General features: G+C 63.2%; 98 protein-coding genes and 3 tRNA genes (2 of these 101 cut by a window edge). 73 read left to right on the top strand and 28 right to left on the bottom strand.

The annotated features are described in order from the left end of the window. The 3 genes from ACN0YL_RS09225 to ACN0YL_RS09215 all read left to right on the top strand — a co-directional run. Positions 1-1,069 carry the 3' portion of an NAD(P)H-hydrate dehydratase gene (locus tag ACN0YL_RS09225; RefSeq protein WP_417497775.1) on the top strand. The gene continues 464 nt to the left of window position 1, outside the view, so 1,069 of the gene's 1,533 nt are visible here — the last part of the coding sequence; the start codon falls outside the window, past its left edge; it ends in the stop codon at positions 1,067-1,069. A gap of 71 nt (positions 1,070-1,140) precedes the next feature. Beyond that, on the top strand, positions 1,141-3,420 hold the full coding sequence (locus ACN0YL_RS09220) for an NADP-dependent malic enzyme (protein ID WP_417497774.1): 2,280 nt from the start codon (positions 1,141-1,143) through the stop codon (positions 3,418-3,420). Positions 3,421-3,509: 89 nt separating this feature from the next. Continuing rightward, a complete protein-coding gene (locus ACN0YL_RS09215; protein WP_417497773.1) occupies positions 3,510-4,934 on the top strand; it encodes an MATE family efflux transporter in 1,425 nt (474 codons plus the stop codon). Here the strand turns inward: ACN0YL_RS09215 and ACN0YL_RS09210 are convergent. Beyond that, complete coding sequence (locus ACN0YL_RS09210) at positions 4,931-5,539, bottom strand: methyltransferase domain-containing protein (RefSeq protein WP_417497772.1); 609 nt, start codon at positions 5,537-5,539, stop codon at positions 4,931-4,933. The two genes, ACN0YL_RS09215 and ACN0YL_RS09210, sit on opposite strands and share 4 nt — an antisense overlap. A 120-nt stretch (positions 5,540-5,659) precedes the next feature. On the opposite strand from ACN0YL_RS09210, the gene ACN0YL_RS09205 reads away from it, so the two are divergent. From ACN0YL_RS09205 to pheA, 6 genes are all read left to right on the top strand, one after another. Continuing rightward, positions 5,660-5,744 (top strand) — tRNA-Leu (locus ACN0YL_RS09205). A 446-nt stretch (positions 5,745-6,190) separates the two neighbouring features. After that, positions 6,191-7,672: a trigger factor gene (tig, locus tag ACN0YL_RS09200; protein ID WP_417497771.1), complete on the top strand. Its 1,482-nt coding sequence runs from the start codon at positions 6,191-6,193 to the stop codon at positions 7,670-7,672. A gap of 188 nt (positions 7,673-7,860) precedes the next feature. After that, positions 7,861-8,490: an ATP-dependent Clp protease proteolytic subunit gene (locus tag ACN0YL_RS09195; RefSeq protein WP_417468023.1), complete on the top strand. Its 630-nt coding sequence runs from the start codon at positions 7,861-7,863 to the stop codon at positions 8,488-8,490. 156 nt (positions 8,491-8,646) lie between these two features. Continuing rightward, entirely contained in the window at positions 8,647-9,918 is a 1,272-nt protein-coding gene (gene clpX, locus ACN0YL_RS09190; RefSeq protein ID WP_417468025.1) for an ATP-dependent Clp protease ATP-binding subunit ClpX, read from the top strand. A 145-nt stretch (positions 9,919-10,063) separates the two neighbouring features. After that, complete coding sequence (lon, locus tag ACN0YL_RS09185; protein WP_417497770.1) at positions 10,064-12,466, top strand: endopeptidase La; 2,403 nt, start codon at positions 10,064-10,066, stop codon at positions 12,464-12,466. Positions 12,467-12,746: 280 nt separating this feature from the next. After that, positions 12,747-13,898 carry a prephenate dehydratase gene (gene pheA, locus ACN0YL_RS09180; protein WP_417492240.1) on the top strand — a complete coding sequence of 384 codons (1,152 nt, stop codon included), beginning with the start codon at positions 12,747-12,749 and terminating at the stop codon, positions 13,896-13,898. A gap of 53 nt (positions 13,899-13,951) precedes the next feature. Here the strand turns inward: pheA and ACN0YL_RS09175 are convergent, their stop codons facing one another. The 3 genes from ACN0YL_RS09175 to ACN0YL_RS09165 all read right to left on the bottom strand — a co-directional run bounded on the left by ACN0YL_RS09175 (position 13,952) and on the right by ACN0YL_RS09165 (position 16,213). Continuing rightward, positions 13,952-14,215 (bottom strand): YiaA/YiaB family inner membrane protein, encoded by a 264-nt coding sequence (locus ACN0YL_RS09175; protein WP_417468030.1) that lies wholly within the window; start codon positions 14,213-14,215, stop codon positions 13,952-13,954. Between the two features lie 11 nt (positions 14,216-14,226). Next, complete coding sequence (locus tag ACN0YL_RS09170) at positions 14,227-14,940, bottom strand: PspA/IM30 family protein (RefSeq protein WP_417497769.1); 714 nt, start codon at positions 14,938-14,940, stop codon at positions 14,227-14,229. Between the two features lie 103 nt (positions 14,941-15,043). Beyond that, positions 15,044-16,213 carry a sterol desaturase family protein gene (locus ACN0YL_RS09165; protein WP_417497768.1) on the bottom strand — a complete coding sequence of 390 codons (1,170 nt, stop codon included), beginning with the start codon at positions 16,211-16,213 and terminating at the stop codon, positions 15,044-15,046. Between the two features lie 108 nt (positions 16,214-16,321). Between ACN0YL_RS09165 and ACN0YL_RS09160 the strand changes: the two genes are divergently transcribed. Together ACN0YL_RS09160 and ACN0YL_RS09155 are read left to right on the top strand one after the other, a co-directional pair. Next, the gene (locus ACN0YL_RS09160) at positions 16,322-16,990 is read left to right on the top strand and encodes a TetR/AcrR family transcriptional regulator (protein WP_417492237.1); all 669 of its coding nucleotides are present in this window, start codon (positions 16,322-16,324) and stop codon (positions 16,988-16,990) included. Between the two features lie 78 nt (positions 16,991-17,068). Next, positions 17,069-17,144: transfer RNA gene (locus ACN0YL_RS09155), tRNA-Val, on the top strand. Between the two features lie 189 nt (positions 17,145-17,333). On the opposite strand, the gene ACN0YL_RS09150 is transcribed toward ACN0YL_RS09155, so the two are convergent. Both ACN0YL_RS09150 and ACN0YL_RS09145 read right to left on the bottom strand, forming a co-directional pair. After that, positions 17,334-17,945 (bottom strand): hypothetical protein, encoded by a 612-nt coding sequence (locus tag ACN0YL_RS09150; RefSeq protein ID WP_417497767.1) that lies wholly within the window; start codon positions 17,943-17,945, stop codon positions 17,334-17,336. Between the two features lie 498 nt (positions 17,946-18,443). Continuing rightward, entirely contained in the window at positions 18,444-18,701 is a 258-nt protein-coding gene (locus ACN0YL_RS09145; RefSeq protein WP_417497766.1) for a helix-turn-helix domain-containing protein, read from the bottom strand. A gap of 237 nt (positions 18,702-18,938) precedes the next feature. Between ACN0YL_RS09145 and ACN0YL_RS09140 the strand changes: the two genes are divergently transcribed. Beyond that, the gene (locus ACN0YL_RS09140; protein ID WP_417497765.1) at positions 18,939-19,718 is read left to right on the top strand and encodes a hypothetical protein; all 780 of its coding nucleotides are present in this window, start codon (positions 18,939-18,941) and stop codon (positions 19,716-19,718) included. Positions 19,719-20,395: 677 nt separating this feature from the next. Here the strand turns inward: ACN0YL_RS09140 and ACN0YL_RS09135 are convergent. The 8 genes from ACN0YL_RS09135 to ACN0YL_RS09100 form a co-directional block, all read right to left on the bottom strand. Further along, entirely contained in the window at positions 20,396-21,610 is a 1,215-nt protein-coding gene (locus tag ACN0YL_RS09135) for a phage major capsid protein (protein ID WP_417497764.1), read from the bottom strand. A gap of 55 nt (positions 21,611-21,665) precedes the next feature. Beyond that, complete coding sequence (locus ACN0YL_RS09130) at positions 21,666-22,358, bottom strand: HK97 family phage prohead protease (RefSeq protein WP_417497763.1); 693 nt, start codon at positions 22,356-22,358, stop codon at positions 21,666-21,668. 162 nt (positions 22,359-22,520) lie between these two features. Further along, a complete protein-coding gene (locus ACN0YL_RS09125) occupies positions 22,521-22,733 on the bottom strand; it encodes a hypothetical protein (RefSeq protein WP_417497762.1) in 213 nt (70 codons plus the stop codon). 200 nt (positions 22,734-22,933) lie between these two features. Further along, entirely contained in the window at positions 22,934-23,464 is a 531-nt protein-coding gene (locus ACN0YL_RS09120) for a hypothetical protein (protein ID WP_417497761.1), read from the bottom strand. Next, a complete protein-coding gene (locus ACN0YL_RS09115; RefSeq protein WP_417497760.1) occupies positions 23,464-23,781 on the bottom strand; it encodes a hypothetical protein in 318 nt (105 codons plus the stop codon). Before ACN0YL_RS09115 ends, ACN0YL_RS09120 begins: the two co-directional genes overlap by 1 nt. Beyond that, positions 23,778-23,981, bottom strand: coding sequence for a helix-turn-helix transcriptional regulator (locus tag ACN0YL_RS09110; RefSeq protein WP_417497759.1), 204 nt, complete (start codon positions 23,979-23,981; stop codon positions 23,778-23,780). The genes ACN0YL_RS09115 and ACN0YL_RS09110 overlap by 4 nt, the downstream gene beginning before the upstream one ends. Before the next feature lie 71 nt (positions 23,982-24,052). Continuing rightward, entirely contained in the window at positions 24,053-24,739 is a 687-nt protein-coding gene (locus ACN0YL_RS09105) for a hypothetical protein (protein WP_417497758.1), read from the bottom strand. Further along, positions 24,726-26,051, bottom strand: coding sequence for a tyrosine-type recombinase/integrase (locus ACN0YL_RS09100; RefSeq protein ID WP_417497757.1), 1,326 nt, complete (start codon positions 26,049-26,051; stop codon positions 24,726-24,728). The genes ACN0YL_RS09105 and ACN0YL_RS09100 overlap by 14 nt, the downstream gene beginning before the upstream one ends. Positions 26,052-26,628: 577 nt before the next feature. On the opposite strand from ACN0YL_RS09100, the gene ACN0YL_RS09095 reads away from it, so the two are divergent. Further along, positions 26,629-29,217, top strand: a complete 2,589-nt coding sequence (locus tag ACN0YL_RS09095) for a M14 family zinc carboxypeptidase (RefSeq protein ID WP_417492236.1) — start codon at positions 26,629-26,631, stop codon at positions 29,215-29,217. Between the two features lie 37 nt (positions 29,218-29,254). Here the strand turns inward: ACN0YL_RS09095 and bioD are convergent, their stop codons facing one another. Then, positions 29,255-29,905, bottom strand: a complete 651-nt coding sequence (gene bioD / locus ACN0YL_RS09090) for a dethiobiotin synthase (RefSeq protein ID WP_417492235.1) — start codon at positions 29,903-29,905, stop codon at positions 29,255-29,257. Then, positions 29,905-31,095, bottom strand: coding sequence for an 8-amino-7-oxononanoate synthase (gene bioF, locus ACN0YL_RS09085; protein ID WP_417497756.1), 1,191 nt, complete (start codon positions 31,093-31,095; stop codon positions 29,905-29,907). The genes bioD and bioF overlap by 1 nt, the downstream gene beginning before the upstream one ends. 44 nt (positions 31,096-31,139) lie before the next feature. Here bioF and ACN0YL_RS09080 point away from each other — a divergent pair, with 44 nt between their 5' ends. The 3 genes from ACN0YL_RS09080 (at position 31,140) to ACN0YL_RS09070 (ending at position 34,862) form a co-directional block, all read left to right on the top strand. Next, entirely contained in the window at positions 31,140-32,423 is a 1,284-nt protein-coding gene (locus tag ACN0YL_RS09080) for an adenosylmethionine--8-amino-7-oxononanoate transaminase (RefSeq protein WP_417492233.1), read from the top strand. A gap of 101 nt (positions 32,424-32,524) precedes the next feature. Next, positions 32,525-32,601: transfer RNA gene (locus ACN0YL_RS09075), tRNA-Asp, on the top strand. 350 nt (positions 32,602-32,951) lie between these two features. After that, the gene (locus ACN0YL_RS09070; RefSeq protein ID WP_417497755.1) at positions 32,952-34,862 is read left to right on the top strand and encodes a TonB-dependent receptor domain-containing protein; all 1,911 of its coding nucleotides are present in this window, start codon (positions 32,952-32,954) and stop codon (positions 34,860-34,862) included. 317 nt (positions 34,863-35,179) lie between these two features. Here the strand turns inward: ACN0YL_RS09070 and ACN0YL_RS09065 are convergent, their stop codons facing one another. After that, positions 35,180-36,124, bottom strand: coding sequence for a hypothetical protein (locus ACN0YL_RS09065; RefSeq protein WP_417497754.1), 945 nt, complete (start codon positions 36,122-36,124; stop codon positions 35,180-35,182). Between the two features lie 525 nt (positions 36,125-36,649). On the opposite strand from ACN0YL_RS09065, the gene ACN0YL_RS09060 reads away from it, so the two are divergent. From ACN0YL_RS09060 to ACN0YL_RS09045, 4 genes are all read left to right on the top strand, one after another. Further along, the gene (locus tag ACN0YL_RS09060; RefSeq protein WP_417497753.1) at positions 36,650-39,694 is read left to right on the top strand and encodes a TonB-dependent receptor domain-containing protein; all 3,045 of its coding nucleotides are present in this window, start codon (positions 36,650-36,652) and stop codon (positions 39,692-39,694) included. A gap of 80 nt (positions 39,695-39,774) precedes the next feature. Then, positions 39,775-40,662: a hypothetical protein gene (locus ACN0YL_RS09055; RefSeq protein ID WP_417497752.1), complete on the top strand. Its 888-nt coding sequence runs from the start codon at positions 39,775-39,777 to the stop codon at positions 40,660-40,662. A 192-nt stretch (positions 40,663-40,854) separates the two neighbouring features. Further along, on the top strand, positions 40,855-42,576 hold the full coding sequence (locus ACN0YL_RS09050; RefSeq protein ID WP_417497751.1) for a DEAD/DEAH box helicase: 1,722 nt from the start codon (positions 40,855-40,857) through the stop codon (positions 42,574-42,576). A 174-nt stretch (positions 42,577-42,750) separates the two neighbouring features. Beyond that, a complete protein-coding gene (locus tag ACN0YL_RS09045) occupies positions 42,751-42,954 on the top strand; it encodes a dodecin family protein (protein WP_339738876.1) in 204 nt (67 codons plus the stop codon). A gap of 106 nt (positions 42,955-43,060) precedes the next feature. Here the strand turns inward: ACN0YL_RS09045 and ACN0YL_RS09040 are convergent, their stop codons facing one another. Then, a complete protein-coding gene (locus ACN0YL_RS09040; RefSeq protein ID WP_417497750.1) occupies positions 43,061-45,340 on the bottom strand; it encodes a patatin-like phospholipase family protein in 2,280 nt (759 codons plus the stop codon). A 151-nt stretch (positions 45,341-45,491) separates the two neighbouring features. Between ACN0YL_RS09040 and ACN0YL_RS09035 the strand changes: the two genes are divergently transcribed. The 42 genes from ACN0YL_RS09035 to ACN0YL_RS08830 all read left to right on the top strand — a co-directional run bounded on the left by ACN0YL_RS09035 (position 45,492) and on the right by ACN0YL_RS08830 (position 89,803). After that, a complete protein-coding gene (locus tag ACN0YL_RS09035) occupies positions 45,492-47,201 on the top strand; it encodes a carboxylesterase/lipase family protein (protein ID WP_417497749.1) in 1,710 nt (569 codons plus the stop codon). Positions 47,202-47,304: 103 nt separating this feature from the next. Continuing rightward, positions 47,305-48,180 (top strand): alpha/beta fold hydrolase, encoded by an 876-nt coding sequence (locus ACN0YL_RS09030; protein WP_417492225.1) that lies wholly within the window; start codon positions 47,305-47,307, stop codon positions 48,178-48,180. A gap of 289 nt (positions 48,181-48,469) precedes the next feature. Continuing rightward, entirely contained in the window at positions 48,470-48,838 is a 369-nt protein-coding gene (locus ACN0YL_RS09025) for an NADH-quinone oxidoreductase subunit A (RefSeq protein WP_417468050.1), read from the top strand. A gap of 4 nt (positions 48,839-48,842) precedes the next feature. Further along, positions 48,843-49,409 (top strand): NuoB/complex I 20 kDa subunit family protein, encoded by a 567-nt coding sequence (locus tag ACN0YL_RS09020; RefSeq protein WP_417468051.1) that lies wholly within the window; start codon positions 48,843-48,845, stop codon positions 49,407-49,409. Positions 49,410-49,420: 11 nt separating this feature from the next. Then, the gene (locus tag ACN0YL_RS09015) at positions 49,421-50,023 is read left to right on the top strand and encodes an NADH-quinone oxidoreductase subunit C (protein WP_417497748.1); all 603 of its coding nucleotides are present in this window, start codon (positions 49,421-49,423) and stop codon (positions 50,021-50,023) included. Positions 50,024-50,026: 3 nt separating this feature from the next. After that, positions 50,027-51,229: an NADH-quinone oxidoreductase subunit D gene (locus ACN0YL_RS09010; RefSeq protein WP_417497747.1), complete on the top strand. Its 1,203-nt coding sequence runs from the start codon at positions 50,027-50,029 to the stop codon at positions 51,227-51,229. Beyond that, positions 51,226-51,513 carry a hypothetical protein gene (locus tag ACN0YL_RS09005; RefSeq protein WP_417492222.1) on the top strand — a complete coding sequence of 96 codons (288 nt, stop codon included), beginning with the start codon at positions 51,226-51,228 and terminating at the stop codon, positions 51,511-51,513. Before ACN0YL_RS09010 ends, ACN0YL_RS09005 begins: the two co-directional genes overlap by 4 nt. Then, positions 51,510-52,553 (top strand): NADH-quinone oxidoreductase subunit NuoE, encoded by a 1,044-nt coding sequence (nuoE, locus tag ACN0YL_RS09000; RefSeq protein WP_417492221.1) that lies wholly within the window; start codon positions 51,510-51,512, stop codon positions 52,551-52,553. Before ACN0YL_RS09005 ends, nuoE begins: the two co-directional genes overlap by 4 nt. Further along, on the top strand, positions 52,553-53,863 hold the full coding sequence (nuoF, locus tag ACN0YL_RS08995) for an NADH-quinone oxidoreductase subunit NuoF (protein WP_417497746.1): 1,311 nt from the start codon (positions 52,553-52,555) through the stop codon (positions 53,861-53,863). Before nuoE ends, nuoF begins: the two co-directional genes overlap by 1 nt. A gap of 92 nt (positions 53,864-53,955) precedes the next feature. Next, positions 53,956-54,300, top strand: coding sequence for a hypothetical protein (locus tag ACN0YL_RS08990; RefSeq protein WP_417497745.1), 345 nt, complete (start codon positions 53,956-53,958; stop codon positions 54,298-54,300). Further along, positions 54,297-56,390 carry an NADH-quinone oxidoreductase subunit NuoG gene (nuoG, locus tag ACN0YL_RS08985; RefSeq protein WP_417497744.1) on the top strand — a complete coding sequence of 698 codons (2,094 nt, stop codon included), beginning with the start codon at positions 54,297-54,299 and terminating at the stop codon, positions 56,388-56,390. Before ACN0YL_RS08990 ends, nuoG begins: the two co-directional genes overlap by 4 nt. Before the next feature lie 3 nt (positions 56,391-56,393). Further along, complete coding sequence (gene nuoH, locus ACN0YL_RS08980) at positions 56,394-57,473, top strand: NADH-quinone oxidoreductase subunit NuoH (protein ID WP_417497743.1); 1,080 nt, start codon at positions 56,394-56,396, stop codon at positions 57,471-57,473. Between the two features lie 5 nt (positions 57,474-57,478). Beyond that, positions 57,479-57,967: an NADH-quinone oxidoreductase subunit NuoI gene (gene nuoI, locus ACN0YL_RS08975; RefSeq protein WP_417497742.1), complete on the top strand. Its 489-nt coding sequence runs from the start codon at positions 57,479-57,481 to the stop codon at positions 57,965-57,967. Between the two features lie 42 nt (positions 57,968-58,009). Then, on the top strand, positions 58,010-58,621 hold the full coding sequence (locus ACN0YL_RS08970; protein WP_417497741.1) for an NADH-quinone oxidoreductase subunit J: 612 nt from the start codon (positions 58,010-58,012) through the stop codon (positions 58,619-58,621). After that, the gene (nuoK, locus tag ACN0YL_RS08965; RefSeq protein WP_417468067.1) at positions 58,618-58,929 is read left to right on the top strand and encodes an NADH-quinone oxidoreductase subunit NuoK; all 312 of its coding nucleotides are present in this window, start codon (positions 58,618-58,620) and stop codon (positions 58,927-58,929) included. Before ACN0YL_RS08970 ends, nuoK begins: the two co-directional genes overlap by 4 nt. Before the next feature lie 7 nt (positions 58,930-58,936). Continuing rightward, positions 58,937-61,030: an NADH-quinone oxidoreductase subunit L gene (nuoL, locus tag ACN0YL_RS08960; protein WP_417497740.1), complete on the top strand. Its 2,094-nt coding sequence runs from the start codon at positions 58,937-58,939 to the stop codon at positions 61,028-61,030. A 1-nt stretch (position 61,031) separates the two neighbouring features. Further along, positions 61,032-62,546, top strand: coding sequence for an NADH-quinone oxidoreductase subunit M (locus ACN0YL_RS08955; RefSeq protein WP_417497739.1), 1,515 nt, complete (start codon positions 61,032-61,034; stop codon positions 62,544-62,546). Positions 62,547-62,556: 10 nt separating this feature from the next. Continuing rightward, positions 62,557-63,999: an NADH-quinone oxidoreductase subunit NuoN gene (gene nuoN / locus ACN0YL_RS08950; RefSeq protein ID WP_417497738.1), complete on the top strand. Its 1,443-nt coding sequence runs from the start codon at positions 62,557-62,559 to the stop codon at positions 63,997-63,999. A 3-nt stretch (positions 64,000-64,002) separates the two neighbouring features. Then, complete coding sequence (locus tag ACN0YL_RS08945; RefSeq protein ID WP_417497737.1) at positions 64,003-64,755, top strand: biotin--[acetyl-CoA-carboxylase] ligase; 753 nt, start codon at positions 64,003-64,005, stop codon at positions 64,753-64,755. A gap of 2 nt (positions 64,756-64,757) precedes the next feature. Further along, the gene (locus ACN0YL_RS08940; protein WP_417492209.1) at positions 64,758-65,534 is read left to right on the top strand and encodes a type III pantothenate kinase; all 777 of its coding nucleotides are present in this window, start codon (positions 64,758-64,760) and stop codon (positions 65,532-65,534) included. A 47-nt stretch (positions 65,535-65,581) separates the two neighbouring features. Beyond that, positions 65,582-67,198, top strand: a complete 1,617-nt coding sequence (locus ACN0YL_RS08935) for a ribonuclease J (RefSeq protein ID WP_417497784.1) — start codon at positions 65,582-65,584, stop codon at positions 67,196-67,198. 72 nt (positions 67,199-67,270) lie between these two features. After that, positions 67,271-67,690, top strand: coding sequence for a methylmalonyl-CoA epimerase (gene mce, locus ACN0YL_RS08930; RefSeq protein WP_417492208.1), 420 nt, complete (start codon positions 67,271-67,273; stop codon positions 67,688-67,690). Beyond that, positions 67,687-68,031 carry a DUF1467 family protein gene (locus ACN0YL_RS08925; protein WP_417497736.1) on the top strand — a complete coding sequence of 115 codons (345 nt, stop codon included), beginning with the start codon at positions 67,687-67,689 and terminating at the stop codon, positions 68,029-68,031. Before mce ends, ACN0YL_RS08925 begins: the two co-directional genes overlap by 4 nt. A gap of 96 nt (positions 68,032-68,127) precedes the next feature. Then, positions 68,128-69,462, top strand: coding sequence for a proline--tRNA ligase (proS, locus tag ACN0YL_RS08920; RefSeq protein ID WP_417497735.1), 1,335 nt, complete (start codon positions 68,128-68,130; stop codon positions 69,460-69,462). Next, a complete protein-coding gene (locus ACN0YL_RS08915) occupies positions 69,455-70,774 on the top strand; it encodes a lipoprotein-releasing ABC transporter permease subunit (RefSeq protein ID WP_417497734.1) in 1,320 nt (439 codons plus the stop codon). Before proS ends, ACN0YL_RS08915 begins: the two co-directional genes overlap by 8 nt. After that, entirely contained in the window at positions 70,767-71,456 is a 690-nt protein-coding gene (locus tag ACN0YL_RS08910; protein WP_417492205.1) for an ABC transporter ATP-binding protein, read from the top strand. Before ACN0YL_RS08915 ends, ACN0YL_RS08910 begins: the two co-directional genes overlap by 8 nt. A gap of 262 nt (positions 71,457-71,718) precedes the next feature. Next, on the top strand, positions 71,719-75,168 hold the full coding sequence (dnaE, locus tag ACN0YL_RS08905; protein WP_417497733.1) for a DNA polymerase III subunit alpha: 3,450 nt from the start codon (positions 71,719-71,721) through the stop codon (positions 75,166-75,168). 179 nt (positions 75,169-75,347) lie between these two features. Then, positions 75,348-76,193: a 30S ribosomal protein S2 gene (gene rpsB / locus ACN0YL_RS08900; RefSeq protein WP_417468094.1), complete on the top strand. Its 846-nt coding sequence runs from the start codon at positions 75,348-75,350 to the stop codon at positions 76,191-76,193. Between the two features lie 35 nt (positions 76,194-76,228). Continuing rightward, positions 76,229-77,167 carry a translation elongation factor Ts gene (gene tsf / locus ACN0YL_RS08895; RefSeq protein WP_417492203.1) on the top strand — a complete coding sequence of 313 codons (939 nt, stop codon included), beginning with the start codon at positions 76,229-76,231 and terminating at the stop codon, positions 77,165-77,167. 54 nt (positions 77,168-77,221) lie between these two features. Continuing rightward, on the top strand, positions 77,222-78,001 hold the full coding sequence (gene pyrH / locus ACN0YL_RS08890) for a UMP kinase (protein ID WP_417468098.1): 780 nt from the start codon (positions 77,222-77,224) through the stop codon (positions 77,999-78,001). A gap of 19 nt (positions 78,002-78,020) precedes the next feature. After that, a complete protein-coding gene (gene frr / locus ACN0YL_RS08885; RefSeq protein ID WP_417492202.1) occupies positions 78,021-78,587 on the top strand; it encodes a ribosome recycling factor in 567 nt (188 codons plus the stop codon). Between the two features lie 25 nt (positions 78,588-78,612). Further along, entirely contained in the window at positions 78,613-79,350 is a 738-nt protein-coding gene (locus tag ACN0YL_RS08880) for an isoprenyl transferase (RefSeq protein WP_417468101.1), read from the top strand. Continuing rightward, on the top strand, positions 79,334-80,137 hold the full coding sequence (locus ACN0YL_RS08875) for a phosphatidate cytidylyltransferase (protein WP_417492201.1): 804 nt from the start codon (positions 79,334-79,336) through the stop codon (positions 80,135-80,137). The genes ACN0YL_RS08880 and ACN0YL_RS08875 overlap by 17 nt, the downstream gene beginning before the upstream one ends. Beyond that, positions 80,134-81,345, top strand: a complete 1,212-nt coding sequence (dxr, locus tag ACN0YL_RS08870; RefSeq protein ID WP_417492200.1) for a 1-deoxy-D-xylulose-5-phosphate reductoisomerase — start codon at positions 80,134-80,136, stop codon at positions 81,343-81,345. Before ACN0YL_RS08875 ends, dxr begins: the two co-directional genes overlap by 4 nt. Next, the gene (locus tag ACN0YL_RS08865) at positions 81,342-82,514 is read left to right on the top strand and encodes a M50 family metallopeptidase (protein ID WP_417468107.1); all 1,173 of its coding nucleotides are present in this window, start codon (positions 81,342-81,344) and stop codon (positions 82,512-82,514) included. Before dxr ends, ACN0YL_RS08865 begins: the two co-directional genes overlap by 4 nt. Positions 82,515-82,540: 26 nt before the next feature. Next, entirely contained in the window at positions 82,541-84,910 is a 2,370-nt protein-coding gene (bamA, locus tag ACN0YL_RS08860; RefSeq protein WP_417492199.1) for an outer membrane protein assembly factor BamA, read from the top strand. A gap of 3 nt (positions 84,911-84,913) precedes the next feature. Further along, entirely contained in the window at positions 84,914-85,501 is a 588-nt protein-coding gene (locus ACN0YL_RS08855; RefSeq protein ID WP_417468110.1) for an OmpH family outer membrane protein, read from the top strand. An 18-nt stretch (positions 85,502-85,519) separates the two neighbouring features. Beyond that, positions 85,520-86,566, top strand: a complete 1,047-nt coding sequence (gene lpxD, locus ACN0YL_RS08850) for a UDP-3-O-(3-hydroxymyristoyl)glucosamine N-acyltransferase (protein WP_417497732.1) — start codon at positions 85,520-85,522, stop codon at positions 86,564-86,566. Beyond that, positions 86,559-87,002: a 3-hydroxyacyl-ACP dehydratase FabZ gene (gene fabZ / locus ACN0YL_RS08845; RefSeq protein ID WP_417468113.1), complete on the top strand. Its 444-nt coding sequence runs from the start codon at positions 86,559-86,561 to the stop codon at positions 87,000-87,002. The genes lpxD and fabZ overlap by 8 nt, the downstream gene beginning before the upstream one ends. Next, positions 87,002-87,796 carry an acyl-ACP--UDP-N-acetylglucosamine O-acyltransferase gene (gene lpxA, locus ACN0YL_RS08840; RefSeq protein ID WP_417483378.1) on the top strand — a complete coding sequence of 265 codons (795 nt, stop codon included), beginning with the start codon at positions 87,002-87,004 and terminating at the stop codon, positions 87,794-87,796. The genes fabZ and lpxA overlap by 1 nt, the downstream gene beginning before the upstream one ends. Next, entirely contained in the window at positions 87,789-88,637 is an 849-nt protein-coding gene (locus tag ACN0YL_RS08835) for an LpxI family protein (protein WP_417497731.1), read from the top strand. The genes lpxA and ACN0YL_RS08835 overlap by 8 nt, the downstream gene beginning before the upstream one ends. Then, positions 88,634-89,803: a lipid-A-disaccharide synthase gene (locus ACN0YL_RS08830; protein WP_417497730.1), complete on the top strand. Its 1,170-nt coding sequence runs from the start codon at positions 88,634-88,636 to the stop codon at positions 89,801-89,803. The genes ACN0YL_RS08835 and ACN0YL_RS08830 overlap by 4 nt, the downstream gene beginning before the upstream one ends. 75 nt (positions 89,804-89,878) lie before the next feature. Here ACN0YL_RS08830 and gltA read toward each other — a convergent pair whose 3' ends face one another. Both gltA and gltX read right to left on the bottom strand, forming a co-directional pair. Then, positions 89,879-91,186, bottom strand: coding sequence for a citrate synthase (gene gltA / locus ACN0YL_RS08825; RefSeq protein WP_417497783.1), 1,308 nt, complete (start codon positions 91,184-91,186; stop codon positions 89,879-89,881). Positions 91,187-91,219: 33 nt separating this feature from the next. Then, a complete protein-coding gene (gltX, locus tag ACN0YL_RS08820) occupies positions 91,220-92,647 on the bottom strand; it encodes a glutamate--tRNA ligase (RefSeq protein WP_417497729.1) in 1,428 nt (475 codons plus the stop codon). Between the two features lie 81 nt (positions 92,648-92,728). Between gltX and ACN0YL_RS08815 the strand changes: the two genes are divergently transcribed. Continuing rightward, positions 92,729-94,819, top strand: a complete 2,091-nt coding sequence (locus ACN0YL_RS08815) for a ComEC/Rec2 family competence protein (RefSeq protein ID WP_417497728.1) — start codon at positions 92,729-92,731, stop codon at positions 94,817-94,819. 682 nt (positions 94,820-95,501) lie between these two features. Here ACN0YL_RS08815 and lexA read toward each other — a convergent pair. The 3 genes from lexA to trpD all read right to left on the bottom strand — a co-directional run bounded on the left by lexA (position 95,502) and on the right by trpD (position 98,142). Continuing rightward, the gene (lexA, locus tag ACN0YL_RS08810) at positions 95,502-96,218 is read right to left on the bottom strand and encodes a transcriptional repressor LexA (RefSeq protein ID WP_417497727.1); all 717 of its coding nucleotides are present in this window, start codon (positions 96,216-96,218) and stop codon (positions 95,502-95,504) included. 90 nt (positions 96,219-96,308) lie between these two features. Then, complete coding sequence (trpC, locus tag ACN0YL_RS08805) at positions 96,309-97,121, bottom strand: indole-3-glycerol phosphate synthase TrpC (RefSeq protein WP_417497726.1); 813 nt, start codon at positions 97,119-97,121, stop codon at positions 96,309-96,311. A gap of 1 nt (position 97,122) precedes the next feature. After that, positions 97,123-98,142, bottom strand: coding sequence for an anthranilate phosphoribosyltransferase (gene trpD, locus ACN0YL_RS08800; RefSeq protein WP_417497725.1), 1,020 nt, complete (start codon positions 98,140-98,142; stop codon positions 97,123-97,125). A gap of 559 nt (positions 98,143-98,701) precedes the next feature. On the opposite strand from trpD, the gene ACN0YL_RS08795 reads away from it, so the two are divergent. Further along, entirely contained in the window at positions 98,702-99,406 is a 705-nt protein-coding gene (locus ACN0YL_RS08795) for a hypothetical protein (protein WP_417497724.1), read from the top strand. Between the two features lie 50 nt (positions 99,407-99,456). On the opposite strand, the gene ACN0YL_RS08790 is transcribed toward ACN0YL_RS08795, so the two are convergent. Then, on the bottom strand, positions 99,457-100,047 hold the full coding sequence (locus tag ACN0YL_RS08790) for an anthranilate synthase component II (RefSeq protein ID WP_417497723.1): 591 nt from the start codon (positions 100,045-100,047) through the stop codon (positions 99,457-99,459). Between the two features lie 99 nt (positions 100,048-100,146). Between ACN0YL_RS08790 and ACN0YL_RS08785 the strand changes: the two genes are divergently transcribed. Next, entirely contained in the window at positions 100,147-101,157 is a 1,011-nt protein-coding gene (locus ACN0YL_RS08785; protein ID WP_417497722.1) for a divergent polysaccharide deacetylase family protein, read from the top strand. Here ACN0YL_RS08785 and trpE read toward each other — a convergent pair. Continuing rightward, positions 101,143-102,645 (bottom strand): anthranilate synthase component I, encoded by a 1,503-nt coding sequence (gene trpE, locus ACN0YL_RS08780; protein ID WP_417497721.1) that lies wholly within the window; start codon positions 102,643-102,645, stop codon positions 101,143-101,145. The genes ACN0YL_RS08785 and trpE overlap by 15 nt on opposite strands. After that, on the bottom strand, positions 102,642-104,576 hold the full coding sequence (locus ACN0YL_RS08775) for a SurA N-terminal domain-containing protein (RefSeq protein ID WP_417497720.1): 1,935 nt from the start codon (positions 104,574-104,576) through the stop codon (positions 102,642-102,644). The genes trpE and ACN0YL_RS08775 overlap by 4 nt, the downstream gene beginning before the upstream one ends. A gap of 176 nt (positions 104,577-104,752) precedes the next feature. On the opposite strand from ACN0YL_RS08775, the gene tpiA reads away from it, so the two are divergent. From tpiA to ACN0YL_RS08750, 5 genes are all read left to right on the top strand, one after another. After that, entirely contained in the window at positions 104,753-105,478 is a 726-nt protein-coding gene (tpiA, locus tag ACN0YL_RS08770) for a triose-phosphate isomerase (RefSeq protein ID WP_417492185.1), read from the top strand. A gap of 105 nt (positions 105,479-105,583) precedes the next feature. After that, positions 105,584-106,645 carry a response regulator receiver protein gene (locus ACN0YL_RS08765; protein ID WP_417492184.1) on the top strand — a complete coding sequence of 354 codons (1,062 nt, stop codon included), beginning with the start codon at positions 105,584-105,586 and terminating at the stop codon, positions 106,643-106,645. A 67-nt stretch (positions 106,646-106,712) separates the two neighbouring features. Beyond that, positions 106,713-107,036 (top strand): preprotein translocase subunit SecG, encoded by a 324-nt coding sequence (gene secG, locus ACN0YL_RS08760; protein WP_417492183.1) that lies wholly within the window; start codon positions 106,713-106,715, stop codon positions 107,034-107,036. 74 nt (positions 107,037-107,110) lie between these two features. Further along, positions 107,111-108,739: a CTP synthase gene (locus tag ACN0YL_RS08755; protein ID WP_417492182.1), complete on the top strand. Its 1,629-nt coding sequence runs from the start codon at positions 107,111-107,113 to the stop codon at positions 108,737-108,739. A gap of 113 nt (positions 108,740-108,852) precedes the next feature. Next, positions 108,853-109,494 carry a head GIN domain-containing protein gene (locus tag ACN0YL_RS08750; protein ID WP_417497719.1) on the top strand — a complete coding sequence of 214 codons (642 nt, stop codon included), beginning with the start codon at positions 108,853-108,855 and terminating at the stop codon, positions 109,492-109,494. Here ACN0YL_RS08750 and ACN0YL_RS08745 read toward each other — a convergent pair. Beyond that, positions 109,491-110,888, bottom strand: coding sequence for a pyridoxal phosphate-dependent decarboxylase family protein (locus ACN0YL_RS08745; protein ID WP_417497718.1), 1,398 nt, complete (start codon positions 110,886-110,888; stop codon positions 109,491-109,493). The two genes, ACN0YL_RS08750 and ACN0YL_RS08745, sit on opposite strands and share 4 nt — an antisense overlap. Positions 110,889-111,843: 955 nt before the next feature. Further along, positions 111,844-112,761, bottom strand: coding sequence for a LysR family transcriptional regulator (locus tag ACN0YL_RS08740; protein WP_417497717.1), 918 nt, complete (start codon positions 112,759-112,761; stop codon positions 111,844-111,846). A 106-nt stretch (positions 112,762-112,867) separates the two neighbouring features. Between ACN0YL_RS08740 and ACN0YL_RS08735 the strand changes: the two genes are divergently transcribed. From ACN0YL_RS08735 to eno, 3 genes are all read left to right on the top strand, one after another. Next, on the top strand, positions 112,868-113,734 hold the full coding sequence (locus ACN0YL_RS08735) for an NAD(P)H-binding protein (RefSeq protein ID WP_417497716.1): 867 nt from the start codon (positions 112,868-112,870) through the stop codon (positions 113,732-113,734). A gap of 563 nt (positions 113,735-114,297) precedes the next feature. Continuing rightward, positions 114,298-114,480 (top strand): 50S ribosomal protein L32, encoded by a 183-nt coding sequence (gene rpmF / locus ACN0YL_RS08730; RefSeq protein WP_091767016.1) that lies wholly within the window; start codon positions 114,298-114,300, stop codon positions 114,478-114,480. Between the two features lie 207 nt (positions 114,481-114,687). Beyond that, positions 114,688-115,343, top strand: partial view of a phosphopyruvate hydratase gene (gene eno / locus ACN0YL_RS08725; protein WP_417492177.1) — the 5' portion only. Its footprint extends 616 nt past the window's final position; the window shows 656 of its 1,272 coding nt (coding positions 1-656); its start codon is at positions 114,688-114,690; its stop codon lies off the right edge, out of view.

The raw sequence follows: 115,343 nt of genomic DNA, 5'->3' as shown, positions 1-115,343 counted from the left end.
CGGCATCCAGGGCGACCGGCCTGAAACCGGCGGCGTCAGCTTTCGCGCCGATCTCACGGTCAGCTTTCACTGCCGCAAGCCGGCGCATTGCCTCGAACCGGCCGCCTCATTGTGCGGTGAGGTGGTGATCGCCGATATCGGCATTCCCGATGGCTGGCGCGAGGTCGCCCACCCGGTGGCACGGATCAACGCGCCGGACCTGTGGCGCGACAGGCTGCCGATACCGGATGCGGGAACGCACAAGCATCAGCGCGGCCGTCTGGTGGTGTTTTCCGGCGGCGCCAGCTCGACCGGCGCGGCGCGGATGTCGGCGCTGGCGGGGCTGCGCATGGGGGCGGGCCTGGTGACCCTGGCCAGCCCGGCCTCGGCGCTGCTGGTCAATGCCTCGGCGCTGACGGCGGTGATGCTCAAGCGCTGGGATGCCAACGCGGATACCGGAGAATTCCTGTCCGGATTGCGCGCGACAGCGGCGGTGATCGGACCCGCGGCGGGCGTGGGCGAGACCACGCGCCGCGCTGTCCTTGAAGCCTTGCAACAGCCGGCGCCCGTGCTGCTCGATGCCGACGCGCTGACCAGTTTTGAGTCGGAACCGCAAACCCTGCTGGCGCGGCTGCGGCCGCAGGATGTCATCACGCCGCACACCGGCGAGTTTGAACGCGTTTTTCCGGGACTGCTGGCGCGGTCCACCAACCGCATCGAGGCGACCGTCGAGTCGGCGCGTCTGGCCGGCTGTGTGGTCCTGCTCAAGGGGGCCGATACCGTCATCGCGGCGGAGGGCGAGATGCCGGTGGTCAACCGCCATGCCTGTCCCGCCCTGGCGACGGCGGGAAGCGGTGATGTTCTCGCCGGGATCATCGGCGGTTTGCTGGCGCAGTCGCTGCCGGCCTTCAAGGCGGCCTGCGCCGGGGCTTGGCTGCATGGCGATGCCGCCCGGCGGCTCGGCGGCGGGTTGATTGCCGAGGACCTGGCCGGCGTGTTGCCGCAGGTGCTGCAGGCACAGGCGGCCGGGCAGAGACGCCAGCGGGCGCTCGCGCGGCTGCTGCAGGCGGGGCCGTCGCCCGGTCAATAATACAGATCGCGGGCTTGGCGCGCGGCGCGTGTCAGGTCATGTTCGGACCACGCCCTCCACAAGGTTGCACCATGCCTTCAGATACCCCTTACAACGCCGACAGCCAGCTCGATATCGACGCACTCGTTTTCCACAACAAGCCGACGCCGGGCAAGCTGGCGATCGCCTCGACCAAGCCGATGTCGACCCAGCGCGACCTGGCCCTGGCCTATTCGCCGGGCGTTGCGGCGCCGGTGCGGGCCATCGCGGCGGATCCGGACGCGGTCTACGATTACACCTCCAAGGGTAATATGGTTGCCGTCGTCTCCAATGGCACCGCCATCCTCGGCCTTGGCAATCTCGGCCCGCGCGCCTCGAAACCGGTGATGGAAGGCAAGGCGGTCCTGTTCAAGCGCTTTGCCGATATCGACGCGGTGGACGTCCAGATCGACTATACCGATCCGGACGAGTTCATCGCCTGTGTGCGCGGCTTTGGCGACACGTTTGGCGGCATCAATCTGGAAGATATCAAGTCACCGGAATGTTTCGAGATCGAACGCCGCCTGCGCGAAATGCTCGATATTCCGGTCTTCCATGATGACCAGCACGGCACCGCGATCATCGCCACCGCCGGCCTGATCAATGCCTGCGATATCACTGGCCGCAAGCTGGAGGATATCAAGGTTGTGCTGTGCGGTGCCGGGGCTGCCGGCCTCTCGGTGCTCGAACTGATCGAATCGATCGGCGTGCGCAAGGAAAACACCATCGTCGTCGATATCGAGGGCGTGGTTTATGAAGGCCGCGAAGACCTGCACGAGCGCCTCGCCAAGCACGCGGTCAAGACCGGGGCCCGCACGCTGGCCGAAGCGGCCGCCGGCGCCGATGTCCTGCTGGGGCTTTCGGCCGGGGGCGTGTTCACCAAGCAGATCATTGCCAGCCTGGCGCCCGACCCGATTGTCTTCGCGATGGCCAATCCAACGCCGGAAATCACGCCGGAAGAGGTCAAGTCCGTCCGCGACGATGTCATCATGGCCACCGGTCGCTCGGACTATCCCAACCAGGTCAACAATGTCCTCGGCTTCCCCTACATCTTCCGGGGTGCGCTCGATGTCCGTGCCCGTACCATCAATGAGGAGATGAAGATCGCCGCCGCCCGTGCACTCGCGGCGCTGGCGCGCGAGGACGTGCCCGACGAGGTCGCGATCGCCTATAAGGGCGAGCGGCTGCAATACGGGCGCAATTACATCATTCCCTCGCCGTTTGATCCGCGTCTGATCTCCTGGGTGCCGCCCTTCGTCGCCAAGGCGGCGGTCGAGAGCGGGGTTGCCCGTCTGCCCTTCGCGGAAGGCGTCAACTACACTCATACGCTGGCCCGGCGGCTCGACCCGACGGCGGCGCTGCAACAGCGGGTCGCCGCCTCGATTCAGGCGGAACAGAAGACCATCGTCTTTGCCGAGGGCGAGGAACCGTCGGTGATCCGCGCCGCGCACGCCTTCCAGTCCCAGGGTCTGGGCCGGGCGATCCTGGTGGCCCGCGAGGACGTTGCGCTTGGCAATATGCGCGAGCTCGGTATTCCCGCCGGGTCTCTGGAAATCTGCAATGCCCGCCTGTCGGAGCATAATTCGGACTATGCCGACTTCCTGTACGGACGCCTGCAGCGCAAGGGTTACCTACGCCGTGATGTCCAGCGCCTGGTCAATAATGACCGCAATGTCTTCTCTGCCTGCATGCTCAAAATGGGCCAGGCTGACGGCATGGTCACCGGCGTGACGCGCCATTCCAACGTGGTGATGCGGGATGTGAAGCTGGCGCTGGAGCCGGCCGAGGGCGGCCGCGCTGTCGGCATTGCAGCTGCCGTGTCGCGCGGGCGCACCCTGATCATCGGCGATATCAGTGTCACCGAATTTCCCGACGCCCAGGCGCTGGCCGAGATCGCCATCGCGACGGCCAATTCCTCGCGCCGCCTCGGCATGACGCCGCATCTGGCTTTCCTGTCCTATTCCAGCTTCGGCAATCCGCCGGGTGAGCGTTCGGAAAAGATCCAGCACGCCGTGCGCATTCTTGACGGGCTCGGGGTCGACTTCGAGTATGAGGGCGAGATGGCGGCCGATATCGCCCTCGATCCGGAGCACCACGAACTCTATCCGTTCTCACGTCTGACCGAGGCCGCGAACATCCTGATCATGCCGGCGGTGCATTCCGCCTCGATCGCGGTGCGTCTGCTCAAGGCGGCGGGCGGTGCAACAGTGATCGGGCCCATGCTGGTGGGGCTTGAAAAACCGGTCCAGATTGCCCGGCTCGGCGCCTCGGTGACCGATATCGTCAACCTCGCGAGCATCGCCGCCTATGATCTCAACAAGCCCGCCGCATAGCCGCTATTCACGCTGAAGTGACTTCAGCCGGGTGCAGACAGGCCGGGCATTCTCTATCTAACATCGCCTGCGCGCTGGAAGGGTGACACATGGCCGGACGGACAGCACACGACATGACGCAGGGTCCGGTCTTCGGGCATATCCTGCGCATGCTCGTACCGATGAGTTTCGGCATCCTCGCCATGATGCTGGTGGGGATTGTCGATACCTATTGGGTCGGAACCCTGGGCACGGCCCAGCAGGCCGCAGTGCAGATGAGCTTTCCGGTCACCATGCTGGTGATGAGCGTCTCGATCGGCCTGGGCGCCGGGGCCGTCTCGGCCGTTTCGCGCGCCGCCGGCCGCAAGGATGCCAGCTCGATCCCGCGTATCGCCACGGACGCCATGACCCTGTCCCTGCTGTCGGTCGGGGCGGTTTCGGCGCTCGGCATCATCTTTGTCGAACCGATCTTCCGCGGACTGGGCGCCAGCGCGACCATGCTGCCGCATGTCGTCGACTACATGACGGTCTGGTTTGGCGGCATTGTGCTGATCGTCGGGCCGATGGTGGCGAGCAATATCCTGCGCGCGCTGGGCAATGCGATTGTGCCGAGCCTGATGATGATCGCCGCGGCGGTGTTCAATCTGATTCTCGACCCGATCTTCATTCTCGACGACGTCTTCGGCCTGTTTCCCGGCCTGGGCTGGGGCGTGTCCGGTGCGGCGCTGGCAACGGTCGCCGCCAACGCCCTGACTTTTGCGATGGTTGGCTGGTATCTGGTGTTCAGGGAAAAACTGATCGATTTCGGCTGGAGCGATCTCGGCGAGGTCTGGCATCACTGGGGCGATATCGCCCGCGTCGGACTGCCGGCCAGCATCTCCAACATCTTCAACCCGATCGCCATGACCGTCGCGATGAGCGGGCTGGCGATGGCGCGCTTCGGCGATGCCGCCGTTGCCGCACTTGGCGTTGCGGGCCGCATCGAGGCCTTTGCCATCGTGCCGCTGTTTGCGCTCTCGGCGAGTATCGGCGCTGTCACCGGTCAGAATGGCGGCGGCGACCGGCTCGACCGGGTGCGCGAAGCCTTCCGCTCCAGCTTCCTGTTCTGCATCGGCTGGAGCCTGGCGATCGCCATTGTGTTGTGGTTGTGTGCCGGTCTGCTGGCTGGCGCTTTCCTGCCCAGCGAGGCGGGGCAGGCGACGGCGATCTTCTACTGGCGCATCGTGCCGCTGACGATTGCAGGCTATGGCATCACCATCGCCGCCAGCGCCGGTTTCAACGGTCTCGGCCGTCCCGGCCATGGCATGGCGATCACCGCCGGCCGCGCGCTGGGGCTGATGGTGCCCGGCGTTCTGCTCGGCTCGTATTGGCTTGATGCACCGCAGGGTGTGATCTGGGGCGTGGCCTTCGCCAATATCGCTGCCGGTACGCTGGCCGGCCTCTATGTCCTGACCCGCGCGCCGATGACGGCGAAGCACGGCAAGGCGCGCAAGATGGCGCCGACGCCGGTCGCGGACGCCGGGGATGCCTCCTAGCGCCGCACCAGGACGCCGGCCAGTTCCGGTTTGCCGTTCAGGTCGGGGTGGGGCCAGGCGATGAAGCTGTCATCATCGGGCCAGATCCAGCGCTCGGCGGGGAAAAGGTCATGCATCGCATCCAGCGCACAGCCATAGGGCGGCCCGCCCCGCACATCCTTTTGCATGAACAGCGCCAGAAAATGCCCGCCCGGTTTCAGCCAGTCATACATGGCACGCTCGTAATCGCCCCGCAGGCGGGGCGGGATGGCGCACAGGAAAGTCTGCTCATAGACCCGGTCATAGGGTTTGTCGGGACGGTGGGCGAGGACATCACCCTCGAGCAGGGTCGCATCGAGCCCGGCCGCATCGAGTGCCTGGCGCTGGAAGGCGAGGGCGGTCGGCGACAGATCGGCGCCCGTTACATCTAGCCCGCAGCCAGCGAGAAAGGCGAGTTCCGGCGACCGGCCACAGCCGGGGATGATGACCCGGTTTCCCGGTTCCAGTTCTCCGGCCCGCATCCAGGCCAGCATGCCCGGATGCAGCTCCTGGCGCTCCCAGGGTGTGTCATCGGCGGCAAACCGGTTCTCCCAGTCGAAGCCGGTGCGTTCGGGTTCCTCGGTCATTTCTATCCTGTCCTCACGGGTGGGGCGAAGCCTGTCAGCGTGTCGTATCACGGCCGGTCGCAACACCCGAAATCCCGGTTGCACCGCTCATCGCTGCATGGCATCACCGCGCCGCTATATGCGGATGTGGCGGAACTGGTAGACGCGCTTGGTTTAGGTCCAAGTGCCGCAAGGCGTGGGGGTTCGAGTCCCTCCATCCGCACCAGCCTTCGCTCGCTGCGCGAGCTTCGGCTGGGCAGGCCCAACGCTAGAACAAGCGAAGGCTGTCCCGCCGTAGCCTTCGGCGAAGGCGGACACCCCGGACATCATGCGCTCCTCGCTTCTCGGCGCTCGCTGCGCGAGCTTCGGCTGGGCAGGCCCAACGCTAGAACAAGCGAAGGCGGACACCCCGGACATCATGCGCTCCTCGCTTCTCGGCGCTCGCTGCGCGAGCTTCGGCCCGGCAGGCCCGACACCCGGGCGAGTGAAGCCGGGCACCCCCGCCACCGGGCACTCGACACCCTTTGGCCGCTCGCGAATTCGCTCCTTCAGAGCAGTTCGGCACCGGCAAGCCGCTTCGCAGCGTTGCGCGGCTTGAATCGGCGTGACATAACGCGCGCTCGAATTTTACTGCGGACCTGTCCGCCTCCACATCAATGCCAGGGCTAACCCATGAACGTCACCGAGAAAGCCGCCGAAGGCTTGAGCCGCACTTATGAGATCGTCTTTGCTGCAGACGATCTGCAAGCTCGCCTGGACGCGAAAATCCAGGAGATCCGTCCTGAAGTCCGCCTGAAGGGTTTCCGCCCCGGCAAGGTGCCAACCAGCCATATCCGCCGCATGTTCGGCGAATCGATCATGGGCGACATGCTCAATGAACTGGTGCCCGAGACCACCCAGAAGACCCTTGATGAGCGCAAGCTGCGCCCGGCCTCGCAGCCGGAAATCAATGTGGTCAGCGATGCCAAGGATGTCACGTCCGGCAAATCCGATTTCGTGTTCGAGATCAGCCTAGAGATCATGCCGGAATTTGAACCGGCGGACGCGTCCAAGCTGAAGGTCTCGCGCCCGGTGATCGAGGTTTCCGACGAGGAAGTCGACGACGCCCTGGCCAAGCTGGCCGATGAGAGCCGCGAATTCGCGCCGAAAAAGGGCAAGGCTGCCAAGGCCGAGAATGGCGATATCGTCGTGATCGATTTTGTCGGCAAGATTGACGGCGTCGCCTTTGAAGGTGGTTCGGCCGAAGACAGCCGCGTCGGCCTCGGCGATGGCGCCTTCATTCCGGGCTTTGAAGAACAACTCGTTGGCGCCAAGGCCGGCGAAGAGCGCACCGTCACCGTTACCTTCCCGGCCGAGTACCAGGCCAAGCATCTGGCCGGCAAAGAGGCTGTCTTTGATGTCACCGTCAAGGCCGTCGAAGCGCCGCAGGACTCCAAGATCGATGACGAGCTGGCCAAGCGCCTCGGCCTGTCCGATCTCGATGCCCTGAAGGACGCCCTCAAGAAACGTTTCGCCGGTGAGCATGCCGCCCAGTCGCGCCTCAAGGTGAAGCGCGCCGTCCTCGACCAGCTCGACGCGGCCCATGATTTCGATCTGCCTCCGAAAATGCTCGAAGCCGAATTCGAGAATATCTGGCGCGAAGTGGCCCATGCCATCGAGCACGGCCATCTCGAGGACGAAGACAAGGACAAGAGCGAAGACGAGCTGAAGGCTGAATACCGCGGCATCGCCGAGCGCCGCGTGCGCCTCGGCCTGGTGCTGGCCGAGATCGGCAACCGCAACAAGCTCGACGTGACCCAGGAAGAACTCTCCCGCGCGATCAACCAGGAAGCCATGCGCTATCCGGGTCAGGAACGTCAGGTGGTTGAATTCTACCAGAAGAATCCGGGTGCCGTCGCCCAGGTTCGCGCGCCGATCTATGAAGAGAAGGTCGTCGACTACATCCTCGAGCTCGCCGATGTCACCGATGTTCCGGTGACCCGTGAAGCGCTCTATGCCGATGATGACGAGGCGCCCGCTGCCAAGCCGGCCGCGAAAAAGAAGGCTCCGGCCAAGAAGAAGGCGGCTCCCAAGGCTGCGGCCAAGGCTGATGACAAGCCTGCGGCCAAGAAGGCCCCGGCGAAGAAGAAGCCGGCCGCCAAGAAAGACGCCTGATCCCTCGGGCCTGACGAATAAAACAGCGCCGGTGTGGCTTCGCACCGGCGCTTTTTTATACCCGGCGCATCGCACCTCGCGCTGCAGCCTGCGGCTTGCGCGTCCCGGCAACGCCCGCAATAGTTCCAACCTCGCGCGTAAAGAGAATCGTCCCCATATAGGCGGGACGACGGCCCAAGGAGCTTGATATGCAGAATCCCGAGGATGTGATGATGAATCTGGTTCCGATGGTGGTGGAGCAGACCAGCCGGGGCGAACGCGCCTTCGACATCTACTCCCGCCTGCTCAAGGAACGGATCATCTTCATCACCGGTCCGATCGAGGACCACATGGCCAGCCTGATCGTGGCCCAGCTGCTCTTCCTCGAATCCGAGCACCCGAAGAAAGAGATCTCGATCTATATCAATTCGCCCGGCGGCGTCGTCTCCGCAGGCCTGGCGATCTATGACACGATGCAATATATCCGCAGCCCGGTCTCGACGATGTGCATGGGCATGGCGGCCTCGATGGGCTCGCTGCTGCTGACTGCCGGTCACCCGGACATGCGCTATGCGACGCCGAATGCGCGGATCATGGTGCACCAGCCCTCCGGCGGCTTCCGTGGCCAAGCTTCCGATATCGAACGTCATGCGGCGGATATCCAGAAGATCAAGCGGCGGCTGAACGAGATTTACGTCAAGCATACCGGACGGACCTATGACGAGATCGAACAGGCGCTCGACCGCGACAATTTCATGTCGGCGGATGAGGGCAAGGAATTCGGCCTGGTCGATCACGTCTATGCCAAGCGGGCCGATCCGGAGAATCCGGAGGCCTGAGCCTGATCTTTCACAGCAGGCTGGCTTGAACCAGCCTGTCACGATATGGTCGAATTAGCAGACGCGGAAACCTTTCGCTAAAGTTCGGCCCTGATGTTGCAGGATCGAATAAATTGCGGCGATCGCCGAGATCGCCGGGCTTGAAATGGAGCGGACATGAGTAAGACCACAGGCGGCGACGCTGAGTCCAAGAACACGCTGTACTGCTCCTTTTGCGGCAAGAGCCAGCATGAGGTTCGCAAGCTGATCGCGGGGCCGACGGTCTTCATCTGCGATGAGTGCGTTGAACTGTGCATGGACATCATCCGGGAGGAGAACAAATCCTCGCTGGTGAAATCCAAGGAAGGCGTGCCGTCGCCCCAGGAGATCTTTGATGTCCTGAACGATTATGTGATCGGCCAGTCGCATGCCAAGCGCGTGCTCGCCGTGGCGGTGCACAATCACTACAAGCGCCTCAACCACGCCGGCCAGAATTCCGATGTCGAGCTGGCCAAGTCCAACATCCTGCTGATCGGCCCGACCGGTTGCGGTAAGACGTTGCTGGCCCAGACGCTGGCGCGCATCCTCGATGTGCCCTTCACCATGGCCGATGCGACGACGCTGACCGAAGCCGGCTATGTCGGTGAGGATGTCGAGAATATCGTCCTCAAACTGCTCCAGTCCGCCGACTACAATGTCGAGCGGGCCCAGCGCGGCATCGTCTATATCGATGAGATCGACAAGATCTCGCGCAAGTCCGACAACCCGTCCATCACTCGCGACGTGTCGGGTGAGGGCGTGCAGCAGGCCTTGCTGAAGATCATGGAAGGCACGGTTGCCTCCGTGCCGCCGCAGGGCGGGCGCAAGCATCCGCAACAGGAATTCCTGCAGGTCGATACCACCAATATCCTGTTCGTGGTTGGCGGCGCTTTCTCCGGTCTCGACAAGGTTATCTCCCAGCGCGGCCAGGGCTCCTCGATCGGCTTCGGTGCCGATGTGCGCGAGCCTGATGTCCGCCGCACCGGCGATATCCTGCGCATGGTCGAGCCGGATGATCTGCTGCGCTTCGGCCTGATCCCGGAATTCGTCGGCCGTCTGCCGGTGATCGCGACCCTGGAAGACCTCGATGAGGATGCCCTGGTCCAGATCCTGACCGAGCCGAAGAACGCCCTGGTGAAGCAGTATCAGCGCCTGTTCGACATGGAAGGCGTCGGCCTGACCTTCACCGAGGATGCACTGAAGCAGATCGCCAAGCGTGCGATCATGCGCAAGACCGGTGCCCGCGGGCTGCGGTCGATCATGGAGGGCATCCTGCTCGAAACCATGTTCGACCTGCCTTCGATGGACGGTGTCGAAGAGATCGTCGTCAACGCGGAAGTTGTCGAAGGCAATGCCAAGCCATTGCTGATCTATGCCGAACGCAAGGACGATAAGCGCACGGGTGCTTGACGTCGACGCCTCGCATCGCCACCTGTTGATGCAAGAGGCGGCCACCCGGCTGCACTAATTTTCACCCGTCGGCGTCGGGCCGAACCGGATCAGGGCCGTCTGTCCTGTCCCGGCGCGCCGGCAAGCGGGTGCGCATGGAGCATATATGTCCACGATAAAAACACTTCCCCTCCTGCCGTTGCGCGACATTGTCGTGTTCCCGCACATGATTGTTCCCTTGTTCGTTGGCCGCGAGAAATCGGTCAAGGCGCTGGAAGAAGTCATGCGCGCAGACAAGCAGATCCTGCTGGCCACCCAGCGCAGCGCCGGTGACGACGAGCCGGCCAGTTCCGCCATTCATTCGACCGGCGTGATCGCCTCTGTCCTGCAATTGCTCAAACTGCCCGACGGTACCGTCAAGGTCCTGGTCGAGGGCGGCGTGCGCGTCGAGATCACCGGCTATACCGCCAATGAGGATTTCTACGAGGCGACCTGCGAGCCGATGACCGAGGAAGTCGGCGATCCTGCCGAGCTGGAAGCGCTGATGCGCACGGTTGCGGCCAAGTTCGACGACTACGTCAAGCTCAACAAGAAGGTGCCGCCCGAGGCACTGGCCTCGCTGGCCCAGATCAGTGATCCGGCCAAGCTGTCGGATTCGATCGCGGCCCATCTCGCCGTCAAGATCGAGGAAAAACAGGCGCTGCTGGAACAGCCCGATGCGGCCGCCCGTCTCGAGCGCATTCTCGGTCTGATGGAAGGCGAGATCGGCGTCTTGCAGGTCGAGAAGAAAATCCGCAGCCGTGTCAAGCGGCAGATGGAAAAGACCCAGCGCGAATATTATCTCAACGAGCAGATGAAGGCGATCCAGCGCGAGCTGGGTGAGGGCGATGACAGCCGTGAGGAGCTCGCCGAGCTCGAGGACCGTCTCGCCGAGGCCAAGCTCTCGAAGGAAGCCCGCGCCAAGGCCGAGGCTGAATTCAAGAAGCTTCGCCAGATGAGCCCGATGTCGGCGGAAGCCACGGTCGTGCGCAATTATCTCGACTGGATCCTGGCGCTGCCCTGGGGCAAGCGCAAGCGCCTCAAGAACGATCTGAACCGGGCCGAGGAAATCCTCGATGCGGATCATTACGGCCTCGAGAAGGTCAAGGAACGCATCCTTGAGCATCTTGCCGTCCAGGCGCGCACCCGGAAGATGCGTGGCCCCATCCTGTGTCTCGTCGGGCCTCCGGGCGTCGGCAAGACCTCGCTCGGCCGTTCGATTGCCAAGGCGACGGGGCGCGATTTCGTGCGCATGTCGCTGGGCGGCGTGCGTGACGAGGCCGAAATCCGCGGCCACCGCCGCACCTATATCGGTTCGATGCCGGGCCGGATCGTCCAGTCAATGAAGAAGATCAAGTCGAGCAATCCACTTTTCCTGCTCGACGAAATCGACAAGCTCGGCGCCGATTATCGCGGCGATCCGTCTGCGGCCTTGCTTGAGGTGCTCGACCCGGAACAGAATGCGACGTTCAACGATCACTATCTGGAGGTCGATTATGACCTGTCGGATATCATGTTCGTGACGACGGCCAATACGCTGAACCTGCCGCAACCGCTTCTCGACCGGATGGAAGTCATCCGCATCGCCGGGTATACCGAGGATGAAAAGCTCGAGATCGCCAAGCGCCACTTGATCCCCAAGCAGATGGTCAATCACGCCCTGTCGCCCAGCGACTGGTCGGTGTCTGATGATGCCGTGCGCGATCTGATCCGCTACTATGCCCAGGAAGCCGGCGTGCGTAATCTTGAGCGCGAACTGGCCAATCTGGCCCGCAAATCGGTGCGCCGTCTGCAGACCGGCAAGGCCGAACGCGTGGATATCACGCCGGAAAACCTTGGCGAATTCGCTGGCGTCCGCAAATACCGTTTCGGTGAATCCGAGCGCGAGGACCGTGTCGGTCTCGTCACCGGCCTGGCCTGGACGGAAGCGGGCGGCGATCTGCTGCAGATCGAGGCGGTCAAGATGCCCGGTCGCGGCAAGATGACGGTCACCGGCAATCTGCGCGATGTGATGAAGGAATCGATCTCGGCGGCGAATTCATTCGTGCAGTCGCGGGCGCCTTCCATGGGTATCCGGCCGACGGTGTTCCGCACCACGGACATCCATGTCCACGTCCCCGAAGGCGCGACGCCGAAGGATGGTCCATCGGCCGGTATCGGCATGATGACGGCGATCGTCTCGGTGCTGACCGGGATTCCGGTGCGCAAGGATCTGGCAATGACGGGTGAGATCACCCTGCGCGGCCATGTCCTGCCGATCGGCGGGCTGAAGGAAAAACTGCTCGCGGCCCTGCGTGGCGGCGTCAAGACCGTGTTGATCCCGAAGGAGAACGAGAAGGATCTCGTCGAAATTCCGGACAATGTGAAACAGGGTCTGGAGATCATCGCGGTCGAAACCGCCGATGAAGTCCTGGCCCGCGCCCTGACCCAGCCGGTCGAGCCGGTCGAGTGGACCGAGTCCGATGCCGCGGCCCTGGCCGGTATGGCCAATACGCCGACGGATGGCAGCGAGTCCCAGCTCGCACACTAACTTGCCTCCGGCTCCGGCCGCATTGGAAATGAAAGGCCGGGATTTATCGTCCCGGCCTTTTTTCTGCACAAAAATTGCGCCTTGCGGCTTTGCGTTATTGACGCGGGCCGGGCAGGATCGCAGACTGTCGTCATGACTTGTGCACCGCTTTATTTTACCGGCTATTTTAGCAACGCAACCCGTTCGGGGGCGGTGGCCGGCTAGCGCGCGCGACAAGCAGCGAGTTTCCAGGGCCTCCCCCAACCGGGGAGGCCTTTTTGTTTTGAGAAAGAGGCAGACCATGTCTGAACAGGTTTCCCGCGACGAGATCCGGTCATCGATCTCGCAGATCGATCGCGATCTCGTCGATGCCATTGCCCGGCGCACGGCGCTGGTCGAGGCGATTGTCGATGAGAAGGTCCGCTCCGGCCTGCCGGTCCGGGACCGCGACCGCGAGCAGGCGATACTGCGCGAAGCCGTCGCGCGCGCCGAGGCCGGCGGCGTCTCGCGCGAGCTGGTCGAGCAGATATTTCATGCCCTGTTTGACGACTCGATCCGGATGCAGCGCACCCGCTTCGACTCGATGCGCGATGCCGATCTCAACGAGGCCAGCGTCGCCTATCTCGGCGGGCCGGGCAGTTACAGCCATATCGCGGCGCAGAAGATCTTCGCCCGCCGCAACGCCAATGTGGTGCCATCGCCGAAACGCGATTTCGTCTCGATCTTCCGGGCCGTCGAAACCGGCGAGGTCGATTTCGGTGTCGTGCCGATCGAGAACACCACCACCGGCTCGATCAATGAAGTGTTCGATATCCTGCTTGAGGGACGCACCCGAATTGCCGGTGAATTCATGCTGAGGGTTGATCACTGCCTGATCGGCAAGGCCTCGGGCAATGGCCGGATTACCCGGGTTTTCGGGCATCCGCAGGCGCTGGCGCAATCGCGCCGCTATCTCGCCGGGCATCCGGAGATCGAGACCCACATGTCATCGAGCACGACCCGGGCGCTCGAACGCTTGCTGGAAGAGGATGATACGGCAGCCGCCATCGCCGGCGAGGATGCAGCCAAACTGTTCGGTTTTGACGTCCTCGCCCATGGCGTGGGCGATCACGAGCAGAATATCACCCGTTTCATCGTGCTTGCGAGGGACAGCAAGCTGCCGGCACGCGGGGTCGAGTGCAAGACCTCGATGATGTTCACCACGCGTGATGATCCGGGTGCCCTGGTCAATGCGCTGACGGGCTTTCGCGATCACGGCATCAATCTGGTGAAGCTGGAATCGCGCCCGATCGCCGGCAATCCGTGGGAAGAGATGTTCATCATGGATGTCGAGGGCCATCTCGATGACCCCAAACTGCGCGACAGTCTCACTGTCCTCGAGGAGCATACCCGCGAGATCAGGATGCTCGGCTGCTATGCCGCCGACCGTATCGATCGCGTCAAGGTCGATTGAGGCGAGGGGCCTGGTGCCTTGTCGCACCAGGCCCGCCACATGCGCGAGATCGCCTATTCGGTGGCGACGTAATCGCTGAGCAGTTTCTCCTGCCGGGCGCGTTCGACCTTGGAGGAGAATTGCTCATTGATCCGCTGTTCCTGCAGTGTCTTGACCAGGGTAACGAGCGAGCCGGTCAGGAAGAGTACGCCCATCCCGACATAGCCCTTGGTCGACAGATCGACCGGCATCAGGATCAGTGACAGGCCGAGCATCGCATAAGCGGCGATGACACAGGCATAATTGAAGCTGACCCAGAGTTTCGATTGTCCCAGCATGATGCTCTCCTTCAAACGGTCTGGGGTTGGCCGGCATCAGTGCCGGTTGCGGTTTTGGCCCGCAGCCGGGCGAGCACGTCTGCTCCGCGCGTGCGCGGCGGCGTGCCCAGTCCCTCGGCGTCCATGCGGTCGATCAGGTCATCGCCGCTCAGCTCGGCGTCGAGCTGGTCGAGAATATCGAGCTCTTCGCCCGGGTCGGTGCGTTCCAGGGCCCGCTTGAGTACGGCCTCGCCCTCAGCGATCGCGGCCATGCCGGCGAAATCGCCGCGCAATTCACGTGTCGCGCCGCGTTCGGCCTCCATCGCGCGGGCGGTCGTCAGACCAAGCCGGAGTTCAACCAGCCGCCGGTCGGTCTTCTCGATCATCAGGCGCAGGCGCCGGGCCGCGAGCCCGGTTCGCTCCAGCGTCTGCTCGCGCACCTCGCTTTCCCGTTCAAGGTCGGCGATCGCCTCGGCGCCTTCACTGGCGAAGGCCTCCATTCCGGCGTTCAGGGCATCGCTGACCCGCGCCTCGAGATCGCCGATCCGGGCGATGACGCCGGCGAGCGCGCGTTTCTCGTTGCGCTCGCGCAGGATCATTGTCGCGAGGGCGCGTTTGGCGCGTTCATGCCCGGCGGTGGCTTCACGCAGTTTCTGCTCCAGGATCAGCACGGCATGGCCGTCCTCGATCTCGTCACGCGCCCGGGCGGTCTGGCCGCGCAGGATGGTGAACAGGGTTTTGAACATTAGCATCTCCTTTTGTGAACTATGTTCATAAAAAACGCTAGAGCTGAATCCGGTTCACGCAAGGGGGAAAATATCGTGCCTGTACCGTTGTCAGCCGGGGCGGTCAGGCCGCGATCAAGCCCTTGAACGGATGCAGGGTGTGGGCGCGGTAACTGTGCGCGGGCTCCTCAGCGCCGATGCCGTATTCGGCGGGCCAGCCGCGAGGCATGTGCAAGGTGCCGAACAGGCGATCGATGAAGGAAAAATGCACCGCGAAATTCTTGTTGTGTGCCGTCTCTTCCAGCGCGTGGTGCCAGTGGTGATGACGCGGGGTGACGAAAACCGGCTCCAGCCAGCGCAGATCCCAGTCGATATTGGCGTGGATGAAGGTGGCGTGGAAACCGATCATCAGGGCGTAGGCATTGACGACGGCCTGGTCGAAGCCGAGCAGGAAGACCGGAGCCAGCGTCGCGGTGCGGGTGATCAGGGCTTCAAGCACGTGCAGGCGCGAGCTCGCCAGCCAGTCCATTGTCCTGGAGGAGTGGTGGACGGCATGGATGCCCCAAAGCGCCTGGTGACTGTGATAGGCACGGTGCACGCCATACTCGACCAGATCGACAGCGAGCATGATGGCGAAGAACTGTACGATGAAGGGCAGGCCGGCGATGAATTCCGTGACGATCTCGAATCGCGCCCAGCCCAGTCCCTGGACAAGCAGAAAATTGGTGCCGGCCAGATAGGCGCCCAGCAATAAGTGCATGACGAAGAAGTGCTTCAGGTCGAGCGACCAGTTTTCGCGCAGGACCGGCTGGTCCTCGCGCAGTGGTGCGGCCTTCTCCAGCAGGGTAAAGACGATCCCGGTGGAGAGCAGGCCGAGCACGAACCAGTCGAGGCCGACATAGAAGCGTGAGGCCTGGATCGGTCCCAGCGGCGTGTCGGCACCGCCGAGCAGGGCGGCAAGGGCAAGGACGCCAAGGCCTGCGCCGGCAATCGTCAGCCGTTTGCGCATCAGGGCGAGCACACCGAACACGCCGGAGAGGATCATCAGGGCTCCCAGGCCGGCGCGCAGGGTGGGAATATCATAACTTGCGCGAAGTTGCGGAATGGTGAGCTGAGCCGGGAAATGGAAGACGAGAACGCCGGCCAGGCTGAGCACCGCCAGCAGCAGGCACAGATAGGCGGCCAGCCAGCCATCACCGATGCGGAAGTGACCGCGGGCAGGGCGCAGGCGCAGCCAGTGACGGAATGATGCGGGGCGCAGCTGCGTGTTGAGACTGAACGGGTAGGTCGTCATGGTGAAGGCTCTCGATAAACGAACGATGTTCACAAATTGTCTGTGAATCAGATTCAGGCAAGCTAAAAAGAACGTTGTTCGTTATTTATTTTCCGCTAGGCTGGGGCCATGGATGAGAGCCTCCCAAAAAGTCCCGAGCCAGCCAGGCCTGCGGCCAGAAAACCCCGCGGCCGGCCGGGCCTGACCGAGCGCGACCGTGACCTGGCGCTTCAGGCCGCGCGCACCTTGCTCGCCGCGGAAGGTCTCGAGGGGCTGCAGGCACGGGCGGTTGCGCGCGAGGCAGGCCTCAGCGTCGGTTCGATCTACAAGCTGTTCGGCGATATCGAGTCCCTGGTCCGTACCCTCAACCTGGAAACCCATCGCGAATTTGCCGCCCACCACCGCGCCGCGCTCGAGGCGATGACCGATGAGGGGAGCGATGCGGAGGCGCGATTGATGGCGCTGGCGCGGGCCTATCTCGAATTTGTGCTGGAGAACGGCCGGCGTTGGGACGCCGTCCTGCGCACCAGCCGTCGTGTCGAGGCGGGGCGGCCGGCCGAGTATTTTCAGTCGGAGGAGGCGCTGTTTGCGATTGTCGAATCGGTGATCGGCGAATTGCCGGGCTTTGCCGACCCGGTACGGCGCGCACGCGCCGCGCGTGCGCTCTGGGCCAGTGTGCACGGTATTATCAGCGTCACGCTCGCCAACAGCCGCGCGAGCGACCCCGCCGCCGATGCCCTGGCGCAGGTCGATCTCATTCTCGGCGCCGTGACGCGTGATGCCAGCCAGGCGCAGTAGTCTTGGCTTGCGCCCGGCACCCGGGCCGGACTAGAAAGCGCCTCCAGATCGGCGCAAGCTGATGGATCCTGATGGATCGGGCGGTTAGCTCAGCTGGGAGAGCATCTCGTTTACACCGAGAGGGTCGGGGGTTCGAACCCCTCACCGCCCACCATTACTTTCAATAGCTTAATGTAATTTGTTGACAGCTAGAGGTGCTGTGTTCGGTATTTGGGTAACGAACAGGGTAACGGGTGGCTCATCAGCTCTCCACTGAAATGGTACCCCGACGTGGCTGTGGTGGGGCGCATCCCCGTAGAAGCCGAATCGTTTCCGCCTCGCTGCCACAGCATTGAGTGGGCGTTCATTCTGGCTGTGGTGTTCGCCGACTGCATAAGTCGGAAGTTGGGTTTGTCGCACAGCGCGTGTCGAGTCGTTCACGCACCCGCATATCGCGAGACACCGCTGCAGAAAAAACACAGGCGGCATTTTGGGTAATCAAGATTCTCGGTCCAAAACCATCGTCTGCCGTATGCTCGCCGAACCAGTACGGCTCCCGTTCATCGGCTTCAGGCTCAACAGGATTGCGTTTATCCACTATGAGGTGATCCGAAAAGATTTGGATTCGGTCGCCTGGCTGCCCCGTGAAATGGGAGCTTGGATCGATACCAAGCACGCGACCAAGGGGTTGGTCGGCTAGGCCAGCCCGCTCGACTAAGTCCCTTTGGTAGTCGGCGTAGCCATTGCCGATATAGCGGCGCAAGAAATTCAAGTTTTCGGGGTTGGAAAGCTGTTGTACGGCAACGCATCGCATGGGCGACATAACTGCCTCTCCCGACGGCGGATCAAGCTCACTGACCTCGGGGAATGTGAATTCATAAATCGGTTCGGCTAAGGTCCGCGAAGGTGCAGTCGGAGCGTCGCACGATACCGTGACAAGTGCGACAGCGAGGGCGATAAGCATTTGCTTCATCATCCAAAACCTCCAGCGAAGGCGGGTCTGCCTTCAAATGTGTTTGGGGCCTGATTGAACCGCGCGGAGGCGTCTCTTGGTGATGCCCGCCACAGCCCCGCATTCTCGATAGAATGATTCGATGGCGTCCCTTTCACCTTCATCCTCAGGTGGAGCACTATCTGAGTCCGGCAAACGCTCATTTAGGAATTGAACAAATGACTCGTTACACGCTCAATGCGGCACTGATCGGCGGATGCATAATTGCCGCAGCCGCCCTCCACGCTACGCTTTCCCAGCCCCCGCGCTACCAGTTCGCCCTAGCGGAGGGGCCATCGGTCTATCGCCTGAACTCTCAAACTGGGGATGTTTCGGTCTGTGCGCCGTTCAATCCACATGCCTTTGACCGTAGAACGTCTGCTCCGAGATTGAGCCTGAACTGCGCCTTGGTCCCCAATCCAAGCCTTGGAGAACATGCGGGGGAGCTTCAGACTTGGGATGTCCCGTGACCAACTTTATGGCTCATTGCCGGGTTAGCTGACGACGCTGAGGCAGTCGCGGTCTTGGCTCGAAAAACCATGAAATCGGCACGCCCAGAACAACGGCAAAACTGAACAGTCGGGTTGCACCGGCCCTTAGCTTGCCCGCTTCGATACATTTGACGGTGCGAGGGGCGAGACCAGCGCGGTCCGCGAGCTGGCCACATGTCCAGCCGCGAACAATCCGCGCCAAGGCGATGCGGGAGCCAATAATGTGATCGAGTGATTGAACGGTAGCCATGAGCGCACCATAAACGAGCGTTGGAATAGTTTACAGCTCGGTTATGAAATTGACTCGTCACCGCGGTGCGGCGGAATGGGGTCCATGTGGCTGACTGGACTAACTCACGCACCGCTTGCATTATTCCGCCTTACGCACCCGATTCGCCTCGAACGGCGTTACCGTTGAGGCGCAAGCGGCGTCTCGGGGCGGGCGGCCTATTCCTTGCTGCGCCCATCTTCTTTCTTCGAGTTTGACATGACTAATCCCGACATCGAATTCGAGTCAGCGTTCTACAACATCGAGAAGACACGCCGTAGCTTGGAGCAGTTCGACAAAATCACAACCAGTTTTTTCGAAAACACCGCATGCCGCTCAGTCGTTTATAGCGATGCGGACACCGGAAACAAAACCTATAAGATCGTGCTCGAAGACAACATTCCGATCAGCGCGAGAGACGCGATGAGTGGGGCAATCGCCGATCTCAGACACGCACTCGACATGGCCATGTGCGCCACTTTTAAGATCGTCAAAGGCAAGGATGCCCCCAAGATGCTCTACTTTCCTGCGGGGAATTCTGCGGGTGATGTTCGGGGGAAACTGGATGTATTCGACTTCCCCGACTACGTCACAATGTACCTTTCGAGCCTCCAGCTTCACCCAGCTCTTGACGAAGCCTCCCCCCCCAACAACCACTTGCTCTGCGAGCTCATAACCGCCGCGCGAGAAAAGCACAGAGTCGCTTGCGCACCTGACGCCAAAATTACTGGGGCCGGGATCCGCGTTGGAGCCAAGGACGTTATCTGCATGCGAATCCCGCCTCGCTGGGATAGCTCCAAACAGGAGGTGGAAGTCGGTACGGTCGGTCCGGAAGGGCACTTCGACTACGATTATCACCTAACGTTTGAGGTAGTCTTCACCGATGCTGGACCACTTACGGGGCGCCCTGTACGTCAGACCATTTTCGAACTCTGCCAAACCTGCGACGCCGTCGTCAGCGAGTTGAAGCTCATGTGCACCGAGCACACGCCTCGCTAATGGCATTCCCGGATCAGCCATCTATGAAACCGCCTTCTTTAGAGCCGGGTTCCTATTCCCAAGGACGCCCGCCCGTAGGGTTGTTGCGTTCGGCTGTCCCTGCGGCTTGCGGCGTGTATCGTGCCTGATGCGTTAGGCGCATTTGCCGGGCGAGGGCGGCCAGTGTCTTCGTCTCGCGGTCGCGTACCGTGAGCATTCGAAGGAATGCCGGGCCTCTTTCGTCGCAGGCGATAGCCTCGGCTTGGCAGTCGTCAATCAGGGTTTGCAGGTCCGCCCGAAAACTGGCGTGCTCGCAGAACAGTCGGAGCAAATCTTGCTGCGCGGCGGTAGCGAACCAGCTAGTCGGCTCACTAGCGACGATGCGCTCCCAAGTGCGGATTTGCGCTGCCGTCATGTCAGCCGGTGCAGCCGGTCGCCGGTCCGTCAGCGAGCGCGGCGGCTTCAATAGGTCCGCTGCCGATTTTCGTCCGGGTTTTGCCATTTTCAGCCTCTGAATTGTTACGGTTTATCGAAGAAGAGTTTCCCACGCCGGTACCCATGCCCGAGGGCTAAGGATTCTTGCCCCCCTAGGGGCAACCTCGGCTCCGCATGTCCGTACAGAGCCGAGGCTGGTCACGTCCGCCATTTGTGAAGTGCGAGCGTGACGGGCGAGGCGGAGTAACCCGCCCCCCATTCGGTTAGCTCGCCGCGATCTTGATGAGCTTAATTGCGTTGTCGTCCAGGGTCTTTCCGCCGACGCGCTTGCGAGCATAGAACTTGAGCTGTCCAGGCGTCGTCACGTTGTCGTCTACCGTCACGCGGAAGCCAAAGCTGTCACAGATCAGATAGCCGCGCTGGAAGTCACCAAAGGCGACGGGGTAGGCGTTCGCGCTCACGTCCGGCATGTTCTCGTCAATGACGACTTCATAGCCACACAGAAGCGGTGGCTGGCCGGCTGCCAGCATATCGCGCCAGAGGTAATTGCCGTCCGCATCTTTGAACTTGCGAATGACACCAGCCGTTGCTGAGTTCATCACCCACCGAGCATTGGCGCGGTATCCAGCGCGCAGGGAATATACGGTTGTCCACAGAACATCAGCCGGGAAAAATTCAGGCGACGTAACGGAGAGACTGCCGAAGCCGGAAGCGTTGCCGGTCGGGACATATTGTAATTGCCCGAATGAGCGCGCTGGGCTTTCACTGTCGCCAGATGCGGAAGGGGTCGCGTCGAGAAATCCCGTGGGCTTTTTGGTGCCGTCGCCGGACACGAACGCCGCGCCCTCGGCAATGGCCAGTTGCTCGGACACGCTGCGAACAAGCCATTCCTGCACATTGAATTGTATGTCCGCGAAGGATTCTTCCGACGCCTTCGGGTAGGCGTAGACAATGCCGAATGTCGGGGCGACTTCGCCAAGCTGCGCGGTGTCTGTTTCGCTGCGGGTGTCGCCTTCGCCAACCCAGCCCGACGACGCGCCGTTGATGTCCACCAGCATTTTGAAGTCAGAGGATGAGACGGTTTCGACGCGGGCAATCTGGCGCATTGGCGACAGGTCAAGCAGGCGCTTTTGTACCTGCGCCGCGATGATTTCAGGCACGCCGTAGCCGCCGCCCGCATCAGAGCCGATGGTAACGGCCTTGAAGCCTTCAAGCGCGGCCATTTTCGTCTGTGACTTCGGATTGCGGAGCCAATCGCCAAACGCATCAGCGTGCGCTTTTTGTTCAGGCGTGACGTAGCTGCCGTCATTGTCGCGGAGCTGCGGGCGTGCCGCGACCGCTTCCAGATGGTTTAGGCGTGACTTGAGGTCCGTCACGCTTTCGGAGATTTCTTTGGTGGCCCGCCCGGCTTCAATGCCTGCGGCGGTCTTCTTATCGATGGCGTCCAGTGACGCGCGAATGTCTGCGATCATTTCCATGTTTTCTATCCATGAGCTGCGGCGTCATCACGACGCTGCGTTGATTGGGAGCGGGTCAGGCGTAGCGGCGAAGCTCCCGTAAAATCGCTGCCATAGTGTCGGCTTCGGCCTGTGCCTTCGCCTCGGTTTCGAGTTGTTGAGGTGTTGCGTTTTGCAGATGTGCCCAGCCGCCCGCCGCTACCTTCTCGCAGAAGCGCACAGGCAAGCCGTGGCCTCTCAGGAGGTCGCGCAATTCGTCAGGGCCGGTGATGGACTTCACTTGCTGCACGCGGGCAGAGAGAGCTGCCGGAAGCGTCACAATGCTGACCTCGTACAGATCCAGCGCCTTGAGCGTCCGCACGCCCTGCCGATCGACAGAAGCGCCACCGGGAGCAATGCCAAAGCCGATGGAAAGCCCGTCCAGATCGCCGCCTTTGACATGCTCATAGGCTTGCTGTCCGGCTTCGGTTTTCAGGTTGAGCTGTCCGCTAACGTGCAAGCCGTCCGCGCGTTCTTGCATCTGTGACCAGCGGCCAACAGGGCGTGACTGATCATGCGCCCAGAGAAGCGCGGGAGCGGTGCCAGCGGCTTTGTGCTTGGCAAGGCTTGCGGAGAATGCGCCCGGCTCGATGATGTCGCCGTAGCTGTCAGGACTGCCGCCAAATGGGCTAGCCAATCCTTCAATCTCGCCAGAGCCGGACGCTTTCACCTCAAGCGCAAAGGCGCGGCCCAGGCTAAGGCTGGATATGTCGAATTTGATTGGGGTCACGTCAGTGCCTCGTAACAGAACGCACCGGCCCGCATTGGGTCCGGCTGGATGGCGTGCTGTTCGGTCAAGGACTCGAACGCGAGAGGGTGCCGCGCCAAAGGCTGCGACAGACCATTATCTAGCACACCTGCGGTTGGAACACAAGGGGAACATGCGGACATATCAAGCGTCCTTGCCCTTGCTTGTGGAGAAGTTCACCACCGTGCCTGGCGCGTCCAGTTCCGCAATTGAACGGCTTAGGGAATGGGCAAGCCCAAATGCGGCATTGCGAGAGAGCGCAACGGATACGGTTTCGCCGCCGCTTTCAAACTCGATTGATACGATGCCAGAGGCGGCATCCACGACGGGCGGATTGCTCACGAATGATACAGGCATGATCGTTACTCCGTTTTCGCTGGCGACCGTTCGGGCCAAAATTGGCCATTCGGACAAATCGCGTGTTTAAGGCTGATATTCTGAGAGACTGGGTATGGTAATAAGGATGTCTCGCTTTTCGGGACGGTCGCGGGCGGTTTTTGGCCCTAACCGTCCTCCTTTTCGGGACGCCCTGTCATCTTTTCAGGGACAGGAAGGCCCTAACCGTCCTCCTTTTCGGGACAGCACCGTCCCGCTTTTCGAGACGGGATATTTTTTCCGTTCGCGCCCTTGGGGTTGTTTGCGGGATGCCGGACCGCCTCAAAGTCGTTGCCCGGCTTCCATGCCTTGTAGAGTCGCCGCCCTACCGGGTGTGACGCCTGCGGCAACGGAAACTCTGTCAGCTCATAGGACGGGCCGCGCGCTTCGCCTGTAACGCCGAGCGCGGCCATGGCGGTAACCACGACGAAGCCTTTCTGCTGCAATTCTTGAAAGCCGCCCGCCGCCGCGTTCCGGTGTATGCCCAGCCGCTGCGCCGCTTGCCTGACGCTCAATTGTATTTTGCCGTTGTTGCTGAATTGCCGATCACGCCCTTCAAAGCGAAGCCAAATGTATGTCATTTGGGCTTTAGGGGAGAGCGCGCGCCAAGCAGGCTCCTGCACAAGCGCAAGGGGTAGGGCGGTGACTTTGCCGTCCCCCTTGGTTCTGCCGGTGGCGTCATGCCCGCGCCATGCTTTGCGGGGTTTTGCCATTAATCGACCCTCACGCCTTGCCATTCGCCGGGCTGGTATTCGACAAGCCGAGCGGGCGCTGTGAGGCTGTAAGCGGCATACTCCCCACCATCGCCACGGGCGTTGCAGAACCGCGCGGATGCAATGCTGATCGAATGGGAGCGTTTCAGCCTGTGGACGATGGCGGCAAGGCGAACACCCGGTTCAATCTCCGCAGAACTTACAGAGCCACGCTCGATCATTGCGCGCATGATTTCGGCATTGCGCCCGACAAAGGCGCGGCGGTTGCCGTCGATTTCCACAGTCAAGCGGGCGGGTTTCCAGCGGCGGGCGGTCATTGTGCCGCCTCCCGGAAGGTGTTGAGCCACGCGAGCACCTCCGTCTCTCTCCAGTAGCGGCGGCGGCCGATGCGGGCCGGTTCAGGAAAGTCGCGTTGATCCAGCCAGCGCCAAAGCGTCATGTCAGAAATGCCGCCGCACAATTCGCGGACGGTCGCGGCGGGGATGTGTCGGTGGGTATTGATGGCAGGGGAGGGCATGTGTTTCGCTCCATGGTTTGAACATGGGGCAGAATGTGGAGCCTTGAAGCACCATTTCCGATCACAGTGAGCTAACCAGTTTCGCCGTCACTATGCACGCGGGCACCTATGTGGCGTGACCACGCGTGGAATGCGGATCTTGGGTCACCCTCACACTCGCAAGCCTCAAACAAATCAAATAGGTATTCGCCGAAAGCCGTGGCAACATTGAGCCCGCGCGCTGGTGCTGGCGACCCGAGTTTCCGCTCCCATAACAAACGTGCGCGGTCTACAATATTTACGCCTTCAACATTTACGCGCTGTCTCGATCTTACGGTCAGCGATGACTGCTCTACAGTGCGAATTGTCGTGTCAATTGCCTTCTGCCATCTAGTAATGAATTGTTTGGACGAGACAAAAGAGTCATGCGACTTTGGTCGCCATTTCTCTGCGGCGTCTGTAGCATTTTTTGTGTCAGTTTCGATATCCAATTGAATCATATTTAGGCGGAGAAGCTCTTGCACTTCTTCGCTCCCATGAACGTCAAAACGAAGCATTGCAGAAACCGCATTTCGTAGGTCGAAGAGGTCCTTCATGTCCGCTGAGCGATGGTAAAACCCGGTTGGGTTGCCCCAAGCTGAGCTTGCGAACCAGTCTGCGGCTAGGTCGGCTTCGCTTTGCGATATGTGAAGGTGCTTCCTGAATACGTCCTCAAGCGAAGGAGCGGCGGATTGCTTCTCGCCGTTCCGAGTGGGTATCGGATCATCAGCATCGGTCACGCTTAGCCTCCACTTCGATTGCCATTTCCGCAGGCTTGCCCGTCACAAGATCGTTCAAGCGATGCGCCCAGGCGTCCAACGCCTCCCGCTTTTCGATTCCATAGTCGTATCTATTGTAGACGCGCGCAATTCCGCGCACGACGCCGGTCCGGTGATTTAGGACGGCCTCGATAACGTGCGGGGCAACGCGCAGTTCAGCCATCTGGCTGGCGCATGTCCGCCGGAGGTCGTGTATCGTGAAACGGTCAATCTCGGCTTTTTCGCCGCGCTCCTCCTCCGCCGCCGCCGCCATTAGTCGGTCAAGACGGACCTTCGCTTTTGACCGGCCAGATATCGGGCTTAGTCCGGTGGTCGTGAAAACCAGCCCGTTGGTGCCGATAGCGGGCGCATTTTCGATGATGGCCAGCGCCGGGTCGGCAAGGGGAACCTTGTGTTCCTCCCCATTCTTCGCCCGTGCGGCGGGAATGGTCCATACGTTGCCCGGGGCCGTGGTTTCGATCCGCTCGCCGTTTGCTTCCGTCACTTGAATCATCTGCTCTTGCCCGATTTCACTCCGGGTAAGGCCGCTGACCTCGCCGACGCGCTGCCCAGTCAGGAGGCACACTCGCAAGGCATCGCCAAACGGGTAGCCCATTGCGCCGGTCGCTTTCCAGAACCAGCGAATCTCATCGACTGATAGCACCCGGTCGCGGCTTTGGGTCTCGAACGGCTTATTCATGCCAGCCATCGGGGAAGCCGCCATCCAGTCGCGGCCTATTGACCAGTTGAATAGCGCGCGCAGGGCTTCAAAAGTCCGGTTGGCCATGATCGGTGCAGGGCGGTCCGCGATGCCATCAAGCAGGTCGATTATCTCGCGTTTCGTGATTTTGGCAGCAGGGCGCTGCCCTATGACCGGCAGAACGTACTTATCGAAAATCCGCTTCACCTCGCCGATAGATCGGAGTGCTTTCTCGCGGGGCCGTCGCTGCAAGTATTCCGCGACCAGCGCCGCGAGGGTGTCAGTTCGCTGATGTCCCGAAGTGCCGGTCTCAGTCCGCCGAGCCTTCTTGTCAGATGCCGGGTCTTCGCCCCGTTCGATCTTGTCCAGCGTTTTGGCGGTCATCTGGCGCGCATCGGCAAGGCCAATAGCCGGAAACCTGCCCAGCGTCAGTTTTCGGCTTCGTCCGTTTTGACGATAGCGCACAGCCCAGCTTTTCCGCCCGCTCGGCTGAATAATCAGGTAGAGCCCGGCCTGGCCGGGGTCTGGCATCTCCAGTCGCCGCGACGGGTCGGGGGGAAGCGACTTCACCTTAAGGTCGGTGAGCCGCATCATTGGAGTCTGGTCTGTGAGCCTCGCCATTCAGAGCACCTCTAGCTGGCCGATGTCTGTTACCCGCATCGTCTTTGGGGTAACGCGAAGGGACAATAGACGACGTTTTTCGTCGCTATAACGGACTCTAACGTGAGTTGAACATGGCAGTCTAGAAAGGGATGCGCCCGCTTGTTTGTGATAGGTCGCGTTAGGCGCTGAAGTGCGGGGGAAAATAGTTTACACCGAGAGGGTCGGGGGTTCGAGCCCCTCACCGCCCACCAGCCTTCGCTGCGAAGTAGCGAAGGCGGGCCGCTCGTCATCTCGCAGCTACGGCTGGGCAGGCCCTAACGCCAAATCTCCGACGACAATGCACTCGACCTGGCCCGCAGGGCGAAGGCGGGCCGCTCGTTATCTCTCAGCTACGGCTGGGCAGGCCCTAACGCCAAATCTCCGACGACAATGCACTCGGCCTGGCCCGCAGGGCGAAGGCGGGCCGGCAGCCATTCGCGCGGCGCCCTGGCGCCCATCCAGCCCCGGGTCTTGCCCTTTCTTCCGCACGCGCTAGCCTGCCTTAAGATCAAACAGCTCGGGGCCGCTCATGTCAGTCTTCAAACCAATCGCCGCGATCCTGCTGGGCCTGTCGTCGCTGGGCCTGGCATCACCTGCCCTGGCCGAACCGATCGGGTTTTTCCAGTTGGCCGACACCGGCTATGACGCCTCGGTGCCGGCGCCCGAGGCCAGGCTGGGCTTCGAACTGGGCGACCGGCCGGTGCGCCATGAGCAGATGGTCAGCTATCTCACCGAGATCGCGCAAGGCTCCGATCGCATCACCGTCGAGACTATCGGCTACACCCATGAGCATCGCCCGATCCTGTTCTTCGTCGTCACCTCGCCGGAAAACCAGGCCCGGATCGACGCGATTCGTACCGCCCACATCGCCCAGCTCGAACCGGGTGCGGCGGCTGGCGACGGACCGGCGATCCTGTGGCTGAATTACGGGGTTCACGGCGCCGAACCGGCCGGGATGGATGCGGCGATTCCGATGCTCTATCATCTGGCCGCTGCCCAGGGTGCCGAGATCGAGCAAACGCTCGCTGACAGCGTCATCCTGATCACGGCCATCTTCAATCCGGACGGCCATAACCGGCGCGCCAATGCGGTCACGATGTTTGGCTCCGACGTCGCGGTGACCGATCCGGCCCATGCCCAGCACAGCACCTGGGGCGAGGCGCGCACCAATCACTACTGGTTCGATCTCAATCGCCAGTGGCTGCTGCAGACCCAGCCGGAATCGCAGGCCTGGCTGACCCAATGGCATCGCTGGAAACCGCAGGTTTCGGCCGATTTCCATGAGATGGGTACCGAGGCGACCTTCTATTTTCACCCCGGCGAGCCGCGCCGGCTCAATCCGCTGATCCCCGATGAGGCGCGCGCGCTGACCCTGAACATCGCCCGCCACCATGTCGGCTTTCTCGACGCGGAAGCGCGGCTCTATACCACCGAGGAAGGCTTCGACAATTTCTATGTCGGCAAGGGCTCGACCTATCCCCAGGTCAATGGCTCGCTGGGCATCCTGTTCGAGATCGGCTCGGCCAGAGGCGGGCTGATCGAGTCGGAGCACGGGCTTGTCAGCCATGCCGACAATATCCGCACCCATTTCCGCACCGGGCTGACGACGATTTCCGGGGCGCTGGCCCAGCGCGGCGAGATCGCCGCCTATCAGCGCCGCTTCTTTGCCGATGCTGTCGCCAATGGCGGCCGTGATCGCATCCGTGGCTACGTGTTCTCCGCCGAGGGTGATCCGGCGCGGCTCAACCTGTTTGTCGATCTGCTTGAGCGGCATGATATCCGCGTCAATGCCCTCGCCAGCGACCTGCGCGCCGGCGGCCGCACCTATCGCGCCGGCGAGGCCTACATCGTCTCGATGCGCCAGCCGCAATACACCATGATCCGCGCCATGTTCGACCGGGTCACCAGCTTCGAAGAGAACGTGTTCTACGATGTCTCCGGCTGGACGCTGCCGCTGGCCTATGACCTGGAATACGCGCCGTTGACCGGCAGCCTGCCGGTCGGGGGCGAGATTCATAGCGCCGATATCAGCTTCAGCCCGCCACCGGTCTCGACCTATGGCTATGTGCTGCGCTGGTCCGACTATTACGCACCGCGTGCCCTCTATCGCCTGCTCGACGCCGATATCCGGGTACGTATCGCCACCGAACCGGCGAATATAATGACCAGCCAGGGGCTGGTGGAATTCGGGCCGGGCACGGCCTTCATCCCTCTGGTCGGCCAAGATGTCAGCCGCGAGGAAATCCACGCACTGGCCTCAAGCATCGCTGTCGAGGACGGCGTCCCCGTCTATGCCGCCACCTCCGGTTCCACACCGGGCGATACGCCGGATCTGGGCGATCGCAGCGGTTTCCGCTCCATCGAGCGTCCGGAGGTTCTGCTGGTGTTCGATGACGGCATTTCCGCCTATGACGCCGGCGAGGTCTGGCATCAGCTCGATCACCGCATGCAGATGCCTGTCACCCTGCGCCGCAAGAGTGAACTCTCGGGCCTGGACTGGTCGCGCTATTCGCACCTGATCGTTGTCGGAGGGGGTAATACCGGCTTTGCTGACGCCGACCTGGAGCGCATTCGCGACTGGATCCGCACCGATGGCGGCGTGTTGATCGCGACGCGCCAGGCGGCCGAAATGGCGCAGGCCAGCTTCTTCCCGGTCGAAGATGGTGCCGATGCGGACGAGGATGAGAGCGAAGACGAAGCCGGGAACCGCCGCCGTGATTATGCCGCGATGCCGATCGATGATGCCGAGCATGTCATTGGCGGCGCGATCTTCGCCGGCGATCTCGATTTCAGTCATCCGATCGGTTTTGGCTATTCAGACCGTTCCATCGCCCTGCACCGCAATACCGAACTCGTGCTCGAGCGGCCGGAAGACGATCCATTTGCGGTGGTGGTGGAATATGCCGCGGAGCCACTGCTGTCGGGCTATGCCTCGCAGCGGCGCCAGGACGAGATCGCCGGCACTCCGGCGGTGATCGCCCAGCGTCTTGGACGTGGCAGTGTGGTGATGTTCGCCGACAATCCCAATTTCCGCGCCACTTTCCGCGGCACCGAAAAAATGTTCCTCAATGCGATCTTCTTCGGTCGTCTGATTGATCGCCCGAGAGGGGATTACTGACGGACGGAGCTTTCTGCGCCCAGCGCTCGCTGCACGCTCAATCGGCGTCGAGAATATCCAGCAGGGCAGCGGCTTGACCGGGCTCGAATACCCGCACATCGGCGCGCGGGGCATGACGCGTGATCGTCTGCGCTGTCTCGGCAGCGCTGACCGGGCCGGGCGTCATCTCGTTGACGATCACCGTGCAGCGCCCGTCCAGGGCGCGCAGGGCGGTGAGTGTGTGCGAAATCGTGCCGAGATAATTGCCCGCGATCATGACCGGCCGGGCATCGAGCTCGCGGATCAGATCGAGATTAAGCCCGTCCGCGGCGATCGGTGACATCACGCCGCCGGCGCCCTCGATCAGGGTCGGGCCCGCCCTGTCGAGATGATCGAGACACCAGTTCACCACCGCGCCCAGCCGCAAATCGCGATTCTCCAGCCGCGCCGCCATGTCCGGCGAGACCGGCGCCTTGAAGCGCCAGGGCGTCATCGCGTTGACGGCCTCGGCGCTCAGCGCCTGCCCATTGGCGCGCAGCAGGCGGATCGTGTCGGTGGCCGACAGTGCATCGGCGTCGAAGCCGGACGCGACCGGTTTGAGTACGCGAGCGCCGCTGCCCGCCGCGCGCCGGGCCTCGAGCAGGGCGCACAGGACATGCGTCTTGCCGATATCGGTGCCTGTTCCGGTAAAGAAGATCGGACGCCGCATTATTCCGCCGCCTCGCATTGCGGCGTCCAGGCCGAAATCAGCGCCGCGAGCCGGTCGATATCGGCCTCGTCATGGGCGGCAGAAAAGGTGATGCGCAGCCTGGCCGTGCCACGCGGCACCGTCGGGGGCCGGATCGCGGTGACGAGAAAACCGGCTTCACGCAGGCGGCTGGAGGCTTCCAGCGCGGCGCTGGCGCTGCCGAGGATGACCGGGACGATTGGCGAGACCGGTTCGGGCAGGCCGGCGGCGGCGCAGAAGCGGCGCGCCAGAGCTGTCGGGCGTTGGCACAGGGCTGTATCGGTCTCGATCAGCGCGAGTGCCTGCAGGGCCGCAGCGATGCTGGCCGGGGCCGGTGCAGTGGTGAAGACCAGCGGCCGGGCGCGGGTGCGCAACAATTCGCACACGGCACGGGAGGCGCAGAGATAGCCGCCATAGCTGCCGAACGATTTCGACAGCGTCCCCATCTGCAGTGGCGCCAGGGCGGGTGGATTGAAGGCGTGGGCCGAGCCGCGACCGCTGGCGACGACACCGACTCCATGGGCATCGTCCACCAGCGCCCAGGCATCAAAGCGGTCCGCCAGCGCCAGCAGGCCGGGCAGGGGGGCCAGATCGCCATCCATCGAGAAGACGCCATCGGTGAGGATCATGGCGCGGCGCGCCTCTGGTCGCAGTTCCGCAAGCTTCGATTCCAGATCGCCGAGATCATTATGACGAAAGGTCTCGACCCGGGCGCGCGAGAGCTGGGCGCCGGCAAACAGGCAGGCATGGGCCAGCTCGTCGATCAGGATCAGATCGCCCGACCCAGTCAGGGCCGGAGCGATCGCCAGATTGGCGAGATAGCCCGAGCCGAAGACGATGCAATCCTCGCTTCCCTTGAAACGGGCCAGGCACGCTTCCAGCTCGAATAGAAGTGGATGCCCGCCTGTCACCAGGCGCGAGGCGCCGGAACCGGTGCCATATCGAGCAGCCGCGGCCTGGGCGGCGGCGATTACGCCGGGATGGCGCGAGAGGCCGAGATAATCATTGGAGCAGAAATTGAGCAGTGCCCGTCCATCCTGCTCGACCCGGACGGCGTCGTGTCCGTCGGTCTCGACAAGGCGGCGGCGCAACTTGCTGCGTTCCAGCCCGGCCAGCTTGGTACTGGCAAAGGCGTCGAGCGTCGCGGCGGGCAGGGCGTTGGTCGATGTCATCTCAGCCCTGTCGCACAGATTTCAGGCCTGCTAAAGCCCCGGACATGAAAACAGCGACCCGCGACCCGGCAGCCCAGCATCTCTGGCGCCCCTACACCCAGATGAAATCCACGCCGCCGGCCCTGCCGGTCGTCTCGGCCGAGGGGGTGCGAATCAAACTCGCCGACGGCCGCGAGCTGATCGATGGCATCTCTTCCTGGTGGACGGTGTGTCATGGCTACCGCAATCCCCACATTGTCGAGGCAGTGAAGGCCCAGCTCGACCTCGTTCCGCACATCATGCTCGGGGGTTTGACCCATGATCCGGCGGAGCGGCTGGCGGCGCGGCTGGCCGCGCTGGCGCCGGGGGATCTCAATCATGTCTTCTTCTGCGAATCCGGCTCGGTTTCCGTTGAGATCGCGATGAAGATGTCGATCCAGTTCTGGATCAACCAGGGTGTTGCCGGGCGTACGAAATTCGTTGCTTTCCGCGGCGGCTACCATGGCGATACCCTCGCCACCATGTCGGTATGCGATCCCGATGAGGGCATGCATGCCCTGTTCGGCGGCTCCCTGGCGCACCAGATCATCGCCGACCTGCCGGTCGATGCCGCCTCAATTGCGCAATTCGAGGCGCTGCTCGACGCGCATGCCGGACAAATCGCCGGCGTGGTGACCGAGCCGCTGGTTCAGGGTGCCGGGGGAATGAAATTTCACGCGCCCGAAATCCTGCAGGCGATGCGCACTGCGTGTGATGCGCGCGGGCTGCCGCTGATCTTTGATGAGATCATGACCGGCTTCGGCCGGCTCGGCACCATGTTCGCCGCGGGGAAGGCCGGGGTCACACCCGACATCATGACTGTCTCGAAAGCCCTGACCGGTGGCACGCTCCCGCTTGCCGCCGCCATAGCCTCGAAGAAAATTTTCAACGCATTCTGGAGTGATGATCCAGCCGCGGCCCTGATGCATGGCCCGACCTATATGGGCAATCCGGCCGCCTGTGCCGCGGCCAATGCCTCGCTCGACCTGTTCGAGCGCGAGCCGCGCCTGCAGCAGGTCGCCGCCATCGAGGCCGGATTCGAACGTCTCTTGCCGGCCGCGCGCGATATCCCCGGTGTGGTCGATGTGCGCTGGCAGGGCGCGATCGGGGTGGTCGAGATGCAGGCCCTGCCAGAACTCGATTCGCTGAAAGCCGCTTTTGTCGAATCCGGAATCTGGGTGCGTCCGTTCAACAATATCATCTATCTGATGCCGCCCTTCACCATTGACGCTACCGATTTGGAAACCTTGATAAACACTGCCCTGGCAGTGACACGGCGCTGGGCCGGGCAGCATTTTGCGGGCCAATGAAGCGTGTGCTGCTTTCATGCTGTTGTGGCCTGTCCAAAGTCGCTTGACCGGGCGGCAGTGAAACCTTAGACAAACGCCTCTCGCTGAGGCGGGAACACCAAGCGGGTGTAGCTCAGTTGGTTAGAGCGCCGGCCTGTCACGCCGGAGGTCGCGGGTTCGAGTCCCGTCACTCGCGCCATTTTCTCCTGTTAAAATCTGATAGTTGGAAATGGCGCGACGCCGCCGGCCCGCGCGGTCCGGTCCGCCTTTGCCCCTGACATCCCCCACTTTTGCCCAGCTCAACGGCGCCAGTCTGGTCGATTGATCCCGAGCTCGATTGACGCTGTGATTGCGAATGACTCTCAAGAGGGTTGACCCAGTCTCGCGCCTGCCCTAATCGCTTTCGAAACTCATTCGCAAGTAACAGGGATCAATATGTACACGTCGCGCACCACCCGCTTTGCAGTCCAACTGACAGCCAGCGTTTCCGCAATTGGCCTTCTCGCAGCAGGTGCTTTCGCACAGGACGGGGCACCAGAAGAGATTCTGGTGTGGGGCACGGCAGTCCAGACGAACTCCCTGTATCTGGGCGAACAGGATCTGCAGCTGAAGCAGGCCGATCACCTCTCGGACCTTCTGCGTTCGCTCCCGGGCGTTGAAATCGGTGGGACGCACTCGGTCAATACGCGCATCAGTTTTCGTGGCATCTCTGATCGCGATCTCGATGTTTATATCGATGGCGCCCTGCAGACGAACTACATGTACCACCATATGGGCAACCTGCTGATCAATCCGGATATCCTGCGCTCCGCAGACATCCAGCTCGGGGCCAATTCAGTCGTCTCCGGTGGTCGGGGCGGCGTGGCCCGCTTTGAAACCCGTGATGCCCGTGATCTTCTGGACGCGACGGGCAATGCCTTTGGCGGTCGCGTCATGGTCTCCCGCCACGACAACGCGCAGACCAGCTATTCCCTGACCGGCTACGGCCAGCTGGGCGAGCGCTTTGATGTTCTGGCCTATTACCACAACGTCAACCGCGACAATTTCGAAGATGGCGACGGCATCAGCACGATCGGTTCCGACGGCACAACCGAGAACATGCTGGTCAAGCTCGGCTTTGACGCGACCGCGAACCAGCGCTTCGAACTCAGCTACGATCTTGTGGAAGACGCCGGCGACTACACCCAGCGTCCGGACATGGGCGTGCGCACCAATGCCGCGATCACCGGCGATATCCTGCTGCCAACGGAATACGACCGCGAGTCGATCAATCTGTCCTACCAGCTCGATCTGGGCGACATGATCGTGCTCGACGCGACCTATTTCACCAATGATCTGCGCCTGTGGCGCGATGAGCGTGCCCCGGTCGCCGGCGGCGGCTTCGTCAAGGAAGCAAGTTCGGACAATCAGGGCCTGAACATCCTGGCCGAGTCGGTGCTGACTGATGGCAATGCGACCCACACGCTGCGCTATGGCGTGCAGTATTTCGACCAGAACCTCGCTTTCAACCCCGACCTGATCGGTGGCGCCGCCGCCATTATCGAACAGGAAGCCCGCTCCACCGCTGTCTTCATCGAGGACGAGATCGACTTCGGGCGTGTTCGTCTTCGTCCGGGGGTTCGCTTCAATGACTACGAGATTGATTACGTCTCCACCGGTGATACCGGCGCGTTCAGCGAAGCCACTTTCGGGTTGGCAACCGGGTTCGACGTGACGGAAAATCTCGAATTGCTCGCTGGCTACTCGACCCTGTTCCGCGGGCCGGAACTGGCGGAGCCTTTCACCGGCAGCGGTGGCACCAAGATCGTCAATCCGGACCTCGAGGCCGAGACCGGACAACACATCGAGCTTGGTCTGCGCTGGACCACACAGCTGCTGGGTGCCGACCTCTATGTTGGCGTCAACCTGTTTGAGACAACGCTGGATGACTACATGGTTGAAGTCGATGTGCCCGGCACGACGACGGGCGAACGCTGGGACCAGAATTTCGGCGAAGCGGTGATCGATGGTTTTGAGCTCAGCGCCAATCTGATCCACGGCAATTGGGACATACTGGCCAGCTACTCCGGTTGGGACCTGGACACCTCGCGCCTGGCTTCGGGTGCTGACGATGCCGATTTCCGCGAAAATGGCGATACCGCCACGCTTGATGTCTCCTACGGCTTCGACAGCGTCGATGTGTTCGTGAACTGGAATGTCCAGAACGTCGCCGAACTGACGACCGGTGCCGGGCAGGTGAAGCCGGGCTATACCGTGCACAATATTTCGGCACGCTGGACGGAGCCATTCCAGGTCAACGGCCTGTCGCTGAATGTCGGCGTCGATAACCTGTTTGACGAGCTCTACACCTCGCACGCATCGCGCAGTGGCGACACCTTCCACCCGGTGTTCGGCAACCTGCATCTGGACGATTACGAGGCCGGCCGGAATATCAAGTTCACGATCGCGCAAACCTTCTGATCGCACTCAAGTCGATACCGGGGCGGCCCTCGCGCCGCCCCGGTACAGAGTCCGGATCAATGAGGGTTGAGCGTCACGGCGTGTTTTCACGACGTTTCCGGGCACGCAATCTCTTCCGGTATTCCAAAACCGGGCCGGATGTGTTCCGGCCTGCGGTGCAGAACACCCTCAAATGGCTTTGCTTCGATGGCTTTGCCGGGAGCGACGACGGCGAGAAAGTCCCGAACGACGCCGTTCAAACATTCTGATCCATGCCTGAGGGGCAGGGCGCGTCCCTCTGATCACGGTTTTCGCCGGGTCACTGCCGTCTGACGCGCTCAGTCCCATGCCTCGCGTTCGGCGTCGGCGATATCGGCGAGCTGATCGACACCGGCGGCGGCGATCCGTGCACGCCGGATACCCTGCTGGGCCCGGTTGTTCAGGGATGGGTCGAGTTCCATCACCCGGTAATAGTAGTTCTCTGCCGCACTGGTATCGCTGACCAGTTCCGAACAGATGCCCAGATTGAGCAGCAGTCCCGCGCTATTCGGCTCGAGTGCCTCCAGCGCGCCCCATTCCTGGCAGGCGTCGTAGACGGCATCATTCTGCGCCAGTTCGGTGGCGTATTCGAAGGCCGGGCGGTTGGCCTCGCTGACGGTGTCCGAATTGGTGAAGAAGGCGGCCCTGAACTGCTGATTGTGCGGCGCCACGTCGAGCAGGACAGCCGCAGCGATGCCCTCGGCCGCCTGGAATTCCAGCTGGTCATAGCTGCGCGATGCGGCCTGTCCCGGGCACCAGCTGTCCTGGGCGCGATTGCGGTGATCTCGTGAGTAGACGATCTGGCCGGTGCGGGCATCGATCAGGTCGACCTGGGCGGCGAGGTCGACATAATAGCGCGTGCAGGTCACTTGCCGGTTGACGCGCGAGGCGCAGCGGTCATCGCCGGAGCGGACGCAGACTGATTGCGTCGTCTGGTAATATTCCTCCTGGCGCCGGTCATCGATCATGCGACCGCCATAATGGCCATCGGCTCGCCGTCGATCGCGCACCACGGTGAAGAATCGCTGGCCGTCGAGCGTGTGGCGGCCCAGCGCGGTTTCGAGCGCATCGCGTACCGCATTGCCGCCGCGGCCACGCAGGTCACCGACATAGACAACGCGCAGCAACGAGGCCTCGGGGAAACGGGCCGGCGCCACGACGGAGACGGGGACAGTAGTCGCACATCCTGTCAGGGCGATGGCCAGCCCTGCGAGCCAGGCGCGAGATTGCCTAATTATGCGCATTGCCGATCCCGTTTCCAATTCGATCTCCCCGGTGCCGTAGGAATTGTCCAGTCCACACCAGGCGCGGACCTCAGCGATGCGTCGCAGCCCGGACCCGGCACCGGCTGGAAATGGCGCCTCGTGCGATAACCTCTGACGCGTTTCAGCGCGTCGTGTTGCGACAATCATCTGATTGACGTGCGGTCTCCCAAACCGTCCCTGATAAAAATGGTAACCGATAGTCCCCGGAAGGCAACGGGCAATCAGCCCGGCAGTCGGGCCAGGGAGGCGGGGTGGCCCGGCCTCGCGGCCAACCGCGGCACATGAGTCGGGGGGGGGCGGGGTCGGAGGTGTATCGCTCGTCGACCGGATCAATGCCGTTCATCGTAATATCGGCCGCTGGTCGCACCCTGAATTCGCTGGTCGCAATTGAGTGGCGGCGCGGCAGTGGCGCGGGATTGCATAACATCTTTGAGACAGAAGTGGCGGGTGGAGGTGAGCTTCACGCGTTCGCTGAATGTTGCTCAAGGTTGCTAGGGGGTATCCATGTCGAATGATTGGGGACGGGGGCGGCTGTTGCGCTCCACGATTCTGGCGGGTTGTGCTGCCGCAGGTCTGGGCGTCGCGCCGGCGCTCGCGCAGGATGTTGAGACAATTCCGGCGGAGCCGGATGCCGAGGCCAGCGAGGCCATGCCAGCGGGCGAACGCATTACGGTGACGGGCTCCCGCATCCGGCGCAATGGCTTCAACAGCGAGGTGCCGCTCGACGTTTATACGGCCGACGATGCGGCTCTGGCCGGGGTGGTCAGCGTCTCGGAATTCCTGCAGAACTCAACGGTCGCGGCCGGCTCGTCCCAGGTAACTTCTGCGGTTTCCAGCCAGTTCGTCTCCAATGGTGGATCCGGGGTTGAGACCGTCTCCCTGCGGGGGCTCGGTGCCAACCGGACCCTGGTCCTGCTCAATGGGCGCCGGGCCGGCCCTGCCGGCGTGCGCGGCGGGGTGTCGTCCTTTGACCTCAATGTTCTGCCGCTCTCCGTGATTGATCGCGTCGAAGTGCTGAAGGATGGAGCTTCATCGCTTTATGGCTCTGATGCTGTCGCCGGCGTCGTCAATATTATCACACGCCAGGAAGCGGGCGGTTCGATCGATGCCTTCGCGTCTGTCCCGCAGGACGGGGCCGGCGAGGAATACCGCATCAGCGGGACGTATGGCTGGGAGTTCGAACGCGGCTTTCTGAGCGTTACGCTCGACGCCTATTCGCGCGCAGAGCTGGCTCAGGGCGACCGTGATTATTTCAATTGTGGCGAAGCCTATGTCACGGATTCTAGCGGCGCGCGCGCCGACGTCGTCGATCCGACGACGGGCGAATTCAAATGTGAAGACCTGCTTTGGGGCCATGTCTGGGTGTATGACTACAATCACCGGGTCGGCCAGCCTTCCAACCTGCCGCGTTTCCGGCCGAACTATGTCCAGTATGACTATACCGGATCACTGGCCGCCTCCGGCCTGACCCCGATCGGGACATCCCATGCCGATCCGAACTTCCTCTCGGTGCCGGACGACAACTGGTATTTGATGGACGCCAACAGCGAGCTTGGCCGGTCCCTGATCAGCTTCGACCACCCGTTCCAGGATCAATCGACCATGGTGCCGGAAACCGAGCGCTACAGCATATTCATCAACGGGCACTATGAAGTGACCGACGATGTGACCATGTTTGGTGAGGTGCTGCTCAACCGGCGCGAGACCTATGTCAACTCCTACCGGCAATACTGGATCTATTCCTACAATGGCGACGACACGCTCTGGGGTGTCCATGATCCCTTCGCCGTTGGTTGGGGAGGGTTCCAGGAGCTTAGCCCGACACCGATCACCGATCACAATGACAGCTCGGTTTCGGTTGACTATATGAGGTTGGTCGCCGGCCTGGAGGGTGAAAACTTCTTCGGTCTCGATACCTGGACCTGGGATTTTGCAGCGCAGTTCAGCCGCTCTGAAGGTGAATACTGGAACCAGCGCATCTTTGCCGATGCCGTCTATGACCAATATTACCGAACAGCGAGTTGCCTGGGTACCGTCTCCTCGACGCGCGGCGCGCCCTGCGTCGATGTGAACTGGCTCGATCCCGAATTGCTGCGTGGCAATATCACCGACCAGGCTGTGCGCGATTATATCTTCGGCGAAGAGACCGGCTCGACCATCTATGAGCAGCTCTCGCTGGAAGCCGTTGCCAATGGTGAGGTGATGCAATTGCCGGCCGGGCCTATGGCCATGGCTGTCGGGCTGCATTACCGCGAAGATAGCATCAACGACACGCCCGGCGAAATTTCCCTGGCCGGCAATATTTGGGGCCAGTCGACGGCCGGCATCACGCAGGGATCCGACACGACCCAGGCGGTTTTCGCGGAATTCGGCATCCCTCTCCTGGCCGGAGTGCCGCTGGCTGAATCCCTGTCGCTGACCCTGTCGGGCCGCTATACCGACGTTTCGAGCTATGGTTCGGGCACGACCTACAAGGCCGGGTTGAGCTGGGTCGTGAATGATCAGCTGATGTTTCGTGCCACCCAGGGAACCTCCTTCCGCACGCCGGCCCTGTTCGAGCTCTATCTGTCCGATCAGACGAGTTATCTGGACCAGCGCGCTGTCGATATCTGTATCGATTATGACCAAGCCCTTGCCGACGGCGCGATCACCCAGACCATCCGGGATAATTGCGCCGCCGATGTCCCCGACAACAATCTCACTGGTGGCGGCGCGTCGGCCTTGATCGTGACAGGTGGCGGTTTCGGGGTTCTCGAAGCGGAGACTTCGGATTCGCTCAATCTCGGCTTCGTCTGGTCACCGAATTTCGCCAATTTCAGGCTTTCGGTTGACTATTTCGAAATCGAGATCGCCAACGAGGTCTCCAGGCTGGGTGCCGCAGGGATCATTACCGGCTGCTATAGCTCCGAGAACTTCGCCACTGAGCCGCTTTGCGACCTGTTTGATCGCAATAGTTCCACCGATCCGGTGCCGTACGCCGTGGCAGAGGTGCGTGACAGCTTCATCAACATCAACAGTCAGGTGAACCGCGGTGTCGATGTCAGTGCTGAATATGGTCACGAGTTCAGCTTCGGCGATCTTAATATCAGCGCGCGGGCTTCGTACCAGCTGGAAGACACGGTCAATCTGCTTGGCGGAACGACCAGCGACAGTAATGGCGAAGCCGGTGATCCCAAGCTGGTCGGTAATCTCAACTTCAATCTGGTCCGCGGCGACTGGACGGGATTCTGGGGCATGCGTTATGTCGGCCCGACCAGCAATCGTGAGCAGTATTACCGGCTCAACGGCACCGATAATGAGACCTATCTCGGTGCCGATGTGAACTACAAGCTGTGGACTGAATCCGTCGTCTATCATGACCTTTCAGCTCAGTATGCCAATGATGACTGGAGCCTCCGCCTGGGTGTCGCGAATGTGTTTGATGAGCATCCGCCGGCGGTAACCGGGTCGCAAAGCAATGAGTTCAACACCGTCGGAACTTCGGCATTCTATTCCCAGTATGACTGGTATGGCCGTCGCTTCTTCGTCAATCTGGTGCGAACCTTCTAGTCGCGCCATCTATTCTGCATGAAATGCGGGCGGTGGCTGTTGCCACCGCTCGTTTTTCATATTTGCCTTGGGAGAGGGCCATGCCACGCGTCAATCTGATCCCCGACAATCTCGATGCGCGCAACGCGGAGTTCGAGCAGGCCGCGTTGGCCGAGCCGGTCTTTCTCAACAGCGTGCCCAAGAGCGGGACCCATCTTCTTCGCAATATCCTGCGCATGTTCGTACCGGTGGCGCAGCAATACCATGCCGCCTTCATCCAGTATCCGATCTTGGCCCAGCATGCCGCGGCAATGGACCCCGCCGAGCCCCGGCTCAGCTGGGGGCATTTGCTGTTCTCTGACGTCTCCGCGATTGCGGTCTACAAGGCTCGCCATATCCTGCTTTTGCGTGATCCATATGACTGGGTCCTGGCGCGGGCGCGCTTTTTTGCCTCGGACAGTTTCCAGGGCCGGGTCGACCATCTCAAGGGCCGGGTCGTTACGCCCGAGGACATGCTCAATATGGCGATCTTCGGAATTCCGGGCAAAATGCCCGCCCTGCAGGAGATCTACACGCATAACGCCGCCGCCTGGCTTGGCACGGCGGTCAATCTGGTCCGGTTCGAGGATATCAAACTTCACCTCGAGGACTTGAATTCCCGCGCTGCCGAGCGTTTTTTCACTGGCCTTCTGGGTATGTGCGGCATCGACCCGTTGCCCGGGGACTGGCGCGCGCGGGTGCTGATCGGGGCGGACCGCAAGCAGAGCGGCACCGCCCGGGAAAATCTGGCCGGCGAGGGGATGGATTTCCCGGCCGAACTCCCCGATACTCAGAAAGCCCTCGTTGACTACGCCGCGCCGGGCCTGCGCCAGCTTCTCGGCTATGCCTGGGGCGCAGGCTGTCCGGTGCGAGCCGCCATACCGGTCTTGCGAAATGACTTGCTGCCTCGGCGGATCCGTGGGAGAGGGCGGGCAACACGCCGTGCGTAGATGATGTCAATCTCATCGACGGCGTGCGTTGGCGAGATTAACTGCGTATCGATCCCCGCCAAACCAGACGTGCCGCGAATGGCACACCGACATGGCGGCTGTTCTACGCAAGCTTCCTCGATGCAAACACGGCGTCGTACGCGACGGGCATGGGCCCGGCGCGGCAGATGCCTATGATGAAAGCGTGCCCCCTTGACCAAGTTTACCGATCTCGGCCTTGCCGAGCCTATCCTTCGCGCCCTGGCCGCAGAGGGCTATGAAAGCCCGACCCCGATCCAGGCGGAATTCATTCCCGAAATGCTTGCCGGTCGTGACCTGGTCGGTATTGCCCAGACCGGGACCGGCAAGACCGCCGCTTTCCTGCTGCCGATCCTCAATGGCCTTGCCGACGCCAGCGGGCCGGTCGAGCCGAAATGCTGCCGCGCCCTGATCCTGACCCCGACGCGTGAGCTGGCGGCCCAGATCGAGCAGGCCATCCGCGCCTATGGCCGCCATGTCCGCTTTTCGGTCGCCCTCGTGGTGGGTGGCTCGAAGCCGTTTCCGCAAATCCGCGCCCTGTCGCGCGGTGTCGATATCGTCGTTGCAACACCGGGGCGCTTGGTTGACCACATGGACTCCGGGGCGATCAAGCTCAACCGCACGACGACGCTGGTGCTCGATGAGGCGGACCAGATGCTCGATCTCGGCTTTCTGCCGGCGGTACGCGATATCTCGGCCAAGCTGAACTTCAAGCGCCAGACCGTGCTGACCTCGGCGACGATGCCGAAACAGATCCGGGCCCTGATCAAGGATCTGCTCAAGGACCCCAAACATATCTCGGTCGCCGCTCAGTCACGTCCGATCGAGGCGATCGATCAACGTGCCATCCTGTGCAATCGCGAATCCAAGCGTTCGCTCCTGCTCGACATCCTGGCCGCCCAGGACATGACGCGCGGCATTGTGTTTACCCGCACCAAGCGCGGCGCTGACCGGGTCCACGAGCACCTGGTCAAATACGGTCTCAATGCCAAGGCGATCCATGGCGACAAGTCGCAGGGTGAACGCACCCGGGCGCTGGACGGGTTTCGCCGGGGCAAGGTGAAAATCCTCGTCGCCACCGATGTCGCCGCGCGCGGGATCGATGTCGATAATATCTCTCATGTCGTCAATTACGAGCTGCCGAATGTGCCGGAAGCCTATGTTCACCGTATCGGCCGTACGGCGCGTGCCGGCAAGACCGGCGTCGCGATCTCGCTGGTCGACAATTCGGAAAAACACTATCTGCGCGATATCGAGCATCTGATCGGCACCACGATCCCGAAAACCGCCGCCGGCCATGTGGTCGAGCTGGAGGGTGATGAGGCCGATGCGGCAGTGCCGAGCAAGCCGCGCGCCAAGCCGGTCAAGCGTGCTTTCCAGGCCCAGGGTATTGCCCGCAATGCTGACGGCGGCGCGCGCAAGGCGGCGCGTCCGTCTCCGCGGGGCAAGCCAGCCGGCGCCGCCGCGCGCGAGGGTGACGAGCCCAAGCGCCGTGAGGGCGGTCCAGCCAAGCCCGGCCGTGCCGGCCGCGATGGTGGTTCGCGCTCTGAGGCGCGGCCTGCATCGCGGGGCAAGTCTACCGGTGCACCGCGCTCCGGCGATGACTTCAAGCGCCGCGAAGGTCCCCCGACCCGCATCGGCCGCGATGGCGAACCGCGCGGCGAAGGCCGTCCGGCCCCACGGGGCAAGGCTGCGGGCCGTGACGGCGACAAGCGTGGTGATAGCAGGCCAGCCAAGTCCGGCAAGCCGGCGCGCGATGGCGGCAAAGCGCCGTTCAAGGGCGGTGACCGGCCCAGGGGTGCCGGCGTCAAGGGTACCGTTTCAAAGGGCGGGGAAGGCAAGATATTCAAGCCACGCCGTCCCGGCAGCCGACCTGGTGCGAAGCGTTCCGTTTGATGCGGGGGCAACCTCAATGGGGCTGGCGACGGGTCGTCTAACAGTCAGGTTGGCGCAACATTCGGTAGCTTTAAGCGAGCAAAATGTGTTACCTGAGGCGCTTCTACTCGGTATCTCTGCTGTCCGGGGATTGACCCCTTGCCGGCACGCCGCCCCAGAAAAAGGTAATCCACCATGTCCGTTGCACGCATCACCGAAATTTCCTCGACCTCTTCGAAAAGCTTTGACGAAGCCGTCCGCAAGGGCATTGAGCGCGCCAGCAAGACGCTGCGCAATATCCGCGGCGCCTGGGTCAAGGAACAGCAGGTTATCGTCGAGGACGGCAAGCTCACCAAATTCAAGGTGAACCTTCTCGTGACCTTCGAACTGGAAGACTAGCTACGGTTTGACAACCGTGCGCGCGCCTTGATGCGTGGGCAGAGTATGGCCGCATGAATATTCCGGGGCACAATGCGTGCCCCGGAATTCTTGTGTCCATCGCAGGTCAGAACGGGCGGCCGACAAACAGATACAGTGATTGCCGGCCGGTATCGGCACGGCCATAGGCCAGATAGACCGGCCCGAGCACGGTGTCGGCGGACAGGAAGGCGCTGCCGGCGAGCGTCATGTCGGAGGCGCTGACCAGATCGCGGTCAGCCCAGACATTGCCGCCCTCGAGGGAGATGCCGGCATAGAGCGGGACGCCGAAAACCTGGGCATTGGCAGCATTCAGACGGCGGCGATAGACCAGACGACCGAGCGCGAAGCTCTCGCCAATCAGCTCTTCGTCCTTGTAGCCCGACAGGCTGAACAGGCCGCCCAGCCGGTAGAGCGAATCCAGCGGCATGGTGCCGGACAGGTTGGAGCCGGCATCGAGCTGAACGATCAGCGTGTCAGCACCGCGCGACCAGGCCTGCATGGCGTGCGCCTCGAGGCTTTCGAAGTCGGCGCTGGCGCCGAGGGTTTCGCGCGCGACCGACAGCTGCGAGGACAGCCGCACCCCACCGGTCGGGAAGAAGGCATTGTCTAGTGTGTCGACCCCGGCCGACAGATTGATCTGGCCGATATCGATATTGACCTCGTCCGGCGTTGCATAACCGTCCTGGAGCTCCGCTTGGCCTGTTCCGCGCTGATAGCCGAGGCGGATTTCCGCCGGGTAGTCAAACTGCCAGCCGGCGTCGAGCTGCGCTTCGGCATAGGTGGCGCGATAGGTGCCGGTGCGGAAGCCGTCAGCCCGGTAGCGCGGGATATTGCGGATCACGAAATTGGCCCGCGGCGCCAGGAAGAGATGCTGCGTCGTGTCGAATAGCTGGAACAATTCCGCCGAGAGTCCGAACCGGTCCCCGAACATGGCGTCGACACGCACCTCCGAACCATAGGGGTCGATCGGGAGCGAGCGGTATTCCAGCGATATCCGGTATTCGCCATCGCCATCAAAGTCATTCTCGAGCGTCAACCCCACTCGGATATTGGCGACATCATCGGGTCGGGCGTCAGCATTGATGACCAGGGCTGTCGCGTCGCCATGATGGGCGAGTTCGTAGGACACCTGATCGAAAGCGCCGAGTGCGTAGATCGTCGCCAGATCTTCGGCGAGGGCATCGACATTCAGTAGCTCACCGGTGGGTTGGGAAATGTTTTCGAGCAGGAGTTCAGAACTCAGGCGGGAGCTGTTGTTGATCTGGACCTCATCGATCTCGGGGACCGGTGGTGCGACGAGGCGAGTATGGTCCGTCTGCAGGGCCTGCAGACGGTCAAAGACCTCGTTGGCGGCGAGTTCGCCCGCAGCGATCAATTCCGGGCCGCGCGTGAAATCGCCGGCTGTCAGATCGCCCTGGCTGACCTGGATCAGGATGTCCTGAGGCCCGAGCAAGGCGAGCTGAGCGGTTTCGTTGGACAGGACCAGCAGCGTCATTGACTGGGTCAGCAATTCCACCCCGGTGCGCAATTCTTCCGCGGTCAGCAGGCGCCCCTGGACGGCGACGACAATGATGATATCGGCGCCCATCGCCTGGGCGATATCGACCGGAATATTCTTGCTCAGTCCGCCATCGACCAGCAATTGCCCGTTGATTTCCTCCGGCGGCAGGACCCCGGGCACCGCCATCGAGGCCCGCATCGCCATCGCCAGGTCCCCTTCGCTTAGGCTGACGGGCGCGCCGGTGGCGATGTCGGTGGCGACGGCGCGGTATGGAATTGGCAGGTCATCGAACGAGCCTCGGCCCGGATTGCGCACCAGATTGCGCAGGGCGAGGTTGAGATTCTGGTCATTGATGAACGCGCGCGGCAGGCGCAGCCCGTAGCGATCGAGATCAAAGCTCAGCTCGGCCGGGAAGTTCCCCTCGATCCGGCGGCGGCGATAGGATTGGGAGCGGCGCGGGGAATCGGCGCTGAAGACGCGCGTCCAGTCGAGCGAGAGCATAGCCTGCTCCAGCTCGGCTGCCGAATAGCCTGACGCATACAGGCCGCCAACAATGGCGCCCATGGATGTGCCGACGACGAGGTCAGGCTGCACACCGGCGCGTTCCAGCGTCGCGATGGCGCCGACATGGGAAATGCCCAGGGCTCCGCCGCCGGACAGGACGAGCGCGATGCGGGGGTGGCTACAGGGTGCGGGCGCCGGATTGCAGCGTGTCCAGCGATTCGGCTCGGTGACCGGTGGCGGCTGGGTCATTAGACCATCGGCATAGTCAGCGGTCTGGGCGGTGGCGGCGGCGCTGGCGAGCGCCAGGCTGGCCGCGGCAATCGCGCGGAGACCCCGTCCGATGTCAAAAATCACGCCCATATCAGTATCCTGTTTCACGCTGAGGCGAGCACGCCGCCCCCTTGTTTGGGGAGCGGGGGTGCAAGGTCAAGACCCTGCTCGAGCGATGATCTCTTGCTCCCGGCGGCTATTCACCGCACCTTTCCGGCGAAGTTGTGGCTTGGGGGCCGATATGCGTCTTGTTATTCCAGCGATATTGATGTGGGCACTCGCGGCCTGCGGCGGGCCGGCAGAGCCACCGGTCCGGCCCGAGCCGGACGCTACCACGCTGCGGGGGACCGGTCAGGGCGAAGTGATCGGCTTTCGCACCGCGCGCGGCGCCGATGCCTGGCGCGGGCTGGCTTTCGCGGCACCTCCCGTCGGTGATTTGCGCTGGCGGGCGCCACGCCCGGTGGCTCAGCACGATGGTGTGTTCGAGGCTCTGCAATCCTCGGGGCGCTGCCCGCAGATCACGAATGGCTATGACGCCGATCTCGAGCCGGGCCAGCTGATCGGAGCCGAGGACTGTCTCTATCTCGATATCTATGCCCCGCCCGGCGCCGAAGGTCGCGACCTGCCGGTGATGTTCTTTATTCATGGCGGCGCCAATACCTGGGGCTATGCGGCCCAGTATGATGCCTCGCAGCTGGCGCTCGACCAGGATGTGATCGTGGTTGTGACGCAATACCGGCTCGGGCCGCTCGGCTGGTTCGCCCATCCGGTCTTGCGCGGGGACGCCATTATGCCCGCCGACGCGGCGGCGAATTTCGCCCTGCTTGACCAGATCGCGGGCCTCGCCTGGGTGCGCGACAATATCGCGGCGTTTGGCGGCGATGCCGGGCGAGTGACGATTTTTGGCGAGAGTGCCGGGGCACAAAACGTGTTGGCCCTGATGGCCTCGCCGCTGGCCGAGGGCCTGTTCCATCGCGCCATCGCCGAAAGCGGCACGATGCGCAGTGTCTCGCTGGCCCGCGCCGAGGGCACTCAGCCCTTGCCCGACAGCGCCCTGGTCGAGATTGCCGGCATTGAGGCGGCGGCCCGTTTCGCCGGTGCCGCAGCACCGGCTTCGGCGCTGCGCGCAGCCTCGCTTCAGGCGATATTCGACGCCTATGGCGAAGCCGACATGCCGCGCGTGATCGAGGATGGCGTCACGCTGATGTCCGGCGGCATGCGCGCGGCCTTCTCGGATCCGGCGCGTGATATCGTGCCGCTTATCACCGGCAGTAATCGCGACGAATACCGGCTCTATCTCGCCTTCAATCCGGAGTTCACCAAGACGACGCTGGGCGTGATCCGCAACCGGCGTGATCCGGCCCGCTACAACGCAATGGGCGATATCGGTGCCCGCCTGTGGCGGATGGACGGCGTTGATGACGCCGCCAACCGGCTGCTGGCGTCCGGCCATGACGAGGTCTGGGCCTACCGTTTTGACTGGGACGAGGGCGGCACGCTGCTCTTCACCGACACCGCAGCCCTGCTCGGAGCGGCCCACACTATGGAATTGCCGTTTGTGTTCAACGATTTCACGATCCTCTACGGCGATATCGGCAAGGTGTTGTTCACCGGGGACAATGCTGCCGGGCGCCAGGTCGTGGCCGAGGCGATGGGGGCCTATTGGGGCGCTTTCGCGCATGCCGGCGATCCCAATACCGGCAATGGGGACCGGCTGGAATGGCCGGTCTGGCAGGCAGGCGGTCGTTTGATGCGCTTTGATACGCCGGCCGATGGCGGTCCGGAAATCCTGACCGGCAGCGATGACTGGGACAGTCTGCCGCGCGAGATCCTGGCCAATGAGAATCTGACGCCGGACGATCATTGCGCCATCGCCGATGTCGCGGTGATGCGCGATGTCCCGGCCGGTGAGCTCATGCGCGCGACGCTGGGCTGCGTCGCGGTGGAGTGAAGCTGGACGCATGATCGCCATGCAGCTGGCGGCATTGATTGCGTGCGCCGGCAGTGATTGAAATCGACGCGCCCCGCTGCGGGCTGTCGAGGGACAAGCGCGTATGACATCGCCTGAATATCGTGAGTTTGAGCTGGATGACGGCGTAATGTCGGCCCGCGTCTGGCCCCGTGCGGGGGCGCCGGTGATGGTGTTCGCCCACGCCAACGGGTTTTGCGCCAGTGCCTATGGCCGCATCTTGGGGCAACTGGCTGACCGCTTCGAGATTGTCGCGCCGGACTTGCGTGGACATGGCCGATCGCGCCTGCCGACTGATCCGGAAACCCACCGCAGCTGGGATATCCATGCCGCCGATCTGCGCGCACTTTATGCCCGGCTGCCGCAGGCGCCTGATCTGCTGGCCGGTCACTCCATGGGCGCGGTCAGCACTTTGCTGGCAGCCTCAAAGATGGACACATGCCCCGTACTCGCGCTGGTGGAACCGGTGGTTCTGCCCCTGAGCTTCAGCCTGTTCGCGCGCTGGCCCTGGCACAATCCGCTCAAGGGGCGTTTCGGGCTCGCCAAACAGGCACGACGCCGTGTCAATGGCTGGCCCGACCGGGCCGGTGCCACCGAGCGCTATCGCCGGCACAAGACCTTTGCCAGCTGGGCGCCAGGCGTGCTGGAGGATTACCTTGCCGACGGTCTGGTGGAAGATGCGAACGGGGTGCACCTGGCCTGCGATCCGCAATGGGAGGCTGCCAATTACGAATCCCAGGGGCATGACGTGCTGCGCGCGGCGCGCGTGGTCGGCAGCCGGGCGCATGTGCTCAGGGCAGGGCGTGGGTCCACCGTGGTCAATCGCGCCGGGCTTGAACGACGGGGCGTGACGATTGAAGGCATTGACGGTGTCGGTCACTTGGCACCGATGGAAGCGCCGCAACGGGTCGCGGCCTGGATCGCCGGCATCGCCGGCATCGCCGACACGGCGCGGGGATGAACTGGCCGTCATGGTCGCGGCAGCCGCGCCCCGGCGCCGGGTTCGGGCAGCTTTCCACACCGATATTTGCGATCCACTCGCAACTGCCCGGTCAAACCTCTGCATCCTGCCGCAATCACTGAAATTACGCCGCCTTTTGCCCTTGCCCCTGACGCCGGTGCGATCTAGCTTCCGCGCCAAATCGGGCAGGGGGCTGTCGCGGTGTATCGATTCGTTGTTCTGACGATGACGCACCGGAAACCCGGCGGATACCGGCCCGGTATCGGACGCAAACTGGCGAGGCCCGGCAATGGACGCGTTGCTTCTCGACTACCTGCCTATCTTGATCTTCTTCGGCATCGCGGCAGCGCTGGGTGTAGGCTTCATGGCCGCCGCCTTCGTGATCGCACCCTCGAATCCGGATCCGGAAAAAGTGTCGACCTATGAGTGCGGCTTCGAAGCTTTCGATGATGCGCGCATGAAGTTCGACATCCGCTTCTACCTCGTCGCCATCCTGTTCATCATTTTCGACCTCGAAGTGGCCTTCCTCTTTCCGTGGGCGGTAACGCTGCGCGAGAGCCTGGGTCAGTTCGAATTCTGGTCGATGATGGTCTTTCTCACCGTGCTCACCATCGGCTTTATCTATGAGCTGAAAAAAGGCGCGCTGGATTGGGAATGAAGCCATGACCTCAGACCTCACCCCCCATGCCGGCCAGGCGGGCCGCGCCACGGTGCCCGGCTATGATCCGAAGGCGCACGACCCCTTCTTCGACGGCGTGTCCGACGCGCTCGCCGATAAGGGCTTTGTCGTCGCTGCTGCCGACGATCTCGTCACCTGGGCCCGCACCGGTTCGCTGATGTGGATGACCTTCGGTCTGGCCTGTTGCGCCGTCGAGATGATGCAGGCTTCGATGCCGCGCTATGACGTGGAGCGTTTCGGCTTCGCACCGCGCGCCAGCCCGCGCCAGTCCGACGTGATGATCGTCGCCGGCACCTTGACCAACAAGATGGCGCCCGCCTTGCGCAAGGTCTACGACCAGATGCCCGAGCCGCGCTATGTCATCTCGATGGGATCGTGCGCCAATGGCGGGGGGTATTATCACTATTCCTACGCCGTCGTGCGCGGCTGCGACCGCATCGTGCCGGTCGATATCTATGTGCCCGGTTGCCCGCCCACCGCTGAAGCCCTCGTGTACGGAATTCTGCAATTGCAGAAGAAGATCCGCCGCGAAGGCTCGATCGAGCGCTAGGAGAGGACGAGATGAGCGAAGCCCTCACGACGCTTGGCGAGCATATCGCTGCGGCCCAGGAATCGGCGGTCACCAGCTGGGACACCAAGTTCGGGGATCTGACGGTCCACATCCATCGTGATCGGGTCACCGAGGTCCTGCGCTTCCTGCGTGATGATCCGGCCTGCCGTTTCACGACATTGATCGATCTGTGCGGCGTTGATTTTCCGGCCCGTCACGAGCGTTTCGAGGTGGTCTACCACCTGCTCTCCATGCATCAGAATCAGCGCATCCGCGTCAAGCTGACCACGGACGAGGATAGCCCGGTCGATAGCGTGTCCGAGCTCTTCCCGGTCGCCGACTGGTTCGAGCGCGAAGCCTTCGACATGTACGGCATCACCTTCGCCAACCATCCGGACCTGCGCCGCATCCTCACCGATTACGGTTTCGAGGGGCATCCGCTGCGCAAGGATTTCCCGCTGTCGGGCTATGTCGAAGTGCGCTGGGATGACGAGCAGAAGCGCGTCGTTTATGAGCCCGTCGAACTGGTCCAGGCCTATCGCGATTTCGATTTCATGAGCCCGTGGGAGGGTGCCAAATACATCCTTCCCGGCGACGAGAAGGCGGAGGGCTAGCCCATGGCTGACGACGCGACCACCAGCGCCCCACGCAATTTCACGATCAATTTCGGACCGCAGCACCCGGCCGCGCACGGTGTGCTGCGCCTGGTGCTCGAGCTCGATGGCGAGGTTGTCGAGCGGGTTGATCCGCATATCGGTCTTTTGCATCGCGGCACCGAGAAGCTGCTGGAACACAAGACCTATCTCCAGGGCATCGGCTATTTTGACCGGCTCGACTATGTCGCGCCGATGAACCAGGAACATGCCTTCTGCATGGCCGCGGAAAAGCTGGCCGGGATTTCCGTGCCCAAGCGCGGTGAATATGTCCGCGTGCTGTATTGCGAGATCGGCCGCGTGCTCAATCACCTGCTCAATGTCACGACGCAGGCGATGGATGTCGGTGCACTCACCCCGCCGCTGTGGGGTTTTGAAGAGCGCGAAAAACTCATGGTGTTCTATGAGCGCGCCTCGGGCAGCCGCATGCATGCGCATTATTTCCGTCCCGGCGGCGTCCACCAGGACCTGCCACCGGAACTGATCAGCGACATCCGGGCCTGGTGTGCGCAATTCCCGGCCAAGCTTGACGATATCGATAAGCTGTTGAGTGAAAACCGCATCTTCAAGCAGCGCAATGTCGATATCGGCGTTGTCACCAAGGAAGACGTGCTCGCCTGGGGCTTCTCCGGCGTCATGGTGCGCGGCTCGGGCCTGGCCTGGGATCTGCGCCGTTCGCAGCCCTATTCGGTCTATGACGAGCTTGAATTCAATGTGCCGGTTGGCAAGAATGGCGATTGCTATGATCGCTATCTGTGCCGCATGGAAGAAATGCGCGAGAGCGTGAAGATCATGCTCCAGTGCTGTGACTGGCTGGAAAAACCGGAAAACCAGGGCGAAGTCCTGGCGACCGACAGCAAGTTCTCGCCGCCGCGCCGGGCCGAGATGAAACGCTCGATGGAAGCGCTGATCCAGCACTTCAAGCTCTACACCGAGGGCGTCCATGTCGAAGAGGGCGAATGCTATGTCGCCGTTGAAGCGCCGAAGGGCGAATTTGGCGTCTATCTCGTCTCCGACGGCTCCAACAAGCCTTATCGCGTCAAGATCCGCGCGCCGGGCTTTGCCCATCTCGCGGCACTGGATTTCATGAACAGGGGCCACATGCTGGCCGATGTCTCCGCGATCATCGGATCGCTGGACGTGGTCTTCGGGGAGATCGACCGATGAGCGAGCGAACAGTTGATTGTTGCACTCATGGTAAAGTTCGCGCGGCGTTTGTTTGCACACATACCCTGAAGTCGCTCGAAGACGCTGAAGCGCGAGGATTCATCTGGACTCGTGATGAGTCTGGCTGCCTCAACGCCTATTGCTCTCTCTGTGATGAGAAATTGCAGGCTGTCGGGGGCGACTGGAACGACGAAGCCGAGGCATTCGCTGGTGTCACCATGGTTTGCGAGGGGTGCGCCTCAAAGGTCGCAGGCCTCAACGGCGTGAAGGAGTTGCCGCAATGAGCGTTCGCCGTCTCGCCAAGCAACAACCGGAAAGCTTCACCTTCAGCGCAGACAGCGAGAAGGAAATTGCATTCTGGCTGGCGAAATATCCTGAAGCCCGCAAGGCTTCCGCCGTCATTCCGCTGCTCTGGATCGCCCAGAAGCAGGAGGGATGGGTCTGTGAACCGGCGCTGCGCGAAATCGCGTCGCGGCTGGAGATGGCCTATATCCGCGTCTATGAAGTCGTCACCTTCTACACCATGTTCAACCTGGCCCCGGTCGGTGAACATCTGATCCAGGTCTGCGGCACGACGCCGTGCATGCTGCGGGGCTCGGACGAGCTGATCAAGGTGTGCAAGTCGCGCATCGGTGAGGCCGGCGCGATTTCCGCCGACGGCAAGTTCACCTGGGTTGAAGTGGAATGCATGGGCGCCTGCGCCAATGCGCCGATGTTCCAGCTCGCCAACAAGGATGGCGATCATTACGTCGAAGATCTTGATGCCGCCAAGTTGGAGCAGGTCCTCGACGATCTCGCCGCCGGCAAGGCGATCAAGTACGGCCCGCAATCGGACCGCGTTTCCTCGGAAGCGCACGGCACCCAGGTGCTGACCGATCCGAGCCTGTATGATGGCTCGCGCGCCAAGCCGATCAAACTGCCCAATACCGGCAAGGACGATGCTGCGGCGCCCGCTGAAAAGCCGGCAGCTGCGCCCAAGCCAGCGCCCGCGGCCAAGCCCGCGGCCACCAAGCCCGTCAGCAAGACCAAGCCAAAACCGGCACCCAAGACCAAGGCTGCGCCTGCCGCAGCGGCTCCGGCCGCCGAGAAGGCGCCGAAAACCCTGAAAAAGGCCAAGGGCCAGCCTGATGACCTCAAGCGTTTGAGCGGGGTTGGCCCCAAGCTGGAACAGACGCTCAATGAGCTCGGCTTCTTCCATTTCGCGCAGATCGCGCAGTGGGGCCCCGACGAGATTGCATGGGTCGACAGCCGTCTGAAATTCAAGGGCCGGATCGAACGTGAAGGCTGGGTGGCGCAAGCCAAGGCCCTGGCGGAGGGCGCATAATGGTTCAGCTGCTTCAAGACAAGGATCGCATCTTCACCAATCTGTTCGGGCATCACAGCCCCGACCTTGAAGGTGCAAAACAGCGCGGCTGCTGGAACGGGACCACCGAGATCCTGCAGCAGGGCCGTGACTGGATCATCGACAATATGAAGGCCTCGGGCCTGCGCGGCCGTGGCGGCGCCGGTTTCCCGACCGGTCTGAAATGGTCCTTCATGCCGAAGGAAGTGGGCGCCCGCCCGCATTATCTCGTCGTCAATGCCGATGAGTCCGAGCCGGGCACCTGCAAGGATCGCGAGATCATGCGCCATGATCCGCATCTACTGATCGAAGGCTGCCTGATCGCCTCCTTCGCGATGCAGGCGCATGCCTGTTACATCTACTTGCGCGGTGAATACGTCACCGAGCGCCTGGCGCTCGAAAAAGCCGTCGCCGAGGCCTACAAGGCCAAGCTGATCGGCGATAAGAATATCCATGGCTGGCCGTTCCACGTCTATATCCATCACGGCGCCGGCGCCTATATCTGCGGCGAAGAGACGGCTCTGCTCGAAAGCCTGGAAGGCAAAAAAGGCCAGCCGCGCATGAAGCCGCCATTCCCGGCCAATGCCGGCCTGTATGGCTGCCCGACCACCGTCAATAACGTTGAATCCATCGCGGTTGCAGGCACAATCCTGCGCCGCGGCGCCGAATGGTTCGCCAGCTTCGGCCGCGAGCGCAATGTCGGCACCAAGATCTTCTCGATCTCCGGCCATGTGAACAAGCCGTGTAATGTCGAGGAAGCGATGTCGGTGCCGATGCGGACCCTGATCGAGACCCATGCCGGCGGCGTGCGCGGCGGCTGGGACAATCTCAAGGCCGTCATTCCGGGCGGCTCCTCGGTTTCGCTGCTGCCGAAACATATCTGCGATGACGTGCTGATGGATTTCGATGCCCTCTCGGCGCACAAATCCGGCCTCGGCACCGCCGCCGTCATCGTGATGGATAATTCCACCGATGTCGTCAAAGCCATCGCGCGGATATCCTACTTTTACCGCCATGAAAGCTGCGGCCAGTGCACCCCGTGCCGCGAAGGCACCGGCTGGATGTGGCGCGTGCTTGAGCGCATGTCGCGCGGCGAATCTGAGATCTCCGAGATCGACATGCTGCTCGACGTCGCCGGTCAGGTCGAAGGCCACACGATCTGCGCCCTTGGCGATGCGGCTGCCTGGCCGGTCCAGGGCCTGATCCGGCATTTCCGCTCGGAGATCGAGGATCGCATCAATAATTATCGCGCCGGCAAGCCTGTCTTTGTCTCGCAAGTGGCAGCGGAGTAGGGCGGGCTGTGAGAACCTTCCTCACATACGTTCTGGCGGCTTTGGCGGCGAATGGGACGGCTTTGCTGGTTTCGTTTGCGCGGGAGCCCGGCTTGGCTGTTTTGACCGACTATGTATGGGCGTCTGCGTTCACGCTCCCGCTCTTCGGGATCGTCTGGTTCGTGGTCGAGCGAATGGGCGCGGAAATGATCGCGCGATTTGGGCTGCCTGTTCGTCTGATTGGCGCGTCCGTTCTTTGGGCGGTCCTGACCAGTATCGCAAGTCTTCCACCACTGTTCGCGGTTGGGCAGGCGTTTACCTGGGGCTTTGGCCCGCTCCTGTCGGGTGCGCCGACGACGCCCGTGGCGGCGTCGCTGTTTCTGATACCGGGCGCTGCCTGGGGCATTGTTTTCTGGATTCGGGCTCCCAAGCCCACAACAGCAGGGATCGCGGCATGAGCGACGACCTTCGCAAAATCATAGTCGACGGTGAAGAGGTCGAAGTACCGAACTCTTACACGCTGTTGCAGGCCGCCGAGACTGCCGGGCGCGAAATTCCGCGTTTCTGCTATCATGAGCGCCTGTCGGTGGCCGGCAATTGCCGCATGTGTCTGGTCGAGCTGGTCGGAGCGCCCAAACCGGCTGCCTCCTGTGCCATGCAGGTCAAGGATATGCGCGGCGGGCCGAATGGCGAGCCACCGGCGATGAATACGCTCTCGCCCATGGTCAAGAAGGCGCGCGAAGGGGTGATGGAGTTCTTGCTCATCAACCACCCGCTCGATTGCCCGATCTGCGACCAGGGCGGTGAATGCGACCTGCAGGACCAGTCGCTTGCCTATGGCCGCACCGGTTCGCGCTTTCCTGAAAACAAGCGCGCCGTCGAAGACAAGGAAATGGGTCCGATCGTCAAGACGGAGATGACGCGTTGCATCCAGTGCACGCGCTGCGTCCGCTTCGTCACCGAAGTCGCCGGCGTGCCGGAGATTGGCATGATCGGCCGCGGCGAAGACGCCGAAATCACCACCTATCTGGAACAGGCGATCACCTCGGAATTGTCCGGCAATGTCATCGATCTGTGCCCGGTCGGCGCGCTGACCTCCAAGCCCTACGCCTTCAATGCCCGCCCCTGGGAGCTGGAAAAGACCGAGACCATTGATGTGATGGATGCGGTCGGCTCGAATATCCGCGTTGATGCGCGCGGGCCCGCCGTGCTGCGCATCCTGCCGCGCGTCCATGAGGGCGTGAATGAGGAATGGATTTCCGACAAGACGCGCTACGCCTGGGAAGGCCTCGGCCGCCAGCGGCTCGACAAGGCCTATGTTCGCGAAGCCGGCAAGCTGCGCGCCATCGAATGGCCTGAAGCCCTGACGATTGCCGCGAGCAAGCTCTCCGGTGACGCCTCGAAGATCGGCGCGATTGCCGGTGACTTGTGCTCAGTCGAGGAAATGAAGGCCGCCAAGGATTTGTTCGATGCCCTCGGCGTCGTCTCCTATGATTGCCGCCAGGACGGATCGAAGCTCAATTCGGGCACGCGCCAGTCCTATCTCTTCAACTCGACCATTGCCGGGATTGAAGACGCCGATGCGATCCTGATCGTCGGTGCCAATCCGCGCCTCGAGGCGAGCATCATCAATGCCCGCATTCGCAAGACCTGGCTGCACAACGACACCAAGGTCGGCCTGATCGGCGCACCGGTTGATCTGACCTATTCCTATGAGCATGTCGGCACCTCCGCCGCCGATCTCGCAGGTCTGGCCAAGAAGCGTTCCGGCTTCATCAAGACCCTGAAAGACGCGAAGCGTCCGATGATCATTCTCGGCTCGGCCGCGCTGGCTGGCCCTGACGGGGCGCAAGTCCTGCGCGCTGCCGGTGAGCTGGCTGCGGCGATCGGTGCTGTCGGCGAGACATGGAACGGCTTCAACGTGCTGCACACGGCGGCCAGCCGCGTCGGCGGTCTCGATCTCGGCTTCGTGCCGGGTGAGGGGGGCTATGACGTCGCCGGCATGCAGTCCGCCAAGATGGACACCGTCGTGTTGATGGGGGCCGACGAGCTCGACATGGCCAGCTTCGGCGATGCCTTCGTGATCTATATCGGCAGCCATGGCGATGCCGGCGCCCACCGCGCCGACCTGATCCTACCCGGCGCCGCCTGGACCGAGCAGGACGGCATCTTCGTCAATACCGAGGGCCGGGTTCAGCTCGCCTCGCGCGCCGTCTTCCCGAAAGGCGATGCGAAAGAGAACTGGGCGATTTTCCGCGCCCTGTCCGAGCGTCTCGGCAAGACCTTGCCCTATGACAATCTCGAACAATTGCGCCGCAAATTGTTTGGCAGCCATGCCGTCTTTGCCGGGATCGACCATGCCCCGGGCAGCGATGATGCTGCCGAGTTCGAGGTTGCGGCCATCGGTGCCGCAGGCGATGTCGCGTCGGCTGATTTCGGTGTTGCGGTGACGGATTTCTACTTTACCAACCCGATCGTGCGGGCCTCGAAGACGCTGGCGGAATGCTCCGCCATTGCTCGCGGGCCAGCCCAAGCTGCGGCGGAGTAAGCGATGAGCGATTTCATCACTCAATTCGGCATCTGGGGCGGGCTTGGCATGGCCGTGCTGCAGATCCTCGGCTTCACCATCGTGTTGCTGGTTTCGCTGGCCTTCCTGCTGCTGATGGACCGCAAGGTCTGGGCCGCGGTGCAGATGCGCAAGGGCCCGAATGTGGTCGGTGCCTTCGGGCTGTTGCAGTCCTTCGCCGATTTTTTCAAATTCGTGTTCAAGGAAATCGTCATTCCGGCCGGCGTGGATCGCACGCTGTATATCCTGGCGCCGCTGATCACCCTGGTTCTTGCCTTTGCGACCTGGGCCGTGGTGCCGGTCGCACCGGGTTGGGTGATCTCTGACCTCAATGTCGGCGTGCTCTACCTGTTCGCGATGTCCTCGCTCGGTGTCTATGGCATCATCATCGGTGGCTGGGCCTCCAACTCGAAATACCCCTTCCTGGCGGCGCTGCGGTCTGCGGCGCAGATGGTCTCCTACGAAGTCTCGATCGGCTTCGTTATCGTCACCGTGCTGCTGTTTGCCGGTTCGATGAATCTCACCGTGATTGTCGAGGCACAGTCGGGCGGGTTCTGGAACTGGAATGTGCTCGCGGGCGGTGCCCTGATCAATCACGGCTGGCCGATGTTCCTGGTGATGATCCCGATGACGGTGATCTTCTTTATCTCGGCCCTGGCCGAAACCAACCGGCCGCCCTTCGATCTGGCCGAGGCCGAGTCTGAACTCGTCGCCGGCTATCAGACCGAATATTCCTCGACGCCCTATCTGCTGTTCATGATCGGCGAATATCTCAACATCGTGCTGATGTGTGCGATGACGACGATCCTGTTCTTCGGCGGCTGGAATTCGCCGATCGATCTGGACACCAGCGCCTGGCCCTACATGGTCTCGCACCTGTGGTATTTCTTCTGGTTCGCGATCAAGATCGTCTTCTTCTTCTTCATGTTCGCCATGGTGAAGGCGCTGGTGCCACGCTATCGCTATGACCAGCTGATGCGTCTGGGCTGGAAGATCTTCCTCCCGACCTCGCTCGCTGCGGTCGCACTGGTTGGCGCCTATATCGTCTTCGGGGCACAGGGATAATCGTCATGGGACGTATTGAACAAACCATTCGCGGTGCCTTGTTGATGGACTTCTGGTCCGCCTTCGGCATGGGGCTGCGCTATTTCTTCGCCAAGAAGGCGACGGTTAACTACCCGTTCGAAAAGGGCCCGCTGAGCCCGCGTTTTCGTGGCCAGCACGCCCTGCGCCGCTACGCCAATGGCGAAGAGCGCTGCATTGCCTGCAAGCTGTGCGAAGCGATCTGCCCGGCGCAGGCGATCACCATTGAGGCCGAACCGCGCCAGGACGGCTCGCGCCGCACCACGCGCTACGACATCGACATGACCAAGTGCATCTATTGCGGCTATTGCCAGGAAGCCTGTCCGGTCGACGCCATCGTCGAAGGGCCGAATTTCGAATACGCCGTCGAGACGCGCGAAGAACTGTATTACGACAAGGCAAAACTGCTCGCGAACGGCGATCGCTGGGAACGGGAAATTGCCAAGAATCTGGAACTTGACGCACCGTATCGCTGATACGGAGCTGGTCTGAGAAGCAAGAGAACGGAAGAGGGCGCTATGCTCGCAACACTGGCCTTCTGGGCCTTTTCCGGAGTGGCGATTTTTTCGGCCCTGATGGTCGTCATCGCGCGCAATCCGGTCAGGTCGGTCTTATTCCTGATCCTCGCCTTTTTCTCGGCGGCGGGCCTCTTCGTCCTGCTCGGCGCGGAATTCCTCGCCATGCTGCTGATCGTTGTCTATGTCGGCGCGGTCGCGGTTCTGTTCCTGTTCGTGGTGATGATGCTCGATGTGGATTTCACCGAGCTGAAACAGGGCTTCCTTAGCTATTTGCCGCTCGGCGCCATTGTCGCGCTTGTGCTGGCGGGCGAACTGATCCTGATCACGATGAACTGGCAGGCCTCGCCGCAGGCACAATCGCTGCGCGCCGCTGCAACGCCGGAAGGGATGTCCAATATCGAGGCGCTCGGCCAGATCCTCTATTCCGATTACATCTTCTTCTTCCAGACCTCGGGTCTGGTTCTGCTCGTCGCGATGATTGGCGCCATCGTGCTGACCCTGCGTCACAAGAAAGGCGTCAAGCGCCAGAGCGTGACGGCCCAGGTTGGCCGCCGCCGTGAAGAGACGATCGAAATGCTCGACATCAAACCAGGACAGGGGATTGGCGAATGATCGATATCGGTCTGGGACATTATCTCGCCGTCGCGGCGATCCTCTTCACCATCGGCGTGTTCGGGATTTTCGTGAACCGCAAGAACGTCATCATCCTGTTGATGTCGATCGAGTTGATCCTGCTCTCGGTCAATCTGAACCTGGTGGCGTTTTCCAGCTATCTCGGCGATCTCGCCGGGCAGGTCTTCGCGCTGTTCGTGCTGACCGTTGCCGCTGCCGAGGCCGCCGTTGGTCTCGCCATTCTCGTCGTCTACTTCCGCAACCGGGGTGATATCTCGGTTGAGGGCGCCAATCTGATGAAGGGCTAAGGGGATTATGGCAGTTCTCATCGTCTTCGGTCCGCTGTTTGCCGCGGCCTTCGCCGGCCTCTTCGGCAATTTCATCGGCCATCGCGTCGCCCAGATCGTCACCACCGGTTTCGTGCTGGTGTCGGCCCTGCTGTCGATCCTGAATTTCTTCGACGTCGCCTATGGCGGCAACAGCCAGACCATTCACCTGGCGACCTGGATGTCGGTCGGCACCTTTGATGTCAGCTGGGCGATCAAGCTCGACACGCTGTCCTCGGTGATGCTGGTCGTGGTCACCAGCGTCGCCTCGCTGGTCCATATCTATTCCTGGGGCTATATGGCGCACGACCCGCACCGGTCGCGCTTCTTCGCCTATCTCTCGCTCTTTACCTTCGCCATGCTGGCGCTGGTGACGGCCGACAATTTCCTGCAGCTCTTCTTCGGCTGGGAAGGCGTCGGTCTCGCCTCCTATCTGCTGATCGGTTTCTGGTACAAGAAGAAGTCGGCCAATGACGCCGCCATCAAGGCCTTCGTCACCAACCGGGTCGGCGATTTCGGCTTTGCCATCGGCATTATGGCGCTCTTCCTGGTGTTCGGATCGGTCAGCTTTGGCGATGTCTTCGCCCAGGTCGGCGATCATACCGCGACGACGCTGGCCTTTGCCGGCATGGACATTCCGGCGATCGAACTGATCGCCTTCCTGCTCTTCATCGGCGCGATGGGCAAATCGGCACAGTTTTTCCTGCACGTCTGGCTGCCCGACGCCATGGAAGGCCCGACACCGGTCTCCGCCCTGATCCACGCCGCCACCATGGTCACCGCCGGCGTCTTCCTGGTCTGCCGCTGTTTCCCGATTTTCGAACTGGCACCGAATGCCTCGGCTTTCATCACCGTGATCGGTGCCCTGACGGCCTTCTTCGCCGCGACCGTCGGTCTGGCCCAGAACGATATCAAGCGCGTCATCGCCTATTCGACCTGTTCCCAGCTCGGCTACATGTTCTTCGCCGCTGGCCTCGGTCTCTATGGCGCCGCGATGTTCCACTTGTTCACGCACGCCTTCTTCAAGGCCTTGCTCTTCCTCGGATCCGGCTCGGTCATTCACGGCCTGCATGACGAGCAGGACATGCGCAAGATGGGCGGCATCTATCAGATGATGCCCGCAACCTGGATCATGATGCTGATCGGTACGCTGGCCCTGACCGGTGTCGGCCTGCCATTTGCGACGCTCGGCATCGGCTTCCTGCCCGATCTCGGCTTTGCCGGTTTCTTCTCCAAGGATGCGATCATCGAAGGGGCCTATATGGCCGGCCAGCAGGGCATTGCCTTCGGCAATCTTGCCTTCTGGGTCGGTGTCATCGCGGCGCTTCTGACCAGCTTCTATTCCTGGCGCCTGGTCTTCATGACCTTCCACGGCACGTTCCGGGGCGACAAGCACACCTTCGACCATGCCCATGATCCGCCATGGTCGATGATGGGCGCGCTGGTCGTGCTCGCCATCGGCGCCATCTTCGCCGGCGGCCTGATGAAGAATGATTTCATCGGCGGCAATTCAGGTCATTTCTGGAATGAAAGCCTGCCCGCTGCCGTGCACGGACCGGCTGTGGCCGGTGCCGACGCTGACGGGCATGCCCCTGTCGCCGATCATGGTGCGGCGGCTGAGCATGCGGTGCCGGCTGATACACATGCCGAAGCGGGCGCAACCGAAGGCCATGCGGGTGGTGAGCATCCGCCGGTCTGGGTCATCCTGGCGCCGTTTGTCGTCACGCTGGCCGGTTTCCTGGGCGCGGTCTATGCCTATCTGCTCAATGCGGGCATGGGCGCGCGGATCGCGGCCCGTGGTGGTCCGATCCACTCGCTCCTCTACAACAAATGGTATGTCGACGAGATCTACCACTTCATTTTCGTGAGAGGCGCCAAGGGGCTGGGCGATCTGTTCTGGAAATTCTTCGATGTGCGCATCATTGACGGCTTCGGCCCCAATGGTGTCGCCACGACCACGCTGGCCGCGGCGAAACGCATCGCCAAGGCGCAGTCCGGATATGTCTATCACTACGCATTCGTCATGCTGATCGGTGTTCTGGGGCTGACGCTCTGGATCCTCGTCGGCGCAGGAGGCCAATAGCATGTTTTCCGAGCTCGATGCCTTCCTGTCGATCCTGACATTCACGCCGGCGATCGGCGCGCTCATCATTGCCATCTTCCGCTTCGCCTCACGTCCGGAAGACCAGGCTCTGATCGACAAGAATTCGCGCCTGGTGGCTCTGGTCACGACGCTGGTTACCCTGGCCTTCGCCGGTGTGATGCTGCTGGAATTCGATCCGGCCGTCTCCGGCTTCCAGTTTGTGCACGAGGTGCTCTGGCTCGAGCAGATCGGCATGGGCTATCGCATGGGCGTCGATGGTATCTCGGTGCTGTTTGTCGTCCTCACCGCCTTCCTGATGCCAATCTGTATCCTGGCCTCCGGCGCGATCGAAAAGCGCGTCGCCGATTACATGATCGCATTCCTGTTGCTGGAGACCATGATCCTGGGCGTGTTTACCGCGCTCGACCTGGTCGTGTTCTACGTCTTCTTCGAAGGCGGGCTGATCCCGATGTTCCTGATCATCGGCGTCTGGGGCGGTCAGAACCGCGTCTATGCCGCGTTCAAGTTCTTCCTCTACACTCTGCTCGGCTCGGTGCTGATGATGGTGGCGATGATCTACATGTTCCTGCAGGCGGGAACGACCGACATCACCGTCCTGCTGGAAACCAGCTTCGCGCCGCAGGCCCAGACCTGGCTCTGGCTCGCCTTCTTCGCCTCTTTCGCGGTCAAGATGCCGATGTGGCCGGTCCATACCTGGCTGCCGGACGCACATGTGCAGGCACCGACGGCCGGTTCGGTCATCCTGGCCGGCGTATTGCTGAAAATGGGCGGTTACGGCTTCCTGCGCTTTTCCCTGCCGATGTTCCCGGACGCCAGCGCCTATTTCGCGCCGATGGTGTTTGTGCTGTCGCTGATCGCCATCATCTACACCTCGCTGGTGGCCTTCCGTCAGACCGATATCAAGAAGTTGATCGCCTATTCCTCGGTCGCGCATATGGGTTTCGTGACGCTGGGCCTGTTCTCGATGAACATGCTCGGGGTCCAGGGCGCCATCTTCCAGATGATCTCGCACGGCTTCATCTCCTCGGCGCTCTTCCTGTGCGTCGGCGTGATCTATGACCGCATGCACACCCGCGAAATCGCCTTCTATGGCGGCGTCGTCCACAAGATGCCGGTCTATGCGGCCATCTTCGGCCTGTTTGCGATGGCCAATGTCGGCCTGCCGGGCACATCCGGATTCATCGGTGAAATCATGACCATGGTCGGTGGGTATCAGGTCGCCTGGTGGGTCGGTGCCGGTGCTGCCGTCGGCGTTATCCTGTCGGCGGTCTACATGCTGACCGTCTATCGCGATGTGATCTTCGGTGAGATCACCAATCCGAAGCTCAACACGCTGACCGATCTCAACCGCACGGAATGGATCATCTTCGTGCCGCTGATCATCATGACGCTTCTGCTCGGCGTCTTCTCCACCCTGGTGACCGATATCACGGCTGCCTCGGTCGAGGCGCTGATCTCCAATTATGCTGCGGCACTCGCCGCACCGGCTCAGTAAGAGGCCTGACATGACCGCGGATATGCTCTCCCACGACCTGTCGCTGCTGACACCGGAACTGATGCTGGCCGGCGGCGCCATGGCGCTGTTGATGCTCGGCGTTTTCCTCAAGGGTGAGGGGACGGCGCGTCTGGTGCATCTGCTCACCATCGCGCTGCTGGTCGCGGCAGGCCTCGCCTCGCTCTTCCTGACGGGCGATGATGGCCAGGCCTTCGGTGGTGCGTTCGTGCTCGACCCGCTGGCGAAATACGCCAAGGTTGCCATCACCCTGGCCGCCGCACTCGCGATGCTGCTGGCCCTGCCTTACCTGGAAGCTGAAAAACTCTCCAAGGTCGAGTTCCCCGTGCTTGTGGCGCTTGGCGTCACCGGCATGGTAATGATGGTTTCGGCCAATGACCTGATCTCGATGTACATGGCTGTCGAACTGCAATCGCTGGCGCTTTACGTGCTGGCGGCGTTCAACCGCGACAGCCTGCGCGCCTCGGAAGCCGGACTCAAATATTTCGTCCTGGGGGCATTGTCCTCCGGCCTGCTGCTGTACGGCGCTTCGCTGGTCTACGGCTTCAGCGGCGCAACCGGCTTCAACGAGATCGCCATTGCGGTGGCCGGCGAGCCATCGGTCGGCCTGATCTTCGGCCTGGTTTTCGTGATCTGTGGCCTGGCCTTCAAGGTCTCCGCGGCCCCGTTCCACATGTGGACGCCCGATGTTTATGAAGGCGCCCCGACCCCGGTGACAGCCCTGTTTGCGACGGCGCCGAAAATGGCGGCCATCGTGCTGCTCGCCCGCGTACTGCTGGAACCGTTCGGCGGCATGCTGGACCAGTGGCGCGATGTGATCTGGATCATCGCCGTGCTGTCGATGGGCTTCGGTGCCTTCGGCGCGCTGACGCAGCAGAACTTCAAACGCCTGATGGCCTATTCCTCGATTGGCAGCATGGGCTACGCGCTCGTCGCCATTGCCTCGGCCAGCCAGACGGGCGTCTGGGCACTGCTGGTCTTCATGTCGCTCTACATGATTTCGGTGATCGGGACGTTCGGCGCCATCCTGTCGATGCGCACCCGCGAGGGCATGGTCGAGCAAATTTCCGATCTGGCTGGTCTGGCGCAGACCAATCCGGGCCTCGGCTGGTCGCTGACTGCGCTGATGTTCTCGATCGGCGGTCTGCCCTTCTTCGTCGGCTTCTTCGGCAAGTTCTTCGTCGTCTTTTCCGCGGTGCAATCGGATCTGCTGATCCTGGCCGTTCTCGCGGTGCTGTTCAGCGTCGTGAGTGCCGCCTACTATCTGCGGGTGGTCAAGGTGATGTGGTTCGATACGGCGGAGATCAGTTTCGTCGAGCCTGCGCTCAGCATCTACTGGGTGACGCGCCTGGCCGGCTGGTCGACCATCCTGCTGCTGCCGGCCCTGGGCTGGTTCATCTACCGGGCCTTCAGTGTCGGCCTGAACGTTTTCTAGACATTGGCCGCGCCTGCGCCCCGCATTGAATGGCTCGACGAGACAGGCTCGACCAATATCGAGGCGCGTGATCGCGCCCTGGCCGGTGAGCGCGGCCCGCTGTGGATTGCGGCCCGGCGCCAGAACGCCGGGCGGGGACGTCGCGGCCGCGCCTGGCACAGTCTCGACGGCAATCTGTTCGCCAGCGGGCTCTATGTCTTCAACCGCTCACCGGCGCAGGCGGCAGAGCTGTCCTTCGTCGCGGCGCTCGCCGTTGCCGAACTCTGCGACATAGCGCTGGGCGACGCCGCGCGCACGCGGGTGAAATGGCCCAATGACGTGCTGGTGGACGGCCGCAAGGTCTCGGGCATCCTGCTGGAATCCGGAGCGGCGCCTGCCGGCGGGCTCTGGCTCGCTATCGGCATCGGGGTCAATCTCGCCGTCGCTCCCGATGACCTTGACCGGCCGGTGACCAGCCTGGCGCGGGCCGGCGGACGGCTGCAGCGCGAAGCCGCGCTGGAGCATCTCGCGGCGGCCTTCCAGCGCAATGTCGAGCTCTGGCTTCGCAGCGGCTTTGGCGCCATTCGCGACCAATGGCTGGCGCGGGCACACGGGCTTGGCCAGCGCTGTGTCGTGCGGCTCGACCATGAGACTCTGGACGGCGTGTTCGGCGATCTGGGGCCAGACGGAGCGCTGCGGCTCGACTTGGACTCAGGCCAGCACAGGTATATCTCCGCGGGTGAAGTGTTTTTCCCGGCCATGGGTGAGGAGAGCTAGACATGCTGCTCGCGATCGATTGCGGCAATACCAATATCCTGTTTGCCATCCATGACGGCAAGGACTGGCGGGCCCAGTGGCGCGCCGGCACTGACAGCAGCCGCACCGCTGACGAGCATGCCGTCTGGCTGTCGCAATTGATGGAATTGCAGGGGTTCAAATTCTCCGACATCAATTCGTGCGTGATCTCGACCGTGGTGCCGCAGGCCCTGTTCAACCTGCGCAATCTGTCGCGCCGCTATTGCGAGTGCGAGCCGGTTATTGTCGGTGAGCCGGGGGTGCGGCTCGATATCGAGGTCCGGCTCGACCGGCCGCAGGATGCCGGCGCCGACCGGCTGGTCAATGCGCTCGGTGCCCGGGCGCGCTATCCCGGCGCGCTGGTGGTCATCGATAGCGGCACCGCCACCACATTCGATGTCATTGGCGCCGACGGCGCCTTTGAAGGCGGTATCATCGCGCCGGGCATCAACCTGTCGATGCAGGCCCTGCACAGCGCGGCAGCGAAACTGCCACGCGTCGCTATCGCCAAACCGGCCCACGTGATGGGCAAGGATACGGTCAGCGCGATGCAGTCCGGCGTGTTCTGGGGCTATATCGATCTCATCGACGGGCTTGTCGAACGGCTCCGGGGTGAGTATGGCCAACCCATGACGGTGATCGCAACGGGCGGCGTGGTTTCGCTCTTTGAAGGCGCATCCCGGACGATCGAGCATTACGATCCCGATCTCACCATCCGAGGCCTGCTGGAGGTCTGGAAACTCAATGGCGGTGCCAATTGACCGATAGCATGTATTTCCTGCCACTGGGCGGTTCCAACGAAATCGGGATGAATCTGAACCTCTTCGGCTATGGGCCGGAGGAAAACCGCAAATGGATCATCGTCGATTGCGGCGTGACCTTTGGTGATCTCTCGACGCCCGGCGTTGACCTGATCATGCCCGATCCGGAGTTTATCGCCGAACGCCGCGATGACCTCGTCGGCATGGTGCTCACCCACGCGCATGAAGACCATATGGGCGCCGTGGCGCATCTGTGGCGCAAGCTGCGCTGCCCGATCTGGGCGACGCCCTTCACCGCCTGGCTGGTGCGCGACCGTCTGCGCGAATTCGGTCTGCTCGACGCTGTGACCCTGCACGAGGTCGGACTCGACAGCCGTTTCAATGTCGGCCCGTTCGATTGCCAGATGATCACGCTGACCCATTCCATCCCCGAGCCGAACGGCCTGGCGATCCGCACCCCTGCCGGCCTGGTGCTGCACACTGGTGACTGGAAGATCGATCCCGATCCGCTGATCGGCGAAGCCACCGACATCTCCGCGATCACCGCGCTCGGCGAAGAGGGCGTGCTCGCAATGATCTGCGACAGCACCAATGTCTTCTCCGAAGGCGAATCCGGCTCGGAAGCCGATGTCCGCGACGAGCTGATCAAGGTTGTCGGCGAGCAGAAGGGCAGGGTGGCGATCGCCGCTTTCGCCTCCAATGTCGCACGCCTGCAATCGGCCATCGAGGCGGCCGAGGCCAATGGCCGCCGCGTCTGCCTGGTTGGCCGCTCGATGCACCGCATGACCGCCGCGGCCAAGGCCGTCGGCATGCTCTCCCACGTCCAGGACTTCGTCGGCGAGGAAGAGGCGAGCACCTATCAGAAGAACCGCATCCTCTATCTGTGCACCGGCAGCCAGGGCGAGGAGCGCGCGGCGCTGTCGCGTATTGCCGCCGGCAATCACCGCAATGTCACCCTGACAAAGGGCGATACCGTGATCTTTTCCAGCCGGGTCATTCCAGGCAATGAGGTCGGTATTTTCGAGCTGCAGAACCAGCTGGCCGAGAAGGGCGTCGACATCATCACCGAGCGCGACCGACCGATCCACGTTTCCGGCCATCCCTGCCGCGGCGAACTGGCGCAAATGTATGCCTGGGCCAAGCCGAGCGTGGCCATCCCGGTCCATGGCGAGCGCCGCCATCTGCTCGAGCACGCCGATTATGCGCGCCGGCTGCAGGTGCCGCACTCGGTCTCGGTGCGCAATGGCGACATGGTCGAGATCCGTTCCGACGGCACCGCCTCCATCATCGACGAGGCGCCGGCGCGGCGTCTGCATCTCGACGGCAAGTTCCTTACCCCGGCGGATGCGACCTCGATGCGCGAACGCCGCCGTCTCGCCTCGGCGGGCTATATCGTTGTGGCCCTGGCGGTCGATGCCAAGGGTCGCCTGATTTCCGGGCCCGACATCAAGCAGGCCGGCCTGGCGGAAAGCGCAGTATTCTCGATCGATGATTTTCTCGATGCGCTGGAGACCTCGGCCGAGGAGTGTTTTGAAAAGCTGCATCCGCGCGTCAAGAAGGACGACGACCAGATCGAGGAAGAAATCCGCCGCGCCGTGCGGCGCACCGCCTACGGTATCTGGGGCAAGAAGCCGATGGTCGATGTGATGGTGCTGGCGGTTTAAGGAGCATTTTCAGCAAAAGTGGGTACCGGTTTTGCGGTTCGAAAATGCGAAAGACAGAAATTGGAGCGAGTGATGCAGGTCGGACGTCTCAATCATGTCGGGGTCGCGGTGCCGGATATCGAGGCCGCCAAGAAAACCTATGCCGATCTCTACGGCGCCACAGAAGCGACCGAGACCCGCGATTTCGCGCATCTGGGCGTGCGCGTCGCCTTCGTCAAGCTGGCCAATTCCGAGATCGAACTGCTCGAGCCGCTCGGTGACGACAGCCCGGTGCACAAATTCCTCGAACGCAACCCCAAGGGCGGCCAGCATCATCTCTGCTTCGAAGTGCCCGACATCATCGCGGCGCGCGATGATATGCGTGCGAAGGGCGCCACCGTGCTTGGCACGGGGGAGCCCTATGTCGGGGCCCATGGCGTTCCGGTGATCTTCATTCACCCCAAGGATAGCTGTGGCCTCTTGATCGAGCTGATGCAGGAGCCACAGCGATGATGAAATGGTTCGCCCGCACCGCAGTGGCTGGCGCTGCGCTACTCTGGCTGTCGCGCTTCTTTATTCGCGATGGCGGTGTCGGCATCGTCAACGGGCTGGTGGTCTTCCTGCTGATCTGGTGGGTGCTGCTCTTCACCATGCTGCCAATCGGCATCACCAGCCAGGAAGAGACCGGCGATGTCGTGGCCGGCAGCGAGCCGGGCGCGCCGATGCGGCCCAATCTGGCCAAAAAGCTCTGGTGGACGACCGCGCTGACCTCGGTGATCTGGATTGCCTACTTCTTCCTGATGCATAGCGGCGTGCTGGAACAGCTCACCCCGCATGGCGGCCGGTGGGGCTAGGGCGGCAAAGCGCAGCTCCAGCGTCGGGCCGCTGCTTGTAATCGGCGGCGGACGCGGTCTAATGACATTTGAACCCTGCGATACGGATATCGACTCATGCGCCTGTCCCGATTTTTCCTGCCCGTCCTGAAGGAAACGCCTTCGGATGCCGAGATTGTTTCCCATCAGCTGATGCTGCGCGCCGGCATGATCCGCCAGCAGGCGGCGGGGATTTATTCCTGGTTGCCGCTGGGCTGGAAAGTGCTGCAGAAGATCGAGCAGATCGTACGCGAGGAACAAAATCGCGCCGGCGCCATCGAATTGCTGATGCCGACGCTGCAATCGGCCGATCTGTGGCGCGAGAGCGGGCGCTATGACGATTACGGCCAGGAAATGCTGCGCATTGTCGACCGCAAGAAGCGCGAAATGCTCTACGGGCCGACCAATGAGGAGATGATCACCGACATCTTCCGCAGCTATTGCCGGTCCTACAAGGACGTGCCGAAACTGCTCTATCATATCCAGTGGAAATTCCGCGACGAGATCCGGCCGCGTTTCGGTGTGATGCGCGGGCGCGAATTCCTGATGAAGGATACCTATTCCTTCGATACGGACGAGGCGGCGGCGCGCAAATCCTATAACCGCATGTTCATTGCCTATCTCAACACCTTCACACGCCTTGGCCTGAAAGCCGTGCCGATGCGTGCCGATACCGGTCCGATTGGCGGCGATCTCTCGCATGAATTCATCGTTCTGGCCGAAACCGGCGAGAGCGAGGTTTTCTGCCATGCCGATCTGGTGGAGATGGGCGCACCGGGGCCGGACGTCGATTTCGATGGCGATTTGCAGCCGCTGGTCGATCAACGCACGGCGCTCTACGCCGCGACCGAGGAAATGCATGACGCGGACGCCTTCGCCGCCGTGCCCAAGGATCGCCAGCTTTCGGCACGCGGGATCGAGGTCGGGCATATCTTCAATTTCGGCACCAAATACTCCGAACCGATGAAGGCCAATCTGACCCATCCTGATGGTCAGGACCGTCCCGTCCACATGGGCTCCTACGGTGTCGGCGTTTCGCGCCTGTTCGGCGCGATTATCGAAGCGCATCACGACGAGAAGGGCTGTATCTGGCCCGACAGCGTCGCACCGTTTGATGTCGGCATTATCAATATGCGGGCCGGCGACGAGGCCTGCGACAGCGCCTGCGACGGTGCCTATGCCAGCCTCGTGGCCGCCGGTCTCGACCCGCTCTATGACGATACTGACAATCGCGCCGGCGCCAAATTCGCCACTGCCGATCTGATCGGCCTGCCTTACCAGCTGGTGGTCGGTCCGCGCGGGCTGAAAGAAGGCAAGGTCGAGGTCAAGATCCGCCGCTCCGGCGAGACGCAAGAACTGTCGCTTTCCGATGCCGTCGCGCGTCTGGCGGCGAAAGACTTTGCCCATGGCTGATGCGCCCGCGATCGATCCCGGCGGAGCGATGCCCTTCAGCCCCTATGAGTTCCAGATCGCCGCGCGCTATCTGCGGACCAAGCGCAAGAATGGCGGCGTCGCCCTGATCGCGATGATCTCCTTTGCCGGTATTGCGCTGGCGGTGACCGGGCTGATCGCGGTGATGTCGATCATGAACGGGTTTCGCAATGAGCTGTTCAGCCAATTGCTCGGCTTCCAGCCGCATGTCTTTGTCGACACGCGCATGGTCGAGCCGGAAGAGGTCGACCGCATGGTCGCCGAGATCGAGGCGCTGACCGGCGTCAAGAGCGCCGACCCGGTGGTGCAGGGCCAGGTGATGGCCTCGACGGAACGCGCCGAGACATTCCTGCAGGTGCTCTCGATCAGCCCGCAGGACCTTGCCGAGCTGGATGTGGTCAGCAGTGGCGATGATCCGCGAAGCATGACCGGTATCACCCACGGCTCGATCGAGGAGTTTGGCGCCGGCCGCAATGGCGGCGATGTCATCGTGCTTGGCACCGGCGTGGCGCGGCGTCTCAGCGTCAATGTCGGCGATTATGTCACCTTCCTGACGGCGCGCGGGGCGGCGACGTCCTTCGGCGTCGCGCCGCGGCACAAGGCCTATTATGTCGGCGCCCTGCTGGCTGCGGGCGTGTCGACGATTGACGACTCCATCGCCTTCATGCCGCTCGAGCAGGGCCAGCTCTTCTTTGGCCGTGAGCAGGGCATCGACATGATCCAGGTCCGGCTCGACGATCCACAACTTGCCGAGACCTTTGTCGCACCAATCGAGGCGATCGCCGGTCCGCAGGCCATGGTGTACGACTACACACGGCTGGACCCGGCCTTCTACAATGCGCTGCAATTCGAGCGCTCGGCGATGCGGCTGGTGATGACCATCGTCATCGCGATTGCGGCGCTGAACATCATTTCCGGCCTCGTCATGCTGGTGAAGAACAAGAGCCGCGACATCGCCATCCTGCGCACCATGGGTGCAACCCAGGCCTCGGTGTTGCGCATTTTCCTGATCGTCGGCGCCAGTATCGGCATGCTCGGCACGCTGGCCGGGATCATCCTGGGCATATTGTTCGTGATCAATGTCGGACCGATCCAGGACTTCATCACCTGGATCACCGGCGCCCAGGTCTGGGATCCGAGCGTGTATTATCTCTACCGCATCCCGGCCGATCTCGATTGGGGCGAAGTGGCCTTCGTCTCGATCTTCGGGCTTGCGGTCTCCCTGCTGGTGACGTTGCCGCCGGCCTGGCGCGCGGCCCGGCTCGATCCAGTCGAGGCGCTGCGCTATGAGTGAACCGGTTCTGGAACTGCGCAAGATCGAGCGCACCTATGTCACCGAGGCCGACGAGCTGCACGTGCTGCGCGGCGTCGATCTGGTCATGATGCCCGGCGAGATCGTCGGTCTGGTCGGCCCGTCCGGGTCCGGCAAGTCGTCGCTTCTGCACGCGGCCGGCCTGCTTGAACGTCCCGATAGTGGCGAGGTCCTGATCGGTGGCCTCGCGACCCGCGACCTGAATGACCGGCTGCGCACCGCCGTGCGCCGGCGCGATGTCGGCTTCGTCTATCAGTTCCACCATTTGCTGCCCGAATTCGACGCGCGCGAGAATATCGTTCTGCCGCAGCTGATCGCTGGCGTGTCGCAGAAGCGTGCCGTCGAGCGGGCGGATCAATTGCTCGCCATGCTCGGCCTGTCCGAGCGGGCGACGCACCAGCCAGCCCAGCTCTCGGGCGGCGAGCAGCAGCGCGTGGCCATCGCCCGCGCGCTGGCCAATTCGCCGCGCGTGCTGCTGGCCGATGAACCGACCGGCAATCTCGATCCGGCCACATCCTCAACCGTGTTCGAGGCTTTCCGCGATACGGTAAGAGAGCAGGGCGCCGCCGCCCTGGTCGCGACCCATAATCACGAAATCGCCGAGCGGATGGACCGTGTCGTCACCTTCGCCGATGGCCAGCTGACCGCCTATACCGGCCCCTGATCCGATCTGATCCGAGTCGATTTTTTCGACCGCCTGCTTGACGGCCTGCGTTTTCCATGAAAAGAACAAAACAGGAACACGCAAACCGAAGGGGTTCAACATGCGTCGTATGGTTCAGGATATCTCGGCAGCGACTGCCATTCTCGGCTTCGCCTGGATGATCACCATGTGGGGATCGGTTCTCGGCGCCGCCTGATCGCGCTAGAGTCCGGGATTCGACGGGCGATGGGTCTGTCGGTATCCGGATGGATTGACGGGAGCGGTGGCCGTGAGCACGAAACAGTCCTTTGTGCACCTGCGTGTCCGATCGCCCTATTCCCTGCTTGAGGGCGCGATCCGCATCCCGAAAATGGTCGAGGCCTGTCTCGCCCAGGATATGCCGGCGATCGCGCTCACCGACACCAATAATCTCTACGGAGCGCTGGAGTTTTCCGAATATGTCGCCGGCGCCGGCCTGCAGCCGATCATTGGCTGCACGCTGTCACTGCGGCTCGGTGATCCGCATCCCGGCGAGCGCGCGGCGCCGGATGGCACGATCGCCCTGCTGGTCCAGAATGAGGCCGGCTACCAGAATCTGATGGCGCTTTCGAGCGCCGCTTTCCTTGATGTCGATGGCAGTGAGGAACCGCATGTGCCGCTCGAGCGGGTGCTGGCCCATGCCGAAGGCCTGATCGCCCTGACCGGCGGTCCGGACAGCGCGCTCAACCGGCTGATCATCGCTGGCCGCAAACCCGAGGCGTCCGCCTTGCTGGACCGCCTTCAGTCCGCCTATGGCGACCGGCTCTATGTCGAGCTGCAGCGCCATGGCCTGGCCGACGAGCTCGAGGCCGAGACCTGGCTGGTGGATGAGGCCTATCGGCGCGAGCTGCCGCTGGTGGCGACCAATGAGGCCTATTTCCCCGACGCCTCGATGCACAAGGCGCATGATGCCCTGTTGTGCATTTCCCAGAGCTCCTATGTTTCGGTCACCGATCGCCGCCGCGTCTCGCCGCTGCACTATCTCTCCAGTCCGGACGAGATGAATGCACGCTTCGCCGATCTGCCCGAGGCGCTGGCGAATACGATCGAGATTGCGCGTCGCTGTGCTTTCCGGGTGCGCACCCACGCGCCGATCCTGCCAAGCTTTCCCACCGAGGCCGGCCGCGATGAGGGCGATGAGCTCACCGCGCGGGCGCATGAGGGTCTCACGGCGCGTCTGGCGGCCGGCGCCGATGCCGCGCCCGAGGAAGACTATCGCGCCCGGCTCGATTTCGAGCTCAATGTCATCAAGGAGATGGGCTTTCCCGGCTATTTCCTGATCGTTTCGGACTTCATCCAGTGGGCCAAGCAGCACGATATCCCGGTCGGGCCGGGCCGGGGCTCCGGGGCCGGCTCGCTGGTCGCCTATTCGCTGACGATTACCGATCTCGATCCCTTGCGCTTCGGTCTGCTGTTCGAGCGCTTCCTCAATCCGGAACGGGTCTCGATGCCCGATTTCGACGTCGATTTCTGCCAGGAACGGCGCGGCGAGGTGATCCGCTATGTGCAGGAGCGCTATGGCGCCGACCGCGTTGCCCAGATCATCACCTTCGGAACCTTGCAGGCGCGCGCCGTCGTGCGTGATGTCGGCCGCGTGCTGCAAATGCCGCTCGGCATGGTCGACCGACTCGCCAAGATGGTCCCCGCCAACCCGGCCAATCCGGTGACGCTGGGCCAGGCGCTCGATCTCGAGCCGCGGCTGAAGGAAATGCAGCGCAATGATCCGTCGGTGGCGGCGCTGCTGGAGGTGGCGTTGAAGCTGGAGGGCTTTTTCCGAAACGCCTCGACCCACGCCGCCGGTGTCGTGATCGGTGACCGGCCGCTGCATGAAATGGTGCCGCTCTATCGCGACCCGCGCTCGGACATTCCCGCCACCCAGTTCAACATGAAATGGGTCGAGCCGGCCGGCCTGGTGAAGTTCGACTTCCTCGGCCTGAAAACCCTGACCGTGATCGCCCGCGCCCTGCAATATGTCGCCGTCGCCGGCAAGGACGTGCCCGATCTGGAACATATCGCCTTCGACGATGCCGCGACCTTCGAACTGCTGGCCTCGGGCCATGCCATCGGCGTGTTCCAGCTGGAATCCACCGGCATGCGCGACACGCTCAAGAAGATGAAGCCGGATCTGATCGAGGATCTGATCGCGCTGATCTCGCTCTACCGTCCCGGCCCGATGAAAAATATCGACGTCTATGTCGACCGCAAGTTCGGCCGCGCCGAAGTCGATTGCCTGCACCCCGATCTCGAGGGCGTGCTGCAGGAGACCTATGGCGTCATCATCTACCAGGAACAGGTGATGCAGATCGCCCAGATCCTGTCGGGCTATTCGCTCGGCGAGGCCGATCTGCTGCGCCGCGCCATGGGCAAGAAGAAAAAGGAGGAGATGGACAAGCAGAAAGCCCGTTTCCTCGAGGGTGCCGAAGGGCGCGGCGTCAACCGCACCCAGGCCGGTTATATCTTCGAACTGGTGGCCGAGTTCGCCGGCTATGGCTTCAACAAGTCCCACGCCGCCGCCTATGCCCTGATCGCCTATCGCACCGCTTTCCTGAAAGCCAATTACCCGGTCGAGTTCATGGCCGGGCTGATGTCGCTCGACCGCGCCAATACCGACAAGCTCTCCGCCTTCTTCCAGGAAATCCGCCGGATGAAGATCGAGGTGCGGCCGCCGGATGTGAACGCGTCCGGCGCCGACTTCACCGTCGAGGAGGGCACGATCCGCTTCGCCCTCGGCGCCATCCGCAATGTCGGCTTTGCCGCGATGGAGCACATCGTCGAGGAGCGGACGGCCAATGGCCCGTTCAAGGACCTGTATGATTTCGCCGAACGCATCGATCCGCGCGACGTCAACAAGCGCACGTTTGAAAATCTGGCGCGAGCCGGGGCCTTCGACAGCCTCGATCCCGACCGGGCGCGGGTGTTCGGCGCCGCCGAAACGCTGATCTCGATGGCCCAGCACGCGAGCGAACAGCGCGAGAGCGCCCAGGCGAGCCTGTTTGGCGGCGGCGATAGCGATGCGGCGCTGGCGCGGCCGGTGATCCCCGATCGCGAACCCTGGACCGCCACCCAGCGGCTGGACGCGGAACTCGCGGCGATTGGCTTTTATCTCTCCGGCCACCCGCTCGATGATCTCAGCGAGCAATTGGCCAGCCGCGGCGTGGTTTTCCATGCCGAGGCGCCGGGGCGGGTCGCCGACGGGGCGACGGCGCTGCGGATGGCCGGCGTGGTGCGGCGGCGCCAGGAACGGGTTTCCAACAAGAATGGCGAGCGTTTCGCCTGGCTGACCCTGTCGGACCCGACCGGCGAATTTGAGGTCTTTCTCGCCTCCGAACTGCTGCAGGCCTCGCGCGATCTTCTCGAGACCGGCACGCCGGTCCTGGTCAATTGCCGCGTCGATTCCCGTGACGACCAGATCAGCCTGTTTGCCGACCGGCTCGAGGCGCTCGACCTGCAACACTCCGCCGACGGGCTGCGTATCCGGCTCGATAATGCCAAGGCGCTGGCCGGCATCCAAGTGCGGATGGAGCGGGCCGATACCCGTCCGGAGGCCAAGCGCCGGGCGGTGGTGCAGCTGCTGGTGCCGCTCGGCGATGGCGGCGAGGTCGAGCTGAAACTGGCCGGACGGCATTGCGCCGATGCGGCCGTGCAGGCGGCGCTGAAAGCGGTTCCCGGCGTTGCCTCGGTCGAGACGGTCTAGGCGACGGGCCCGGCTGTGGTGTTGAGCTGTTGCACCGCTTGCTATTGCACCACTTCAAACGTATAAGCCGCGCCATCCCGCACGCGGAGCTCGGAAGGTGTCAAAATCTTTCGCTCCGGTGCCGTCCGACGTCGGGCGGCTCCGCTCCGTGGAGGCCAACCGGAAAAAGGATATTATCGATGGCACTCCCTGAATTCTCCATGCGTCAGCTCCTGGAAGCTGGCTGTCACTTTGGTCACCAGACCCACCGCTGGAACCCGAAGATGAAAGATTACATCTTCGGCGCCCGCTCCAACATTCACATTCTCGATCTGTCGCAAACCGTTCCGCTGCTGCACCAGGCCCTGGTGAAAGTGCGCGATACGGCTGCCAAGGGTGGACGCGTGCTGTTCGTCGGCACCAAGCGCCAGGCCTCCGAGCCGCTGGCGCTCGCCGCCAAGCGCTGCGCCCAGTATTACGTCAACCACCGCTGGCTCGGCGGCACGCTGACCAACTGGCGCACCATCTCGTTTTCCATCGCGCGCCTGCGTGAACTGGAAAGCATGTTCGACAGCGAAGGCGGCCTCGGCGGTCTGACCAAGAAAGAACAGCTGATGCTGACCCGCGAGCGCGACAAGCTCGAACGCTCGCTCGGCGGGATCAAGGACATGGGCGGCGTGCCGGACCTGATGTTCGTGATCGACACCAACAAGGAAGCGATTGCCATCCTGGAAGCCAAGAAGCTCGGCATTCCCGTGATCGCCATCCTCGACAGCAATTCCGATCCGGACCTGATCGACATGCCAATCCCGGGCAATGACGATGCCAGCCGCGCGATCGCCCTGTATTGCGACCTGATTGCCGATGCCGTTCTTGATGGCATGACCGACAGCCAGATGGCGATGGGCGTCGATATCGGTGAAGCCGAAGCGCCGGTTGAAGTGCTGGTCGAAGAGACCGCTACCGAAGCCGCGGCCCCCGAGGCTGCTGCCGCTGCCGACGCTGTCACCGACACGTCGTCCGAATCTGACAAGACCGAAGCGTAAAGCCTCGATCACACCACAAGACCCAGGAGATACCGATGGCTGCGATTACTGCTGCTCTCGTGAAGGAACTGCGCGAGAAGACCGGCGTAGGCATGATGGATTGCAAGAAGGCGCTGACCGAAAATGGCGGCGACCTCGAAGCCTCGATGGATTGGCTGCGCAAGAATGGTCTGTCGAAAGCCGCCAAGAAGGCTGACCGCATCGCTGCGGAAGGTCTGGTTGCCGTGGCGACTGACGGTTCGACCGGCGCTGTTGTCGAGCTCAATTCCGAGACCGACTTCGTTGCCCGCAACACCGCCTTCCAGGCCACCGCCGGTGAAATTGCCAAACTGGCCCTGTCGGCCGGCAATGATGTCGACGCGATCAAGGCTGCGGCCATGGCGTCCGGTGCCACGGTCGACGACCACCTGACCAATCTGATCGCGACGATTGGCGAAAACATGTCCCTGCGCCGCGCCGCTTTGGTCACGGCCAATCCGGGCGTTGTCGCCAGCTATGTCCACAATGCTGTCGTCGACGGTATGGGCGCGCTTGGCGTGATCGTCGGTCTCAAATCGACCGGCGATGCTGAAAAGCTGGCCGAACTCGGCCGCAAAATCGCGATGCACATCGCTGCCGGCGCCCCGGCTGTCGCGCTCTCGGTTGATGTCGATGGCGTCGATGCCGCGATCGTCGACAAGGAACGCGAAGTTTTCGCTGCCCAGGCCCGTGCTTCCGGCAAGCCGGAAAATATCGTCGAGAAAATGGTCGAAGGCCGGATCCGGAAATTCTTCGAAGAAGTCGTGCTGATGAAGCAGGTCTTCGTGATGGATCCCGACCGTACGATTGAAAAAGTGGTGGCCGATGCGGCTGCTGAACTCGGTGCCCCGATCGAAATCACCGGCTTCGAGCGCATGGCGCTTGGTGAAGGCGTCGACAAGGGTCCCGAAGAAGACTTTGCTGCAGAAGTCGCTGCGGCAAGTGGCAAAGCCTGAGAATAACGGAGCGCCGGCGCTTTCAAGCGCCGGCGCTTTGTATATGCTGCGCTCGTGACCGATTCATCTTCATCCTCGCCTCAGCGCCCCGAAGCCACGCCGCGTTTTCGCCGCGTGCTTCTCAAAGTGTCCGGTGAAGCCCTGATGGGCGCCCGCACCAATGGTATTGATCTCGAAACCGCCAGCCATATATCCGGCCAGGTCGCCGATGCGGTCGCATCCGGCGTCCAGGTCTGCCTGGTGATCGGCGGCGGCAATATCTTCCGTGGCCTGTCCGGCGCGGCCAAGGGGATGGACCGCACGGCGGCCGACTATATGGGCATGCTCGCCACGGTGATGAACGCGCTGGCGATGCAGAGCTCGCTGGAGCGTATTGGCGTCCAGACCCGGGTTCAGTCCGCCATTCCGATGACGACTGTGTGCGAACCCTATATCCGGCGCCGCGCCATGCGGCATATGGAGAAGGGCCGCGTCGTCATCTTTGCGGCGGGAACCGGCAATCCCTATTTCACAACCGACACGGCCGCTGCCCTGCGCGCGGCCGAAATGGGTTGCGACGCCCTGTTCAAGGGCACCCAGGTGGACGGCGTCTACAGTGCCGATCCCAAGACTCACCCCGATGCCGAGCGCTATGACCAGCTCGATTATCTCGACGTGCTGTCACGCGATCTGAAAGTGATGGATGCCTCGGCAGTCTCGCTGATGCGCGAGAATGCAATTCCGATCGTGGTGTTTGACATCCATCAGCCCGGCGGGCTGGTGAATGTGTTGCACGGACGGGGCGTTTGCACCGTGATCGGCAAGGTCCGGTCCGAAACCGCGACCCGCGACTAACTTCAAAGAAGGCAGAGCCATGAGCGACGCGACCGATTACGACGAGGATGACCTGAAACGCCGCATGAGCGGTGCGGTTGATTCCCTGCGCAAGGAATTCGCGGGCTTGCGGACCGGGCGCGCCAGCGCCGGCCTGCTCGAGCCGATCCGGGTCGAGGCCTATGGCTCGCCGACGCCGCTGACACAGCTGGCCACCGTCTCGGTGCCGGAATCGCGCATGATCACCGTCTCGGTCTGGGACCGGGCCCTGGCGCCGGCCGTCGACAAGGCGATCCGCAACTCACCGCTCGGGCTCAATCCGATCATGGAAGGCCAGATGCTGCGCATCCCGATTCCGCCGCTCAATGAGGAGCGCCGCGCCGAGATCGCCAAGCTGGCCGGCAATTATGCCGAACAGGCCCGCATCGCCGTGCGCAATGTGCGCCGCGACGGCATGGACGGCCTCAAGAAGCTCGAGAAGGACGGTGTGCTGTCCGAGGACGAGCAGAAGTCCTTCGCCGAGGATGTGCAGAAGTTGACCGACGATGCGATCAAGCGCATCGATGAGAGCCTGAAGGCCAAGCAAGAAGAGATCATGCAGGTTTGATCGGCCTGCACTGCGGAGCGAGACCATGAGCGAGGACGTCTCTGCTCTCAGTCCGGGGCCCAGGCATGTCGCCATCATTATGGATGGCAATGGCCGCTGGGCGAAGGCACGGGGCCGCCCGCGGGCATTTGGCCATGCGCGCGGTGTCGAGGCCGTGCGGCGGATCGTCGAGGCCGCCGGCGAGATGGGCGTGCGCCATCTCACCCTGTTCAGCTTTTCCACCGAGAACTGGAGCCGTCCGGCCGAAGAGGTCGGGGCGCTGTTCGAATTGCTGCGCCGCTATGTCGAGGCTGATCTTGAGACCCTCAGGGGCCGCGGCGTGCGCATCCGCATTATCGGCCGCCGTGACGATCTCAGCGCCGAGCTGCGCGCGATCATCGAGCGCGCCGAATCCGGGACCCGCGACAATCAGGATTTCCATCTGACCATCGCGTTCAATTATGGTGGCCGCGATGAAATCGTGCGCGCCAGCCGCGAACTGGCCCGCGCCGTGGCGGCCGGCGAGATCGAGGCTGATGCCATCGACAGCGATGCCCTTGCCGCCCGGCTTGATACCGCGGGCCTGCCGGATGTCGATCTGGTGATCCGCACCAGCGGCGAACAGCGCATCTCCAATTTCCTGCTGTGGCAGGCGGCCTATGCCGAATTGCTTTTCCTCGATGTGTTGTGGCCGGATTTCGAGCCGAAACACCTGGCGGACGCGATCGAGAGCTTCCAGCAGCGCGAACGCCGCTATGGAGGCCTTGATGCCGGCGCGGCGTGATCCGGCCTTCAACCGGCGCTTGCTGTCTGCCCTTGTGCTTGGCCCGCTCGCCCTCGGCCTGCTGAGCTATGGCGATCTGCCCTTTACGGCCTGGGTCGCCGCCTTCGCGGCGGCTATGGCGTGGGAATGGATCCAGATGTCGGATCCCGACGCGCCGCCGCTGGCCTATGCAATCGCCTGCGCCACGGCATCGGGCAGTGTGCTGCTCGCCGGTCAGGCCGAGATCTCGGATGCAGTGTTCTGGGGCGCGGCCGGAACGCTGGCCAGCGCCATTGAACGCTGGCGCCGGGGCTGGTCGATCGAAGTGGTCGGCGTGCTGTATGTCTCCCTGTCCGCGGCCCTGCTGGCGGCGATGCGCGCCGGGCCCGATCATGGTCTCAAATCAGTGGTATTGCTGTTCGCCATTGTCTGGGCCGCTGACAGCTTTGCCTATCTGGTCGGGACCTGGGCCGGTGGCCCGAAACTGTTGCCACAGGCCAGTCCCAACAAGACCTGGTCGGGCTTTGTCGCCGGGCTCGCAGCCGGCCTGCTGGCCGGGCTGGGTGCCGGTGTCATGTTCGGGCTCGACAATCTGCCGGTCGCGATTTTCGCGCTGGTTGTCGCGACCGCATCGGTCGGGGGAGATTTGTCGATGTCGATCTTCAAGCGCAGTTTTCACGTCAAGGATTCCGGGACGCTCATCCCCGGTCATGGCGGTGTGCTCGACCGGGTTGATGCCCTGATGCTGGCGGTGATCGTTGCGGTCATCACCGAGCGTTTTCTGCCACTGGGCTGGGCTGCGTCATGACACAGGCGCGGCGGATATCCGTTCTCGGCGCCACCGGATCGGTTGGTGTGGCGACGCTGGACCTGATCGAGCGTGCCGAGCCGGGCCGTTTCGAGATTGTGGCCCTGACGGCCAACCGCAATGCCGCGGGGCTCGCCGAACTGGCCATTCGCCACCGCGCCGGTTTTGTCGCGATCGCCGACCCGGCGGCAGCCGCGCCGCTGCGCGAAGCCCTGTCCGGCCATCCCGAAATCGAGATCGGGGTCGGGGCAGGGGCTGTGGCCGAGGCTGCGGCGCGCCCGGCAGACTGGACGATGGCCGCCATTGTCGGCGCAGCCGGGCTCAGGCCGACGCTGGAGGCCCTGCGCCAAGGACGGGCGCTGGCCTTCGCCAACAAGGAGTGTCTGGTGTGTGCCGGCGCGTTGTTCATGCGCGAGGCATCCGCGTGCGGCACCCGGCTCCTGCCCGTGGATTCCGAGCACAATGCCGTATTCCAGGTGTTTGATTTCGAGCGCCGCGACGCGATCCGCGCCATTACGCTGACAGCATCGGGCGGCCCGTTTCGTGACTGGCCGCTGCAGCGGATGCGCTCCGCCCGGCGCGAGGATGCGCTGGCGCACCCGACCTGGGACATGGGCGCCAAGATCACCATCGACAGCGCCACGATGATGAACAAGGGGCTGGAGATTATCGAGGCCTGCTGGCTGTTTGATCTTGCTCCCGACAGGGTCGAGGTCGTGGTGCATCCGCAATCCATCGTCCACGGCATGGTGGAATACGAGGATGGCAGCGTGCTCGCACAGCTGGGCTCGCCCGACATGCGCACACCGATCGCCAGCGCCCTGGCCTGGCCCGATCGCATGCAGGCACCGGTGGCGCGCATGCGGCTGGGCGAGCTGGCGCGGCTCGATTTCGAGGCGCCCGACGAGGTGCGTTTTCCGGCCCTGCGGCTGGCGCGTTCCGTCATTGCGGCTGGCGGCAATGCGCCGGCGGTGATGAATGCCGCCAACGAAATCGCGGTCGCGGCCTTTCTGGCCGGACAGATTGGCTTCCTTGACATCGCGGGCAGCGTTGAGGAGGTTCTGGAGCGTAGTCTTGTCGATGCCGATATGCCCCGGGATGTGGGCTCGTTCGACGATGTCTATGCCATTGATACGCGGGCCCGCGAACTGGCACGTAACTTGATTGAAACCACTGCAACTCTCACAGCGCGGACACCCCGGATATGAGCCTGATTGGCAGCGGATTTCTGACGATTTTCTCCTTCGTCTTCCTGATTTCGATCGTCGTGGTCATCCATGAGCTCGGCCACTACTGGGCCGGGCGCATTTGCGGGGTGCATGCCGAGGCGTTTTCGATGGGGTTCGGCCCGACGCTGTTCTCGTGGCGCGACAAGCAGGGCACGGTGTGGCGCATCGCGGCCTTTCCACTGGGCGGCTATGTCAAATTTCTCGGCGATGCCGGCGCGGCGAGCGAGCCGGACGAGGCCAAGCTGGCGGAAATCCGTCAGCGCATGGGGGCGGACGCCGAGAAGTGCTATCACTTCAAGCCGATCTGGCAACGCGCCTTCATCACGGCAGCCGGACCGATTGCCAACTTCATCCTCGCCATCACCATCTTTGCGACACTGGCACAGACGCTGGGCGTCAATTATCTCGAGCCGGTCGTCGGCGGCTTCACCGAAAATTCCTCGGCGCAGCAGGCCGGTTTCCGCGAGGGCGATCGCATCACCGCGATCAATGCCCAGCGCGTCACCCGGTTTCGCGATATCACCAGTGAGGTGAGCTGGCGGCCCGGCGAGCGCCTGACCTTCCAGGTCGAGCGCGATGGTGAGACCGTGACCTTGCAGGCGGCTGCGGCGTTGACGACGGTCGAGGATCCCTATGGCGGCGAGCGCGAGATTGCCCGCCTGGGCATCCAGTCGACGGGCGTGGCCCTGCGCCGGACCTTCAATCCCCTGACCGCCATCGGCTATGGCATCGATCAGACCTGGACCGTGGTGTCGATGACGGGGCGCTATGTCAGCTATGTAGTGACCGGGCGATCGCCGCCGACCATGCTGAACGGTCCCGTCGGGATTGCGACGACGGCGGGGCAAACGGCGGTGGCCAGTGTCGAGCGCGGCGAGGATGCGGCGCAGAGCGTGTTCCTGCTATTGATCAACCTCGTCAATCTGGCCGGTTTTCTCTCTGTCGGACTGGGTTTAGTCAATCTTTTGCCGATACCGATCCTCGACGGCGGGCATCTGGTGTATTACGCCTATGAGGCGGTTGCCCGGCGTCCCCTGAGTATGAGGGCGCAGGCGATCGGATTTCGTGTGGGTCTTGCACTTGTCCTCGGGATGATGCTTGTAGCGACCTGGAATGACCTGAATTATCTGCTCGGTCAGATTTTCTGACCGGGCCCAGCAAGCGGCGATTTTCAATGGTAAGTGTTCTGCGCGTGCTCTTTGCGACTCTGATGGCGGTTGGCTTCTCGACGGTCGCGGTGGCGCAGCCACCTGCTCCGGCAGCGACGGAACCGGCTGCCGAGGCTGTGGCTCCGGCACCGGCGCCGGTGATCCGGCAGATCCTGGTGGATGGCAATCAGCGGGTCGAAATCGACACTGTGCTGTCCTACCTGCTGATCCAGCCCGGACGTCCCGCCGATGAGCGCCTGACGAATCTCTCGATCCAGACCCTGTTCGCGACCGGCCTGTTCTCCGATGTGCAGATCGAGGATCGCGGTGAAATCGTGATCGTGCGCGTGCAGGAAAACCCGATCATCAACCGGGTCGTTCTCGAGGGCAATAGAGCCATTGATGACGACAAGATCACCGACGAGATCCAGGCCCAGCCGCGCGCCATCTTCACCCGCGCGCGGGTCCAGTCCGATGTCCAGCGCATTATCGAGGTCTATCGCCGCTCCGGCCGCTTTGCCGCGACCGTGACCCCGAAAATCATCGAACAGCCGCAAAACCGCGTTGATCTGGTGTTCGAAATCTCAGAGGGGCCGGTCACCGGTGTCCGCCGGATCAATTTCATCGGCAACCAGACCTTCTCCGACAACCGTCTGCGCCGCGAGCTGGTGACCCAGGAATCGCGTTGGTGGCGTTTTTACGGTTCCAATGACAATTACGATCCGGACCGTCTGGAATACGACCGCGAGCTGCTGCGTCAATTCTACCAGAATCGCGGCTTCGCCAATTTCCGTGTCCTGTCCGCCGTCGCCGAACTGACGCCCGACCAGGAATCCTTCTACATCACGATCACGCTCGATGAGGGTGAGGTCTATAATTTCGGTTCGGTCTCGGTGAGAACCGAAATCGAGGACCTGAATGAGGAGTTCCTTGCAGCCCTGCTGCCGGTGCAGGAAGGCGATATCTTCCGCGGGGAATTGATCGAGCAAAGTATTGATGCCCTGACTTTCGCCGCCGGCGCATCGGGCTATGCCTTCGTCAATGTGCGCCCGGTCACGCAGCGTGATCGCGACAGCAAGACGGTTGAAGTCGAGTTCGTCATCGATGAGGGACCGCGCGTCTATATCGAGCGCATCGACATTTCCGGGAATACCCGCACGCTTGACCGCATCGTCCGCCGCGAACTGGACATTGTCGAGGGCGACGCCTTCAACCAGGTTCTCGTCGACCGGTCGCGCAACAATATCCGCCGTCTCGGCTTCTTCGAGGACGTCGAACTGGAAGAAACGCCGGGCTCGTCCCCGGACCGCGCACGCGTCCGCGTCCAGGTCACCGAACAGCCGACCGGCGAGCTGGCCTTCGGCGCCGGCTTCTCCTCCACCGATTCTTTCCTCGTCGACCTGTCGATCTCGGAACGCAATCTGCGTGGCCGCGGCCAGTTCCTGCGTTTCCGGGTGTCGGTCAGCGGCACGCGCGAAACCATCGATGTGCGCTTCACCGAACCGCGCTTCCTGGATCGCAATCTCGCCGCCGGCTTTGACCTGTTCCGGGTCAATTCCGACTTCCTGTCCGAAGCCTCCTTCCAGACCGCCTCGACCGGGGGCAGCCTGCGTCTCGGCTTCCCGGTGACGGCCCAGGCCAATCTGCAGCTGCGCTACACGCTGCGTACCGATGACGTCCAGGTCTATTCGACTGCCTCGCAGGCCTTGATCGACCAGGCCGGCAGCCGGGTGACCTCGGTGCTGGGCTATACGCTCAACTGGTCTCGTCTCGACGACCCGATCGAACCCCATAACGGCTTCCGTTTGCAGTTCAGCCAAGATTTCGCCGGATTTGGCGGCGATGTTCGCTACGTCCAGTCGGAGTTCAGCGGTTCCTACTTCCGGGGATTGTTTGGCGATGTCGTCGCGAGCTTCAATATGAATAGCGGCTTTATTCTGCCGTGGAGCGGAGACTCTGTCCGGATCAACGACCGCTTCTTTAAGGGCGGCAGCTCATTCCGCGGCTTTGAAGTCGCCGGTATCGGACCGCGCGTTGTCAGTCGCGACGAGACGACCGGCGAGCTGAACCGCGGCGACGCACTCGGTGGCAGGCTTTATGCAATCGGTTCGTTGGAAGTCAATTTCCCGCTCGGCTTGCCTGAGCAATATGGTGTGCGCGGCAGCGTGTTCACCGAATTTGGTACTCTGGGCCTGCTGGACAGCAGCGATCAGGTCGATGAAGTGACCGGTGAACTCTTCACCGTCGACGATCTGGCGCTTCGTGCTTCAGCCGGGGTCAGTATTTTCTGGGATTCACCTTTTGGTCCGGTTCGTTTCGACTTTGCCCAAGCCTTCATGCGTGAAGATTACGACAAAGCCGAGTTCTTCCGTTTCAGTACACGTACAGGGTTCTAAATAATGAAATCTTTCAAACTTTTCCTCCTTCTTCCGGTCCTCCTGGCCGGACTGGCCGCTCCGGCCATGGCGCAGCAGAATGTCGCCGTCATCAACGAACAGCGCGTCCTGCGTGAAAGCGTTGTCGGTCAGCACATCCGGACGCGTCTGGAAGCGATCGGCGCGGAAGTGCGGGCCGAGCTGACCGCGATTGGTCAGCCGATCCAGCAGCAGACCGAAGCGCTGACCACGGAAACGGCGTCGATGACGCAGCAGGCCATCCAGCAGCGTCCCGATCTGATGCAACGCATCGAGGCGCTGAACCAGCAGGCCCAGCAATTCGAACTCGAGCGCCGCCGCCGCGAGCAGGAACTGGCCCAGACCGAACGCCAGGCGATGCAGCCGGTCTATGAGGCTCTCAATCCGATCCTCGAGGAAGTGGTTGCCGCACGCGGCATCGACATCCTGGTTGACCGCGCCAATCTGGTCTTCGCCAGCCCGTCGGTGGATATCAGCGACTCGGTCATCACCCTGCTCAACGAGCGTCTGCCATCGGTGCCGGTCAATCGCGTCCGGTTGCCTGAGGGTGCTCCGGCCGCCGCTCAGCAATAGAATAGTCAGGACGAGCCCGTGGCAGACCTGCGGTTCTATCAGGGGCTTGGCCCGATCACGATCACGGAGATCGCCGCACTTTCGGGTGCGGCGATTTCTGATTCAGCACCGGGCAGCCTGACCGTGAGCGATGTCGCACCGCTCGAGGCGGCGCAGGCGGGCAAGCTCAGCTATGCGGAATCGGCCAAAATCCTGGCGGCCTTGCCCGAGGGGGCGCTGACCGGCGCGGTTCTGATCGTGCCGCCGGCCCTGGTAGACCAGGCCTGCGGTCTGGGGGCGCTGGTCCTGTCGCACCCGGCGCCGCGCCAGGCTTTTTCCCGCATTGGTACACGCTTGTTTGCCGTACGTGGCTTCGAGGGTGAGGCGGGCCTGCACCCTGACGCCCGGTGCCATGACAGCGCGCAGATTGCCCCCGGCGTCGTGATCGGCGCCGGCGCGGAGATCGGCGAGGGCGTGTCTGTCGGCCCCAATGCGACGATCGGGCCGGGCTGCAGGATCGGGTCTTTCACATCGATTGGCGCGCGGGTCAGCATCAGCTGCAGCGATATCGGACAATCCTGCAACATTCTTGCGGGTGCCGTGATTGGCGAGGCCGGCTTCGGCGTCGCAGTATCGGCGGGCGGCGTCATTGATGTGCCGCATCTCGGTTCGGTTCGGATCGAGGACAATGTCACCATCGGCGCCAATTCAACCATCGACCGCGGTGTGTTTGGCGAAACGCGAATCGGCAAGGGCTGCAAGATCGATAATCTCTGTCATATCGCGCACAATGCCCAACTGGGCGAGGCCTGCCTGATGCCGGCCTTTGCCGGCGTGTCCGGCAGTAGCCTGATCGGTGACGGCGTCATGTTCGGTGGCCGGGTTGGCGTCGCCGACCATGTCGTGATCGGGCCCGGGGCCCGGATCGGTGCAAATTCTGCCGTGATGGCCGACGTGCCCGCCGGCGAAACCTATGCCGGGGCGCCCGCGCAACCCATACGCGCCCATATGCGCGAGATCGGCGAGCTTCGCCGCCTGGTGCGAGCGCGGGGCAAAAGCAAGTCTGGGGGGAAGACCGGTGAGTGAACGCATTGAAAATGCCGAGATCCTCAAGCTTCTACCGCACCGCTATCCGTTTCTGCTGATCGATGCCGCCGAGGATTATGTCGCGGGCACCTCGATCACCGGCATCAAGGCGGTGACGGCGAACGAGCCCTTTTTCCCCGGACATTTTCCCGGCAACCCGGTCATGCCCGGTGTGCTGATGATCGAGGCGATGGGGCAGGCGGGGGCCGTCCTGATGTACAAGACGCTCAATGCCTCCCACGCCGATGCGACGGTCTTTTTCATGGGCGCCGACAAGGTCAAGTTCCGCTACCCGGTCCGTCCGGGCATGGTCCTGCGGCTCAATGTCGTCGTCACCGCGGCGCGCCATGGCGTTTTCAAGTTTCGCGGCGAGGGCTTCGCCGATGGCAACAAGGCCGTCCAGGCCGAATTTTCTGCGAAGGCGATTGAGCACTGATGACCGCAAACACCATCCACGAGACCGCGATTGTCGCACCGGAAGCCAAGATCGGTACCGGGGTCGAGATCGGCCCTTTCTGCGTTGTCGGCCCGAACGCCATCCTGCATGACCGCGTGCGCCTGGTCTCGCATGCGACCGTCGCCGGTTTCACCGAGATCGGCGAGGATTGCGTGCTCTATCCGGGCGTGCACCTGGGACACCCGCCGCAGGATTTCAAATTCCAGGGCGAGGAAACCTGGCTCATTCTCGGCCAGCGCAACATCATGCGCGAGGGCGTGACGATGCATCCGGGCACCGCCTTCGACAAGGCGCGCACCGTGGTCGGCAATGACTGCTACTTCATGGCCGGCTCGCATATCGCCCATGACTGCATCATCGGCGACCGCGTCGTGCTCGCCAATGGCGCCCAGATCGCCGGTTCGTCCTCGATCGGCGATCATGTCATCTTCGGCGGGCTTTCCGGCGTCGTCCAGAAGACCCGCGTCGGCCGTCATGCCTTTATCGGCGCCATGACCAAGGTTGCCGCCGATGTCATTCCCTACGGCTCGGTCAACGGCAATGATGCCCATCTGGTCGGGCTCAATGTTGTCGGTCTCAAGCGCCGCGGCATGCCGCGCGATGCGCTGCGGGACCTGCGCGCCGCCTACCGGCTGTTGTTCGCGGAGGAGGGCACCTTTCAGGAACGCTTGTCCGACGCCAGCGAGCTCTATTCCGACAATGAACATGTGATGGAGATTATCGGCTTCATCCGCGCGTCCTCGAACCGGGCGCTTGTTATGCCCAATGCCTGATCAGCCGACATGGAACCGGCTCGGCCTGATTGCCGGCGGCGGTGACCTGCCGGTCGAGATCGCGCAGGCCATGGCCGGGATGAACCCGTTTATCGTGCGGGTGAAGGGCTTCGGAACCGATCCGTTCGAGGGTTTCGAGAGCGTCGAAAAATCGATCGGCCAGATTGGCGGCATTCTCAAGGCGCTCAAGAAGGCCGGGTGTGACGCGCTGTGCTTTGCCGGCTATGTCAAACGTCCCGACATCAAGGACCTGCAAATGGATGCGCACGGGCTTGTGCTTGTGCCCCGGGCGCTGGCGGCGGGCCGCAAGGGTGATGACGCCATCCTGCGCGTGGTGATCGAGGAATTCGAACAGGCCGGCCTGACCGTGATCGGCGCCAATGACGTGCTCAAATCGCTCGCCCCGGCCGCCGGGCAGCTGACGGCAACCACTCCCAACGACAATGATCGCGCCGATATTGCCAAGGCCCTGCTGACCGCCCGCCACATGGGCGAGATCGATATCGGCCAGGCCGCCGTGGTGGCCCATGGTGTCGTGCTCGCGGTCGAGGCCCAGGAGGGCACCAATGCCATGCTCGAGCGGCTCACGGAGCTGCCGGCGCATTTGCGCGGCAATGCCGGCGAGCGCCTCGGCGTCCTCGCCAAGACCCCCAAGCCGATCCAGGAACGCCGCATCGATCTGCCGACCATCGGGGTTGAGACCGTGACGCGCTGTGATCGCGCCGGGCTGGCCGGCATCGCGCTGGAGGCCGGCAGCGCCCTGATCGTCAATCGTGAGGCTGTGATCGCGGCGCTGGATGCGGCCGGCATGTTCCTGGTCGTCGAGGACGCGCAGCCATGACAACGCCGCCCCTGGTCTATCTGGTCGCTGCCGAACGCTCCGGTGAATTGCTCGGCGCCGATCTGATCCGCTCGCTGCGCAAGGCGCGTGGTGACAGCATCGCCTTTGCCGGCGTTGGCGGAGCCGCGATGGCCGCCGAGGGCGTGCCGTCAGCGGTGGGTATTGACGGTCTGGCCATCATCGGCTGGATTGACGGTCTGCTGGCCTGGCGCCGGGTCAAGGAGCGCGTCGCGCTGACCGTCGCCGATATTCTAGAGCGCAAGCCGGACGTGGTGGTGCTGATTGATAGCTGGGGATTCATGCTGCGCGTGGCCCAGGGCGTGCGCGCGGCGGATCCTTCGATCAAGCTGATTAAATATGTCGGACCGCAAGTCTTCGCCACCCGGCCGGGCCGCGCGAAAACCCTGGCAGAGACCGTTGACCACCTGCTGTCCATCGTCAGTTTTGATGCGCCTTTCTACACCGAGTTCGGCCTGCCGGTGACCTTTGTCGGCAATCCGACCCTGGAGCGTATGCCGGTCGGCGATGGCGCGGCCTTCCGCGCCCGTTACGACCTTCCGGTCGAGGCCGAGGTCATGCTGGTCCTGTTCGGCAGCCGCCCTTCGGAAATCCGGCGCATGTATGATGTTCTGGTCCGCGCCCTGGCGCGTGTGCTCGCGCACCGGCCGGCGCTGCGCCTGGTCATCGTGCTGGCGGAGCCGGTCAAGGATGTGGTGCGCGAGAAGCTGGCGGCCGAAACACGGCTGCCCGGCAATTTGATCATCGTCGAAGAGGCGGAGAAGGGCGATGCCTTTGCTGCCGTCGATCTGGCGCTGGCGACCTCGGGCACGGTGATCACCGAACTGGCAACCAGCGGCGTGCCGACGGTGGCCGCCTACCGGCTTGGCTGGATCACCTGGGCGCTGATCCGCATGCTCAATGTGATGAAATCGCCCTATACCACCCTGGTCAACATGGCCTCGGATTCCAATCTCGTGCTCGAACATGTCCAGACCCGTTGCACCGCCGGCCGGCTCTCTGCCTCGATGGAGGGGTTGCTGCAAGCGCCGCAGCGTCGGCTGGAAATCGGCCAGGCCCTGCGCCAGGCCACTGACGATATGCGCGGTGAGGGCCGGGCCAGTGACCGGGCCGCCGAAGTGGTGCTGCAATACTTGCCGCAGGTCTGAGCCACGCAAGCACAAGCAGGAACAAAAAAGGCCGCCCCTGAGGGGCGGCCTCTGTCATGTCTTGTCGCCGAATGATCAGCCGCGCTTGCTGAGGTCGACATAGTCGCGCTGCTTGGCCCCGGTGAAGAGCTGGCGCGGACGGCCGATCTTCTGGGACGGGTCCTCGATCATTTCCGACCATTGCGCAATCCAGCCGACGGTGCGCGCAAGGGCGAACAGCACGGTGAACATTTCGGTCGGGAAGCCCATCGCCCGCAGGGTGATGCCCGAATAGAAATCGATATTCGGGTAGAGCTTTTTCTCGACGAAATACGGGTCTTCCAGCGCGATGCGCTCGAGTTCCAGCGCCACCTGCAGCAGCGGATCATTGCCGTGACCGGTGATCTCAAGAACCTCGTGACAGGTATCGCGCATCACCGTCGCACGCGGATCGTAATTCTTGTAGACGCGGTGACCGAAGCCCATCAGGCGGAAGGGATCATTCTTGTCCTTGGCCTTGGCGATGTATTCGGGGATGCGGTCAACCGAGCCGATTTCCTCGAGCATGTTGAGCGCGGCCTCATTGGCACCGCCATGCGCCGGGCCCCAGAGCGAGGCGATGCCGGCGGCGATACAGGCGAACGGGTTGGCGCCCGACGAGCCGGCCAGGCGGACGGTCGAGGTCGAGGCGTTCTGCTCGTGGTCGGCGTGCAGGATGAAGATCCGGTCCATGGCGCGGGCCATGACGGCATTGCCTTCATAGTCTTCCGCCGGCACGGCAAAACACATGCGCAGGAAATTGGCTGCATAATCCATGTCATTGCGCGGGCTGATGAAGGGCTGGCCGATCGCGTATTTGAACGCGCGTGCCGCAATCGTCGGCATTTTGGCGATCATGCGGTGGCTGGCGATCGTGCGCGCGTGCGGATCATTGACGTCCGTGCTGTCATGATAGAAGGCCGACAGGGCACCGACGGTTCCGACCATGATCGCCATCGGGTGGGCGTCGCGGCGGAAGCCACGGAAGAACTGGTCGAACTGGTCGTGCAGCATCGAATGGCGGCGGATCGTCCAGTCAAACTGCTTCAACTCGTCCGGGCTCGGCAGCTCGCCATGTTGCAGCAGGTAGCAGACCTCGACGAAGGAGGATTTCTGCGCCAGCTGTTCGATCGGATAACCGCGATACAGCAGCACGCCCTTGTCGCCATCGATATAGGTGATCTGGCTTTCGCAGCTTCCCGTCGAGGTGAAGCCGGGATCGTAAGTGAACATGCCCGTGTCGCGGTACAGGGTGCGGATATCGATGACATCCGGCCCGATCTCGCCACTCAATACCGGAAACTCGACGCTCTTGCCGTTATAGGTGAGCGTTGCGGAGCCGTTCGGTTTGGCCTTGCTTTCCATCATGTCTTCCCCATCTGCGATCGCCGGCTGTTTTCAGCCCGGTGAAATCTGGTCCTTGATGCGATCCAGCACTTCATCGCGGCCAAGATAGACCATGACGAGTGCGAGATCCGGGGCGGGTGCCCCACCGGTCAGGGCCGCACGAAGCGGTTGACCGACTTTGCCAAACCCGACGTTTTCGGATTCGGCGAATTGCTTGAGCACGCCGGCGAGTGTGTCTTCAGTCCAGGCATCCGTTTCAACCAGACGCATGAAAAGCCGGTTAAGACGCTCACGGGCGTCATCGTTGAGGGCCTTGGCGAGCTTCCCCGTCAGTTCGAACGGGCGGGCTTTCACAAGGAAATAGGCCTGTTCGGCCAGCGCTTCCAGCGTTGCGGCGCGGGTTTTCAGCACCGGCATCGCATTTCTTATGCGGCTGGCCTTGACGGCCTCGTCGCTGATCTGCCCGTCCAGCTTTGCCAGGAAAGGCGCCACCAGCGCACACAGGCGCGCATCATCGGCGCGCGCGATATGGTGGGCATTGATATGCGACAGTTTGTCCAGGTCGAGCCGGGAGGGGGATTTGTTGAGCCCGCCCATATCGAAAACGGCAATCGCCTCGGCATCGGTGAAGAATTCCTGGTCGCCATGGGACCAGCCCAGCCGCAGCAGATAATTGCGCAGGCCTTCGGGCAGATAGCCCATGTCGCGATAGGCTTCGGCACCCAGCGCGCCATGGCGCTTCGACAGTTTCTTGCCGTCGGGCCCGTGAATCAGCGGGATATGCGCGAAGACCGGACGGGTCCAGCCGAGCGCATCATAGATCTGGGCCTGGCGGCCGGCATTCACCAGATGATCATCGCCGCGGATGATATGGGTGATTGCCATATCATGATCGTCGACGACGACGGCGAGATTATAGGTCGGGCTCATATCGCTGCGCAGCAGCACCAGATCGTCAAATTCCTTCGCCGCCCAGCGCACATCGCCCTGGACCGCATCCTCGATCAGCATGTCGGCGTCGCTGGCACGAAAGCGGATCACATAGGGCACACCCTCGGGTGCCTCGGCCGGATCGCGATCGCGCCAGGGCGAGCGCAGGGCGCGGCCGGCCGCGAAGGCTTCGGCGCGCAGGGCATCGGTTTCCTCGGCGCTGCAATAGCAGCGGAAGGCATGACCGGACGCAACCATTTGTTGTGCGACCTCGACATGCCTGTCAGCGCGGCTATATTGGGAGACGACATCACCATCCCAGTCGAGGCCGAGCCAGCCAAGACCGTCCTGGATCGCGTCAATGGCGGGCTGGGTCGAGCGCGCGCGATCGGTGTCCTCGATACGCAACAGGAACTCGCCGCCATGATGGCGCGCGAACAGCCAGTTGAACAAGGCGGTGCGTGCCCCGCCAATGTGCAGGAAGCCCGTCGGCGAGGGGGCAAATCGGGTGCGGATCATCGGTTTCAAGTATTGCACCTGCGAAATCATGCTGCGCTGCAAGAAGAAGATCGTTTGTTAGCATGAATATCGGCGGTGGCGATAGGGGTTAGGCAGGGAGGATTTCGACGGGTGCGTCAGCCCGAGCCCGGATATCGGCCCGGCCCTCCGGCCCGGCCCGCCCTGTTCGTGCTGGCGGGGCGGCCGGCGATCCTTGCTGCGTTGGGCTTTGCCGCCGGCTGCGCGGCCTATTTCGCACTTCCGGCCGAACCTTCCGCTCTCTGGTCTGTCGCCCTGGCCGGGCTGGCCCTCGCGGCCCTGCTGGCGGCACGCGCCATACCCCACGGCGCGGCCCTGGGGTTGGCGGCGCTGGCGATTCTGGCCTTCGCGGCCGGGCTCGCACGCGCCCAGCTTCGCAGCCACGCCCTGGGCGCCGGGACGCCGCCGCAGCTGGTATTCGGGCGTCCGGAGCCGGTGACGGGCTGGCTGGAAGCGGTGGAGCGCAACAGTCGCGGCCGCGCCCGGCTGTCGATTCGCCTGCCGCGGTCACGCGGTGATCCGGTCCGCCGGGTACGGGTGCTCGCCGCCGAGCCGCAGCTGCAGCCGGGCGATGCGGTGAGCATATTGGCGATCATCGAGCCGCCGCGCCGCGCGCCGGTGCCCGGCAGTTATGATTTCCGTTTCAATGCCTATTTCGCCGGCATTGTCGGCAGCGGTTTCGCGATTGCGCCGCTCGAGCCCGGTCCGGAACTGGCGCAGGACGCAGCGGCGCGGGCGATTGCCCGCTGGCGCTGGCAGATCGCCGGGCATTTGCGCCAGCGCCTGCCCGGCCGCAATGGCGCCATGGCGGCCGCCCTGCTGACCGGTGATCGCTCCGGCCTGACGCCGCAGGTTAGCGAGACCCTGCGCGCGGCGGGTCTGGGCCATGTGCTGGCGATTTCCGGCATGCATATGGCGCTGTTTGCGGGCGGTGTTTTTCTCATCCTGCGCTTCGGCCTCGCCGCGATCACCCCGTTTGCGCGCCGCTTCGATGCCGCCGGGCCGGCAGCGGTCGGGGCCTTGCTGGCGGGGGCGGGCTATTTCCTGCTCTCCGGCGGTGCCATCCCGACCCAGCGTGCCTTCCTGATGACGGCGGCGGTGCTGACCGGTGTGCTGGTCGGGCGGCGCGCCCTGTCGCTGCACACGCTGGCGCTGGCGATGATTTTCGTGCTGGCGCTGCAGCCGGAAGCCGTGCGCGGCGCCGGTTTCCAGATGTCCTTCGCCGCCGTCGCCGCGCTGATTGCCTGCGCCGATCTGTGGTTTCGCCGCCGCCGCCGGCCGGCTGCACCGCTGGATTTCGGACGCGGCCTGCTCTCCGGTCTGGGCAGTTTGAGCCTGACCAGCCTGATCGCCGGGCTGGCAACTTCGGGCTTTGCCGCCTTCCATTTTCACCGCATTGCCGGGTTCGGTCTCGCCGGCAATCTGCTGGCGATGCCGGTTTTCACCTTCATCGTCATGCCGGCCGGGGTGGCGGCGCTGTTCCTGATGCCCTTCGGCCTCGACGGGCCGGCCCTGATGGTGATGAGCGGCGGGCTCGACGTGATGTTCGCGGTCGCCGACCGGGTCGCCGGTGCGCCGGGCGCGCTGCAGCCGGTCATCGCGGCGCCCGGCTGGGTCCTGCCGCTGTATGCGGCGGCTTTCGTGACCGTGCTGCTCGGGCGCGGACCGCTGCGGCTGGGCGGCGCTGGCCTCGCAGTCGCGGCGCTCATTGCCTGGAGCCTCGCACCGGCACCGGACCTTTTCATCTCCGAGGGGGCGGTCGTGGTCGCGCGTGACGGGGCGGACCGGGATGAGTGGCAGGCCAGCACCCGCCGGCGCTCCCGCTTTGCCGTGACGGTGTTCCTCGAACAACGCGGGGCCCACGCCCCGCCGGCGCGCGCCGGGCTGGAGTGCGACGATATGGGCTGTCGCGGTCAAGGCGGCGGGCTGCGCTATGTCGTGCTTGAGCAGGCCGAGGACTGGGCTACCGATTGCGACCGGGCCGATCTGCTGGTGCTGATGGTCGATCTGCCCGTGTGGCTGCACCGGCGCTGCCGCGCCCTGGTGCTTGATCGCGCCCGGCTCGATGCGGGTGGTGGCACCCTGGTCTGGACCCGCGACGGCGCCATTGTGCGAATGCAAACCGTCTCGACGCCCGGCAGCAACCGCCCCTGGGAGCGGCGCCGCTTTTCTGCCCGCGAGTGAGGACGTTCGGCCCCCATCGGCTGCTGCGCAGCCACGTCCCCCGTGGACGGGGAAGACGGCAGGGTGCTGGTCGGTGGAGGGGTGGGGCGACGGAGCGACGGGGTGGCGAGCCGGCACGGCAAGGGGTGTGTCTTGGAGGGCTGCGGGTTTGAGCCGGCCCGGTCGTGGTGGAGGGCAGGTGCGCGGTGTGTGAACGCTGCGGGTGGCCCCTATCGGCTGCTTCGCAGCCACGTCCCCCGTGAACGGGGAAGACGGCGGTGTGCTGAGCAGACCCACCACAATCGAGACCCGCAACCGGCGAGGCCCGCAACAATCGAGCCCCGCTACTGTTGAGCCCGCTACTGTTGCGCCCGCTGCAGGCGAGGCCCGTTACAGGCGAGGCCGGGACGCGGGCATCAAAGCTGCAGTCGGGGCCGGGACGCGGGTATCGAACCCCAATTGCTGCCTCCAGCCTCCAGTCGGCAGCCGATTTGTGCCGCCAGACGATGCCTGGATCCCCGGCAGCGGTGATTCAGCCACCCGGCACGCCGGCCCTGTTTAATTCTGGCACCAACCCGTCAGACCCGAATCCGTCAGGCCTTAACCTGTCAGGCACCAATCCCTCATGCGTCAGCCCACAAGGCGCCCGCAATTCAGCGACGCCCCGGTCGGGCCGGACATCGGGGCATCTGTGGAACCCGCCTCAGTGATAGCGGCGGATCAGTCCGACCAGGCGGCCCTGGACCTTGACCCGGTCGGGGCCGAAAATGCGGGTTTCATAGGCCGGGTTGGCCGCTTCCAGGGCGATCGAGCCGCCCTTCTTGCGCAGGCGTTTCAGCGTCGCTTCCTCGTCATCGACCAGGGCGACGACGATCTCGCCGCTATCGGCCGACTGGCCACGCCGGATCAACACGATATCGCCGTCCATGATGCCGGCCTCGATCATCGAATCGCCATTGACCTCGAGGGCGAAATGCTCGCCGCCGCGCACCATGTCAGCGGGGAAGGCGAGGCGGTCGGTTTCGTGCTGGATGGCGGCGATCGGCACACCGGCGGCGATACGGCCGAGCAGCGGGATCTCGATCGAGGCCTCGGCGCCGCTGTCCTCGGTATTGCGCTTGAAATTGGCGCGCACGACATTGGCGCCGAGATCGCTGTCGTCACCGGTCGGCGCCGGGTCCGCGTCCTCGAGGCTGGCAGCGGCGGATTCGGGCAGTTTGAGCACTTCCAGCGCCCGGGCGCGATGGGCGAGGCGGCGGATGAAACCGCGCTCCTCCAGCGCCGTGATAAGGCGGTGAACACCGGATTTCGAGGCCAGCTGCAACTCCGTCTTCATTTCATCGAAGGAGGGCGAAACGCCGGTATCCTTGATCCGGTTATGGATCAGCATCAGAAGTTCGTGCTGTTTACGGGTGAGCAAGTCAGCCCCCTTTGATGATGCCGGCGCGCAAACACCGAAAGAACAAATCAGGAATATGTGGCTTTGTTCTACAAAGGTTCCCGTCAGGCGTCAAGCGGGGTTTTGCCAGGCCATCAGGGCCCGCGTCGCGGCGGTGACATCGTCCTGGCGCATCAGGCTTTCGCCGACCAGCAGGGCGCGGGCACCGGCCGCGTGCAGGCGCGCGGCGTCGGCGGCGGTGAAAATGCCGCTCTCGGCGACCGGGAAGGCGGCACCGGCCAGCATCGGCGCCAAAGTCTCGAAGGTCTCCAGCGCGGTCTCGAAGGTGCGCAGATTGCGGTTATTGACCCCGATCAGCGGCGCCTTCAGCCGCAGCGCGCGCTCCATTTCCGGCGCGTCATGCACCTCGACCACCACATCGAGCGACCAGCGCGCCGCTTCCTCGATCAGGGCGCGGGCGGTGGCGTCGTCCACAGCGGCGAGAATCACCAGGATGGCATCGGCGCCGAGCATGCGCGCCTCGGCGACCTGGTAGGGATCATAGAGGAAATCCTTGCGCAGGACCGGCAGATCGCACGCCGCGCGCGCGGCAATGAGAAAGCGGTCCGAGCCCTGAAAGCTCGGCCCGTCGGTGAGGACTGAGAGGCAGGTAGCGCCGCCGGCCTGATAGGCGCGAGCCAGGGCGGGCGGATCGAAATCCTCGCGGATCAAGCCCTTGGACGGGCTTGCCTTCTTGATCTCGGCGATGAGACCCAGCCCCTCGGCGTCGGCCGCCCGCTCAAGCGCGGCGTGAAAGCCGCGCACCGGCGGGGCGTCTTCGGCGTGGGCCGCGATCTCTCCATAGGGCAGGGCGGCCTTGCAGGCGGCGATATGCTCGAGCTTGTAGGCACCGATCCGCGCCAGCGTGTCAGGGATATCGGCCATTTCACGCTTCCCCGCGCGAGATGGTGGCCATGCGTGCCAGCGCCGTGCGGGCGCGGCCATCATCGATCGCGGCAGCGGCCAGCTTGGCCCCCTCGGCCAGCGTCTTGGCCTGGCCCGACAGGATCAGCGCCGCGCCGGCATTGAGCAGCACGATGTCGCGAAACGCCCCTTTCTCGCCCTCGAGCAGGCGCAGGATGGCGGCGGCGTTGTAGGCCGGATCACCGCCCTTGAGGTCGGCCTCCATGGCGCGCGTGATGCCGGCATCTTCCGGTGTGACGGAATAGGTGGTGATCTCGCCATCGCGCAGCTCGGCAACATCGGTGCCGGTGGTCGTGGTGATCTCGTCCATGCCGTCCTGGCCGCAAATGACCAGCGCATGCTCACAGCCCAGATCGCGCAGCGCCTCGGCCATCGGCACCAGCCAGCGCTTGTCATAAACCCCGAGCAATTGCCGCTTCACACCGGCCGGATTGGCCAAGGGGCCCAGCAGGTTGAACATGGTGCGCACGCCGAGATTCTTGCGCGCGCTGGCGACATGGCGCACGGCGCTGTGGTGGGCCGGGGCGAACAGGAAGCCGACGCCGGCCTCGGTCAGCGAGCGCTCGACAGCCTCGCGCGGACAATCCAGCTTCACGCCGAGCTCGGCGAGCACGTCGGAGGAGCCCGATTGCGAGGAGGCGGCACGATTGCCGTGCTTGGCGACAATGGCGCCGGCGCCCGCGGCCACGATGGCTGCCGCGGTGGAGATATTATACGCGCCCTTGCCATCGCCGCCCGTGCCGCAGGTGTCGATCGCACCTTCCGGCGCCCGGATCTTCGCCATGCGGCCGCGCAGGACGCGTGCGCCGGCAGCGATATCGGCCGGCTGTTCGCCCAGGGCGGCGAGCCCCATCAAAAAGCCGCCAATCGCGGCATCGGGCGCATCGCCTTCCATCAATTGATCAAAGGCGCCGGAAATCTGGGCAGTCTCGGGCCGCTGGCCCTGGCTGAAGGCCGCAAGGCAGAGGGCAAGGTGGTTCATACCAGTCTCTCGATTTTTGAATATTCGTGTCGGATCGATCATCGCGCCATCGGCGCGCGCGCTACAAGCTTGCCGTCAAGCCACGCCATCGACCGCCAGCCCCAAGGTATCGAACGCGCGTCACCGCCCCACGCCCGCCACGCGGCGCGATGGCCGTGCAGGGATGGGCGTGATGGACAGATGAGATCGGCATACCGGCTGACTTTCAGTTGAACCAAGCGAACCGGTAAAGTGATAATGCGGGTGGGGACGGTTTTCAATGCGGGGGGTGTGTGGGGCGTGATGCCGCCCACCTATCCCCCATCCCCCACAATTATCCCACGTCATCCCGGCGAAGGCCGGGACCTCGACGTGACAGGGTCGGCGCCCGTGATATCGAGGTCCCGACTGGAGTTCACCCCACGCAGGTGGGGGTCAGGATGACGAAAAATCATCAAACTTATCCCCACCCCTCCAGGCCCCGCCTCATAATACCGGCATGACAGGTATCCAGAGAAATGAAGTTGAGCGGGCGAGATTGCAGGCCCGGGCGCGGGCCTTGCGGGAGCAGGGGCTGACGATGGCACAAGTGTCCGATGAGACGGGGGTGTCGGAGACGACGCTCAATCGATGGGCGCGGCGCGGTAGCTGGCGGCTGTCGGATATGGCCGGCAAGGCACCGGGCGTCGCGGCGGTGTCGCTGGATGCGAATATCCCGGATGATATTCCCGATCTGCCGCTGGAGGAGGCGGCCTCGGTACTGGTGGCGCGGGCGAGCCGCTATGCGCTGGCGGGACAGATGGCGCGCTCGGCGGTGGCGGCCAGGCTGGCGCGGCAATTGATCGAACTCTCCCTGCGTCAGGCGGAAGTGGCGGCGCTAAAGGCGACGGCCGACCTGGCCTCGCGCCGGCGCCTGCCTGCGGAGTTGGTCGGCTTGCCGCTGGACGAGGATTGCCACCCGCTGGAATTTCCCGAGGGATGGGACATGGCCCGGGCTGAAAAGGAGGGGCGGATGGATCTGGTTCCGATCGAGCGCTTGCGTGATGATTTGCGCGAACGCTTGATCGTGAATCCCCCGGCCTGGATGCGGGACCGCGACCAGGAGGCCGGCGAGCAAGCGGGCCAGGATGCCGAGGAGGAGGCGGCCGATCCCGAACAGTGCGAAACGGCCGAAAATCCCCCCGCCAGGATGACAGACGATGACAGGCTGACAGACGCGCGAACCGAGTCTGTCAAGCCGGAAACGCCTGCGGACACAGGGCCGCGGATACGGTCATTCTGGTGATGGCAGGATGGCAGACAGTTTTTCCGGTGACAGTCGGGATGGGCTATTTGTCACGCCGCCCGGCGGTGCGTCTCCCGCGTCATGTCGAGGAAATTGCGCAGCAGGTCATGGCCGTGTTCCGAGGCAATCGATTCCGGGTGGAACTGCACGCCGTGGATCGGGCGTTCGACATGGCAAAGCCCCATGATCTCGCCGTCGCTGGTGTGGGCCGTGGCGCGCAGGGCTTCGGGCAGGGTTTCCGGTTTGACGGCGAGGGAGTGATAGCGCGTCGCCGTGAAAGGGCTGGGCAGGCCGGCGAACAGGCCGGTGGCGTCATGGTCGATCGCGCTGGTCTTGCCGTGCATGATCTGCTTGGCCGAAATGACATCACCGCCAAAGGCCTGGCCGATCGCCTGGTGGCCGAGGCAGACGCCGAGCAAGGGCAGGTCTGTGGGCAATTGCCGGATGATATCGAGACAGATGCCGGCCCGGTCCGGATCACAGGGGCCGGGCGAGAGCACGATGCCGTCGGGCTGCAGCGCCAGGGCCTCGCTGGCGCTCATGGCGTCATTGCGGATGACGCGGGTCGTCGCCCCCAATTCCTGGAAATAATGCACCAGGTTGAAGGTGAAACTGTCGTAATTGTCGATGATGAGCAGCATGGTGGGTCTCCGTGGCCGCAAGCTAGGCGTTTCGCCGCGCGCCGCCAATCCCGGAAGGTGCTTAACGCGGTGTTAACGCGTCGCGGGCCGACTGGTGGCATGCCTTCCAAGCCTGCCAAACCGATTCGGTCCCACAATGCGTCGACGCCTTTGCTGGCGAGCCTCGTCGTCGCCTCGGCCTATCTGCTTGGCGCGACGGTGTTCTCCATCGCCAGCGCCGCGCCGCAGACGCCGGAGCGGGCCATCCGCTTTGCCGCGGTTGCAGGGCCGGTGGCCACGCCCGCGGCCACCCCGGGTCTTGAGCCGGAACTACCGCCGGCGGCGCTGATTGAAACCTCTGCGACCGTACCGGCACTGGTCCCGCCCCTGACCACGATGCCGGCTCCGGTCAGCGCCGCGCCCCGGCGTCCACGCATTGCGCTGATCATCGATGATGTCGGCCTCGACGCGAGCGCCGCGGCGCGCGTGCTGGCGCTCGATATCCCGCTGACCGTCGCCATCCTGCCCTATGCCGACGCCGCCGCCTCGACAGCGCTCGCCGCCCGGGCTGCGGGCCGCGATGTGCTGGTGCATGTGCCGATGGAACCGCTCGGCCTTGCCGATCCCGGACCGCACGCGCTGCGCGTCGATCTCGGCGATGCCGATCTGCGCGCCCGCATCCGCTGGGCGATGGCAAGGGTGCCGGGCGCCATCGGGCTCAACAATCACATGGGCAGCCGCTTCACCCGGGATCCGCGCGCCCTGCGCGTCGCGCTGGGTGCGATCGCCGGACAGGCGCCGCTATTTGTCGATTCGATGACCACCGCCGACAGCCGCGGCCTCGCCGTGGCCGAAGGCCTCGGGCTGGCGGTGCTGCGGCGCGACGTGTTTCTCGATCATGTCATCGCCGCCGACAGCATCGCCGAGCGCCTGGCCGAGGCGCAGTCCCTTGCCCGCGCCCAGGGCCATGCCGTGGTCATCGGTCATCCGCATGATCTGACGCTGGATGCGCTGGAAAGCTGGATTGGCGAGGCCGAGGCGGCCGGGTTTGAATTCGTCACCGTGACGACGCTGTCGGCGGCGCTGCGGGCTACGCCGCCCGAACAGATCTCGGCCTCAATCGGGCAGTGAATTCTCGGCGGCACGAAACAGGGCCATCGCCTTGTTGACGGTCTCGACGCGCTCCGACTCCGGATCGCTGTCAAGCACCACGCCGGCCCCCGCCTGGACATGCATGCGGCCATCCTTGATCACCGCCGTCCGCAGGGCGATGCAGGTATCCATGCCGCCATCGGCACTGAAATAGCCCACAGCCCCGGCATAGATGCCGCGCCGGTGTGGCTCGAGCTCGTCGATGATCTCCATCGCCCGCACCTTCGGCGCGCCCGACACCGTGCCGGCGGGAAAGCCGGCGAACAGGGCCGAGACCGCGTCCTCGCCCTCGGCCAGATCGCCTTCGACATTGGAGACGATGTGCATCACATGGCTGTAGCGCTCGACATTTTCGCGCGAGGTAATGCGCACACTGCCCGGTCTGGCGATGCGCCCGACATCATTGCGGCCGAGATCGAGCAGCATGAGGTGCTCCGAGCGCTCCTTGGGGTCGGCCAGCAGATCGGCCTCCAGGGCGTCATCCTCAGCCGGGGTGGCGCCACGCGGCCTGGTGCCGGCGATCGGGCGGATCGTGACGGTATCGTCGCGCAGCCGCACCAGGATTTCCGGACTGGAGCCGGCAATCTCGAACCCGTCCATGCGGAAATAGAACAGGAAAGGCGAGGGGTTGAGACGGCGCAGCGAGCGGTAAAGCCAAAAGGAATCGTCGGTGTATTCCGTCGAGAAACGCTGGCTCGGCACGATCTGGAAAGCGTCACCGGCGCGGATATAGCCGCGCGCGGTCTCGACCGCGGCGCGGTAATCGGCCTCGCTCTGGTTGGAGACGATCGGGCCCGGCTTGCCGCCGGGCGGCGCCAGCTCGGGCAGGGGGCCGGCGAGGGTGTCGAGGGCCTGCTGCAGCCGTGCGGCAGCGGCGTCATAGGCGTCGCGCGGAGAGTGGCCATCGGGGCGGATGCTGCAATAGACCTGGATTTCCTGCTTCAGCGCATCGAACACCACCACGGTGCGCGGGCGCATCAGACAGGCCTCGGGCACGTCGAGCGGATCGGGCGCCGCGTGTTCAGGCAGCCGCTCGAGATAGCGCACCATGTCATAGCCGAGATAGCCAAACAGGCCAGACGCGATCGACGGCGCACCCTCGGGCAGGGGACAACGCGCATCTTCGATGACCGCGCGCAAGGCCTGCATCGGTTCGGCCTCGATTGCGGTAAAGTCACGCGCCGCGATCGCATCACCGCGCGCCTGGCTGGCGACACCGCCGCGGCATTGCCAGATCAGGTCAGGATCGAGCCCGATGGCCGAATAGCGCCCACGCCACGCCCCGCCCTCGACCGATTCGAGCAGGCAGGCATGCCCGTCCCGGTGCGCCAGTTTGAGATAGGCCGCGACCGGGGTGAGCAGATCATCGGGCTTGGAGGCGTGCACAATAACCGGTTCGCCCGCCTGCAGCCGCGCCTCGACGGCGGCAAAATCCGGCAGGATGCGGCTGCGTGGATTGGCCGTCACGGCGTTACGGTTTCGCCCAGGGCACCGGCGCGCAGGCGCTGGTCAACCGAGCTGGCGTCGATTTCGTATTCACTCAGCAGGGCGGTCTGGGCTGCCACCAGGATGTCGTCATTGATCTCGCCGGCGATGGTGGCGGCGCGTTGCTCGATCTCGCCAAGCCCGGCCTGGGCCAGGTCGGCGGGGATGATCTCGTCGACGACCAGCACCATGTGCGGTCCGGGGCCACGGCGTTGCGCCAGGGCTGGTTGGCCCGGCTCCATGCTGAAGGCCTGGCCAACGGCGGTGGCGTTGAAGCTGCCGGCCGTCTCGTCGCGTTTCAGGGTGGAGGTCTCTATCCGTCCACCGGCTGTCAGCACCACGACTTCCATGTCTTCACCGGCCTGGAGCTGGGCGAGCGCCTCATCGGCGCGGGCCTGCAACTGGCTGTCGGCTTCCGAGGCGCGCCACATTTCCGCAGCCTCGTCGCGAACCTCGTCCAGCGCGCGTGGCTGCGACGGGATGACATCATCGACGCGCAGGGTGAACCAGTCACTCTCATTGAATTGTTGCAGGTCGATAGCGAAGCCCGCGAATTGCTCAAAGGCCACGCGCAGGACATCGGGGGCCAGTTCCTGGTAACGCTGGAAATCAATCTCGCCATCCTGGGCACGGGCGTATTGATCGAGCGGCACGAAGGCCTCGAGCGGTACGCCGGCGCGTCGGGACGCATCTTCCAGCGTGGCGCCATTGGCGCGTTCCTGCTCGAACGCCGCCATCGCGTCATACATCGCATTGGTGGCCTCGGCGCGCGCGGCCTCGGTGCGCAGCGCGTCGAGCTGGTCCTCGAAGCTCGGGATCACGGCGTCGGTGACGGCGTCGATGCGCACGGCCGACCAGCCGAAACTGCCTTCAACCGCACCGGTCTCGCCCTCGGCCATGGCAAAGACCGCAGTCGCCAGCCGGCTGTCGGGGATCTGATAGGCCTGGACATCGGTCTGGGTCAGCGGGGTGTCGAGGCCGAGCTCGGTGGCGATCGCTTGCGCCGTTTCCCCGGCCGAAAGGCGGGTCGCAATCTGGCTGGCGGTCGCTTCGTCCGTTGCAGTCAGCTGTGTGAAGCTGCGCTGCGCCGGCGTTCCCAGCGCGCCGTTCTCGACCTGGTAATCATAGGTTTCGCGCAACACCGCCTCATCAATATCGACATCGGCGATGTAGTCCTCAAGCTGGAAGCGAACCAGGGTGATGGCCCGGAATTCCGGGGCCGTAAACACCGGCAGGCCAAGGGCATCGGTCTGGTCGGGATGGGCCTCGATAAATGCCTGCAACTCCTCGTCGGTCGGCTCTCCGATCGCATCGGCGGCCGAATCGTCAAGAATCAGCGCCCGGATCCGGCGTTGTTCCTGCTGCACCAGAAAGCGTGTCGCGGCCATGCCGGTGGGGGTCAGCTCGCCAGAGGTGAGGGCTTCGGCCAGCTGCGAGCGGGTCATGTCCTCGGTGATCGAGCGCTCGAATTCGGTCGGGGAGATGCGGGCATTCTGCAGCGCACTGAGATAGGCCGTTGTGTCGAGCACGCCGGTCACCGGGTTGAGGAAGGCCTGGTAGGTCCGCAGCTCGGTAGTCAGGGCTCGGTCCGAGGTGACCAGGCCGAGTTCGCGTGCCTTGGCGTAGAAGGCGGCCTGCACGATCAGGCGCTGCAAAACCTGGTCACCCAGACCGGCCTCAAGGGCCTGCTCACGGGTCACGTCAGGGTTTTGCTCCTGGATCCCCTGCAATTCGCGTTCGAACGATTGCGCCAGTTCACGCTGGCTGATCTGCTCCTGGCCGACCACCACGACGGCGGTGCCGCTGCCGGTGAAAATGCCACCGACCCCGTAGAGCGCAAAGCCCAGAACCAGCAGGACGATGATCACCAGCGCGAGCGGCGATTGGGCGAAGGCGCGAAAATTTGACAGCATGGATTGGCAGGGCCTCTGGAAAGCAATGGCGGCAAGGTAACGGCGCAGATTCGCTGTCGCAAGCATCAGCGGCTGTACTGCGGGCAAAAGCGGCGGCCGAGATTGCGGCGGCGGCGTTTGCAGCATACTCCTGTGCCGGTCCAGGGCGCGGCGCGCCGGAGAAAACGGGGGGCTAGATGTCACGACGCATGTTGATTGCCGGCAATTGGAAAATGCACGGCCTTCGGTCGGATCTGGGCTTCTTCGATGCACTGGCGGTGCACGCTGGCAAGGGCAATGCCGAGGTTCTGGTCTGCCCGCCCTCGACATTACTGTCCGCCGCTGCCGAGCGCTGTGCCGGCACAGCGATCCGGCTCGGCGGTCAGGACTGCCACACCGGTGCGACCGGTGCTCATACCGGTGATGTCGCGGCGGTGATGCTGCATGACGCCGGGGCACGCTATGTCATCCTCGGCCATTCCGAACGGAGGAGTGATCACGCGGAGAGTTCGTCGCTGGTCTGCGCCAAGGCAGGCGCCGCCCTCGCTGCCGGCCTCACTCCGATCGTCTGCGTTGGCGAGACGCGCGAGCAACGCGAGGCTGGCGAAGCCTTCGACATTGTCGCCGCCCAGCTGGGCGGCTCGCTGCCGGCGGCAACGGATAGCGGGATTGTCATAGCTTATGAGCCGGTCTGGGCGATCGGGACGGGACTCACGGCTTCGGCGTCCGACGTTGCACGGATGCATGCCTTTATCCGGACGCGGCTGCCAGAGCCTGCGACGACGCGGGTGCTGTACGGTGGATCGGTCAAGCCGGGCAATGCTGCCGAGCTGATGGCGCTGGACGATGTCGATGGCGCCCTGGTCGGCGGCGCCAGTCTCGACATTGATGCGTTTGCTTCCATCATCGCAACTGCAGGTTAGGGCCGTACTGCGCCGGCGCGGCGCGCGGTAAGCGGATCGAAACTTATTCCCGTAATGATGACGTCAGCTTGATGTCTTGATCCATTGACCGGGAGCGCGCGGCGCATGAGTGAAGTTGATTACGCCAGAGCCTCTGTCCTGCTGTTTGACCCTGTGCACGTCAACCAGCGCACATCGCGCTATGCGCTGTTTGAGATGGGCTTCCGCAACATCGAATGCGTGTCGAACCTGAACGAGTTCAAGGGCGCCCTGGCTGATACCTCGCCGGCGCTGGTGGTCGCGGAAAGCAGTGCGACCGATGCCGATGTCTTCGCACTTGTCCGCAGCGTCCGGCGCAGCGATCTGGGGCGCAATCCGTTTGTTGTGATCCTGCTGACGACCTGGAGCCGGGATACTACCCATATCCGCCGCGCCATCGAGTGTGGCGCCGATGATGTTATCGTGCGGCCGTTCTCGACCATGTTTGCCGCCGAGCGGGTGCGCACCCTCGTCCGGGATCGCAAGGACTTCATCGTCACAAGTGACTATGTCGGTCCGGACCGGCGCAAGAGCACGGACCGTGATTCCGACACCCAGCCGCTGACGGTACCCAATTTCCTGCAGGCGATCGTGCATGGCGATGATGCCGCCATCGACCGTGCCAGCAGCTGGGCGCGCGAGGCCAAGGACGTCATTATTGCCGAGCGCCTTCGTCGCATGGCAATGCGGATCGTCATTTCCGTCGAGATCCAGCTCAACAAGCCCGAGAAGAACGCATTGCCGGTCCGCCTCGATGTCGCTGATATGGCCCGGACGGCGCGCGAACTGCGCGTGCAGCTCGTGAAGGCCTCGCGCGGCGAGGCGGCCGAGGTTGCTGCGGCCCTGATCGACCAGATTTCATCGCTCGGCGATGGTAGCAAGGCCGACAAGCGTTCGCTGCAGCTGATCAAGGAATTGTCGATGGCGACCTATGCCGCTTTCGCCAATGGCGAATCGCTGGAGCGCTCCAAGGACGAGATCGACCGCACGGTCGCCAATCTGCGTGCACGGCTCCAGACGCGTTCTGCCGATGGAAAATTGCGGGCCCAGATCGAGGCCGCCCGGGCGAAGGCTGTCAGCGAGGCCCAGGATACCGCAGACGATACTGGCCAAGCGGACAGTGCTGGTATAAAACGCGCCGCCATGTGACCGGGTTGCATGCGGGCGGGCCGGGGGCCATGTCTGCAGGGCAGAACCCAAATCTCAGGCGGTATTCATGACAAACGTGCTTCTCATCATCCAACTCCTGGTGGCGATTGCCCTGGTGGCAGTGATTCTGCTGCAGCAATCCGAAGGCGGCGCTCTCGGTGTTGGTGGCGGCCCCGGCGGCGGCATGATGAGCGGTCGCGGCGCGGCCAACATGCTGACGCGCACCACCATGATCCTGGGCGCAGTATTCATCGGCAATTCCATTCTGCTTGCCGTCGTGGTTGGTGTGAATTCCGAGGGCCAGAGCGTGTTTGAACGCAATGCGGATGCTGTCCTGCCCGAGCTTCCGGCCGATGAGCTGCCCAGCGATGGCGTCCCGACGGACGGCTGATCCCGGCGTAATTCACAGTCAAATTTGCAATTGCGCCTTTCGGGTCGCACGAATCTCCGATAGGCAGATTGCCCATGCCGCGATATATCTTCATCACCGGCGGCGTGGTCTCCTCGCTTGGAAAAGGCCTCGCTTCAGCCGCTATTGGCGCCCTGCTGCAAGCACGGGGCTATTCCGTACGTCTGCGCAAGCTCGACCCCTATCTCAACGTCGATCCCGGCACGATGTCGCCGTACCAGCATGGCGAATGCTATGTGACGGATGACGGCGCCGAGACCGATCTCGATCTGGGCCATTACGAGCGCTTCACCGGTGTGCCGGCGAGCCAGGCTGATAATATCACCACCGGGCGCATCTATCAGCGCATCATCGAACGCGAGCGCCGCGGCGATTATCTTGGTGCGACGGTGCAGGTCATTCCGCACGTCACCGACATCATCAAGCAATTCGTCCTTTCCGACGCCGGCGATGCCGATTTCGTGCTGTGCGAGATCGGCGGTACGGTCGGCGATATCGAGGGCCTGCCTTTCTTCGAGGCGATCCGCCAGCTCGGCCAGGAACTGGGCCATGAGCGCGCCGTGTTCATGCACGTCACCCTGCTGCCCTTCATCAAGGTCGCCGGCGAGATGAAGACCAAACCGACCCAGCACTCGGTCAAGGAATTGCGCTCGATCGGTATCCAGCCCGATATCCTTTTGTGCCGATGCGAGATCCCGATCCGCCCTGAAGAAAAGCGCAAGATCGGCCTGTTCTGCAATGTCCGTGAAAGCGCGGTCATCGAAGGCATGGACGCGCCGTCGCTCTATGACGTGCCGCTGGCCTATCACCGTGAAGGCCTGGATCGCGAAGTGCTGCGCTGTTTCGGCATCACCGACGCGCCCGAGCCGGATCTGACGAAATGGCTCAGGATTTCCCGGACAATTGCCGAGCCCGATGGTGAAGTGACGATCGGCATTGTCGGCAAATATGTCGGCCTGCTCGACGCCTATAAGTCGCTGATCGAGGCGCTGGCCCATGGCGGTATCGCCAATGGCGTCAAGGTGAAACTGAAATGGCTCGATAGCGAGCAGTTCGAGAAAGACGACCCGTACGCCCCGCTCGAGGACGTGCATGCGGTGCTCGTTCCGGGCGGCTTTGGTGGCCGCGGTGCCGAGGGCAAGGTCGCCGCAGCGCGCTTTGCCCGCGAGCGCAAGGTCCCTTTCTTCGGCATTTGTTACGGCATGCAGATGGCGGTGCTGGAAGCGGCGCGCGATCTGGCCGGCATCGAGAACGCCACCTCCAGCGAGTTCGACGAGGGCGGCGAACCGATCATTGGCCTGCTGACCGAATGGTCGCGCGGCAATGCGGTCGAGACCCGTTCCGAAGCGGACGACAAGGGCGGCACGATGCGTCTGGGCGCCTATCCGGCCGTCCTCGCCGAGGGCAGCCGCGTGCGCGAGATCTATGGCACCAGCCATATCGAGGAGCGTCATCGCCACCGCTACGAGGTCAATATCGCCTACAGGCAGAAGCTTGAAGAGGCCGGCCTGGTCTTCTCCGGCATGTCGCCCGACGGCATTCTGCCGGAGATTGTCGAGATCAGGGACCATCCCTGGTTCATCGGCGTGCAATTCCACCCCGAGCTGAAATCGCGGCCGTTCGAGCCACACCCGCTGTTCGCCAGCTTTGTCGCGGCGGCGCTGGAACAGAGCCGGATGGTCTAGGCAGAGCTTCAGACTGCTCCCCGCCGGGGCGGGATGCATCCAAACACGATCCCGGATGCATCCAGGATCAGGAGTGCCAGTTTCTCGGTACTCATGATCGGCGGGAGACGAAAATGCGCAATCAGATTTTAACGGCCCTGGCAGCCACGGCGTTGACCGCCGGGCTGGCCCTGGCCCAGGACAGCCAGACACTCGAGCTCAACGGGTTTGACAGCATCAATGCCGGCGGCGGTTACCAGCTCGTCGTCACGGTCGGTGAAGCCTGGTCGGTGAACCTCGAGGGCGACGCCGATGATTTCGAGCGGCTCGAGGCCAGCATCAGCCACGGTGAGCTTTCCCTGCGCCAGCGTAATCGTCTGTTCCGGCGCAACAGGGGGCTCGATCTGACGGTTCGCGTCACCATGCCGGCCGTAGACGGGCTGGATTTCAACCGCGGCATCTCGGCCGAGGTCTCCGGAATCGATGCCGGTGCCTTGTCACTCGAAGTCAGCACCGGGGCGGCGGCCGAAGTTTCGGGCAGCTGCGAGTCGCTCGATCTCGACCTGTCGACCGGCGGCTCGCTGCGGGCCCGCAACCTGGTCTGCGAGGCGGTAGAGGTCGCATCCTCCACTGGCGGTGAAGCGCGGGTATACGCCAGCGGGAGCGCAGAGGTGCGGGCGTCGACCGGAGCGGTGGTCCGGATATTTGGCGACCCGGCCCGGCGCGATGCGCGCGCCTCGATGGGTGGTGAAATCCGCTTTGATCGCGGCGACTAACGCGTCAGTTCGGCCAGGACCTCGACGGCCGTCATCACATCGTCGCGGGTGCAATCGAACTGGCCGACCTGGAAGCGGATGACGAAGCGGCCGTCATGCACCGTCTGGGTGAGATAGGTGCGGCCATCGGCATTGATGCGGTCGAGCAGGTCGCGGGTTGCGGCCTCATCCCTGTAGCAAAAGCTGAACAGCGAGAAGCGGCACGGCGTCACGATTTCAAAGCCGGGCAGGGCGGCAATCGCCGATTCGGCTTCGCGCGCCCAGGCGATGTGATTGCGGATCCGGGTGCGCAGGCCCTCCAGCCCGTAGGCGCGGATCAGGAACCATAATTTCAGCGCCCGGAAACGGCGGCCGAGCGGCACGGTCCATTCGCTGTAATTGACCAGGCCTTCGGCGCCGCCATCATCGAGGCCGGGGGTTTCCAGGTAATCCGGCCGCAGACCGAGCGTGCGCACCTGCGGGCCCGGATCGGCGAGGAACTGGATCGAGCAGTCGAATTGCGCGCCAAGCCATTTGTGCGGGTTGAAAACGATCGAATCCGCGCCCTCCACCCCGGCCCAGACCGTGCGCAATTCCGGACAGATCATCGCCGAGCCCGCCCAGGCCGCGTCAACATGGCTGTAGAGGCCTTGCGCGGCCGCGATGGCAAGGATCGCGGCAATCGGGTCGGAGGTGCCCACCGAGGTTCCACCGACGCACAGCACGACACCGGCGGGCACATGGCCGGCCGCCCGGTCGGCGGCGATGGCGGCGCTCAGCGCTTCGGGGCGCATTGAATCATCGGCATCGGTGGCGATTTTGACCAGATTGTCCTGGCCGATCCCGGCGATGCGGATCGCCTTGTCGATCGAGGAATGCGCCTGGGCCGAGGCGTAGATGCGCAGGCGTGACTGGCCAGACAGGCCCGCGGTATTGCCGGACCAGTCGAGGGCGCGCTCGCGCATGGTCAGGATGGCGGCGAGGGTGGCCGAGGAGGCGCTGTCCTGGATCACGCCGCGGAAACCGTCCGGCAGACCCAGCGCCTGGCGCATCCAGTCGACCATGCGGGTTTCCATCTCGGTCGCCGCCGGCGAGGTCTGCCACAGCATGCATTGCGCCGCCATCGCCGCCGTGAGCTGTTCGGCCAGCATCGAGGCCGGCGCCGCATTGGCCGGGAAATAGGCGAAGAAGCGCGGATGCTGCCAATGCGTCATGCCGTCAGGCACGATGGCCTCGAAATCGGCGAAGATCTGCTCCATCGCTTCGGCGTCTTCCGGCGGCGCGGCGGGGAGCTGGCGCAGGATATCGCCGGGCTGCGTTTGGGCTCGCACCGGGCGGTCGCGCAAATTGCCGAGATAATCGACCGTCCAGTCGGCAATCCGCCGCGCCCAGAGGCCGTATTGTTGCAGATCCATGGCCTGTCCTGCCTGTGATGGTGTTGCCCGGGTCCAGTTCGCAAAACCGGAATCGGTCGAGAGCGGGGGACTACTCTACTACGGCGGCAGCGAGGATGCGTAGCGGGCGGTGTGCTGTTGCCGTTAGGGGGGAGCGGGGTCGGGGAGGGCCGGCCGCACGTGGAGGGGATGGGTATCAAATATCCCAGCGCCCGGTCTCATATCGAAGATGAACAGAATTATGTGAAACGGGAAAGACTGTCTGCCAGTCTGCCATTGTCCCGCCAGGGGGCGCCCAGCCGCCTGCAGGCTCGCGATCTTGGGGTGGCAGGGCCGTGGCAGCCTGACAGTGACTGCCATTTATCGTGCCGGCCCGCGGCAATCGGGAGGCGGGGCGTTCTCAAGGGCCAACAATGTCAAAGAGCGAATTTCGCCCGATTATAGCGCAGATGGGGTGGGGGCGGATTGGATGGGCCGGCAAAGAGGGACGTGTACCTCTGGTACGCGTCCCGGGGAGGACTCTCTTTTCACGGCGATTTCTGGCGAAGGAGCCGGGCCTCGACCGAAAGCGGGTTTGCCCCGGGACAGGCACCAGAGGTCCCCGTCCCTCGTCGTTCCCGAGAGCCTTGCGAACCGGCGCTCGACCCGGGCCGGGCATGCCCCCGTTTCAAGGAATCGGGACCAGCTCCCGTATGCTGCCCTGGCTTTGTCCCGATCAACAGGGGCGGGGCTGGCCTGATCGGTGCCGCAATACCCGGCCACCGGGCAAATCCCGTCCAGCAAACCGGCCCGAGCGGCCAGATCCCGCCGTGAAAACCATGCCGGGATCCGGCCAGACTGGACTTGTCTCGTCAAGGGTCCTGACCGCGCAGCGGCGCTTCGCGCCCTTGACGAGACAAGTCCAGTCTGGCGCCCTTGCTTGGCAAGGGTTTCAGGGATGGGTGTGCCCAGGGTGGGCCGGGGCAATAGGTGCCTGTCAGCATTTATTTGCGGTTCTGGTTGGGCTCTGGCAGAGATCGATGAATGCGCGTAACGGCGTCGATGTGAAGCGGCTTGGGTAGTAGAGCCTCGGGCCTTCTTGTTCAGCCCACCAGTCAGGCAGGACTGGGACCAGAATTCCAGCGTGAAAATCGTCTTCGAGCCAGTTGCGGAAGGTGGCGATGAGGCCCAGCCCAGCTCGTGCGTAGCTCAAGCCAGTGTTCAACGCGTTCACGCTTAAAACAAGCCGCGTCATAGGCCTCACCTGGACCGTTTCCTCCCCGTTTCGCAAAGTCCAGGGCAAGAGAGGTCCCCCGGATAATCTGTAGCGGATCGCATAGTGCTCTGTCAGTTCCGCAGCGCTCCGAGGATGGCCGCACTCCTTGATATACGCGGGCGACGCCGCAAGCGCGATCTCCTGGACGCGTGGACCGAGCGGAATGGAAATCATGTCTTTCTCGATGGACGTGCCATAGCGGATGCCCGCGTCACATTCGGCAGCGACGATGTCGACAAGATTGTTCTCCACCACGATCTCGACTTCCACTTGCGGATGTCTGCGCTGAAATTCCACGAGAAGGGGCGGCAGAATGTCCGGCATGACAGCACCTGGTACGTTGAGTTTCAAACGTCCCTGCACACGGTCAGCCGAATTTGCCGTTTCCAGGCACGCCACATCGATTTCCGCCAACAGCGGCTGAATGCGGTCTGCCAACGCACGACCTTGTTCTGTGGCCCGGACGCTTCGGGTCGTGCGCAGGAGAAGCGGCAAGCCGAGCTGCGCCTCGACCCGCGAGACCGTCGTGCTGATATTGGAGGGAGCAACGCCCAGCCGTTTCGCTGCGGCCCGGAAGCCGCCTTCATTCAGGACGGTGAGAAACACCATGAGATCGTTCGGCGACACATTGTTCTTCATAGAGAACAGGCTATTCGAATCTCAGTCGATTATCCAGGAATTCGATAACAATTAGCTTGTCTCTGGCCCCAGCACTTGGCGCGAAGCAAATTCAGGAGACAAACCCATGTTTATCGTTACAGGCGCGTCCGGCAAACTCGGTCGCAAGATCATTGAAAACCTTCTGATTCATGTACCCGCCGCGAACATCGGCGTCAGCGCCCGTGACCCGTCAAAAGTAGTCGATATTTCGGCACGTGGGGTGCGCGTGCGTCAAGGGGACTACAATGATGCCGAAAGCTTGCGCCATGCCTGGGCCGGTGCCAAGAACCTTCTGATGATTTCCTCGAATGCGGCCGCCACGGGCGGCAATCCCCTCAAGCAACACGCCACTGCCATACGTATTGCGCGTGAAGTCGGTGTGGAGCGCATTTTCTACACCAGCCAGGTGTCAAGCGCAGAGGCCTCTCATTTTCCACCCGGCAGAGACCACGCTGCTACGGAGAAGTTATTGGCAGAATCAGGGTTAGCTTGGACTTCTATTCGCCACGGTTTCTACGCCGAAAGTGCGTTGATGCTGAACGCGCGCGGTTTCGGCGCGGGTACACTGGAGGGACCGGAAGACGGCAAGGTTGCTTGGGTGAGCCACGATGATCTCGCCGCTGCCGACGCCGCCTTGCTGGCCGGCATTGAGGTGATCGACGGCCCGACACCGCCCCTGACCGGCAGTGAGGCATTGGACCTTGCCGACCTTGCGGAGCTGGCCGGAGATATTATGGGCAAGGCAATCTCGCGGCGTATCGTGAGCGAAGACATAATGGAAGCGAAGGCCCGCGCTGCCGGAGTACCAGAAGCTTCCATCGCCGTGATGGTGGGCTATTATCGGGCAGCACATGCTGGAGAATTTGAAGTAGTCGATCCCACGCTGGCCAATATTCTGAAACGTGACCCCGAGACCATTCGCACTTTCCTGACGTCTAAGCTCCTGAATTAATTAAAGTTGGAAGAACGGGGACACTCACCATTAAAATCGATGATACGCCCGTTAATTTAGTTGTTTAGACACATAGCAATGGTGAGTGTCCCCGGGAATTAATTGGGACAGACACGATTTCCAGGTCAGAGAGGACAGATCAATTGTTTCCGCGAGGCCGTCACCATCTCCGTCGCCTTCGGCGACACCTCTTCCATCAAGGAAGAGGAGGGCGATCATGGTGGCCGCTTCGCCTGTCTCCCTCCTCTTCCTTGATGGAAGAGGTGGCCGCGAAGCGGCCGGAGCTGGTGAGGACGGCGGACGCAACGGACCTGATCCGGCACATATTGAGGAGAAAAAGGGCGGCGTCGTTCTGCAGTCGACCTAAGTTCAAATGAGTGATCGTGTCTCGTGATCGTGCGGTCTGCGGCGTCGCCCACAAAAGGTTAATACGCCTGTTGGGCGCGAATGTCACGAAGAAGCGTCCCTCGCGCTTGCGTGGCCAGTTCGAAGCGGCTATATGGCGCGGCTCTAACGGGTGGTTCGCACCGCCTCTAACCGTATTCAGCATCGTGGAGAGCCTGATGGCCGTCCCTAAAAGAAAAACTACGCCGTCCAAGCGCGGCATGCGCCGCAGCCACGACGCCCTGTCCAACCCTGTCTATGTCGAAGACAAGGACAGCGGCGAGCTGCGCCGTCCGCACCATGTCGATCTGAAGTCCGGCATGTATCGCGGCCGTCAGATCCTCGACGTCAAGGACGACTGAGTCTTGAACGCTGCAGCACCGCTGGTGTTGCGCGCATGAATGTCCACAGGCGCGTTCCGGCAATCGGGGCGCGCCTGTTGCGTTTCAACCTGGCCGGCCCCGATCTGGCCCGATTTGCCATGGCGGGCTTTGACTTGCGGCCGGCTTTGGCTATGAAGCGCCCCAACGACTTTCGCCTGATATCCGTTCCAGTGGAGCCTGACCCTCATGACCGCCATCACCGACATCATCGCCCGTGAAATCCTCGACAGCCGCGGCAATCCGACCGTGGAAGTCGATGTGTTGCTGGAGGATGGCAGTTTCGGCCGCGCAGCGGTGCCCTCGGGCGCCTCGACCGGCCAGCATGAAGCGGTGGAAATGCGCGATGGCGGGGAGCGCTATGGCGGCAAGGGCGTGCTCAAGGCGATCGCGGCGATCGAGGGCGAGATCTTCGAGACGATTGGCGGGTTCGATGCCGAGAATCAGCGCCGGATCGATGCGGCCCTGATCGAGCTGGACGGCACACCCAACAAGTCGCGGCTTGGCGCCAATGCGACCCTGGGCGTCTCGCTCGCCGTCGCCAAGGCCGCCGCCGAGAGCTTCGGCCAGCCGCTTTATCGCTATATCGGCGGCCTCAATGCCCGCGTGCTGCCAACCCCGATGATGAATATCATCAATGGCGGCGCCCATGCCGACAATCCGATCGATTTCCAGGAATTCATGATCATGCCGGTCGGCATGGAGAGCTTTTCCGAAGCCCTGCGCTGCGGCTCCGAAATCTTCCATGCGCTGAAGGCGCGCCTCAAGGCCGATGGTCTCAACACCAATGTCGGCGATGAGGGCGGTTTCGCACCGAATATCGCGACCGCCGAACAGGCGCTCGA

The sequence above is a fragment of the Maricaulis sp. genome, assembly GCF_048269565.1.
GTDB lineage: Bacteria > Pseudomonadota > Alphaproteobacteria > Caulobacterales > Maricaulaceae > Maricaulis.
This window is presented reverse-complemented; position numbering and strand designations above follow the sequence as displayed.

Coding starts and splice junctions, on each gene's coding strand:
- ACN0YL_RS09125 (WP_417497762.1), bottom strand. CDS start 22,733: ATGCCTGTATCATTCGTGAGCAATCCGCCCGTCGTGGATGCCGCCTCT.
- ACN0YL_RS08795 (WP_417497724.1), top strand. CDS start 98,702: ATGGCACAAGTGTCCGATGAGACGGGGGTGTCGGAGACGACGCTCAAT.
- ACN0YL_RS08765 (WP_417492184.1), top strand. CDS start 105,584: ATGAGTGAAGTTGATTACGCCAGAGCCTCTGTCCTGCTGTTTGACCCT.
- proS (WP_417497735.1), top strand. CDS start 68,128: ATGCGCCTGTCCCGATTTTTCCTGCCCGTCCTGAAGGAAACGCCTTCG.
- ACN0YL_RS08750 (WP_417497719.1), top strand. CDS start 108,853: ATGCGCAATCAGATTTTAACGGCCCTGGCAGCCACGGCGTTGACCGCC.
- ACN0YL_RS09035 (WP_417497749.1), top strand. CDS start 45,492: ATGCGTCTTGTTATTCCAGCGATATTGATGTGGGCACTCGCGGCCTGC.
- ACN0YL_RS08785 (WP_417497722.1), top strand. CDS start 100,147: ATGCCTTCCAAGCCTGCCAAACCGATTCGGTCCCACAATGCGTCGACG.
- ACN0YL_RS09220 (WP_417497774.1), top strand. CDS start 1,141: ATGCCTTCAGATACCCCTTACAACGCCGACAGCCAGCTCGATATCGAC.
- ACN0YL_RS09175 (WP_417468030.1), bottom strand. CDS start 14,215: ATGCTGGGACAATCGAAACTCTGGGTCAGCTTCAATTATGCCTGTGTC.
- ACN0YL_RS09025 (WP_417468050.1), top strand. CDS start 48,470: ATGGACGCGTTGCTTCTCGACTACCTGCCTATCTTGATCTTCTTCGGC.
- ACN0YL_RS09110 (WP_417497759.1), bottom strand. CDS start 23,981: ATGCCCTCCCCTGCCATCAATACCCACCGACACATCCCCGCCGCGACC.
- rpmF (WP_091767016.1), top strand. CDS start 114,298: ATGGCCGTCCCTAAAAGAAAAACTACGCCGTCCAAGCGCGGCATGCGC.
- ACN0YL_RS09160 (WP_417492237.1), top strand. CDS start 16,322: ATGGATGAGAGCCTCCCAAAAAGTCCCGAGCCAGCCAGGCCTGCGGCC.
- ACN0YL_RS09045 (WP_339738876.1), top strand. CDS start 42,751: ATGTCCGTTGCACGCATCACCGAAATTTCCTCGACCTCTTCGAAAAGC.
- ACN0YL_RS08910 (WP_417492205.1), top strand. CDS start 70,767: ATGAGTGAACCGGTTCTGGAACTGCGCAAGATCGAGCGCACCTATGTC.
- ACN0YL_RS09145 (WP_417497766.1), bottom strand. CDS start 18,701: ATGGCTACCGTTCAATCACTCGATCACATTATTGGCTCCCGCATCGCC.
- tsf (WP_417492203.1), top strand. CDS start 76,229: ATGGCTGCGATTACTGCTGCTCTCGTGAAGGAACTGCGCGAGAAGACC.
- ACN0YL_RS09210 (WP_417497772.1), bottom strand. CDS start 5,539: ATGACCGAGGAACCCGAACGCACCGGCTTCGACTGGGAGAACCGGTTT.
- ACN0YL_RS09100 (WP_417497757.1), bottom strand. CDS start 26,051: ATGATGCGGCTCACCGACCTTAAGGTGAAGTCGCTTCCCCCCGACCCG.
- ACN0YL_RS08735 (WP_417497716.1), top strand. CDS start 112,868: ATGTTTATCGTTACAGGCGCGTCCGGCAAACTCGGTCGCAAGATCATT.
- ACN0YL_RS08855 (WP_417468110.1), top strand. CDS start 84,914: ATGAAATCTTTCAAACTTTTCCTCCTTCTTCCGGTCCTCCTGGCCGGA.
- ACN0YL_RS08935 (WP_417497784.1), top strand. CDS start 65,582: ATGAATCTGAACCTCTTCGGCTATGGGCCGGAGGAAAACCGCAAATGG.
- ACN0YL_RS08755 (WP_417492182.1), top strand. CDS start 107,111: ATGCCGCGATATATCTTCATCACCGGCGGCGTGGTCTCCTCGCTTGGA.
- tig (WP_417497771.1), top strand. CDS start 6,191: ATGAACGTCACCGAGAAAGCCGCCGAAGGCTTGAGCCGCACTTATGAG.
- nuoL (WP_417497740.1), top strand. CDS start 58,937: ATGGCAGTTCTCATCGTCTTCGGTCCGCTGTTTGCCGCGGCCTTCGCC.
- bioF (WP_417497756.1), bottom strand. CDS start 31,095: ATGACATCGACCAACGCCCTGCCCGCCGCGACGCTCGACGCCTTTGCC.
- ACN0YL_RS08740 (WP_417497717.1), bottom strand. CDS start 112,761: ATGAAGAACAATGTGTCGCCGAACGATCTCATGGTGTTTCTCACCGTC.
- ACN0YL_RS09150 (WP_417497767.1), bottom strand. CDS start 17,945: ATGATGAAGCAAATGCTTATCGCCCTCGCTGTCGCACTTGTCACGGTA.
- ACN0YL_RS09015 (WP_417497748.1), top strand. CDS start 49,421: ATGAGCGAAGCCCTCACGACGCTTGGCGAGCATATCGCTGCGGCCCAG.
- ACN0YL_RS09030 (WP_417492225.1), top strand. CDS start 47,305: ATGACATCGCCTGAATATCGTGAGTTTGAGCTGGATGACGGCGTAATG.
- ACN0YL_RS08835 (WP_417497731.1), top strand. CDS start 87,789: ATGCCTGATCAGCCGACATGGAACCGGCTCGGCCTGATTGCCGGCGGC.
- nuoG (WP_417497744.1), top strand. CDS start 54,297: ATGAGCGACGACCTTCGCAAAATCATAGTCGACGGTGAAGAGGTCGAA.
- ACN0YL_RS08830 (WP_417497730.1), top strand. CDS start 88,634: ATGACAACGCCGCCCCTGGTCTATCTGGTCGCTGCCGAACGCTCCGGT.
- bioD (WP_417492235.1), bottom strand. CDS start 29,905: ATGCGGCGTCCGATCTTCTTTACCGGAACAGGCACCGATATCGGCAAG.
- ACN0YL_RS09195 (WP_417468023.1), top strand. CDS start 7,861: ATGCAGAATCCCGAGGATGTGATGATGAATCTGGTTCCGATGGTGGTG.
- ACN0YL_RS09135 (WP_417497764.1), bottom strand. CDS start 21,610: ATGGAAATGATCGCAGACATTCGCGCGTCACTGGACGCCATCGATAAG.
- ACN0YL_RS08775 (WP_417497720.1), bottom strand. CDS start 104,576: ATGCTGTCAAATTTTCGCGCCTTCGCCCAATCGCCGCTCGCGCTGGTG.
- ACN0YL_RS09120 (WP_417497761.1), bottom strand. CDS start 23,464: ATGGCAAAACCCCGCAAAGCATGGCGCGGGCATGACGCCACCGGCAGA.
- ACN0YL_RS09165 (WP_417497768.1), bottom strand. CDS start 16,213: ATGACGACCTACCCGTTCAGTCTCAACACGCAGCTGCGCCCCGCATCA.
- ACN0YL_RS08915 (WP_417497734.1), top strand. CDS start 69,455: ATGGCTGATGCGCCCGCGATCGATCCCGGCGGAGCGATGCCCTTCAGC.
- rpsB (WP_417468094.1), top strand. CDS start 75,348: ATGGCACTCCCTGAATTCTCCATGCGTCAGCTCCTGGAAGCTGGCTGT.
- nuoN (WP_417497738.1), top strand. CDS start 62,557: ATGACCGCGGATATGCTCTCCCACGACCTGTCGCTGCTGACACCGGAA.
- mce (WP_417492208.1), top strand. CDS start 67,271: ATGCAGGTCGGACGTCTCAATCATGTCGGGGTCGCGGTGCCGGATATC.
- ACN0YL_RS09005 (WP_417492222.1), top strand. CDS start 51,226: ATGAGCGAGCGAACAGTTGATTGTTGCACTCATGGTAAAGTTCGCGCG.
- gltX (WP_417497729.1), bottom strand. CDS start 92,647: ATGATTTCGCAGGTGCAATACTTGAAACCGATGATCCGCACCCGATTT.
- ACN0YL_RS08880 (WP_417468101.1), top strand. CDS start 78,613: ATGAGCGAGGACGTCTCTGCTCTCAGTCCGGGGCCCAGGCATGTCGCC.
- nuoF (WP_417497746.1), top strand. CDS start 52,553: ATGGTTCAGCTGCTTCAAGACAAGGATCGCATCTTCACCAATCTGTTC.
- nuoH (WP_417497743.1), top strand. CDS start 56,394: ATGAGCGATTTCATCACTCAATTCGGCATCTGGGGCGGGCTTGGCATG.
- ACN0YL_RS09115 (WP_417497760.1), bottom strand. CDS start 23,781: ATGACCGCCCGCCGCTGGAAACCCGCCCGCTTGACTGTGGAAATCGAC.
- ACN0YL_RS08865 (WP_417468107.1), top strand. CDS start 81,342: ATGAGCCTGATTGGCAGCGGATTTCTGACGATTTTCTCCTTCGTCTTC.
- tpiA (WP_417492185.1), top strand. CDS start 104,753: ATGTCACGACGCATGTTGATTGCCGGCAATTGGAAAATGCACGGCCTT.
- ACN0YL_RS09010 (WP_417497747.1), top strand. CDS start 50,027: ATGGCTGACGACGCGACCACCAGCGCCCCACGCAATTTCACGATCAAT.
- ACN0YL_RS08970 (WP_417497741.1), top strand. CDS start 58,010: ATGCTCGCAACACTGGCCTTCTGGGCCTTTTCCGGAGTGGCGATTTTT.
- nuoI (WP_417497742.1), top strand. CDS start 57,479: ATGGGACGTATTGAACAAACCATTCGCGGTGCCTTGTTGATGGACTTC.
- ACN0YL_RS08875 (WP_417492201.1), top strand. CDS start 79,334: ATGCCGGCGCGGCGTGATCCGGCCTTCAACCGGCGCTTGCTGTCTGCC.
- trpC (WP_417497726.1), bottom strand. CDS start 97,121: ATGGCCGATATCCCTGACACGCTGGCGCGGATCGGTGCCTACAAGCTC.
- clpX (WP_417468025.1), top strand. CDS start 8,647: ATGAGTAAGACCACAGGCGGCGACGCTGAGTCCAAGAACACGCTGTAC.
- ACN0YL_RS08745 (WP_417497718.1), bottom strand. CDS start 110,888: ATGGATCTGCAACAATACGGCCTCTGGGCGCGGCGGATTGCCGACTGG.
- gltA (WP_417497783.1), bottom strand. CDS start 91,186: ATGGAAAGCAAGGCCAAACCGAACGGCTCCGCAACGCTCACCTATAAC.
- ACN0YL_RS08940 (WP_417492209.1), top strand. CDS start 64,758: ATGCTGCTCGCGATCGATTGCGGCAATACCAATATCCTGTTTGCCATC.
- dxr (WP_417492200.1), top strand. CDS start 80,134: ATGACACAGGCGCGGCGGATATCCGTTCTCGGCGCCACCGGATCGGTT.
- ACN0YL_RS09140 (WP_417497765.1), top strand. CDS start 18,939: ATGACTAATCCCGACATCGAATTCGAGTCAGCGTTCTACAACATCGAG.
- ACN0YL_RS08955 (WP_417497739.1), top strand. CDS start 61,032: ATGTTTTCCGAGCTCGATGCCTTCCTGTCGATCCTGACATTCACGCCG.
- lon (WP_417497770.1), top strand. CDS start 10,064: ATGTCCACGATAAAAACACTTCCCCTCCTGCCGTTGCGCGACATTGTC.
- ACN0YL_RS09080 (WP_417492233.1), top strand. CDS start 31,140: ATGAAAACAGCGACCCGCGACCCGGCAGCCCAGCATCTCTGGCGCCCC.
- frr (WP_417492202.1), top strand. CDS start 78,021: ATGAGCGACGCGACCGATTACGACGAGGATGACCTGAAACGCCGCATG.
- ACN0YL_RS09215 (WP_417497773.1), top strand. CDS start 3,510: ATGGCCGGACGGACAGCACACGACATGACGCAGGGTCCGGTCTTCGGG.
- ACN0YL_RS09060 (WP_417497753.1), top strand. CDS start 36,650: ATGTCGAATGATTGGGGACGGGGGCGGCTGTTGCGCTCCACGATTCTG.
- lpxA (WP_417483378.1), top strand. CDS start 87,002: ATGACCGCAAACACCATCCACGAGACCGCGATTGTCGCACCGGAAGCC.
- ACN0YL_RS09170 (WP_417497769.1), bottom strand. CDS start 14,940: ATGTTCAAAACCCTGTTCACCATCCTGCGCGGCCAGACCGCCCGGGCG.
- ACN0YL_RS09065 (WP_417497754.1), bottom strand. CDS start 36,124: ATGCGCATAATTAGGCAATCTCGCGCCTGGCTCGCAGGGCTGGCCATC.
- ACN0YL_RS09040 (WP_417497750.1), bottom strand. CDS start 45,340: ATGGGCGTGATTTTTGACATCGGACGGGGTCTCCGCGCGATTGCCGCG.
- ACN0YL_RS09095 (WP_417492236.1), top strand. CDS start 26,629: ATGTCAGTCTTCAAACCAATCGCCGCGATCCTGCTGGGCCTGTCGTCG.
- ACN0YL_RS08790 (WP_417497723.1), bottom strand. CDS start 100,047: ATGCTGCTCATCATCGACAATTACGACAGTTTCACCTTCAACCTGGTG.
- nuoK (WP_417468067.1), top strand. CDS start 58,618: ATGATCGATATCGGTCTGGGACATTATCTCGCCGTCGCGGCGATCCTC.
- ACN0YL_RS09055 (WP_417497752.1), top strand. CDS start 39,775: ATGCCACGCGTCAATCTGATCCCCGACAATCTCGATGCGCGCAACGCG.
- secG (WP_417492183.1), top strand. CDS start 106,713: ATGACAAACGTGCTTCTCATCATCCAACTCCTGGTGGCGATTGCCCTG.
- nuoE (WP_417492221.1), top strand. CDS start 51,510: ATGAGCGTTCGCCGTCTCGCCAAGCAACAACCGGAAAGCTTCACCTTC.
- pheA (WP_417492240.1), top strand. CDS start 12,747: ATGTCTGAACAGGTTTCCCGCGACGAGATCCGGTCATCGATCTCGCAG.
- trpD (WP_417497725.1), bottom strand. CDS start 98,142: ATGAACCACCTTGCCCTCTGCCTTGCGGCCTTCAGCCAGGGCCAGCGG.
- bamA (WP_417492199.1), top strand. CDS start 82,541: ATGGTAAGTGTTCTGCGCGTGCTCTTTGCGACTCTGATGGCGGTTGGC.
- ACN0YL_RS08925 (WP_417497736.1), top strand. CDS start 67,687: ATGATGAAATGGTTCGCCCGCACCGCAGTGGCTGGCGCTGCGCTACTC.
- ACN0YL_RS09020 (WP_417468051.1), top strand. CDS start 48,843: ATGACCTCAGACCTCACCCCCCATGCCGGCCAGGCGGGCCGCGCCACG.